Below are 115,343 nucleotides of genomic sequence, written 5' to 3' on the forward strand. Positions count from 1 at the left end.
ACATTGATCATGGGGATGCCCAAAGAGCATGATGAAAAGTTCTTGCCATGCAATACCTTTTTTAGATCCAGGCGCAGTTACCTGCAAAGCCTCCCTGATTATTTCCAGGCATTCTTTTTTCTTAGAAGAACTCAAAATACCGTAATGCCGTATTTTCATGAACCCCGAAGGCAGAACATGCATAGAAAACCTTCTGAGGAATTCCAGATATGAAAGATGCATAATGTCCACCTTTGAGGTTTTGTAATTCAGCCAAGAGAAACTAACGTTTTCATTATCCGTTTTTTTTATACGATGATTGCTTATGGCAACCCTGTGGGTGTACCTTCCGAGATACTCAACAACCTGCTTGGCATTGTACATAGGTAACTTGGCATACACCACCCATTTGTTTTTGTAAAAAGGATGAAGGTATTTACGTTCCGGATCAAAAGGGACATCTAAAGTAATATCACCCTTTCTGTGGAGTTCTATCAGGTAATCGCAGAACTTGCCCCTGAAAACGCCGCTTAATGCTTTAACCGGATATAGGTACTTGCCGTTGCTTTTAGTGTTTTTCCATTTGTTGCCAGGGGTAAGCCCACCACCAGGCACGATACAATGTATATGGGGATGAAAAGCCAGGTTTTGCCCCCAGGTATGTAAAATAGCCACCATGCCTGTTTGCGCCCCTAGATGTTTATGGTCTGAGGCAAACTGTTTGACCGTGTCCGATACTGCCCGAAACAAAATCTTGTACATTGATTTGGGGTGTGCGACAAATAAAGCATTGACCTGTTCGGGCAGCGTAAATACCACATGGTAATACTTTACGGGCAAAAGATCAGCCTCGCGGTCCAAGATCCAACGTTCTTTTTTAAGGCCGTTGCATTTGGGGCAATGCCTGTCCCTGCAGCTGTTGTATGAAAATTGCTCATGCAAACAATCTGCGTTGTCGCATTTGTCCTTATGGTAACCTAATATGGCAGTACGACAGTTGGCCAGGTTCGTAAACACTTTTTTCTTATGGGCGTTCAAATAGCCAGATTCAATAAGAGGATGCTTATGTTTTCTGATAATATCACCAACCTCAAAGCCTGTTCGTGGAAGGCCCATCATTGTAGCTTGTCCAATGGGGATTCTACCGACTCTAAACCCTGCTCCATATTGATCTGGAGGTATACCATGGTAGTTTGGATACTGTCATGCCCAAGAAGCTTTTGGATGGTGACAATATTAACATTCATGGCCAACAAATGCGAAGCAAAAGCGTGTCTAAGGGAATGAGGCGTTAGCTGTTTTGTAATGCCGGAACGGTCAAGGGCATATTCGAACCCCCATTTAACAGCAGATTCGCTATAAGGTTGCCCCTTAAACCTGCCGTTGAAAAGATATACTTGCGGATTGTACCTTTGCAGATAACTTTTTATCTCTGGCACCAAAGATTTGGCCAAAATAGTATACCTATCTTTGTTACCCTTGCTGTCTTTAATGTAAAGACGATGGTTTTTAAAGTCGAGATGTTCGATTTTCAGGTTGATCACTTCGTTTCGTCTGAGCCCGGCCGAATAGATCACCTTGAGCAGGAGCTTGTGCTTGGGACTTTGGGCTGCGTTAAAGAGCTGCAGTACCTCCCTTCCGGCAGGTATCTCTGGCAGGTATTTGGTGGCTTTAGGATAGGGGATGTCATCAATGATATCGATACGCTTGTAAATGCTTTTGTACATAAACCGCAAACCTTGCAGGTAGTTACGCACCGTGGATCGGCTCAGTTTCTTGTCGTTTTTTAGCCAGAACAGGAAATCATAGAGGTCGTTTTCCCCCAGCGCATCAGGGAGTTTACCGGAAAAAGAGCATAGCAGGCTGGTTGACCGTAGATAGTTATTGATGGAACTGTTTGAGAAGTGCTCGACTTCCATTCTCACATGCAATGCGTGCAATAATGTTTCAACACTCTTTGGTGTTGCTGTACTTTTTTTTCATCTTTAAAATGTATTAAAATAGTTGAAAACCAAATGTATGGTTTTTTAACGAACTAAACCTCCATCTACCGACGAAGGAGGTTTAGTTCAACAGGTGTTATGGTTCATGAAGGCAATTTCTTTTTGCATCTGGCAGCAGCGTGCGACATTATCTACAGTGAACTTTCGGAAACGGAACATAAAAACATTGTAGATATCTTCCGTCATTACCTGAAACAAAATCGCCATCATATGACTTCCATTGGTATTATGAACCATCAGGGCAGTGCCAATGCAGGGGCTATTTTGGTGGCTATCTACTTGCAGGATTTGGCCGAGGTGGAGCATCTGACCTATGCTGATGGTGGTATGGCCGATCAAATAGGCAAAGGAGTAATGGCTGATGGTTGGTGGTTCGAAAGTACGGTAAATTACTGTTACCTGGTAGCACAACGTTATTGTTTGGTTGCCCAGGCTTTTGAAAATTACGGCTGGGACTTGTATCACAAACGCTTTCCGGCGAAATATAAAAGCAAGGATTTTGAAAATGCCAAGGAAGGTTTCACGGGCATGAAATTCGATAATTGGGGACCTGCCGGGAAAAGTACGAGAGGTTTAGAAGATATGGTAAGTCCTTACGTCCCGTTTATGGATGAAAATGCAGCCGTGGTTTCAAGCAACGATTCGCAGGCAACATACCCCGACCCATTCTATGAACTGTCTTATCGTGAATATGGTATGGAAGAATTGGCATGGGTGTTGGGTAAAACAAATCGTAGTTCATGGGTTTCTTTAATGTATGGAGTTACCGAATTGCCTGATGTAAAAGATCCACGTACAGAATCAGCTTTCGCGCCAAATGTAGGTATTTCAGCTCTTCGATCGCAAAAAGAAGGGCAAAATGGAGAGGAGCAGATTCAGGCTTATTTTAAATATGGTACGCATGGAGGCTGGCACGGACAGTTCGATAGAACAGGAATGCTGGCCTTAGATCGTTATGGATACAAATACTTTGGTACCGAAATGGCCTGGTTTGGATATGGTAAACCAGGATATAAAGAATGTGTGCAAACATCCTTAACTCATAATATGGTGGTGGTCGATGAATTGCAGCAGGAAGCCCTTCCGTCAGAGCAACTCCTGTTTTATGCCGGAGATAAGATGCAAGTGAGCGTTACGCAAACTATCGCCCGTTGGCGAAAGATTCCGACATTTAACATTGAGAAGTTTCCGCCATGGGATGATAAAGAATTTGACCCGGAATTTAAGCCAGTCCTTCAACGTCGGTTAGCTGTTGTTACCGACGATTATGTGGTTTTGGCCGATTATATGAAAGCACCCCAAAAACACACTTACGATTGGATGCTCCATCCAGTTGGGTTTAAAAATATAGAAGGGGCTAAAAAGCATGGTGAAGTGTTGGATACGGTAAACACAGACTATGAATCCCCATACAAATATTTTACGCAAGGACAGTGGTATTTGACCAACAAGGGCAGCAAGGTTGAATTTGATGATGGAGGAGCAAAGCTGGATGTTCATCACATATGGCCGCGAAAAGCGGAGTTGCTAATCGCTAAATATCCTAACGGAGGCAAACAAAAGTGGGTGAAAAACAACCCTAATCGCAAAGCCATAGCTATTAGGGTAAATCAAAAAGAAGCCGTTTACCTAACTGTTCTGGAGCCATATAAAGGAGAATCAGCTATCGAAAAAATAGAATCAAAATCTTCAGAAGAACTTACTGTTTATTTAAAAGACGGTAGGAAGCAAACCTTGATCATATCAAACCTGAAAGGAAACGGAAGTGATATTAAAGTTAAGCTGGGTGAAGCTTTTGGTAGTTCTGTTATCATAGAGAAAACAAATTAGGCATGAGTGTCTGATGGTATATTTATATATTAAAACGAATTTGGGGTTGTTCCAAAAGTTGAAATTTTTCAATGCCAATTAGAAAATCGTAAGTAAAGTGCAAATGGCTCTTCCGTCTGCTCCTGAACGCAAGAGCCTGTCCCAAACTCGTATTCAGGAGGAAGTTCCACGCTAAAGGTTTGGAGATGGGGATTAACCAGGAGTGCAACAAATCCATTTGTTTTTTACCACAAAGGCACAAAGGCACAAAGGTCACTAATTTACTTTAAACTATATGCCAGAACCTAACTATATAATAAAAAATATTCGTGAACCTACTGTGCTCGGTGCCTTGGAGGTTCTCTATTTGAGAAGCTTCATATATCGTTTATATTGAAAGGTACTAAGATGTGCAACAAGTTTAATATTCTTTGGGATGTGTATTATATTGATGGTCCATATATTACATTACTTTAGTCTTTAGCAATAAAGTTATAAATAAAAGCCATGATAATTTTATTAAAAGATCAATGTCAAGTGCTATACTGCATTCCAATAAACTTTTCCTACTTTGAATTGCCCTGTTTTTTGTCCATTCAGCGTTCTCTTGGTTAAAGTTAATTCTCTGGCAGAATTTTTTACCATGCGTGGATGAGGACAATGTGGATGGGGTATTAATTACAGGAATAGTCGCGAATTTATATCTCGTTATTCAGAAAAAAAACTACGCTTGATTATGCTTGTAGGTGTAGAAAAAGAATTTTTTCAGAATCTGGATTTTATTGGAGAGTATAGCTAAATTGAAAGTGAAAATATGGATTGGAAAACACCATGGCTCTGATGTGTTAAGTGAGAATTGTTCACAGAAGGAGAAGCCATTAAGCAATTTGCGAACCAAGAAGTCATTCGTTATGGTTCTGGAGGATGGAAGGTGCCGAAGGCGCGGTTTCTCTTTTGTTAAGAGGGACAAAAAAAGAAATAGATAGAGCATTGGCTGTAGTTGAAAATGTTCATGGAGCGCCGAGCTTTATCAAAATTTTGTAGGTGATTTTTTTAATAGAAATGGCTAAAATTAATGTATTGAATCATATGTCCATGCCTGCGGGTATAAAATCCATGCCTAAGCACCGCATAGCTTATAACTTTGATTTTTATTATTGTAATGTATATACACGCGAAGAGTAAGGCTTTGATTATTATTAAACAAAATACTATGAATCTATCTGGAATAAAATTTTACAAGTTGTTTTTACCTACTTTATGTCTAGTACTATTGACATCCGCTGGCGTAAAAAAAGATAAACAGAAAATCTATCATAAAGGGTGGATTGACTTTAATAAAAATGGGGTAAAAGATATTTTTGAAGATCCTACGCAAAATATCGACGACAGGGTAACGGATCTTTTATCGCAGATGACCATGGAGGAGAAAACCTGCCAGATGGCTACGCTTTATGGTTTTTCAAGAGTGTTGGAAGATGAATTGCCCAACGAAAAATGGAAAAGCCGCGTGTGGAAAGATGGTATTGCTAATATTGATGAACATTTGAATACCATTCAAAATCGGGCTTATACCCATACCGAGCATGCTTATCCTTTTAGCAATCATGCAGAGGCTATAAATATTATACAAAAATGGTTTATTGAAGAAACCAGAATGGGTATTCCAGTTGATTTTACCAACGAAGGCGTGCATGGTTTGTGTCATAAAAAAGCCACTCCTCTTCCTGCTCCAATTGGTATAGGTTCAACGTGGAATAAAGATTTGGTTTATAAAGCAGGACAGATGGTTGGCCGTGAAGCTAAGGTTTTAGGGTATACCAATATTTATGCACCCATACTGGATGTTGCTCGCGATCCTCGATGGGGGAGAGTAATAGAATGCTATGGAGAAGATCCTTTTCATATTGCAGAGTTGGGGGTTCAGATGACACAAGGGGTTCAATCAGCTGGTGTAGCTGCTACGATAAAGCATTTTGCTGTTTATAGTGTACCTAAAGGAGCTCGTGATGGAGAGGCTAGAACTGATCCACATGTGGCACCACGCGAAATGCACCAACTATATCTTTATCCTTTTAAAAAGGTGATACAAGAGGCTAAGCCAATGGGTGTAATGAGTAGTTATAACGATTATGATGGAGAACCTGTAACGGGAAGTTATTATTTTTTAACTGAGTTATTACGTCAACAAATGGGCTTTGATGGTTATGTGGTCTCGGATAGCGAGGCGGTAGAGTATCTTTCTGATAAGCACAATGTAGCCGAAGATTATAAAGAAGCAGTTCGACAAGTGGTGGAAGCGGGCTTAAATGTGCGAACAACTTTTAGAACTCCCGAAACCTTTATTGAACCTTTAAGAGAGATTATTAAAGAGGGAAAAGTTTCGATGCAGACGATTGATGCGCGTGTTGCTGACGTGCTAAAAGTGAAAATGCGACTGGGATTATTCGACAGTCCTATTATTAAAGATACAGAACTTGCCAATAAAGTGGTTCATACCGATGAAAACGAAGAAATCTCAAGGCAGATTACACGTGAGTCGATGGTCTTGTTGAAGAATGAGAATAATCTGCTCCCATTGGATATTAATCAATTGCAAAATGTATTAGTAACGGGGCCGTTGGCGGATGAAACAAGCTATACCTTTAGTCGATATGGTCCTGCAGCAAATGCTTCAGTCTCGGTATATCAGGGTATTAAAAAATACGGAGCAGAAAAGCTTAATGTCAACTACGTAAAGGGCTGTGAGGTGATAGATGCCAGCTGGCCCGAAAGTGAATTGATGGATGTTGCGCTAACAAGCGAGGAGCAAGCTGGTATTGACGAAGCTGTTGAACAGGCTAAAAAATCAGATATTATCATTGCAGTTGTTGGAGAAGATGAAAAAAGAGTAGGTGAAAGCAAGTCTCGTACTAGTTTGCAACTGCCAGGCAGACAATTGCAACTGGTGAAAGCACTTTATGCCACCGGAAAACCTGTAGTATTGGTGTTAATTAACGGGCAGCCGCTTACCATTAATTGGGAGAATAAATACATTCCTGCCATATTAGAAGCTTGGTTTCCTGGTACTTCTTCAGGAGATATTATTGCAGAAACCTTGTTTGGAGATAATAATCCGGGAGGTAAATTGTCCGTTACATTTCCAAAATCAACAGGACAAATACCTTTAAATTTCCCATTTAAAAGAGGCTCTCATGGTGGTCAGATTGAAAATGTTGGAAACGGTTATGGAACAACACGTGTTACGGAACCTTTATATCCTTTTGGATACGGATTAAGTTATACAACCTTTGAGTATGCCGATTTAAAGATTGATCCAACAAGCTCACTTTTCCAGTCCGATATTCATGTTTCCTTCAAAGTAACGAATACAGGAGAACGTGAAGGGGATGAAGTTGTACAATTGTATCTTGAAGATGTGGTTAGTAGTGTAACAACATACGAAACTCAACTCAGAGGATTTGAACGTGTACATTTATTGCCAGGCGAAACAAAGACTGTTGAAATTACATTACACCCTGAGGATTTGCAATTGTTGGATAAGAATATGAACTGGACCGTTGAATCAGGTATGTTTAACATAAAGGTAGGTAGTTCATCTACTGATATAAAACTAAACGGAAGTTTTGAAATATTGAGCTATTAGCTTGTGTTAGGTTTTTAGGGCAACTATTGATAAAGCCATAAAAAGAAACGGGATAGGCTCCCAAATATAAGTTAGGGACAGGTTATCAAAGATAATTTTTGTCGACTTCAACTATGCGAAGTTTCAAGTTAGGCTCCGACCTCAGTACAAAGCTTGGGACCCACTGCAAGGGTGTAGGAAAGATAAATTTAGAACCAAAGTTGTAAATCTTTGAATTTTTCCCGGAGCGTTGCATTATTGGGTAAGTAAGTGGTGCAGTCGGCGGGCTTTTTTGTTTACCTGTCTGCTGCCAACAGGCAGGCTTTTTTTGCCTGCAGAAAAAAAGTAAAAGCACCTCCGGCTATACAATGTCATTAAGTTAAGATTTAAGAATGATTTTGGAGCTGTAAATAAGAGCAGGGTTGACCAGAGCAATAGACCGAGCCCGAGTTAGCGAGAGGTCTTCGAGGATGCACTTGAGAGCCTGTTCCGAACTTGATTCGGAATGGATGTGTGACGGCAGGAATTGAAGGCCGGTGCGGGAGGAAGGATTCTATTGGTCTAGACTTTTTAGCTTACTTTTTTTGGCAATGAAAAAAAGTAAGTAGGTTTGGGACGACGTCACGATATTAAGAAATTAACTTTGTGAATTTCCTAATTATAATGACAGTGCTCTGGCTAGAGGAGAGCATAGATGTTTCAACTGAGTGAAAATGTTTCATGTTGAAGATTGTTAACTTGTACGACATAGGCTTTGTGCGAAAAACATGCTCCGCAGACTTGCAGAGGTATTTTTGTATGGAGATAAACATAGATAGCTATATGTTGAAAAATTAATTTCATTAGGCTGGGCCTGCTATGATTTAGCCCATGGCATAACTTCGTGTTACCTTGGGTTTTATTTTTTAACTCAAACAATATTTATTTTATGCACGACATTGGCTTCGTCATTTCAAATTTATAAATTAAAATCAATGAATATCAAATCGATTATTTTCATAGCATTACTCATATTGTTTTTTACAAATGCTAATTGCTATGCAAAAAATGAAAATCATCCTCGCATTTATTCAGGGAACACAAGTAATGTTGACTTTTTAAAGGCTGCCAATAATGTAGAGTGGAAGAAACAGTTAATACAGAGGAAAAAAGAAAATTTAGAGAAATACATCGAGAAATGTAAAGACGAACCTGAGTGGTTGGTTTCCCGATTACAGATGAATTGGAAAACAAAACATAGTAAGGTATTTTTACATGGAGGTAAATTTTCTCACTCATCAGGTAAAGCGCCAGTACCAACTGTTCGATTTTCAGGAACACGGGATTGGGCAACTGATTATAGAACGCCTTCTATTGAAGAGGTTGAGCCTTATTTCGACGACGAAAGGGGAATGTACCTGAAGCATAAGAAAACAGATAAAAAAGAGTGGGTTCACCCTTCTAAAGTTGGGTTTGCAATTGAAGGTGTGAACCGGAAAATAATGGCTTTGGTGGAGGATGCTGCCTTTTTATATTGGTTGACAGGAGAAAAAAAATACGCCCAATTTGCCGAACCCGTCTTTTTAAAATATATAGAAGGAATGTATTACAGAGATGCCCCTGTTGATTTGGATAATTCCAATCAACAAAGGATATCCGGCTTGTCTACTTTTGAGGTGATTCATGATAAAATAGTTGTATCTCTTAGTCTTGTATACGATTTTCTGCATCCCTATTTATTAAAGAATAACAGAGACCTTGACCATACTTATGCTGTTTTTCAGAAATGGGGCGATCAAATCATAAAAAATGGCATCCCGGATAATAATTGGAATTTGTTTCAGGCAAATATCTTGACTCATATTGCTTTAGCACTTGACGAAAATAAAAATTATGCCAACGGTAAAGGACAAGAATATTATCTGAAATATACTTTTGATCAATCAACAGAGCGGCAATGGTCTATTAAGGAAGCGGTTAATGGATATGATCAGAAAACAGGTATATGGCCGGAATCTTCTTCGTATTCATTGCATGTAACTTCTTCTTTACTTCATATATTAACTTTGCTTGATAACTCGACCAATAAAAATGAGCTGGCTAATTTTCCTATCCTCGAAAAAGCTGCATTAGCTGCCTTTCAGTATCTTTTTCCCAGTGGATACACAGTGGCTTTCGGGGATGCGCATCATGGAGTCATTCCTCCTGAAAATTTCGAACTATTAATCTCCAACTATAGAAAATATAATAATAAAGATAAAGAGTTAGTCATAACAGGCTTGTTGAAACAATTGATAGAAAAGGGTGAATATATACGAAAGGGCAAAGACCTTTTTGATTTATTCTTCTATACCGATCAATTACTTGAAACCGATGCTGCAAAAACAAAGGAATTAAGTAAGAAATTAATCACACCCACCTTTTATGCACCCAATGTGAGTATGTTTATCCAACGAATGGGAGAAGATGATCAGGCTATGATGGTTTCCACGGTTGGAACTTTTGGTAATCACTCCCATGTAAATGGTATATCTATGGAGTTATATGCCAATAACTATGTTTTGGGGCCCGACATGTCAAAAGGACCAAGCTATTGGCATACCGATCATCGTGAATATTATTCACAATTTCCTGCTCATAATACGGTAGTTGTTGATGGCGTTTCTAGCTATGGAAGAATGCGTGGTTATCATCCTTTTACATTGGATAATCATTTTCCAATTGCAGGAGAAAGTAAGGTTGACTTTGATAAAGTATCTTTTTCGAATGTATCCTTTATGGAACCGCAAACACTATCCGATCAACAGCGATTAACTGCCATGATAAAATCACCTGCAGGCAAAGGATATATCGTAGATGTCTTCAGGTCGCGGAAAAAGGATAATTCCAATCAAAAACATGAATATTTTTATCATAACCTGGGGCAGTCACTTGTGTTATTCGACGGCAATGATCAACCTTTAACATTACATGCAACTGATGAATTAGGGACATCTCATGGTGATATGATAGCTTACGATTATTTAACCGATAAAAAGGAAGTGGTTACTCCTGAAAATATCAATGCGCTGTTTACGTTAAAAAGTAAAGGTCAGGCGGATAACTTAATGAAGATGTGGATAAAGGGCGCTAAAGAACAGACTGTTTTTACCGCTCTTTCCCCAAAATCGAATGCATTAACAAAAGGCACAGCTCCTGTAGAAATGTTAGGGCAGAAAATTCCAACGCTTATATTAAGGAGAGAAACAGAAGCGTGGAGAAATCCTTTTGCGGTTGTATTCAACCCGCATATGCATGGAGAATTTAATTCCGTTTTAGCCGTTAATTATCTAGAACTAAAGGAAAGCCCGGATGCGGAAAAAATAAGGATTACGCATAAGGATGGGAAAACGAAGGATATGATTGTGGCCAATGCTTCGCAAAATGATATTGCATTGGATGAGGGATTTTATCAGAAAGGACTACTTTCGGTCATTCGACAATTGGACTCAGAAAAAATGCCCACGTTTTTATTCTTATCCGGGATGTATAAGTTTGATTATAAGGACTGGGGTATACTATCCTATGCCGAAGCTGTTTGCATAAGTATTGAACGAACTGAAGAAGGTTATGTGATACAGAACGATAACCCTGTGGCGGTTAAAATACCTTCTTACGAAGGACATAAGCCAAGTCAATTGCTATTGTATGAAAACGGAAAAATCATGGCACAAAAAGATATATTTGTAAATCGTAACAATCCTAACCAAGTAGACTTTCGTTTGGAAAAAGCGTATCAAAAGGTTGTTGTTGTATTGGATAAATAATGTGAACTAAACTTTTTAATGGGATTAATTAAGTTCTGTATAATCCCGAAACATTTTAATATATGCTATACATAAGCTCGGCTCTGAAAAGAACCGGGCTTTTTTATTTTCATCAAGTCTTGAATTCCATCAACTTTAATAAAACATGCCAATCAAGAGTTAAAACATGAGTTCAACCCTTTGGGAATATAGCTGTTCGGTTAAGGTTTTAATCTGTAAATCATTGTGCATTACGTGAACCAGCTCTCCTTAACAAGAAGGAGAGCTGATTTACAGCTTGCAATATATAGAGTTTCCTCAATGAAAAAATAAGTGGCTCTGCCCTTGATTCGCATAAAATGCAAAAAGTTGTAATAAACTCAATTGAACATAGTATGCTTGAATAGAATGTCCATATGCGTGAATTAAATATCTAGATTAATTTAAAAAACGTTCATATGTGTTGCATAAACTCAATTATGGTTTGGATTCATTATTAAATAAAATTTAACAAATGTAGAATAAAGGGTTGTAAGGTGCACATAATCAAGGGGTGATAATTTGTCCATGCCAATGATCTAATAATACAGGCGAGAATAAAGGCGAAAGCATACATTTGAGATGTTAATTAAAATTAAAAGTATATGAAAAAAATTAAATCTAGATTCTTGTTACTGGCTATTGCTTGCTTGATGACTTCATTTGGTTGGGCTCAACAAAGAACAATAACCGGTACTGTTACAGATGAAGGCAATGAAACATTGCCAGGTGTAAGTATATTGGTTAAAGGAACAACAATAGGTACTATTACTGATATTGATGGTAGATATTCGCTGAAGATAGCGGATTCATCGACCGCAACACTTGTTTTTTCTTTTGTAGGATTTACAAATCAGGAAATAACGGTTGGCAACCAAACGGCTATAAATGTGCAATTGATTGCTGATGCTATTGGCCTTGATGAAGTAGTTGCCATTGGATATGGTTCTATGAAAAAAAGTGATTTAACAGGAGCAGTTGGTTCAGTGGATTCGAAAGACATCACTCGTGTAACTCCGGTTAAGGCTGCAAAGGCCATTCAAGGTCAAGTGGCTGGGGTGTCGGTTAAAAAAACAAGTAGTAGACCAGGTGCTGGATATGACCTAAACATTAGAGGGCTAAACTCAATTGATTATAGCAATGCGCCATTGGTTGTTATTGACGGAGTGATGGGAGGTGATATTAATGTATTAAACCCTACCGATATTGAATCGATGGATATACTAAAAGATGCATCTGCAACTGCAATTTATGGTTCTCGTGGTGCTAATGGAGTAGTCATTGTTACTACCAAAAGAGGATCTAAAGGTGCTCCGCAAGTTACTTATAATGGTTACGTTGGTGTTAAGACTCCTGCACACCTGCCAGATATGATGAATGCTCAGGAATATTATCAAATGGCTAAAATTGACAAAGAGCTAAATGGTGGAACGGCCAGGTCTTTTACGTCAACTGAAATTGATATGGTGGATTCAGGAAACAGTACCGACTGGATTGATGAAGTTACTAACCCTAGTTTGCAAACCAATCATTCTATTTCTGTAGCGGGAGGAAATGACAATAGTAACTATCATTTCTCAACCGGATATTTGAATGAAGGGGGTAGTTTATTAGAAACAAAATATGAACGTTACAATATTAAAGGTAGTTTGGATAGTAAGCTGAATGATATTGTTAAAGTAGGTTTTAACGCAAATTACAGTTATGGCAAACTAAATCTTGGATCAAATGAAGCAATCCGTAGTGCTTTTAGAGCCAGGCCGACAGGCGTTATTATGTATGATGACATTCTTAACCCTGACGAAAATCAAGATGACAATTGGAATGGTTATGCATCATGGATGGGAATTAATGACAAGCAAGTATTAAATCCATTGGTTGAGGCGGATCCCGAGAACTTTCAGGATGAAACATTATCAAGTACTTTTTTTGGTAACGCTTACGTTGAGTTAACGCCGTTGAAAGGACTTACTATTAAGTCACAATTGTCGGCAAATGTTTATAAAGAAAGGTTTGGACAATATAGAGGAACGTATACAAAATCTCAGAAAACGACGAGGGCACCAAAAGCTTATTACAATACAGAGAATGTTTCCAATTATACTTTGGATAATATTATTACATACAAGAAATCAACTGGGGTACATGATTTTACGTTTACTGGTGTGCAGAGTGCTTTTCAAACCAGAACCGAAACATTAGAAAGTCAAGTACAAGATCTTCCATACAATTCACTTTGGTATGCGTTTGGAACTGCTGAAACGATTTCGAAATTAGAAACGAACTTAAGCGAAAAATCATTGCTTTCATTTATGGGCCGTTTCATTTATGGGTATAAAGATAAGTATATGGTTACTTTAACCAATAGATGGGATGGTGCATCTCAATTAGGTGCTGAAAATAAATGGGATTTCTTTCCATCGGCAGCTGTTGCGTGGAGAGTCAGTGAGGAAGAATTTATGCAGGGCATTGAAGCTATTTCTTCTATGAAAATGAGAGTGAGTTATGGACTGGTTGGAAACAGTTCGGTCAGTCCTTATAGCACGCAATCACGTTTAACAAATACCGCATACGATTTTGATGGTTCTGCAGCATATGGGTTTGCTCCTTCAAATTTAGCGGATAAAGAATTAAGTTGGGAAAAGAGTAAGGAAATAAACTTAGGTATTGATGTTGGTTTATTTAATAACCGGATTACAACTTCAATTGAATTATACGATAGAAACACAGTTGACTTAATTTATGCCGAACAAATACCAAACTCAACAGGGTTTAGTTCTGTTACAACAAATATAGGAGAAGTAGCCAATAAAGGTATCGAAATATCATTGAATACCGTTAATGTTAAAACCGATAGGTTTTCATGGTCTACAAACCTGAACTTTTCTACTAATAAAAACGAGGTAGTATCTATTGGTAGTGATGGAATTCAACAAGATATAAGTTCTGGACTTTTTGTAGGAGAAGCACTTGATTCTCATTATACATATGAATTTGATGGTATTTGGCAATTGGATGAAGCTGACGAAGCAGCAGTTTACGGTCAGGTCCCTGGTGCTGTTAGAGTAGTAGATCAAAATAACGATGATAAAATTTCAACAGGAACAGGCGAGGATGATAGGAAAATTATAGGTTCGGAGCAAGCTAAATGGATTGGTGGTATGACCAATAAATTTACATTCGATAATTTTGACTTATCCTTTTTAATCTATACTAGTCAGGGAGCAATTTACCGAAACTCAATGTTGTCGGGCACGATGGGTGATGTTAATGGGGGAAGATATAATGTGCTTAATTTGAATTACTGGACTGTAGATAATCCATCTAACGAATATTATGCACCGGGCGTATCTAATCCTTACCGATCAGCAATTCAATATCAAGATGCAAGTTTTATTCGTATCTCAGATATAACCGTTGGATACAATGTGCCTTCGCCAATTTTAAAACGACTAGGATTCAATTCACTTAGAATGTATGCTCAGGTAACCAATCCTTTTGTGTTTCACGATTTTGATGGAATCGATCCTGAATACAATACAGGTCTTTATAATGACGACGTATCGTCAGCAACTTACTTGTTTGGTGTTAATGTATCATTTTAATCTGTAATACTTAAAAATTATAAAAATGAAAAAATATGATATAAGATATTTCGTAATGATTGTACTAATATTTTTAGCAAGTACAAGTTGCGAAGAGTATCTGGAAGAGAATTCAATATCAATTCAAACTACAGAGAGTTATTATGTGGATGAAACAGGTTATAATGATTTGATTGAATCAACTTATTCCTTATTGAGAGATATTCATCAAGAGCGTGAATTGGTGTTTTTTGGAACTGATGTTTTTACCAGTAAAGGATGGAATGAAGCAGGTGGTGGTAATGATGGTGGTGTATTGAATGTATATGATGTTCGTTTTAATTCATCAAACGGTTCCGTATCCACTTTGTGGAATTTATTATACAAAGAAATAGGAAGAACCAATACTGCTATTACACGTCAAAGCGATATTGTTGGTATGGATGAAAATTTGCTGGCCGCACGGGCAGGTGAAGCAAAATTCCTTAGGGCTTTCTGTTATTTTTATTTAGTTCAACAATTTGGCGATATACCTATGCCGCTTGAGGAAACTACGACAGGTTCACGTGAGGTTATTAAATTTACAGCAGCAGAAGTTTATACGCAAATTATTAAGGACTTAACCGAAGCTGAAGCTGTGCTTCCAACGAGTGGAAATACAGATTATGGTAGAGCTACCAAGGGTGCTGCACAATTTTTATTGGCACGAGTGTACTTAACCCGGGGATGGAATTATACCAATACGGTAGGTGAAAGCATCGGAGGAAGTGCTTCGGATTTTGATAAAGCTGTTGAGTATGCCGATAAGGTAATTAGTGCTTATCCTTTGGAGGCGGAATATAAAAACCTATTTCCTTTGCACGCTGAAAATCCACTGTTAGAAACATTTCCTGTGCAAAATGATAGAAATGATGAGATTATATTTGCTGTTCAATATAGTGATGATGTATTGTCATATGGTGGCGGTAATGACTACCACTCTATTTTTGGAGGCAGTGCTGAAGATATTCCTGGTTCCTTAGGTAGAACAAGCGATTATAATCGACATGCTGTTGGAAATTACATTACTACACCAGCTATGTATCGTTTATTTGACCCAGAATTAGATGTTCGTTATAAGCACAACTTTGTAGAAGCAATGTATGCCTTAGCTGATGTTAATGGTTTTGTACCTAATCTTGATGATCCAACTACAACTATAGATATAGCCGTTGGGGATACTGTCCTGTTTTTTCCTGATTGGAACAAACCGGCCAGTGATTTAGAAAAAGGCATGGACGTAGGTGGTACGAAGCATTACGGAGTGCTTAATATTGATGAGATTGGAATAATGGATGGAACACCTTTTCATCAAGAAAACTATAAAACACCATTGATGTGGAAATTCTGGCAACCTGGAATTGAATATGATGATGCAATGGGTACATTAGATTACGTCCTGTTTCGCTCATCGGAAGCTTATTTAATTGCAGCAGAAGCCATATTGAAAGGAGCATCCAATGGGAATTTAGGTGACGCAGAATCATATTATAACACAATAGTAGACAGGGCGCTTGGAGCTAATATTGGTTCAGATCCTCAATGTGCTGCGGAACCAGGTAACTTAAGTTCTTTCGAAATAGTTTCGTACCGTGCGAATGGTAATCTGGATATTGACATGATTTTGGATGAAAGAGCAAGGGAATTAATGGGTGAGTTTTGCCGTTGGTACGATTTGAAACGTACAGGTAAATGGATTGAAAGAGCCAGTGCAATGAATCCATGGACATCGGCAATTGGAGAAATCCAAGAACACCATTATCTGCGTCCTATACCACAAGCCGAGATAGATAGAGCCATACCAACTATTTCTCAAAATGATGGATACTAAAGGTGTTGAGGTTATTAATAATATAGCTTAAACAATTAATGATTAAAAAAAGGCAGGCCATTTGTTGCCTGCCTTTTTTTGATTTTCACATGTACTCAATAAAAATCGCATCATAAGTCGCGATATCAAAATCTATGAAAAAGATAGTAAGCATGAGAATCTATAAATTAGTTCCCGTTTTATGTTTGTTTTTTCTAGGTTCAGCAGGATTAAAGAATAAGTAAATTATCTGTCACAAAGGGTGGATGGATTTCAATAAGAATGAGGTAAAGCAATAGACTATGGGAAATAGATCAGTATATAAGATGTGGAGAGGCATTTTTACGCTAATAATCATTTTTGGAGTTATTGCAGGATTTGATGCTTCGGCCAAACCTAAAAAATATACAATGACTGATTTTGGAGCTATTAATGATGGGGAAACCCTGAATACAGTAGCTATCCAATCCTTAATTGATAAAGTAAACAGAGAAGGAGGAGGAACCATTGTATTTCCAGCCGGAAAGTACTTGTCGGGAAGTTTGCAGATGAAATCGAATGTGAACTTGCATCTGCAAAATCATGCTGTTCTTTTAGGAAGTACAAACCCATTGGATTATCCACAGATAGAAATGCCGGGAAGACCGAAATTGGCTAATAGAGATGATAACTCTCAGATGGCATTATTGGTCGCTCATAAAGCAAATGATTTTACGATTACGGGCGAGGGGAAAATCGACGGACAAGGCAGAGCCTTGGCTTTAACGATTGATAGCTTGCATCATGCCGGGGTTATTATTGATCCTAAGTACAGTATACGCAGAAACCGACCGCACGAAACAGCTCGACCTAAATTATTCCGTTTCTCGCAATGTAAAAATGTCTTCATTACTGATTTAAACTTATACAATGGGGCTTGTTGGGGACTTTCATTTGAACTTTGTGAAAACTTAAATCTCGATCATCTTAAAGTAGTAAATAGAGCCTATTGGAACAACGATGGGATGGATATTACGGATTGTACGAATGTAAAAATAAGTAATTGCGATGTAAATTCTGCTGACGATGGTATTTGTCTTAAATCATATTATCCAGGTTTTTGTAATGATACGATTTTAATTGAAAATTGTGTGATTCGCTCCAGCGCAAGTGCCATTAAATTTGGAACAGCATCCTTTGGTGGTTTTAAAAATGTAAACATCAAAAACATTCAGGTTTACGATACTTTTCGTTCGGCAATTGCCATCGAATCGGTTGATGGAGGTATCATTGAGAATATAGAAGTCTCTAATATTGTAGCAGAAAATACAGGAAATGCGATTTTCATCCGCTTAGGTCATCGTGGAGGTGAGAAGCCAGGGGTTGTTAAAAATGTACACATTCACGACATTAAGGTACAAGTACCTTTTGGCAGGCCTGATGTAGATTACGATATGCGCGGACCGGCTGTTAGCTTTTTCCACAATCCATTACCATCATCTATTACTGGAATACCAGGACATAATGTGGAAGATATTGTGATTGAAAATGTGGAAATTACATGTCCCGGAAGAGCCTCGAAAGGCATGGCTTATGTTCCTCTTAGTCGTTTAAATATGATTCCTGAGGGAATAAAAAGTTATCCTGAATTTACCATGTTTGGAGAATTACCAGCTTGGGGATTGTATGTGCGTCATGCAAAGGGAATTACACTTAGGAATGTAAAAATGGTTTTGGAAAAGGAAGATTATCGTCCTGCTTTTGTATTCGATCAAGTTGAAGGTATTAGGATGGATCAAGTAGAACTTCCTGATAGCCAACACAAGCAGCTTATCCTAAAAGATACAAAATCAGTAAAGCTAAGTTCACAACTAGAGTGTACGAAGCGGGAATTGTAAGAATAGTACCAGTTGAAGGGTTATTGAATTTGAAATTTCGATTATCATGAGATTATATAAGTTGTTTTTTTTCGTTACCTGTCTTTTCTTCTTAACATCAGCAGGAAAGAAAGCCAATAAGCAAAACATCTATCACAAAGGGTGGATTGATTTTAATAAAAATGGGGTAAAGGATATATTTGAAGATCCTATGCAAACCAATGATGCTCGTGTAGCAGATCTTTTATCGCAGATGACGATGGAAGAGAAGACGTGTCAAATGGTAACCCTATATGGTTATTCCCGAATTTTGAAAGATGAATTGCCTACTCCTGAATGGAAAAATAGTGCCTGGAAAGATGGCATTGCCAATATCGACGAGCATCTTAATAGCATTGCTTTCAGACCCAAAACAGAAACGCAATATTCGTTTCCTTATAGTAAACATGCCGAGGCTATCAATACCATTCAAAAATGGTTTATTGAGGAAACCCGCATGGGAATACCTGCAGATTTTACCAATGAAGGTACACATGGATTGTGCCATGATAGAGCAACCCCGCTGCCAGCTCCCGTCGGCATAGGATGTACCTGGAATAAGGAATTGGTTCATCAAGCCGGAGATATCATTGGACGAGAGGCCAAAGCATTGGGATATACCAATGTTTATGCACCCATTCTTGATGTAGCCAGAGACCAACGTTGGGGAAGAATATTAGAATGCTTTAGTGAAGATCCATTTCTTATTGCAGAGTTGGGCACGCAAATGACATTAGGCATCCAATCTCAGGGCGTGGCATCTACTTTAAAGCATTATGCGGTTTACAGCATTCCTAAGGGAGCCCGAGAAGGAAATGCACGTACTGATCCGCATGTGGCGCCCCGCGAAATGCATCAACTTCACTTGTACCCATTCCGTAAAGTGATTGAAAATGCTTCGCCACTAGGTATTATGAGTAGTTATAACGATTATGATGGTGAACCCATAACTGGTAGTTATTATTTCTTAACAGAGCTATTAAGACAGCAATTTGGATTTAAAGGTTATGTCGTATCTGATAGTGATGCGGTTAAATTTCTTTCTACAAAACATCATGTTGCCGAGGATTATAAAGAAGCAGTAAGGCAGGTGGTGGAAGCGGGATTAAATGTACGCACCAATTTTAAGACGCCTGAATCTTACCTTGAACCTTTACGGGAATTAATTCAGGAAGGTAAACTTTCTATGAAAACAATCGACGCTCGTGTAGCTGATGTTTTATTGGTGAAATTTAAAGTAGGATTGTTTGATCAACCCTATGTTGAGAACCCAAAGACTTCTGATAAATTAGTTCACACAGAAAAAGACGAAGAATTCGCCAAACAAATAAGTAGAGAGTCATTGGTGCTGTTAAAAAATACTTGTCTGCCAGGGCAGAAAAATAACCTTCTGCCCCTTAATGTAAATAAAGTTAAAAACATACTTGTAACGGGCCCTTTAGCCGATGAAGTTCGTTACACATACAGTCGCTATGGTCCTGCAAATAATCCTGCAGTATCTGTTTACCAGGGGATCAAGAACTATGGTGGAGACAAGGTAAATGTGGATTATGAAAAAGGTTGTGATGTGATTGATGCCGACTGGCCTGGAAGCGAAATTATTCCAACACCACTGACCCCAAAAGAACAATCAGGGATTGATGCAGCAGTGAAAAAAGCTCAAGAGTCGGATGTTATTATTGCGGTACTCGGAGAAGATGAGAAATGTGTGGGAGAATCACGCTCACGCACAGCACTTGGTTTGCCAGGTAGACAATTTCAACTGATTCAAGCCTTATATGCTACCGGGAAACCTGTTGTATTGGTGCTTGTTAATGGTCACCCCCTAACTATCAATTGGGAAAATAAATTTATCCCAGCCATTATAGAAGCATGGTTCCCAGGACCGTCTGCGGGAGATGTAATTGCAGAAACACTCTTTGGCGCCTATAATCCTGGCGGGAAGTTATCGGTAACATTCCCAAAAGCTGAAGGTCAGATACCCCTTAATTTTCCATGTAAACCGGGATCACAGGCTAGTCAGCCGGGCGAAGGGCCTAATGGCTATGGCAATACGCGCGTGCTGGGACCGCTATATCCTTTTGGCTATGGCTTAAGTTATACCACTTTTGAATATAGCGATTTGCAGATTAGCCCTAAGCTTGCCCAGGTACAAGGGGATATTCAGGTGTCTTTTAAAATAAAAAATACAGGTAAGCGAGAAGGGGATGAGGTAGTACAACTTTACCTGAAAGACGAAGTGAGTAGTGTAACCACTTACGAATCTCAACTACGAGGATTTGAGCGGGTACATCTACTACCCGGAGAAAGTAAAACAATAAATTTCACCTTACATCCCGACGATTTAGCATTGCTCGATAAAGATATGAATTGGAAGGTTGAGCCGGGTACTTTCAAAGTTATGATTGGTAGTTCCTCAGTTGATATACAATTGAATGAACGTTTTGAGGTAAGTGGTGCCAAATAATAAGAGTTTTTTATGAAGAATACAGCTTCAAGTGTTTGAAAATTAAGCAATAACTATTTGTCCATGATTGGGGTCTTATTATCCATAGCTAAATTTTAATAAAAACATATATTTGAGTAATAAGCAAGGATGAAATAAATAATTCCCGACTTATTGATAAAAAATTACCTGAGGAATAGATGAGGTGGTGTAATTAATTAATCTAAACGAAAAATGGTTTGTAAACTAAAAAATATAGCATTAAAATTATTATTCTTTCTAATGGGAATAGTTATTTTATACTCTTGTGCACCTTCTGTAGATAAGGTTTATGTGGTAATTGGTGAGCATGCAAGTGAAGTTGAAAAAAGTACTGTTCAAGATTTTAAAGATGATTTACAAAAAGTCATCGATGGTGAAATAGCCATTGTTAGCCAGATCGATGAACAAGTAAAAGGTGGTACTATCTTTTTATTAGGAACGATAGAGACCAATAATGAAATTGCAGAACTTGTTCAAAGTAACGATATAACTTTATCTGCCCAAAAACCGGGCCCTCGAGGTGGTGTTTGGGCACATGTGTCGCTTAAAAATGACCAAAAAGCCATTGTCTTAGCCGGATCAGATGTTCAGGGATTTCAATATGCTATTTACGATTATACCCATGAGGTGTTAGGTGTAGATCCTTTTGAATATTGGACAGGAAAGATGCCTGCGAAAAATCCGGATATGGATTTATATGCTTTTCAAAACCGTCAAATTGCGTCTCCTGAAGTACCTATTTTATGCTATTTCGAAAACGATGTGGATGAGTTGGCAAACTATCGTGGTAAATTGTTAGAATACGATTGGGAAAGTTATACCGAAATGATCAATTCATTGGTGCGAATTCGTTACAATGCCATTCAGTTTTTTGATATGTTAGGGCGACCAGAATTTTTTATTCGTCCGGAATATAAAAAACTAAAACCCGATTATCAGATTGATGAGGAGTATCTTGATAAGATGATTGATTATGCTCATCTTAAAGGAATGGAAGTTCAAGTTGATTTGTCCTTAGGTTATCAATTACATCCTCTACCTGTTGAAGAATCGTATTGTTGGTCTACCTATAAGGATAAATGGATAAAAGGCTGGAAATATTATTTTGAGAATACGCCTATCGCTAAAGCGGATATCTTTTCATTACGTCCCCGTCATCAGGTGTGGGATTGGGAATATGTGAGCGATTGTGGTGAGGATAAAACGGAAGTCTTTAATGAAGTGTATGCGGAATTAGGAAAATTGATTGATTATTATAAGCCTGAAGCAACAAAAATTGCATTCTGTTATCACGATGGTATGGAAATGTTCAATAAAGGCTTTAATCCTCCTAAAGATTGGATCGCTGTTTGGTGTGACAATGGCTTTGGCGAGTTTCTTCATATGCCAGATAGTAATAAGGGATACGAGTTTGGAACCTATATGCACGCCGGTTTCTGGAAGAATCATACCGTTCATAATCCCTACCCAATGGTTGTGGATACAATTATGAAAAAAATGTTTCGTGAGTATGATGCTAGTAAGTATTGTCAGGTCAATGGGCAGAATTTTAGACCTTTTTTGTTGAATCTCGAGGCTTATAGCGATGTATGTAATCGGCCTGAAAGCTTCGATGGTGAAGATTTCTATCGCACATGGACCGAACGTTATTTTTCTCCTGAAGCCGCTAAGCTAGCTGTTGAATCAATGAAAATATTGCATGATGTACAAACCGGTAGAAATGGTTATGTAGAGCACTTATGGGAGATTCGAAAAGCTATTTCGTACAATTCTAATTCCTTACTTCAGCGCCCAGGGAAAACACCAATACCTCATAGGTATGATAGGGTTTATAAAGATATTGATAACCTGAAGCGTGAGCTTGATAATTTCCAAGGAGCTGTCGATGCAGCCGAGAAAGGAGCTGAGCTGAATACAAAGAATGAGGCCTTTTATTATTCTTATGTGCTTTTGCCTGTAAAGCTTTACGGTGAATTGATCGTGTTTGAACGTTCATTGCATCAGATAGCATTACTGAAAAAAGAGTTTGAAGAGACACGTAATATGGATCTGCTTGTTCAGGCAAGAGTGCTAGTTCAAAAGGCTATGGATCAGCTTGAGACTGTTCATAAGACCACTATAGAGGGAGATAAGAACCCTAAATGGGCGAACTTCTATGATCCAGCTATTAGGAGACCAAACAATGGTTTTCCTCAGATGGAAGAGATGACGCTAATAATGAATTCTATAGAAACTTGGTAAAAACACTTGTTGCTACCTACCACATAAAATTAGAGATATGATGAATGAAATTATAGTAAAGTATTCAAGGCACTTAAGAAGGATGTTACTTGCTTTAGGTGTCACAGGTTTGACCTTATTGGGGAGTTGTAACTCTTTGGGTAAAGATGTTAAAGTGGTTCAGCAAGATCCGGTAGATATGGTTTATCCCTTGCTCGATACTGAAAATTCTCGCTGGTTCTTTTTCTCATCAGCTTGTCGCCCTTTTGGTATGGTTAACCTAAGTCCCGATACCCAGGTAGGTGGAGCATGGGGGAGTGGTTATCGCCATAAAACAGATACCATAAAAGGTTTTAGCCATATTCATGCCTGGCAGTTAGCGGGTCTTTCTGTTATGCCTGTTACAACAACAACAGATAATGAAAATAACATATTTACAGATTTTTACTCTAAGTATAGTCATAACTCAGAAAAGGTAGCACCAGGATATCATTATCTTGAATTGGATAGATATCAAACAAATGTTGAACTGACGAGTACTAAGCGGGTGGGATTTCATAATTATCACTATCCAAAAGAAAAGCAAGCTGGTATCTTATTTAATCTGAATGGAAAATTAGGTCCTTGTGATATTGTAGATGGAAAACTGGTAAAATCAGGGAGTAAAGAGTTAACAGGTGAATTAGTTAACGCACCAACTATTCGACGCCCAAGACCTACTAAAGTATTTTTCAAAGTAGAATTGAATACCGAAATAGAATCGATTATTCATGATGAAGAGACCGGAAATTATCTGGTAAATCTATCCAATAGTGAGCAAGATGTTTTAATGAAAGTGGGTATCTCCTATACTTCGGTTAAAAATGCTGATGCCAATTTACAAACAGAGTTAGCACATTGGAATTTTGATCAGGTGGTCACTGAATCTAAAGAAGAATGGAATGGGCTTTTAAGTAGAATTAAGGTTGAAGGAAATACTGAAAAGGCTCAAAGAAGATTTTATACCGACTTATGGCATGCATTACAAGGTCGCAGAACGATAAGTGATGTAAATGGGGCTTACCCTGATAATACGGGCGATACATTTAGAGTAGGGCAATTACCCTTAAATGATGAGGGTAAGCCTGCTTTTAATCATTATAATTCAGATGCTTTTTGGGGCGCACAATGGACCATTAATACGCTTTGGGGATTAGTTTATCCAGAGGTTATGGATGAGTTCACCCATTCCTTAATGCAATATTACAAAGATGGAGGCATTGTTCCTCGCGGGCCTTCAGGAGGAAATTATACCTACGTAATGTCCGGGGCTTCTTCAACGCCATTTATGGTTAGTGCCATTCAAAAAGGGGTTGTTACTGATGGATTAGAAGAAATTTATCAGGCTTTAAAACTGACACATATGCCGGGTGGAATAATGGAAAAAGCCGGATATGAGCATCATACTTCTATTGGAGGAGGTTTTAAATATTATTTAGATAAAGGATATGTTCCATATCCTATCCCTGAAGGTAAATTTGGTTTTCATCAGGATGGAGCAAGCCTGACCATGGAATATGCTTATCAGGATTGGACTTTAGCGCAATTGGCAAAAAAGCTTGGGTACGAGGAAGATTATCATTATTTTTTAAATCGATCTAACAATTACAAAAATACTTTTGATAAGGAAAGTGGCTGGATGCGACCTAGAGAGGTGAATGGTCAATGGCATGGCGAATTAGATCCTTATTTATACGAAACGGGATTTAATGAATCCAATGGTGCGCAGTCCACTTGGTTTGTTCCTCATGATATTACAGGCCTGGCTGAGTTAATGGGTGGAAATGCAAAGGCGGTTGAAAAATTGAATCAACAGTTTGAAACAGCTGAGAAAATAGGGTTTACTTCAGGTGATTCTCATGACAGGGAATTACATCCGGAATACAGACGTGTGCCAATTAACTATGGTAATCAACCCTCAATTCAAACAGCACAAATATTTAATCAATTGAATCGCCCCGACTTATCTCAATTCTGGACTCGGAAAGTAGTAAAAAGTGTGTTTTCTGGTTTAAGTCCCGCTACCGGTTTTAACGGAGATGAAGATCAGGGATTAATGGGTAGTTTATCCGTTTTGCTAAAAATGGGTCTGTTTCAGATGAATGGCGGAACCGAAGAAAATCCTGAATATCAGATTGGAAGTCCCATCTTTGATAAGGTAACTATTCAGCTAAATCCGGACTACTATTCCGGTAAAACATTTGTGATAGAAGCGAATAATAATAGTTTGAATCATCCTTATTTGAAAAGTATAAAGATAAATAACCAACCGGTTGATGGTTTTAGTATTACGCATAAGGATTTAGTACAAGGTGGCACCTTAGTTCTTGAACTTACTGATGAGGTGAGTCAATAGTTGTTTTTGTACCGATGAATTAGCTGAGTATTATTTTTGAGAATACACATTGATCTAGCTAAAATATATACGCTTTCAGTTATACCCCAGAGGGGTGAGGTATTATTAGCCCGGGGGTTCCAATATAAATAAAAATCGACGCATCACGAACAGATTAAGTATACAGAGTAACATTGCTTTAGAATAGAAAAAAATAAATTTATTATATGACGATTTTAAAAACGAATTGCTTAATACTTGTACTAAGTATATTTTGCATTCCTGCTATCGCTCAACTTAAAAACAAATCTGCTCTCGAAGAAGAATTTATGGATATGGGGTTAGGTATATTTATTCATTGGAGCATGGATTCTCAATTAGGAAGTGTAATCAGTCATTCAATGGTGGGCGCTTCTGAGGAGTATATCAACAAATATATGAATGAGCTTCCCAAAACATTTTATCCTGATAAATTCGATCCTGACGAATGGGCCAGACTATTTAAGATAACAGGAGCCGAGTATGTAGTTTTTACCACCAAGCATCATAACGGATTTTGTATGTGGGATACCAAAACTACCGATTTTAATATTATGAATACACCTTATGGAAAGGATATTACTGGTATGCTTTTTAAATCGTTACGAAAATATGGTTTAAAAGTAGGGGTATATTTCTCGCCAGAGGATTTTAGCTTTTTGCATCAGCAAGGACAATTAATCTCACGTAAACGTAAAGGAAGTCAGGTTACAGATAACCCTGAATTGTTAGAATATGATAAAAGACAATTGGATGAGTTATTTAATAATTATGGTCACATTGATATGGCGTTTTTTGATTCATTTAGCAAAAAACCGCTTGTGCAATGGGTACATGAGAAATATCCCGATATTTTGATTACAAGAGGTGAGATGCAAACACCAGAGCAGAAGATTCCCGATGGAGCTATGCCAGGACCATGGGAAACATGCATGACCATGGGTACGCAATGGCAATACAAACCTACCAACGAAAACTATAAAAGCGGAACTGATATCATCAATAAGCTGATTGAAATACGAGCCAAAGGTGGAAACTTTTTAATGAATGTAGGCCCCAAACCCAACGGCGAAATTGCCATTGAGCAAGAGGAACGCCTGCGTGAATTGGGCCTTTGGATGTTTGTGAACGATGAGGGAATAAAAGAAGTACGCCCAATGTCAGGTATAGTTAAAGACGGGGACTTATGGTTTACTCAGAACCAGCATAAAAATGCGGTGTATGTATTTATTACCGATCAAAAGGATTGGTTTAAAGGTTTTCGTCGAAATTTTATCTTGAAAAACCTGAAGGCTACTCCAGAAACGACAATTTCCGTAATTGGTCAAAATGATTTAGTGGTTGAATACTGGCCCGAAAATATTCCTGAATCAAGGTTCATTCAGCACGATAAAGTATTGGAAATTTCAATTAGCCGGGCGCATAGGCTTTATAATGATAAAATATGGCCGAATGCGGTGGTGGTTAAACTAACCAACGTTGAAATCATAAAATAAACCGCCTGTTAAGTATTGTATTTTACACGTGTAGTATGCAGGGTAAACGCATTTAACCTTTACAATGTTCCAAGTCAAACAACCGACATCAGCAACGTAGCTTGGGATCCACTTTTCTTTCATTTTGAAAAAACAGAAAGCTGTTTGACCGTAGGGAGTTCTTTCTGTCTCAAAATAAAGAAAATAGTGGGTAAGCGAGTGGTGCAGTCGGCGGGCTTCTTTGTTTACTTTCTTCGGCTGAAGGAAGAAAGTAAAAGCCCTTGCGGCTTGAGCAAAGTAGAGTTCTAACTCTTAAGAAAATAAGTTTAGTACGAAATATTTTAAATGCGTTTATCGTGGTGTAGTATGTCCTGTATGGGTTGTTACAATAAATCAATTAGAAAATTATTGAAGAAAAATTAATTAAGTTATGAGGATGAGGTTGTTGGTGTTCTGTTTGTGTATTCTACCTATGTTTTTAAAAGCGCAAACTAATTATCCCTTTAAAGATTCGAGTTTACCGCTTCAAGAGCGTGTTGACGATTTAATGAGCCGCTTAACGGTGGAGGAGAAGGTGTTTTTATTACAAGCCTCGGCCCAAGAGATTTCTCGCCTGGGTGTGGATAAATACTATCATGGAAACGAAGGTTTACATGGAGTGGTTAAAGGAGGACGTTTTACCGTGTTTCCTCAGGCCATTGCCCTTTCTGCAACCTGGAATCCAAATTTGATTTACAATGTAGCTACGGCTATTTCAGACGAAGCCCGTGCCAAATGGAATTTTCTTAATCAGGGAAAAGACCAAACATCAGGATATAGTGATATGCTAACCATGTGGTCGCCAACAATAAATATGGCAAGAGATCCACGCTGGGGCCGTACGCCTGAAACGTATGGTGAAGATCCGTTTTTAACCAGTAAAATAGGTGTTTCGTTTGTAAAAGGATTACAGGGGGACGACGATAAATATTTGAAAGTAGTAGCTACACCCAAGCATTTTGTAGCCAATAACGAAGAGGAAAATCGATTCGCATGCAATGCTGAAATATCAGAAAGAGCCTTGCGCGAATATTATTTGCCTGCTTTTAAAGCCTGTATTCAGGAAGGAAAAGCACAAGCGATAATGAGTGCTTATAACGCTATTAACGGTATACCGTGTACCGCAAACAATTGGTTGTTGAACACTGTCTTACGAGATGAATGGGGTTTTACCGGTTATGTGGTAAGCGACTGTGGAGCACCTACTTATTTGGAGAAGTCGCATCATTTTGTAGATACGAAGAAAAAAGCAGCTAAAGTGGCTATTGAAGCAGGATTGGATTTAGAATGTGGTCACAATATATATACCAATCATCTATATCCTGCTTATCAGGATGGTTTAGTGGATGAAGCAACGATTGATAAAGCAGCTCGTCGTGTATTAGAAGCCCGATTTAAACTGGGTATTTTCGATCCGGAAGAAGGTAATCCTTATACAAAGATTTCGCCTGATGTGATTAGTTCACAGATACATCAGGAGCTGGCGCTTGAAACGGCTAGGCAATCTATTGTTCTGCTGAAGAATCAGGATAATATATTACCCTTGGATGCCAATGAAATTAAAAAAATAGCAGTCGTCGGTTTTAATGCCGATCAAGTCGTTTTTGGGGATTATAGCGGATTGCCAGCTATTTCTCCAATATCTCCCCTTCAAGGTATTCAAAATAAAGTGGGCGATAAAATAGAAGTAAGGCATGTGAAATGGAAAACGGCAGCAAGAAACCTTAACCTGCTTGAATCAGAATATTTACGTAATGATAAAAACAACGAAAAAGGTTTGTTCGCTGAATATTACGATGATAAGTTTTTGGAAGGAACACCACAAACACGTACCGATAAAGTGGTAAATTTTGACCCGGTAAATCAACCACCGGATCCTTATACCAACTTCAAACATAAATCAGTAAGATGGACTGGTTATATCGCTCCGAATATTTCGGGCGAGTATAAAATAGGTGTAAATTCTGATGATGGCATTCGTTTATGGTTAAATGATGAACTAGTTGTTGATGAATGGCACAATCGTGGCACAACTACTGATCAGGTGGCCCTTAAAATGGAAGCAGGTAAAAAATATGCCATTAAGTTGGAATATTTTGATAATGGTGGCGATGCAATTTGTCAATTGCTTTGGGAAGTGCCTAATACTATGGGTGATGATTTATACGCAGAAGACAAACAAGTTGCCAGATCGAGTGATTATGTGATTGCAGTAATGGGAATCAATAAATCCATAGAAAAAGAAGGTAGAGATAGAGTTGAGCTGGGGCTTCCTGAAGATCAGATCAACTATTTAAAAGATATTTATAAGGAAAATAAAAATATGATTGTGGTGTTAGTAGCGGGTAGTTCATTAGCCATTAACTGGATAGATGAAACAATACCCGCCATCGTGGATGCATGGTACCCGGGCGAAAGTGGTGGTACAGCTATTGCGGATGTACTCTTTGGCGATTACAATCCGGCTGGCCGTTTACCATTTACGTTCTATAAATCGACCGAAGACCTTCCTCCGATGAATGATTATGAAATCACGAAAGGGAGAACCTATCAGTATTTTAAAGGTGAGCCTCTTTATGCTTTTGGATATGGTTTAAGCTATACTTCTTTTGAATACAGTAATATGTCAATTGCTAAAAATAAGGAAAGCGTTAGGATTACAACAAAGGTTAAAAACACAGGAGACTATGCAGGTGATGAAGTTGTTCAGCTGTATGTGAAGGATGTGAAATCATCCGTACAAAGACCATTAAAACAATTGCTTGGCTTTGAAAGGACTTCTTTAGCTATTGGTGAAACAAAAACAATTACATTTAAAGTGCCAGTGGAGAAACTGAAATACTGGGACGATAAATGTGAGGATTGGCATTTTGAAAAAGGAGCATTTGAGTTTATGGTCGGTGCATCATCAAGCGATATCCGACTAAAGAAAACCTGTAAGGTGAAATAAATTAAATGATTAATAGTTAGGAAGTATGAAGATATTATCGAATAGAAAAATGTACCTGTTGTCATGTCTGTTTTTGGCTTTTTGTACTTTGGGACAGGCTCAAATAACAGATGTGCCAACCGAAAATGATTTTGAAATAAAATATAATAAAGCAGAGCGAGTTGTAAAACTAGGCGAAGGTCACTATTTTATTGATTTTGGGAAAGCCTATTTTGGAACAGTTGTTCTGCATTCTAAACAGTTACAGAAGGATAGTTTGATTGTTCGATTAGGTGAAAAATTAGCTGATGCAAATCAGATTGATAGAAATCCAGGAGGTACCATTCGTTATCAACAAGTGAAGCTCGATCAACTTAAAGCCAATCAAGATGTGGTGGTTAGTTTGCAGGCGGATAAAAGAAATACCAAACCTGGTGCCATTCACCTTCCAGAATCTTTTGGTGTGATCATGCCTTTTAGGTATTGCGAACTGGAGAATCTTCAGGTCCCGATTGAGGAAATTGAAATTAGTCAAAAAGCTTTTTATTATCATTTTAATGATGAGGCAGGAACTTTTACTTCATCGGATACAACATTGAATGCCATTTGGGATTTGTGTAAACACACTATTAAAGCAACAAGTTTTGCAGGTTACTACGTAGATGGTGACCGTGAGCGGATTCCTTACGAGGCCGATGCCTATATCAATCAGTTGAGTCATTACGCGGTGGATAGTGATTATTCCATTGCGCGTAGAACGAACGAATATTTTATAGAGCACCCTACCTGGCCTACAGAATGGCTTTTGCATACTGTATTACTGTACTATCAGGATTATATGTACACTGGAGAAACAGAGATGCTGGAGAAATATTATGATGTGCTCAAAATAAGAACTTTAATGGATTTGGAACGGAAGGATGGATTAATTAGTTCTAAATCAGATAAGCTAAATAGCGAATTCAAAACAAAATTAGGGTTTAAGAATCCTAAAACGAGGGTAAGGGATATTGTTGACTGGCCTGCAGGACAAAAGGATACCGGATGGAAATTGGCGAAAAAAGAAGGGGAGCGCGATGGTTATGAAATGGTGGCCATCAATACGGTAGTCAATTCATTTTACTATTACAATCTCTTTTTGATGTCAGAGATAGCGGACCGTCTTGGGAAGACTGAGGATGCTGCTTTTTTTGAGCAAAAATCAGAAAAAATTAAGAAGGTCATCAATACGAAACTATTCGATAAATCGCGAGGGGTTTATATCGATGGGGAAGGTTCTAAGCATGCATCATTACATGCCAATATGTTTCCATTAGCATTTAATCTTGTACCCGAAGAGTATAAGGAATCTGTTATTGATTTTATCAAAACCAGAGGAATGGCCTGCAGTGTTTATGGTGCTCAGTATTTGTTGGATGGCTTGTTTAATGCCAATGAACCAGCGTATGCTTTGAAATTAATCACCGATACGACACATGACCGTACCTGGTGGAACATGATTGAAATTGGTTCTACCATGGCGCTGGAAGCCTGGGATATGAAATACAAACCCAATTCGGATTGGAATCATGCATGGGGAACTGCTCCTTTAAATGTTATTACACGACAATTATGGGGAATAACTCCCAAAACACCAGGTTTTGCCAGTATGCAAATTAAGCCTCAATTGACGAACCTACAATTTTCAGAAATAAAAGTTCCTACCATAAAAGGAAGTATTGAGGCTAAGTACATTAAATCGGATAGGAATGAGCAGATCTACGAAATTAAGTTACCCAAAGGTATGAGCGGGGAATTTATACTACCAGACAGTAAGATGAAAGTTTTGCTTAACGATCGCAAAGTTCGTAAGAATAGTAAAATTGTAAGGCTTAAAGAAGGTGTAAATATGGTAATAACTAAGCGTTAATATCGGTTTTGAATTAAAGTAACTTTGGTATGTTTTTCTGAGGGTGATTACATTTAAACAAATATTCCCATCGCACACCTCTTAATCTCCTAAAGGAGTCCTTGCGCTCGGGTCCCTTCAGGGAATAAAAGGGTGTGGGGAGACAAAAATTTAAGAAGAATCTTTAAATGCGTTTGCCCTGATGTTTTTCTGTTGTCCGTTATCCTATATTAGGATATTGAGTACATGGTTAGGCTGGTTATGGATGTTTGAATGAATGTTTTTATAACCAGGCATGGGATTTATGCCATGCAGATTTACGTATTGGGAATCGGTTTTAACCGAAATATAAATTCAAGGTTTCCGTAACTTGCGGCCGAACGAATCATTAATCAAAGATTATAATTTTTAAAAATGAGATTAACTTTTTTAGTACTTGCAGTTTTCTATATATCATTCACCCAGGCTCAAACAAGAGACACACTCTACCTATGGCCAAACAAAGTACCTGGTGAACTGAAAGAAAAACAAGCTGCAGTTGTGTCGAATAATTCGAGTGGCAATGTAATTCGCCTGGCCGAGGTAACCAATCCTGCAATAATAGTTTATAAGCCGGAAAAACCAAACAAGACAGGTGCGAGTATTATTGTATGCCCAGGTGGGGGCTATAATATCCTAGCGGTTGATAAAGAAGGGTACGAAGTGGCAGAATGGTTAAACACACTTGGGTATACGGCTTTTGTTTTGCAATATCGCGTACCCCAAAAACAGCTAGGCGCATTAAACGATATTCAAAGAGCGATTAGGTACGTGCGCAGCAAGGCTGATATCTACAATCTGAATCAGAATAAGATTGGTGTGATGGGGTTTTCAGCAGGAGGAAGTTTGTGTGCTCGAGCATCTACATTATTTAATCAAGATACATATTCCAAAGTAGATTCTATTGATCAGTTGTCGAGTCGACCTGATTTTTCTTTGTTGATTTATCCTGCTTATCTAGATAAAGGGGAAAAAAGAAGTATTACTCCTGAATTGAAAGTAAGCAGTGATACTCCTCCTTGTTTTATCTTCGGAACAGCAGATGATAAATATGGAAACAGTTCTTTGGTAATGGCTGGAGCACTTCGAGATTATCATGTGCCAGTTGAGTTGCATTATCAATATAAAGGAGGACATGGTTATGGATTGCGTCCGGGCAACGAAGCTGCGGAAAGGTGGCCAGGCTTGGCAGAAGATTGGATGAAGCGGATGGTTAATTCTAATGAGTTGAAAAATTATGCCAGAGTGCGAAACTTTCCGCGTACCACAGAGTTTGTAGAAAACGTACCTAAAAAAGAAAATGTATGGGTGTTTATGATGGCTGGTCAATCTAATATGGCTGGTCGTGGTCAGGTTGAACCACAAGATACCATTGCTTCGGATAGAGTTTTTACCATTAACAAAAACAATAAATTAATACTGGCTAAAGAACCTTTAAACATGCATGAGCCTACTATGAAAGGATTAGATTGTGGTTTGTCGTTTGGAAAAGAGTTACTAAAAAGTGTACCTGATAGTGTTTCGATATTACTTATTCACACAGCTGTTGGAGGCAGTTCTATTGGTCAGTGGTTAGGAGATTCAATACATCGGGATGTACAATTACTTACCAATTTTCGGAATAAAGTGGAGTTCGCAAAGCAGTATGGAACACTAAAAGGAATTTTATGGCATCAGGGAGAGAGTGATGCAAAAGAAGATCGCATTCCGCTTCACAAAAAGCGTATGACTCAATTATTTCAGCAGTTCAGAAGATATGCCGATAATAAGTCTTTACCTATATTTATTGGTGAGCTTGGAATATATTTAAAGAAGCATGAAGGAAGGATGCAGGTTAATAAACAGATTAAAAAATACGTTGCCAGAGATCGTCATGCTTTTATCATTCATAGCTCTGATTTAAAACACAGGGGAGATAATACTCATTTTAATGCTGAAAGCCAGAGAATATTGGGTAAACGATTTGCGGAGGAATATCTGAAAAGTTGTAAATAACCCAACCCTCAATTTTTACCATTGGTATTGAATTAGGAAGTTAAGTTGTAACCAAAAAAGGATGTATTGCTTGAATACATCCTTTTTTTTAGTTGTAAAAAATACAAAACTTTAGCACGATGAATGAGCGGATCCGCTCACACAACAAAAGTCTTTTCATTTTTGTAATTATGGGACCAAAACCAATTGATTCAAATGTCCGTTGATAATTTCAACTTCTTCTTTTGTTAAACTTGATTGAGCAGCTTTTGCATTCTGAATAGCTTGTTCCGCATTTCTGGCTCCAACCAAAGCAATCGAAATGGCAGGTTGTTCCAGCGTCCATAAAATAACCAGCTGACCCAGACTCAATCCTTTATCATTGGCAATGGGTTTGATTTTGTCTAGAAATTCATTGGTGCGTCGAAGGTTCTCATCTTTATAAAAAGCTCTTGTTGCACGTTGATCGCCTTCTCCAAATTTATAACCTGGTTTCATTTTTCCGGTTAGTAATCCTCTTTCAAGCGGACTGTAAGCAATAATTCCTTTCCCGTTTTCAAGAGAATAGGGAACGATTTCTTTCTCGATATCGCGCAATACCATACTGTAAGGAACTTGGTTCGAAGCCAGATTGATGTATCTTTCTGCTTCGGCAAACTGTTCTGTATTGTAGTTACAAACACCAGCATAACGAATCTTTCCTTCTTTGATCAGTTGGTTAAGTGCATCCATTGTTTCCTCAATAGGAGTGGTAACATCGGGCCAGTGTAGTTGGTAAAGGTCAATATAATCGGTACCTAAGCGCTTTAAACTAGCTTCGCACTCTTGTATGATACTTTCTCTACCGGCATATTTGTAAATATCGATAGCTTTGCCATTGTTATCTTCTGTTTTGAAAACGTGTGTGCCTTTTGCTAAGTCCCAACGCATTCCAAATTTAGTGAGAATTTGTACTTTATCTCGGGGAATGTCTTTTATTGCCTGACCAACAATTTGTTCACTGAATCCTTGTCCATATACCGGAGCTGTATCAATAGAGGTTACTCCTAAATCAAAAGAGGATTTTATCGCTTTTACGGATTCATTTTGTTCCGTGCCTCCCCACAACCAGCCACCAGCAGCAAAAGAACCAAATGTGATGGCTGAAAGAGTAAGATCAGTATTCCCTAATTTTCTGTATTTCATATGTATAATTATTTATAAATTTTTACGAGCAAATTTGTATTATCACTATTTTACGTGTTGACTTGTGGTCGCAGAAGAAGATTGAAAAAATCACAGTTTTTATTCTGTGTTTCTTAATCCATACTCTGTTCATACATTATTAGATACTTATGCATAGGCAGAAGAATGTCTGCTACGAACCCGATTTTGTGGTGTTTATCTATTTGTCAATCGGCAAATGGATTTGTTTTAAATTTTTCACTGGGCAAATTTACGTATAAAATATGTTAGGCGGCATATAATTTGGAAGTAAATATGAATAATTTATCGGTTGTAAACGAACCATTATCAGCTTTTAAGAACAAAAAAAGCTATATGAAAATTTAGTGATTGAGAAACAGGTGTTTTATTGTAATTCTTGATTGTATGAAAAAATGTGAGTATAAAGAACAAAGAGGTTATTGATTATTCGAATAGATTTCAATATTTCCGGATAAATTGCAAGGAAATTAAAGAAGCCAAACTATCGCTTATCACAAAAGAAATCCAAATACCGTTTAAGCCCCAAAGCCAGTTTAAGCTATACAGGATGGGAATAAACAGAAGAACAGGTCTTAGAATGGCGAAGAAGACAGCAATCTTTTTTTTGTGTAGCGCTTGAAAATAACGCGTAGCCACTATTTGAACCATGTAAAAAGGAATGGATAGAGCGAAAATGCGTAAAGCTATTCGGGCAACATTAATAACATTCTCATTACCATCGATAAAAATCCCGATGATTAAATTGGGAAACAGTTCCAGTACAATCAATCCTATAATTCCGGTTAGACCGACTAAGCCCATGGAATAAAATAAGGTTTTACGACTGCGTTCGGGGCGTTTCGCACCAAAGTTAAAGCTTACAATGGGCTGCATACCATCGCCGGTTCCCAGAGCAATCATCATAAAAACAACATTTACACTAAAAATAATTCCCATGGCTGTAACGGCAAAAGTTCCACCCGACTGAAGCAGCAAATTGTTGGCGAATATATTTTGGATGCTTCCGGAAACATCCATAATAAAGGGAGCTAAACCCAGGGAAAAAATAGAAAGAATCATGTTTTTTTGCAACCTAATATTTTTCCATTCTATTTTAATCAGGCTTTTACCACCAACGTAGTATCGGAGCAAAAGGATGGCATTTACACTCTGTGCAATAACTGTTGCCAGAGCGGCTCCACGAATCCCCATATGGAGATATTTCATAAATACAAGATCCAGGGAAACGTTTATAAGCGATGAAATTAAAATTAAGAAAGCGGGTAAGCGTGGGTTTCCTTCGGCACGGCAAGTGAACTCCAGCGCAATAAAAAAGGCAAAGGGAAACCCAAAGATGATTATCTGCAGATATTCGCCCGCTAATTCGGAAAGCTGTCCCTGAGCACCAAAGGCCTGTAGCAAAGGTTTGTAAAATAATAATCCGGCAGAAGTAAACAAAATAATGGTGATTAACAGACCAGCCATCATCGTTCCAAGTGCTTTTTCTGCTTTTTTGGGACGTGATTCACCTAAATATTTTGAGATTAAAACTCCCGTTCCGCTGCCGAACAAAAGGACAAAACCAAATTGAAAAAGAGAGACCGGGAAGGCTAAAGTCACTGCCGCCAGACCCTCAGCCCCCACAAACTGCCCCACAAAAATACGGTCAACAATATTATAAAGCGCATTTATTAAAAGACCTAAAACAGCAGGACCTGCATAAACCAAGAGTAGCTTAAATATTGGGCTCTCTTTTAGTGAATATTGTTTGGTACTCATAATTGATTAATTCAAATAATAACTATGTAATTGATAGGTAGGTTAATAGGTGCGACATGCTAATTGGTATACAAAAAGATATAATTGACTTCATGGTATAATATTTTACACATCTAAAAGTTTAATCAGCTTTTCAATATCCTTAATTATTAAATGTCGTGATATGTTTGCAACATTAATAACAGCAAAGCAAAACGTTAAATCTAATGCAAGATCTAAAGATATTCTTTTGAACTCTTTAGTACGATAGCTTATTGACTCGCCATTGGAGAAATGCAAGGAAACAAACTCTATTTCATCAATGTTTATTTTAAAACCTGCATCGTTCATCTTAAAACAAAATTATGAGGCAAATATTATTTTTCTCGTCCTCCACCTAAGGCCTGATACAAATTGATGACCGATTGCACCTGATCGTACCAATCGTTCGTTTCAGATAGTTGTGCATCCAGTAAATCCTCCTGAGCTGTCAGAACTTCCAAATAAGTTGATGATGCCAATTGAAATAACTCACGTGTATAGAGCACCGAACGTTCTAGAGCCTCCAGTTGTTTGCTACGATCCTCTTGTTTCTGTATGGCTGTAGAATATTGAAACAGAGCGTTGCTCACTTCGCTGCCGGCATTCAACAGGCTCTGTTTAAAATCAAGTAAAGCTTCCTCCTGAAGAGACTTTGCTATTTTTAAATTTGCCTTATTTACCCCTTGATTAAGAATTGGAGCCGTTAACGAACCGATGGCACTGGATAAAAGTTCCCCGGGATTGGCAATGATTCCGCCATTGCTATTGGTCCACCCTGCAGAAGCACTTATCGTAACATTGGGGTAAAAGGCAGATCGCGCTACGTTGGTGTTATAGAAAGCTGTGGCCAAGGCCATTTCGTACTGTTTTATATCCGGGCGATTCGCTAACATTTGTAAAGGGACACCAACCGATATCTGCTCTGGAAGCTTAATTGTTTGCCACTCGCCCCGTTTTATGGCCTGAGGTGCTTGCCCTAAGGTGATCGAAAGCGCATTCTCCGTTTCACGTATCGACTGTTGTAAGTCGGAATAGGAGGTCTTTAGCGCATAATAACTTGCTTCACTTTGCGTAATGGAAGCTTCATTGGTCATACCTACTCCTTTTAAAGCCCGCATGCTTTCGATTCGGTCTTCCCAGCTTAAGATTGTTTTAACGGTAATGTCCAGTTGCTTGTCGAGCATCAATAAATAATAGTAATTATCTGCGATGGTGGCAATCAACTGAGTTTGGACGGCTTGTTTGTACGCCTGGCTTTGTTCCAATGTCGTTTCAGCTCCTTTTTTTGTATTGCGTAAACCGCCAAACAAGGGAATCTGCCAGCTTGATGAAAGCCCTGATTCATATGATTTTGTAGTTGACCCATCGTAGTCGGATAGTGTACCCGTTGACGAAAAGGACAAATCGGGTGTGTAAGCTAAACGCGCCGATGAAAGTGATGCCTCTGCTTGCTCTATACGAAGCAATGCCGTTTGTAAATCTACATTGGCTTCCAGTCCCTGTTCAATAAGCGCCTGTAATTGTGGGTCAGTGAATAGTTCTCTCCAGGGAAGATTTCCTAAATTCACACTATCCTCAGGCATTACAGCATCAACCGAACTTGTGTCGCGATAGAGATTTTCTGTTGTGACTTCTGGTGTTTCGAAGGTTTTATATACCGAACAACTGCTTAGCAGTACTATGCCGATAAAATATATGATTATCTTTTTCATTCGTTTAAAATTGTTTGTTTTCAGTGGTAACTCATGGAACTCGCTTTTAATCATCCTCCTGTGTGGCAAATTTTGTGATGCTCGTTTCATCTTATTATAATTAGAACCAAGACACAAGAATCAAGACACAAGACAAAGAACTTTAATCATTCCCCTTTGTGTTTTAACTCTCAAGTCATGGTTGTTTGATTTTTTTATTGTGTGATACTTGCGTTACCTGTAGTAGTTTGGCTAAAATCCTCATTCAAGGGTTTAAATTTTTCCTGAAATTTTTGGAAGATGACAAACAAAGCAGGTGTAATAAATATCTGGCAAATCATTCCAATAAGCATTCCTCCAATAACACCTGTACCTAAAGAACTATTCCCGTTGGCGCCTACTCCACTTGCAAACATCATGGGCATTAACCCAACAATCAGCGTAAGCGAAGTCATCATAATAGGACGAAGACGTGCTGCTGCAGCTTCAATAGCAGCTTCCATAATCGATAATCCCTCTTGACGGCGCTCAATGGCGTATTCCACAATTAAGATGGAGTTTTTAGCAATTAATCCAATCAACATGATGAGCGCTACTTGCAGATAAATGTTATTGTCAACTCCCATAATATTGGCAAACAATAAACTACCTGCTAATCCCATTGGAATTGAAAGCACGATAGTGATGGGGAGTATGTAACTTTCGTATTGCATACTCAACAATAAGTAGATAAACACAAATACAATAGCCAAAACATAGGCAGTAGAATTTGCACCGGTACTACTTTCTTCACGTGTCATTCCTGAAAATTCATAGCTGTAACCAGTGGGTAGCTCTTTTGCCAGTTCTTTGATCGCATTAATGGCTTCTCCAGAGCTGTAGTCACCGTCAGGCGAACCTGTTATACCAATTGAGGTGTACATATTAAAGCGGTTAATGTTGTCAGGACCATACGCTTTTCGAAGCGTTACAAATTGCGATATGGGTGCCATTTCCGTTCCGTTACGCACCATAATGTTATTCAAACTTTCGGTATTGGTACGATAATCCGGACTTGCCTGAATCATCACACGGTATAGTTTACCAAATCGGTTGAAATTAGAAGCATAAATACCACCATAATAACCTTCCAATGTAGATAAAATGACATCAGGACTGATTCCGGCGATTTTACATTTTTCCACATCCACATCGACCATATACTGCGGTGTCGATGCACTAAAAGAAGTACGTGCACTCTCTATTTCGGGTCGCTCATTAAGTTGCTGTATAAAATCCTTAGCGACCGTTTCGAAATCATTTAGATCACCACCTGTTTTATCCTGTAACTTCAATTCAAAGCCATTGGTTACGCTATATCCTGCGACCATAGGAGGCGCTAAATACATCATGTTCCCATTTTTAACGACTTTGGCTGTTTCTCTGTTTAGCTGAGCAATAATCTCATCTACACTTTCTCCATCGCCTCGCAAGTCCCAGTCTTTTAGTTTACACATTAGATTTCCATAGGTATTACCGGAACCATCAAGAAGACTATAACCATTACTTATGGAATACGATTCGATGGCAGGAATGCCTTGTACTATCTCCGATATCTTGGCCATTTCTTTTGTAGTCTCTTCCAATGACGTTCCCACGGGCATAGCAAGAGCACCAAAAATAGTTCCCTGATCTTCGTTGGGAATTAAGCCAGTGGGAGTGATACGCAATAAAACCACAAAAGCAATAATTACGATGCCAACAAGCGAGCCACTCATCAGTTTGTGAGCGGTAAAGAAGCCTACTCCTTTTTTATATTTATTCGTTAAACGTTTAAAGTTATCGTTAAAAGCGGTGTGAAAGCGTTGTGCAAAAGAAGTCTTCTTTTCGCCATGTTTACCCGAAGGTTTTAGCAATAGGGCACACAACGCAGGACTTAAGGTAAGTGCATTGATCCCCGAAATACCAATAGCAAATGCCATGGTTAATCCCATCTGCTTAAAGAAAATACCTGTTGTTCCACCCGTAAAGCTAACGGGGATAAAAATAGCCATCATCACCAAAGTGGATGTAACAACAGCACCGGATATCTCACCCATTGCATCTATAGAAGCCTGACGCGCCGAGGTGTAGCCGGCATCTATTTTCGCCTGAACCGCTTCCACCACAATAATGGCATCATCAACCACCGTACCAATGGCAAGTACCATGGCACATAAGGTAAGCAAGTTAACACTAAAGCCGAATACCCACATCAGAAAAAACGAACCCACTAAGGCAACAGGTATGGCAATGGTAGGAATAAGTGTGGAACGGGTATTTTGCAGGAAGACATACGTGACCAGGATAACCAATAGAAAAGCTTCGAGCAGTGTTTTTACTACTTCCCAAATCGAAGCGTATAAAAAGTCGTTGGTATTCAGCATGATAGCCGATTTTACACCATCGGGGAAATCTGCTTCTGCTTCTTCTAAGAAACTTGCAATACTATTGTTAATATCCATCGCATTGGAACCCGATGTTTGGAAAACCATACCAGTGACGCCAGGATGTCCGTTTATATTTGACGTAACACTACTTGATAAACGTCCCAGTTCTATGTTGGCAACATCTTTTAGATGTAGTACCTCCCCATCTTTGGTAGCCGAAATAACAATATTTTCGAAATCTTCTTCACTTTGCAAACGACCTTTGTACTTTAACACATACTGAAATGTTTGATTCCCCTGTTCGCCCAATTGTCCGGGAGCTGCTTCGATGTTTTGCTCGTCGAGTGCTGTTGTTATGTCGCTGGGCATAAGGTGATATTGTGCCATTACATCGGGCTTCAACCAGATACGCATGGCGTAGTTTGATCCTGTAATGAAAACATCACTAACGCCACTAATCCGTTTGATTTGTGGAATTAAATTGATATCGGCATAGTTCTCTAAAAACGAATAATCATATTGATCATTTTCGCTATAAAGACCAAAACCCATCAACATACTCGATTGACGTTTGCTGGTAGTCACCCCAATTTTGGTGACTTCAGAAGGTAATGATCCTTCAGCCTGGCTTACCTTATTTTGCACATTTATAGCGGCCATATCCGGATCGGTGCCCAGCTCAAAATAGACCAATATTGAGGCAGTTCCGCTATTGGTTGCCGTAGAAGTCATATAGGACATATTCTCAACACCATTGATTTCCTCCTCTAAAGGAGCAACCACGCTATTGAGCACGGTTTGCGCATTGGCTCCTGTATAAGTGGCCGATACCTGTATAGTTGGTGGTGCAATACTGGGATATTGGGTAATAGGTAGGGAAAATAATCCCAGTACCCCTAAAATGACAATAAAAACAGATATTGCTGAAGATAAAACAGGCCGAGTTATAAATTTATCAAATTTCATGATTTATAATGTATCAGATTTTACTTGAATAGTTGAACCACTGCTTAAGGAATTGATACCTTCAATTACGATTTTATCTCCTGCTGATAATCCTTTTGTTACAGCATACTGACTACCGTTGTTTAGTGGATAGATTTCAATTTCGGTACTTAATACTGTTGAGTTCTCATCTACGGTGTACACGAATATTTTGTCCTGAATCTCATAAGTGGCATTTTGTGGAATTAACAAGCAGCTATCGAGAGCATAAGGCAGAATAACAGAAGCTGTACCACCGCTACGTAAAATTCCATCTTCGTTGGGAAAGGCTGCCCGAATACTGGCAGCACCTGTCGTCTCATCAATGGTTCCACTAATGGTTTCAATCGTTCCTAAATATCTGTAAATAACTCCATCGCTCATCTTCAATTGTACCTTAGGAAGACTTTTGATGATGTCTACTGTTAAATTATTATCCTTAGCCAGGGTAAGAAGTTTTTTCTCTGTAAGTGAAAAGTTGGCATACATTGTTGTGAATTCTGAAACCGTAGTGATAGCATCAGACATTGTAGGACTTACCAAAGCTCCAACACGATATGATATCTTCCCGATAACACCATCAGTAGGGCTCGTTATGCGTGTGTAGGATAAATCTTTTTGAGCACTCACTAATTCCGCTTTTACCACGGCAAGTTGAGCATTACAACTACCCAATTCGTTTTGTGCAAGTTCAAGTTCATAAGCGCTTATAATATTTCGTTCTGCTAAAGATTTTTTGTTTTGAGCTGTTAGTTTAGCTGTAGCAACATTAGCTTCAGCAACTGCAACATTGGCTTTCGCTACGTTTACAGCCTCTTCATATTGCACTTCATCGATTTGAAACAACACCTGACCTTTTTTTACGATTGATCCTTCATCCACATTTACTTTAGTGATAAACCCCGTTATTTGCGGGCGAATATCAATGTCTTGTTTCCCTTTTATGGTAGCCGAATATGATTCGTAGAACTCCTCTGTACTTGGCTTTACTTCCATTACCGATAGCTCAGGAGTCCGCCTAGCTCTATCATCTTGCTTTTGACTGCAGGAAGCGAGTACAATTATGCTTAATAACAGTGAGATGATACCTTTTAATTTTTTAATTTGTGTATTCATAGCTATTATTTTATTCGTCATATAACCAAGCTTGATATAGCTTGACTTTTTTATTTGTTGGAAGCAAAAGTAGTGTGTTTTAATAGTTAATTATGAATTGTAATTTGGGTAAAATAGATTACTATTTAGGTTTTTACATTACCTTTGAAAATAAATTGGAAAGAGAATGAAGATATACAACAACATAAAGGACTACTTTTTAAATAAGGAGAAAAGATGTAACGATTATTCGAATCGCTTTTATATTCGATCCATAAAAGAAGATAGTAGTAAAGACATAGAACCTGATGAAATCTATTTAGAACCTCATAAAAGAGATTTTTTTGAAATAGGCGTTTTACTTCATAATACTGTGGAGATAAAAATTGGGGAACAAACCTTGCAAAAAAGGAATAATAGTTTGGCTATTGTCTCTCCTTATCAAACCATTAACTACGGAAAGAAACCTCAAAAAGATGATGACGAAGGATATATAATTCACTTTAAAGCTACGCTATTTGAAACACTAAATAACTCCTACGATGTACAAAATGAATTCCCTTTCTTTAAGATTCATACTTTGCCCTTATACCAATTGGCAGATGATGATTTTACTGAAATTTTAAGCATTGTCAAAGAGATTTACCAAGAATCAAGAGCTGATAAAATGCATCATCTTGAAATCGTTCGATCTCTACTACTGATTCTATTGTATAAAATAAAACGAATCACGCAAAATGATGATGGCATCATCAGTATGAACCGCTATGATGCAATTATGGCTAAATTCGAACAGCTCATTCATGCTAGTAACAACACATTTATGGCAGTCAAAGAATATGCGTCAATGATGAATATTAGTCCTATTTATTTGAGTGAATGTGTCAAGAAAGCGTCGGGCAAAAGTGCGCAAAAAGTAATTATTGAATATAAAATAATGTCGGCCAAATCATTGTTACACCAGAAAAATAGATCGATAACAGAAGTAGCTGATATTTTAGGGTTTAATGAAGCGGCTAACTTCAATCAATTTTTTAAACGCAATACAGGGATGACAGCAAGTCAGTTTAGAAAGAAGTAAAAATGTATCTATTTCCAGGTATTTAATCACCTTGAACGATTTGTCCATACCTGTGATCGTTTTATTCATGCCATTATTGCCATGCAAATGTAATTTCACAACCTAAGAAAAGGGTTAAAGCATTACTAACGCAAATGCTGTGAAGTTCTAAAAAGATTAAAATGAAGAAGCAAGTTCTGTTAATAACTTTTATAATTACACTATCCATGCTTTCATGTTGCAAACCGAAAACTGGTTTGAACGATGTGCAAGTCATCGGTAGCCATAATTCATACAAAATTGCCATTGAAAAACCAGTTTGGGATTATTTGTTTCAAATGGATTCTGCCAAGGCAATATCTTTACAATACGCACATATTCCAATTTTGGAACAATTGAATTTGGGATTGAGAAACGTAGAGTTGGATGTTTTTTTTGATCCTAATGGTGGTCATTTTTCAAATCCCAAAGGTTTGGATGTGATTCGCGCGAATGGAGACACGCCTTTAGCATATGATGAGGAAAATAAGTTGTCAGAACCAGGTTTAAAGATGTTTCATATTCAGGATGTCGATTTCAGAAGTCATCACCTTTTATTTAAGGACTGTCTCAAGGTGATGAAAAGGTGGTCGGATAAAAATCGAAACCATACCCCGGTTTTTGTATTGATGAATACCAAAGATCAAAAAGTTGAGGGGACTCGCGATCCGCTTCATTTTACTAAGGAAGCTTTTGACAGTTTAGATCAGGAAATTCGATCTGTTTTTGCGGATGAGGACTTGATTACACCAGACTTTGTTCGGGGAGATTATGAAAGCCTGGAAGAAGCTGTATTAACCCTAGGTTGGCCTGATTTAGAAGAGGTTAAAGGTAGGTTTTTGTTTGTGCTGGACGAGAATGAAGAAAAAATAGACCGTTACCTGAAAGGACATGCTGGTTTAAAAGGAAGAGTGCTTTTTGTGAACAGTCCTGAAGGAAATCCGGAAGCTGCTTTTAGAATCATTAATAACCCGATTAGAGATTTCGATTATATAAAAAGTTTGGTTGAAAAAGGTTATCTGGTCAGAACGCGCGCCGATGCAGCCACAAAGGAATCCAGGACGTTGGATTATACCAGGTTTGAAAAAGCAAAAGAATCGGGAGCTCAGGTAATTTCAACGGATTATTATATCCCCTCAACATTATATAATTCATCTTTTAAAGTAGTGTTTGAGGACAATACATACGAAAGAATTAAAAAGTAATACATCATGTATAGATATAAATGTAAGATTTTAGCAATAGTGGTATTGTTTAGCATTGTTGCTACAGGTGTGCAAGGACAGAAGAGTGATATCTTTCCATTGGTGAATGGAAATCAGGTTATAGATATCGTGGTTGATAAAAAAGATGCCAAGGTGGTTCAGATAGCGGCTGATCTTTTAGCCAGTGATATATTTAAAGTGAGCGGAAAGCGAGTAGGTGTTACTCCGAATTTAGATAAAGCAGGAATTATTGCAGGGACCATTGGTGAAAGTAGACTTGTCGATCAATTAGTCTCCGAAATGAAAATTGATGTTAGCAAAGTGAAATCTCATTGGGAGACCTACTCTATTGAGATTGTTAAAAATCCAGTTAAAGGAATTGAAAAAGCGCTGGTAGTTATAGGAAGTGATCGACGGGCAACTGCTTTTGGTTTGTTGGAAATTTCCAGAATGATCGGTGTTTCTCCCTGGGAATGGTGGGCAGATGTAACTCCCAATAAAAAAAGTGAATTGAATATTTCTATGGAGAATAGGATATACGGTTCTCCATCGGTTAAATTTCGAGGAATTTTTTTGAATGATGAAGATTGGGGATTGCAGCGATGGGCAGCGTTAAATTACGAACCTGAAACAGGAGATATTGGCCCCAAAACCTATGCTAAAGTGTTTGAACTATTGTTGCGTTTACGGGCAAATACAATTTGGCCGGCTATGCATTCATGTACCAAACCGTTTTATTCTTATCCTGAAAATAAACAAGTAGCTGATGATTATGCCATTGTTGTGGGAACTTCACATTGTGAACCTATGCTTTGTAATATCAATGCTGAATGGGATAGTAAAACCATGGGCGAGTGGCGTTACGATAAGAATGCAGAAACCATAAAAAAAATGTTTGAAACGAGGACTAAAGAAAGTTCCGATTTTGAAAGTATCTATACCATGGGAATGCGCGGAGAGCACGATTCGCCTATGATTGTAGGTGAGGATGATACAGAGGCTCAGGTTCAATTATTGGAGGATGTAGTCACTGATCAACGAGAGATTCTGCAAAAGAAAACAGGCAAGGCCGCTCATCATTTGCCTCAGATCTTTATTCCTTACAAAGAAGTGTTAAACTATTATCAAAACGACATGGAACTGCCTGAGGATATCACGTTGGTTTGGACCGATGATAATTATGGATATATCCGTCAGTTAAGCAATGCTGAAGAACAAAAGTGTTCGGGGGGAGCTGGGGTTTATTACCATACTTCGTATTGGGGACGTCCGCACGATTATTTGTGGCTTAACTCTACCAATCCAGTGTTAATGTGGGAGGAGATGCAAAAAGCATATGAATTTCAATCGCGTGATTTATGGATTCTGAATTGTGGCGATATTAAACCGCATGAATATAATATAGAGCTATTTTTAGATATGGCATGGAACATGCGTTCGTTCTCACAAAGCCAAGGCGTGAGAAATCATATGGAAAAATGGGCGGCTCGTGAGTTTGGTAAATATAATGCAAATCCAGTTACTAATTTGATGTATGAATATTATCGATTGGCCTTTCAACGTCGTCCTGAATTTATGGATTGGGGCAGGGTTGAGCCTGTAACGAAAGCAGGCGAAACTGAATTAAACCAGATTCATTATAATGATGAAGTGAGCTTAAGAATAAATGCTTATCAGAAATTAATGGATGCTACCCAAAAGTTGAAACCAAAAATTGCAGATAACAGAAAAGATGCATTCTATGAGTTGGTATATTATCCGGTAATGGGAGCTGCTCACTTAAATCATAAATGGCTATATGCTTATAAAAATAAATTTGCCGCTCAACAAGGGCGTAGTAGCGCATCATATTTTGGACAAAAAGCGACAGACGCATACCATCAGATACAAGAAGAAACCGATTACTTCAATAATATTCTACAAAACGGGAAGTGGAATCATATCATGAGTATGTCACCTCGTCATCTGCCTGTGTTTTCTAAGCCAACAACTACTATTTGTGTACGAGGCAATAAACCTCAACTGGGTTTGGCTTTAGAGAGTTATGAGATGGAAGTGAATACGGAAATCATTAACTCCTATGCCGATGTTTTGCCCGTTTTTAATGCTTATACCCAAAGTAAATATTTTGTAGATGTGTTTTTAAAGGGAAAAGGAGAACTCACCTGGAAGGCATCTGCAAAAGCCGATTGGATACATATTTCGAAAGACGAAGGAAGTTTAAATAATGAGAATCAGGAACAACGTGTTTGGGTAAGCATCGATTGGGATAAGGTTCCTGTAGGAGTAAATAAAAAAGAAGCGCCTTTAGGACACGATTACCAGTTGATTCCTCCAAGTTACAAGGTGAATTCTGCCATCGTTTTTGCTGCTGGTGATACCACTATTAGCATTGGGGTTTCCGTTTTTAATCCAAAGCTTAAGGCCCTAGAGAATTATAAAGGTAAGGTTGAGGATAAAGGTTTTGTTTCCATTTATGCCGAAAATTATTCAGCTAAAATAGCTGGTAAACAGGCAACATGGAAAACTTATGACGGAGTGGGGTATACTGGCAAAGTTGTAAGTGCCTTACCTTATTCAGCCGATTCACAAACAAATATTCAATCTATCAAGAATAACAGTCCGGCATTGGAATACGACTTTTATACCTTTAATTTTGGTAAAGCTACTGTTCACTTACAAGCCATTCCTACCCATGCATTCAACCACGAAAGTGGGGTGCGTTGTGCCGTCTCAATTGACGATGCTGATCCAGTGGTGGTGGATTTTCAAACCTTTGGAAGAAGCGAAGAGTGGATGCAAAATGTATTAAAAAATGCTTCGGTGAAATCGGTGTCTCAAATTGTGAACAAAGCAGGTAAACACACCCTTAAAATATGGATGGTTGATCCAGGTGTGATGATTGATCAGATATTAATTGATTTAGGTGGTTGGAAAAAGAGCTATGCCTTTCCTCCAGAATCAAATTGTTGATTGAAAATCATTGGTGTCTGATAAAAAAATCTCAAGATAATTTATAATGTACATTAATGTAGGTAGTAATTGTATTGAGCAGCGTGTAGGGGTAACTAATCCGCCTTCATGTAAAAGCGTTAAAAAAATCAGCAAACGTAACGTTAAGAAAGAAAAGCTGTTTGAACGTAGTGAGTTCTTTTCTTTTAGTGAAGAGCGCTGGTTTTTAGCTTTTTCATGTCAGCGGCGGGATTTTTTGTTTACTTTTTTTTCCTGGAGAATTGGAGAGAAACGGAAATCATGAACGCCAATAAAAATTAAACCTATCGTGAACTTAAAAAAGTAAAAGCCCGTCGGCTAGAGACTAAAGGAGCTTGATTAATCCTTAAGAAATACTTACCAGACAATAGTAATTGAAAATATAAGCTATATGATCCATATCGTAAAATATATATTAATAAGTCTTCTCTTTTGTGTCGTTTTAGGATGTCACAACAATGACGGAAAGCAAAGTGCTCAACTACAAATTGCTTTTATGGCAGATGTTCATCTGCAAGATGTTTATGGAACTTTTAATGATACGGATTATAAAGGTGTTTTAAATCCCGGAAATGGAAAATACGTGTTGGCGCGTACTATGCAGGCACAGTTGCATTCTACCCGAATTTTCAACGAAAATTACTTCGCTTTTTTGGCAGCATTGGATGATGTGGCGCAACGTGGTGTCAAGTACGTGGTGCTTCCCGGTGATTTTAGTGACGATGGACAGCCAATAAACGTTCGTGGTTTGCAGCGTATTCTGGATACGTATACTCAAAAACATGGGATTCATTTTTTAGCAACCACAGGAAATCATGATCCTGTTCGTCCGTATGCTACTGATGCAGGGAAAACAAATTTTATGGGAGAAGGAGGCAAATCACAAACTGTAATGAGTAAAGAAGGCCTGTATATCTCTAAAAATAAGGATGAGCATCCAGTGGTCATTACGCAGGATATTCGTAAGATGGGGTATAAGGAAATAATAGCAAGCTTACACGATTTTGGGTTTTTTCCAAAAAAAACAGACCTCTATTGGGAAACGCCTTTTACTAAATACGCTTATGATGATTATGATTTTCTGGAAGCACAGCGGCAAGCCGTGTTTGAACATCGTAAGTATTTAATTTCTCCTTATTATACACCTATCCCTGATGTGAGCTATCTGGTAGAACCTGAGAAAGATGTGTGGTTTTTGGCCATTGATGCCAATGTGTACGTGCCTAGCGAAAAAGTAAAAGGTAATCCGGAAGTGCCGGCTAATTATAAAAGTGCCAGCATTGGTTATAAAAACGTCCTTACCCATAAAAAGCATTTAATAGAATGGGTAAAAGAAGTAACGCAACGAGCCGAAAAATATGGTAAAACCCTAATTGTATTTAGTCATTACCCCATGGTTGATTTTAACGATGATGCGACCTCCCATATTAAAAAGTTGATGGGTGAAGGAAAAATGCAAATGCACAGAGTTCCCGAAGAAAATGTAGCCCGTATTTTTGCCAATGCAGGTATAAAACTTCATTTTGGAGGGCATATGCATATTAATGACACTGGCATTCGTAAATCAGAGAAAGGGAATTGTTTAATTAATGTGCAAGTTCCATCTTTGGCGGCGTATGTTCCTGCGTACAAATTGCTTACGGTTAAAAGTAAAGATTTAATGGAGGTCGAGACTATTGTGTTAGATTCCGTGCCTCGCTTTAAAGAGCTGTTTCCGTTGTACGAAAAAGAACATGACTACTTAAATAGCATAAAAGCAGGCAACATTTGGAACAAAGATATTCTGACAGTCTCTACTTATCATGAGTTTACCAGCTGGCACTTACGTGAATTAGTACGCTTGCGTTTTCTGAAAAGTGATTGGCCTGAAGATTTTAAGGATTTCCTATTGAAGTCATCGGGAAGAGATCTATTAATGTATTCAAAAGCTACCTTAAATGAATCAGAGAAAATATTAAAAGAATATGATAGCTGGACGGGTTTTGATATGATTTATGATTTTTATAGACTCCGCAGTGCCGATAAACTGGCGATAAAAGATATTGGCTGGAATAGAATTCAGCAGTATCAACTTATAAACAGTGCTATTCTTAAACAAATAAACGAGCGAAGTCCCATGTTTGTTGATTTTCAAAATTTTGCGACCGTATTGCATCACTTTTTAAATGGCGCACCTGCTGATCATTTTTTAGTTGATTTGGAAAAAGGAGAGATTACAGATCTTATAGATTAGTTGAATTATCCTCGAACAACAAAAACCATTAAGAAATATCAAGGTTTCACAAAGTGGATGGATTAATTGAGGCATATTAAAATGGGTAAGAAGTTTTAAATATATGATTTTACCTATCTTGTAAGAAGTTTACTGTTTAAATTTATGGGGAGAATTTTTCTAATAATGATATTTTTATTTTGTTCATGGACGACAAAATCAGAAGAGCTTCGTTTTGAGCATTATAATGACGAGCAGGGACTTTTTCATAATTCCATACGTGCCATTCTGCAGGATAGCACGGGTTATATTTGGCTTGGTACCTTTGGAGGTGTAAATCGCTTTAATGGTTATGATTTCGAAGGATTTTCAGGTGAAATTGATAATCCCAATTATTTGCAAGATGATGACATTACACAATTGGTAATTGATGACGATCATGATTTATGGATAGGCACAAGTAACGGATTAACAAAATATCATATCCCTACCTCAACATTTACAACCTTTCATCCAGGTTCAAGCAACGATCAGCTTGTTGGTAATAAAATCAGATCCTTATGTATTGATGATCAGAACCGGATTTGGATTGGAACCAAGGAAAATGGTATCTGCTATTATAATCAACGTAAAGATATATTTGTACCTGTTAAAATTGAAGGTGTACAATATGTGAGATCTATCATTCAAACCCAGGATAAAACTATTTGGGTAGGAACTTTTAAACAGGGAGTATATGCCTTTCAGTTAGATGAAAATGATGATGTCAAAAACCTGAAGCATTATAATCTTAACGTTACGCTTAATCGAGGTAGCATAGATCCTGATGTGTTTTTTATCTATGAAGATCATAAGTTTGATGTATTTGCTGGTACACGTGAAGGGCTATTCAAAAAGAACAAATTTAAAGATGAGTTTGAACCACTGGTGCAAAAGAATACATCTCCTGATTTTTTTCGATGTATCACCCAAGGACCTAATGGGAGATATTGGTTGGGGACATTAAATGGTTTGTTGGTATGTGACTTGTTAGAAGATATTTCAATAAATAAATTTGAGAGGCATCTTAACGATCTGTCAAACCCAGTATCCTTGGTTAATAATTATGTCACCTCTTTGTTTTTCGATAAATCTGGAGTGCTTTGGATAGGAACAGAGAATGGTTTGGATAAATACGATCCCTTTAGGAACCAATTTAAGAGCATCAGAAGCCAGAATTTTGCAAAGGATTTGTCACTTGATGTAAGTAGTTATGGAAAAACCTGCGACAACCATTTGCTAATTGGAACACACTCCAATGGCTTGTGGCTACTTAAAAACAAAGCGTTAATTCAAGTATCATCAAAAGAAAAACGGGTTGCCAGTATTTATTCGCCGGATGGAATTGAGTTTTATTGTGGTTTGTGGGATGGTAAAGTTTTAAAATACGATTATTTAACTTCAGGTAAGGAAATTATTGATGTTGGAATTGACGATTCGCCCGTATTTTCAATGTTGAAGACTTCTTCTTCGAAGTTAATTATTGGATCACATTTTAAAGGTGTGGTGGAATATGATTTATTATCTAAAAAACATGTGACAATAAAACCTGATGTTATAAATCTGCAAGGAATTAATAAAATTATTCAGGATGATTCAGGTATCATATGGTTTGCGACTCCTTTTGGCGCTTTTAGATATAAAAGAGATAGTAATGAACTTAAAAACTATGCATACATTGAGGGTAGTAATATCGGATTGTCGAATAGTGAAATAAAAGATGTGATCATTGATGACGAAGGAAAATTATGGGCTGCTACACGTCGAGGACTTAATTATTACGATCCGGAGATAGATGATTTTGTAAAAATGGATCAACCTGCAGAATTAAAGGATATTTGGATTACAGATATGGCTGTTGATTCGTTGGGTAAAATATGGTTAAATATTAATTATAACCAAATTGCTAGTTTCAATCCATGGAACAAAGAGCTGAAGTTCTTTTTGGTGAAAACGGGTATGAGATCCACGATATATAATAAAAGAGGTTTCTTGTATTTTAATCATTCCAGGATTTATCTAGGTGGCGAAAACGGGATTGTCTATTTTTCGCCTGCGGGTATCTATGAAAATACCTATGCGCCTGAACCCATCATCGATAAATTTATAGTTCATAATAAAGAAGTAATTATAGGAGAAAAAATAAATGGACAAGTAATTCTGAATAAAAATTTCAACTATTCAAAGCAGGTTGAGCTAGAATATGAAAATCGCGATTTTTCAATTTTCTTTTCATCTCCTTCCTATGTAAACGAAAAACTTAATCAATATCAATACAAGCTTAAGGGCTATGATAAAGAGTGGGTTAGTGCAGGTGGAGGCCAGCGTAGTGTACAATATGCCAACCTTAGGCCCGGAAATTATGAGTTTAGTATAAAAGCCAGAAATAATAATGGATACTGGAGTAAAGAGTCAGAGTATAAAATAAAAATTTTGCCACCTTTTTGGTACACGTACAAAGCTTTTATCATCTACTTTTTGCTATTTTTCATTCTATTCTACCAAATTAGGAGAATCATCATTTTTAGGGTGAAGATGAAGCAGGACTTGCTTTTTGAGAAAGTTAAGCGAGAAAAGGATGAGAAGTTAAATGAAGAAAAACTCAGGTTTTTCACCAATATATCACATGAACTCAAAACACCACTTACCCTTATATTGGGGCCTGCACAACAGTTAAGGGAGCTTAAAAATGTTGAAATAGGAATCTTGAAGAAATATAACCTTATTTATGCTAATGCCTCACGTTTATTAGAACTTGTAAATCAGATTATTGATTTTAGAAAAGCAGAACAGGGTAAGATTAAACTAAAAGTCTCAGAGATTGAGATAGTACATTATACGTATGAGTTATTTGAGTCTTTTCAGTTAATGGCTAGTAATAAACAACTCAAGTATTCCTTTGAATGTAAACATGAAAGGATGAATGCCTGGATCGATGCCAATCAGTACGAAAGAATGATATTTAATTTGCTTTCGAATGCTTTTAAGTATACACAACAGGGCGAGGTGACGGTGTATTTAGATATAAATGAAGATAATGAAACGCATTATCTAAATATATCTATCTCAGATACTGGAGTAGGTATACCTAAAGATAGACATGAAAAAATATTTAATCGTTTTTACCAGGTTGAGGAGCAATTAAAATACAATACGGGTTCCGGAATTGGTCTTTCATTCGTAAAATCTTTGGTCACTATTCATCATGGAAAAATATGGTTCGAAAGTGAAGCTGATAAAGGTTCTGTATTTCATATTCAACTGCCAATAAATAAAGAGTTTTATCAAAGTGATGAGATATTTGAATATAAGGTGAATGCTTCAATTCCAAAAATATCAAGTGAAGAACTAAAGAAAAATGATGAACTGCCTCTAGAAAATAAAGTGCATGTTTTGATTATTGAAGATAATGAGGAATTGCGTAAATATATTGTAGATATATTGGCGGATGAGTACCATACTTTTGAAGCTTGTGATGGGGTAGAGGGCTTGGTTGTTGCAAAGAAAATAAAACCGGCTATCGTTGTTTCTGATGTTATGATGGAGCGAATGGATGGTTTTGGGTTTTGCAAACAGTTAAAGAATGATGATGAAATAAGTCATATACCGGTAATTCTACTGACTGCTTTAGCTGAAATTGAAAACCAGAAGAAAGGATTTAAAATAGGAGCAGATGCTTATATCTCTAAACCGTTTGATCCTTCCTTATTAAAGATTCGTATATTAAATATATTGGAAAATAGAAGGAAGTTAAAAGAACGGTACTTAACAGAGCCTGATTTGAATCTTGATCAGCTCTCTTACTCCCAGGCCGATGATGAGTTTATACAAAAAATTAACTCATTTATTGAAGAAAATATAATGAGTTCGAAATTGAATAAAGAACTTCTCTGTTCAGAGTTTGGCATTAGTTCTTCAAAACTTTATCGAAAAATAAAGGAACTCACTGACCTGTCACCGAATGAAATGATTAGAACGGTACGATTAAAGAAAGCTTTTATTTTGTTAAAAAATAAGGATAATAATGTTTCAGAGGTGGCATATGAAGTTGGTTTTAGCGACCCATTTTATTTTAGTAGATGTTTCAGAAAACAGTTTGGTTATCCTCCCAGCAAAGTCTTAGATGAAAATAATAAGACTCACTAGCACTTACTCCCCCCCCTTTATCCACAATAGTTCATGAAGGTGAATGTAAATGCGGTTATCCCTATATGGTTAAACCCAAATGCGTGAATCAAATTTGTCCGTGAGTTTTTTTATCGTGAAGTTTATATTAAAAGATAAGCGGTCATCTTTCAAGGCTTGCAACATTTATACTATTCTTTGAGATTGTCTTTATACTATAGCGCTTCAGTTTTATTTATCTTAGTTAGTATAAAAAAATCGATGTAAAAAAGTGATATCTAAATCTTAAAACTATCAGCAGTATACGATATGATATTTAGGAAAGATACTTTTCGTCGGGATAACAATTTTGGCAAAGATGAAGCAAATAGTATTATTTTTTATTTTCTTATGGGTGGGTTCATCCAGTTTGTTCTCAAAAGTGTTGGAAATACCTTTTGTTCAGTTACCTACCGGACAGCTGGTGGTTAAAGTGGAATTGAGTGGAATTGAAAATGAACAGCTCTTTATTATTGAAACATCCGGTTGTCACTGTTTAAGGGGAGATATGATGTATCGGTTAAACGATCTGGGAATGGACACCGCAAAAAAGTTTCATAATTTTAATATGTTGAAAATAGGGGATTTTTTAATTCACAACAAGAAAAAAATTGTGGTGAATAAAAGTATAGGGAAACGTGGTGAACACGCTTTTCCTGAACCTGTATTGGGCACGTTGGGACCCCAAATATTTAAAAATAAGATTGTACAGATTAATTATGATGAAAAGGTCATCAAAGTAGCGGATGATCTTCATGAATTTAAAATACCGGAGAATACGCCTTCTGTCCATTTTACTCAAAGTTTCATGAATAAGATACCAAGCGTTGATGTGAAAGATGATTTTGGAGGAGTAAATGAAACCGTTATTGAAATATCTTCACCGGTTTTTATTTCCCGATACGAGGCTAATTATTCCGATGCCAGACACCTGAGGTATAGAAGAGAGAAAGGGATTAAGCCCCAAAAGATATCGCTTGATGGGAAAGATATTATTGAAATTCTGGCTGTGGAAGAGGATCAGGTATATATCAATCACGATATCCCTATTTACAACCCTGTACTGTATATTTCCAGTGGGCTCCAATCCATGATCGGTAATAGTTTTTTAAAGCATTTTCGTAGCACATTCGATTTTAAAAAGAAAGTACTATACCTCGATCCGATAGATGAAGAAGGAGTAGGTTACGTCACCGATCCCAAAGGTTCAAAATGATTTTATTGCCAGTGCAGTTCAGATACTCTACAATTTGACCAACCCCAAAACAGCAATGCGCCCAATAACCATATCAATTTTATTTTTTGTCTTTTTTAGTATTCTTCTGCAGGCTCAAGAAAACAAAGTGTTTAGTAATTTGCATAGTAAAAAACTTAATTCGTTTCCTGTAAGCCAGCGTTTGTTTCTGCATATTAATAAAACCATTTATAGCGATTTGGATACTATTTGGTTTAAGGGGTATAGCGTTCAAGGGCCATTGCAACAGGCAAGTAATATTTCTCAGACAATGATTGTTGCTTTGTTAAATAGCCAGAAAGAAGTGGTTGAGTCTGCCCAGTTTTTAATATTTGATGGTACTGCCGAGGGACAAATTCCAATAACTAAATCAATTGGGGTGGGCAACTTCGAAATAGTTGCCTATAGTTCCAATATGCTTAATCAGAATCTGGATTGTATTTTTCGTACAACAATAGAAATAATCACCAACAAAAAAAATAGTTATAATTATTCTTTTGGTTTTAACCGTACGTTCTATAGACCTAACGAAAAAGTTGAAATGCAGGTGCTAACTTATGATAAGTATTATAAGCCCTGCGCTAATCAGGAATTAAGCTATAATATCCTGGACGGAGATAAAAAGATAGATAGAGGAAAGGTAAAATCAAATAATGAAGGGATCGCTTATCTTAACTTCCCGTATGAATCGGCCAATAGCGAAAATTTGCCTTTAAAGATTAATTTCGAGACAGGAAGCATTGAATCGCCATTTAGAGAAAATACATATGTTTTATCGGTTCACCAGGCTATTGATGTACAGTTGTTGCCCGAAGGAGGTAATTTGGTGGACGGATTAATGCAAATAGTGGCATTTAGAAGTGTTGACGATCGTGGCAGGCCTATTGAAATTTCGGGTGAGATAACAGATGCTAAAGGTAAATCTGTAACTGAATTCAGCACATCCCATCAGGGAATGGGCAAATTTATGATGATTCCGCAAAAAGGTGAGAAATACAAGTTTATCATTAAGTCGCCCCTTGATTATGCTCACGAAATAGAGTTTCCTGAAGTTATGGGAAAAGGTTTTGCCTTATCGTATATGGGATCTAGAGGGGGGCATGCCTTTTTTAAAGTGGCAAAAAATTTTAAAGGAAGTGAGGAAGTAACGGCCGTGTGGCAGATGGACGGATTTGTATTAGGTACTAAATCTATTTATTTGGAAAACGAGAATACATTTTCTTTTGCGAAAAAAGATTTGCCGAACGGCATTGCCAAGATTACCTTGTTTGACAAAGGGGGAGCGCCTTTTGCAGAGCGGTTAATTTTTATAGAAGCATCTCAAAAACCAATTGTTGATATTAAGCTGAATCATAAAAATTATCATACCCGAAGCAAAGGTGTTATAAAATTGGAAACCTTAACAGCTGATAGCCTTCCAGTAGATGCGAACTTATCTGTTTTAGTCACTCATATTGACAAGGGGATTAATCCTTTGACCCCGATTCCTGATATTAGGGATTACACCTTGTTTAAGTCAGAGTTGTCCGGTCAGGTGTATCGGCCAGCACAATATTTTGATAAGGAAACTGATGCTAAACTTATTGAATATAGAGCAGATTTGGTGATGCTGACCCATGGGTGGAGAAAATACAATTGGTACTACGAATTGTGTCACAAGCTTGAACCTCAGTATGAGTATTATAATTATGATTTTTACCGGGGTGTGGTAACCAAAGGCAAATCTGTGGTGCCACATGCACCGGTTGAAGTGCTTAGCTTTGGAAAAGGAATAACCATGTCTGAGTCTAAAGCAGATGAGAATGGTAGATTTTATGTTAATCCGCAATTTTCTGAGAAAGTGAGTCCCACTTTAATAATCTCTGCGGCAAGGAAAAACGAATTCTCAAGAGTGAAGCTTACCATGGAAGACCGGGAACTGGAAATACGGGATAGCGTGGTACAATTATTCTATGATGAGCTCTTGCCGCATGTGCACCACCGCAATGTGGATTTGTATAAAAAACCGGGAGAGATTGATACATTATTTAAGCTCTGGGATACCAAATACATAGCTGAAATTTTTGTAGTAGGTTCTCAAACTGGAAATAGGATTACCGAAACACTTAAAAGTTACAGTGCTGGAAGTACACATTTGCTTACAGAAGAAGATTTCGGAGACGAAATCCTTGACATGGAAAGTATGATTTATCAATTGGGAGCCGGCCTCATGGTCGAAAATGATCAGGTGGTGAATACTTCCGGGGGGCAGTTAGCTTCTATTCCGATCGTCTTGAACGGGGTCCAACTGAGAGATGCCACTTTTACTGAGATTGCCTACCTATCAAGTGATATGATTGAAGGGATAGCCTTCGTTAAAGGTAGCGTGGTATCAGCCGAATTAGATAGTGGCGGGCAGGATGGTGCCTTAATGTTATGGACGCTAAAAGGGAAAAACGTAAAAGTGGCAGACAAGGAAAAGAGGAACAAGTTTACTTCGGGCCGTTACGGTAGGGTATGCAAATACTATAGCCCCAAGTATTCTAATAATAAACAAAAATATAGCCCGGTGCCTGACAATAGAATAACTGTACTATGGGATAATACTGTAAAGACAGACTCATTAGGTAGAGCTACCATTGAATTTTACAATGGTGATGTGAAAGGAAATTATTTGGTAAATATTCAGGGTATATCAAAGAAAGATGGTCTAATTTTTAAAGAAGCTGTTATTACGTTACGGTAAGAGTTTATGCAACCCATATACTATTCTTTGAGATTGATGCCTTATTTTAAGTTCTTCAATGTGCCTATCTTAGCTTTAGTAAAAAAACATTTAAAAAATAACATATGCAACTGAAGAATAGCTTTATACTGGCAGTTATAGTGTTTGCCCAATGGGTAAGTGCACAAAATACAGTATCCGTAAATGCCACATCCCAGGGCGAAAAATTCGATCACCTTTGGAGTAAATGTGTTGGCGCAGGACGTGCCAACGAAGCCTTACGGGCAGGATGGCTCGAGCAAATGGAAAAAGTACATCTGAATTGTGGGTTTGAATATGTCCGTTTTCACGGGCTGTTTCATGAAGATATGTTTCCGGTATTAACGCAAAACGACATACTTGTTTATAATTGGCAATACATCGATGATGTGTTCGATCGTTTGTTGGATATGAATGTCCGTCCATTTGTGGAACTGGCCTTTTTTCCAAAACAGTTTGCTGCCGAAGATTCTAAAACGGTATTCTGGTGGAAAGCAAAGGTAACTCCAGGGCCGGATTATGCACAACAATGGCACGACCTGATAAAGGCTTTTACGCAACATGTGGTTGACCGCTACGGAATGGACGAAGTACTAACCTGGTATTTCGAGGTATGGAACGAACCTAATCTTTATCCCTTCTTTTTCCATGGAAAAAAATCACAGTATTTCGAATTGTATAAGCAATCGGCATTGGCTGTTAAATCGGTGGATGAACGATTGAAAATTGGAGGCCCATCAACCAGTAACTTTGTGCCGGATGCTCGTTTTGATGCTGAAATTATTGATAACAATGTATCTGAAGCAATTTTTGAGGTTGAAGATATCAACTTGTTGGAGTGGCATGGTGTGTGGATTGAGGACTTTTTAAAGTACTGTGAAAAGGAAAAACTACCTGTTGATTTTATTACCACGCACCCATACCCAACAGATTACGCCTTTAATCCTGAAACCGGGAAAGGACGAGGGTTGACTCGTTATGCCCAATCGGTAATTGAAGATTTAAAGTGGTTGAAGTCCACGGTTGAAAACAGTGCCTATTCTGATGCGGAAATTCATTTAACAGAGTGGAATACTAGCCCGAGCAGCAGAGACCGTATGCACGATTTATTGCCGGGAGCAGCTTATATCGTTAAATCGAACCTGGATTGTATTGGCTTAACCAACTCATTGGCTTTTTGGACTTTCACCGATATTTTTGAAGAAAAAGGTGGGGCTGCTAGTATTTTTCATGGCGGTTTTGGGATGATCAACTTTCAGGGTTTAGTGAAGCCTTCGTATCATGCCTATCGCATGTTGCATCAATTGGGCGAAGAAAAATTATATAAGGATGATTACCTGTTTGTTAGTCGTAATTCGGGTAATGGTAAAGTAGTTGCTTTGGCGTATAACTATCCCAAAGAGAACGAAGGATCAGTTCCTGCCGGATACAAAAGCTACGAATACCTAAGTAAGGGTTCACCCAAGCAACTCGATCTGACTTTGACCGATTTAAAACCGGGTGCGATGTTTAAGATTGAGGTTTTAGATAAAGATCATGGTAACGTGTGTCATTCCTGGGAAAAAATGGGTAAGCCAGAACCTCCAACACGTGAGCAAGTGAAAGTATTAAAAGGAATGGCTGAAAACCTAAAAGCAGAACTGATTACCGCAGATGAAAATGGAGTTGTAAGTGTTAAACGGGAACTGTTTCCCTGGAATGTGGTATTAATAAAACAGATTAATTAAAAGTTTCATTGATTGTAGGTTAAAATATGCGGTTTGATAGCGGTTATTTAATTACCTGCAGGTACAATTTCGTGAATATGTATTTAATGTATAAATGTAAAGCCAGCTTATTGTTTCAGAGGGTTTCAATTGTAGTCTTCACTACTATTGCTATTTTTTTTACCTCATCTTGTACACAACGGGTAAAAATCTATCCTGCTCCTGAAGGCATTGAGCTTTCAAGTGCTTTCAATGTAACTGTTGAAGGGAAAGGCGTACCCGTATATAAAACCAAGGTACCTCCCAAAGAACCAATTCCCCGTTTGAACCATTCACGTTCGGAGTTTGGTTATGCCTCTTTGGCTTCCTTTGATATGAATTCGGAAGTTGGTATTACTGTTACGTATCCAGAAAAAGTTACTTCTGTAAAGATACTGCCAACATCTTATGGCGTTATCCCCAAAGTTAAGGGAAATAAAATATCATTCTCGATCGACAATCCCAAGCATGTTACCGTTGAGGTGAATGGCGACTGGCAGGAATCACTTCACATCTTTGCGAATCCAATGGAAGAGAATATCCCTGATCCTAATGATCCAAACGTGATTTATTTTGGACCGGGTATTCATGAAATCGTTCATCTGAGTGTTGGCGATAAGCAAACGGTATACCTCGCCGGAGGGGCTTATGTGCGGTGTAGCATGGATCCAAACGAGAAGCAGGTCATGTCCACCAACCAACAGAGGTATTTGCCAACGTTTAGGCTAAATGGAAATAATATATCATTTCGCGGAAGGGGTATTGTGGAACAGGAAACCATTCCCAGAGCAAAAAGAAGATACACGCTTTTAGCCGAAGAATGCGACGATGTAACGATAGAAGGCGTCACATTTCTTGATCCCAGCCGCTGGACCATTCCGATCAAGAGATCAAAAAATGTTCACGTGGATAATATCAAGATAATTGGCTGGAGAGGAAATGCCGATGGTGTGGATATTTCCAGCAGCCGGGATGTGTTGGTAGAAAACTGTTTTTTGCGCACGCTTGACGACCTGATTGTTGTTAAATCGAGAACCGGTCAGGGAGAAGCCAAAAATATCCATGCACGGAATTGCGTGTTATGGAACGAACTGGCGCATGCCGTTAGTATCGGGGCTGAGCTGCGCCAAAACGTCAGTAATGTACTTTTCGAAGATATGGATGTGATTCATGATGTAGGTCGTGAAACCGCAATGCGTATTTACCATTGCGACTCTGCTACGGTTAGCGATGTTACCTTTCAAAACATTAGAGTTGAGGAAGCACGCAGATTGATTTCCTGTTGGATTGGGTCAACCCGATGGACTAAAACCAAAGAGCGGGGACATATCAAAAACGTACTGTTTAAAGATATTATCGCTACTTCTGCCCCAATTGATACCACTTTAAAAGGTTTTCAGGATGGCTCAGACTGGAAGCCCTATATTATTAAAGACCACGCGAGTATGGAACTAATTGGTTACGACGAAAAACATATTGTAGATGGTGTTGTGTTCGATAATGTTGTTCTTGACGGAAAAAAAGTAACAAAGGGACAGGTTACAATGAACGAGTTTGTGAAGAATGTAAGTTTTAAATAAAATTTAAAAACGTACATATATGAAAACAGGAAAATATTAGATGTGTTATGGGGGCTTTGTTTATTTTCAATACAGAATAATTGTATTGCACAGGCTTGCGGCAATCGGGTTTAAGGTCAGAATGGTATTTCGAATTGATGCCAATTATGGTACTGCGGCCGGAGTGGCTGAAATATTGCTACAAAGTAACTATAAGAATTCATTGGTGACCGGCATTCCCAAATGTATGGACTAGCGGATCGGTAAAAGTATTGCGTGTGCTTGACGTATTTGAGGTTGATAGGATGGAATGATGGAAAGACTGTGGAAGCCGGAAACTGTGCATACCGAAATGCGACCTTCCGAATTGCAACGCAGGGCAAACCGGGTGTAACAATAACTTTAAAAAGGGCGAAACCAGTATCTGTTTGGAACTGTAAAATGAGTTTAAGCTTAAAATTTAATGATGAAATCTATTCCGTTTTTGTTTGTTATAATAATGCTAAGTGTAACCTGTTTCTCGCAAGAAAAAGAACCTACATGGGAAGCGTTGGGTAAGCAGTACCAAATACCGGAATGGTTTGCCAAAGCCCGGTTTGGAGTATGGGTGCATTGGGGGCCTCAAGCTGTTCCTGAATATGGAGGTGGCTGGTATGCACGGCACATGTACATGCAGGATGTGGGCCGGGAAACCTTTGGGAAAAATGCCTATTCGTATCACCTGAAAAGATTCGGTCACCCATCAGAAGCAGGTTATAAAGAGGTGGCCAATGCCTGGAAAGCCGGAAAGCTGGAAACAGATAGCCTTTTGCAATATTTTACGGAAGAATTGGGCGCTAAATATTTCATGGCCCTGGCTCATCATCACGATAATTTCGACAATTGGAATTCAACATATCATGAATGGAATTCGGTAAATGTTGGTCCCAAACGAGATATTGTTGGTGAGTTTTGCAAGTCGGCTAAAAAATACAATGTTCCCTTTGGGGTAAGCACACACAACGAACGCTTTTTTGAGTGGGGCCTGTCTGCTTTTGGCGCAGATTCAACAGGCAAATATAAAGGCGTTCCTTACGATGGGTATCTGACAAAAGAAGACGGCAAAGGTACGTGGTGGGAAGGTATGGATCCTTCGATCTTATATGGCCTGCCTCCGGAAAAGAGAACTTCCGAATGGGAAAAAGCTTGGAAGCAAAACTGGCTGCTTAGGATGAAGGACTTGCTTACAAAATATGATGTGGATTTTATGTGGTTCGATGGAAGGGGATATCCCTACGGAGACTATGGAAAGGAAGCCTTTCGAACATTTTATAATCATAACCTGAAAAAAAATGGTGAAATAAATGCAGTTATCGCAGGAAAAATACCGGGAGGTGACCCGGGAGTCGTGAATGACATTGAGCAAGGCGTAGAGCTGGAGATCTACCCCGAACCCTGGCAAAGTATCTGCTCATTCACCCACTGGTTTTACAAAAAAGATGATCCCTCCCGGCATGATGCAAGAAGTACCATTGAATTATTAGTTGATGTGGTGAGTAAAAACGGCAATTTTATGTTGAATGTTGAACTTTTACCGGATGGATCTATTCCTCCGGAGCATAAAGTTATTTTAGATGATTTTGGGTCCTGGTTAAAGTTAAATGGTGAGGCCATATACGCCAGTAAACCGTGGAAAGTGCATGGCGATAATTTTTACACAGGGCTTATTGATGAGCGCTCGAATGAATCTAATTTAGCTAATGCCGACCTGGATGCACTTAAGAAAAGGAAAAGCAAACAGTTCAACAACCGAACAAAAGACAGCCAGCCTTATGGGCACAATGAGGTTCGGTTCACAACCAAGGGTGATGTACTATATGTGGTGGTGATGAATCCTGCCGAAGGAAAAATTGAACTACCTTCGTTGGGAATAGCATCGAAACACCAACCAAAGGAGATTCAATCTATCAAAATGATTGGAAGTGATGAGGATATCGAGTTTAATCAAACCACTGATAATCTCTTATTAAATGTACCTGTGCACAGGCCCAACCAATATGCGACTGTATTTGAAGTACAAGGAGCGCTTTGATCTTCAATCGTTGATGATTATATCAAACGAATGATGGAGATCCTGATATTATCCGCTCTGTAACCATTCTCAATACGACAGTCCTTTGAATTATGATGATGATTTTATATACAGTAGTTTTGAGGGTGATATGGATAGTGATTGCCTACCAACTGATGTGAATAAAGATGGGGATATTGACTAAGTAATCGTATTGTTAAAATAATTAGGAATGATGAAGATATTATTAATGGCCAGCTTTGCTGTATTGTTCTTTTCGTGTAGCCCACATCAAAATAATGAGACCTTTAAGGTTGCACCCGAAGCTTTCTCTAATCCGCAGATCAATGCGAGAATTGAGGTGATGATGGCTGGCATGACACTCGAAGAAAAAATTGCTCAAATACAGGGCATCCGGCCTACCGAGCTTTTGGAAGATGGCAAACTCTCGTTGGATAGTTGCCGCAAAAAAATTCCCAATGGCATTGGACATATGTGCCAGTTCTCTTCATCTTTTACCATGGAACCGGAAGAATTGCGCGATTTTGTGCGCGAGGTTCAGTATTTTTTGATGAACAATACGCGCTTGAAAATCCCGGCTGTTTTCCACGAAGAAGCAATCACCGGATTTTCTACCAAGGGAGCAACCACCTTTCCCCAGCAAATTGGAGTGGCCTGTTCCTGGAATCCTGCGTTGGTGACCCGTAATGCTTTATCAACCCGTAAAAACATGAAAGCAGCCGGCGCCCATTATGCTTTATCTCCTATGATGGACGTCATTCGTACAGCCCATTGGCCAAGAATAGAAGAAAGCTATGGTGAGGATTCATACCTTACCTCTACCATGGGCGTGGCCTTTGTAAAGGGATTACAGGGCGATGATTTTAAAACCGGAATAGTCGCCACAACCAAGCACTTTGCAGGTTATGGGGCCAAAACGACCAACGAAAAAGATTTTTTTGAGGATTACCTGATGCCACATGAAGCCCTCATTAAAGCAGCCAATGTAAAAAGTGTAATGCCTTCATATGCTGCCTATAGAGGGGTAGCTGATGTAGCCAATCCTGAGCTGCTGAACGGAATTTTGAGAGGCAAATTAGGTTTTGATGGGTTAGTGGTAAGCGATTACCATTCCATTGATTACGTGTATGGTAAATATGGGCAGACAAGCTCATTTAAAGAAGCTGGCGCAATGGCTTTAAAAGCTGGTAACGACATGGAGTTTCCCCTCCCCAAAACGTATGAGTTTTTACCGGAAGCCCTGGAGGAAGGAATGATTAATATGGAAGTGATTGATGCTGCCGTGAAGCGTTCTTTGATCATGAAAATAAAACTGGGTTTACTGGATAAGAACCCTGTATTTGGTGTGGATGGTGATCTTGATTTTGATCCGCCGGTCAATAGGAAACTGGCTTACGAAGCTGCTTGCCAATCCATCGTATTATTGAAAAACAATGGCATCCTGCCGCTAAAAGTGGATGAAATAGACGATATCGCATTGCTTGGACCAAATTCGGATAATGTGTTTTGTTTGTTGGGAGATTACACCTACCAGTCAATGATTACCTATTTTTGGGGGCAAACCTTTGATCCGACTTCACCTAAAATTGTTAGCATTATTGAAGGTTTGGAAAATAAGCTGGGAGATAAAGTGAATATCCATAATGAACGGGGTTGTGACTGGACGGAACCTTTGGGAACCAAAATTGACCCTGATAGTTATGGAGACGGTGAGCTGGGAACAGCAAAAAAGAATATCTTGAGCAGGGTGGCACAGCCCGATCTGGAAAGAGCACTTTCTTTCGCCAGCAACAGCGATGTGATCATAGCTGCCATGGGCGAGAACACCTACCTGTGTGGAGAAAACCGAGAACGTGAAGGCATTCGATTACCAGGTGAACAGGAACTTTTTGTGGAAAAACTTCTTGAAACCGGAAAGCCGGTCATTTTAGTCATTACAGGTGGAAGACAGCAGCTGGTCGACAAGTTTAAAGATAAATGTGCTGCCATTGTTCAGGCTTGGTTCCCGGGAGAGGAAGCCGGCAATGCACTGGCCGATATCCTGATTGGTAATGTTAACCCGACGGCCAAATTGTGTGTGAGTTACCCAAAGGATGAGGACGAAAAGGAACTCAATTATCAGCATGGATATAAGGGGGTACAGCCACAATACCCCTTTGGATTTGGTTTATCGTTCACAACATATGCGTATTCTGATTTCAAAATGCCATCAAAGGCCAGTATAAAGGATCCATATTTCAGCATCTCATGTAACGTTGAAAATACGGGTTCGGCGGATGGCGCTGAGATTGTTCAGCTTTATGTATCTCCTGTGGATGAATTATCTACCATGGATCCCATTCAATTAAAGGGATTTAAACGAGTCGACTTGAAGGCTGGTGAGAAGAAAACGGTTGTTTTTAAGATATCACCGGAACAATTGGTACAATATGTGGGCGATAGCTGGAAAGTCGTTGCTGGGAATTACACGTTTAAGATAGGTAAATCCTGCGTGGATATTCCATTAAGTGGAACCATCACGTTGCAAGGAGAAGATATGATGTTGAAAGAAAGGAACATTTTCTTTTCGAAGTGTAGTATCATAAATTAACAATAGAAACACAAAATAATATTTTGAAAATGAAACAAACAATTACAACACTAACAATTCTGGTTTTACTTCTGAATACTGGACATATAAACCAAGTGAAAGCCCAACAAATTACCGATGAAGCACGAATGGAGTGGTGGACTGATGCCCGTTTTGGAATGTTTATCCATTGGGGAATTTATTCGGTTCCGGCTGGGTTTTACAAAGGGGAACCACAAAAAAACTCTGCAGAGTGGATAATGAACCGTGGGGAAATTCCAGTGGCTGAATATGCGAAATTTGCCGAATTGTTTAACCCAACTTTGTTCGATGCAAAAGCCTTTGTCGGCCTGGCGAAAGAAGCCGGAATGAAGTACATGGTAATTACCGCCAAACACCACGATGGTTTTGCCATGTTCGATTCTGAGTGTAACCCATTTAATGTGGTTGATGCAACCCCTTTTGGGCGCGATGTGATGAAAGAACTGGCCGATGAATGTGCCAAACAGGGTATTAAATTTGGTTTTTATTATTCGCAGGCGCAAGACTGGAGTCATCCGGGTGGCATGGGCAATCATTGGGATAAAACCATGCAACGGGTAAGTAGTGAGACTTATGTGCTTGAAAAAGCACTTCCGGAAGTAAACCAGCTTTTAACCCAATATGGTGACATTGCCATTTTTTGGTGGGATACCCCACGTAAAATGAGCAAAGAGGTGGTGGATAGTCTGTATCGGGTAACTACTGATTTGCAGCCAGCCATTATCACCAACGACCGTTTAGGTGATGAATACCCTGGCGACCATAAAACCTTTGAGCGACACATGCCAAAGAAAAAACCAGAAGATAAATACTGGGAGCTTTGTCAGCCGGTTAGCGGGAGTTGGGGTTATCGTAGCGACGACCAGAACTTTAAATCGCTGGAAACGCTAATAGGTCACCTGGCAAATGCTGCTAGTATGGGAGGTAACTACTTGTTAAATGTAAGTCCAACTTGTTTGGGTACCTTGTCTCCCAAAGCTGTTGAGCGATTGAAAGGAATGGGGGCCTGGATGGACAAGAACAGCGAAGCCATTTACCAAACCCAGGCTAGCCCCTGCAGTAAAGTGGAATGGGGGTATATTACCATGAAAAGTGAAAAGGCTAAAACAAAATTGTATTTGCACGTTTTCGATTGGGAAGCCGGAAAAATAATAGTGCCGGTAAGAAATATAGGAGCAAAAGCCTATTTGTTAACCGACAGCTCAAAGAAATTTGAAATAAAATCGGTCGAAGATGGATTAAGTGTTACACTTACGGGAAATGCACCCGATGATATTAATTCCGTTGTAGTATTGGAGTTGGCGGAGGCACCTAATGCTATCCCTCCAAAACCTTTTGGACAAGATAAAGACGGCATCGTTGCTTTTATGACCGAAAGTGCGGAGTTTGAGAATATGCAAGGGATGGGTATTAAATACAATAGCTCGAAAGATTGTATTGGAAGTTGGAATAACGAACACGAAAGGGTGTATTGGACTTTTGATATTATCAACCCGGCAACTTTCCAAGTAACGGTAAAAACTGCCGGTTTAGAGGATTCTGAATTCACTATTGATATTAATGGACAAACCCGAACCGTTAAGATACCAGCAACTGGTGCCTACGATACTTTTAAAACACTGGACATTGGAAACTTTAAAATTAAAGAACCCGGGTCGTATAAAATAAGCTTTAAGCCTGTGCTTGGAAACTGGCATGCCATTAATTTAAAGGATGTTGTAATGACACCAATTAAATAGAAATGATTTAGAATACATGTGTGTTTTTCTTGCGTTTCGTGTAAACGAAGAAAATATAGCTGTAAATAAATGAAAAATACACAAACTTACTTAGTTGAATTTCATCGGGAAAACATATATAATGCTCATATGGGTAAATCCGTTGCAGAGGTATATTTAATAGAAAAATAAAGGTATAAATAAAGATGAGTCTACTCAAATCCATTTACATTGTCGGTTTATTTGTCAGTATTGCACTAAATACTACACAACCCGTTAAGGGGCAAGAGCAAAGCAACTCTAACAGTAGTTCCGTTGATGTGGTGAATGAATCTGGAGAAATACTGCAAAGGAATATTCCATCTGCAAGAATTTATAAAATATGGGATGACCGGCCTGCGCCAAACAGGGGCGCCGATTTTAATATTAAGAAAGCCCGGGGATATCCTTACGACGAGGATTGGGAACTTCATTCATACCCCATAGGTAATGGCTTTATGGGCGCCAATATATTTGGGCGAACAAATATGGAAAGAATACAGCTTACGGAGAAAACCCTGGCCAATGAGGGGCTCTATGGTATAGGAGGATTAACCAGTTTCGCCGAAATTAACCTTGAATTCAATCATGAAAACCCTTCAAAATACAGTCGGTCCGTCAATATCAACGAAGCTATTGCTTATGTGCACTATACCCATGATGGGGTTGCATATAAAAGGGAACATTTTATAAGTTATCCGGATAATATATTGGTCATCAGGTTGAGTGCCAGCAAAAAAGGCAAAATTTCATTTACCCTCAAACCGGAAATACCGTACCTGAGAGATTCCACGCAGAAAAATTCAAGGACCGGTCAGATGGATGTTAATAACAATCTTATCACCCTGTCGGGTTTTATTGATCATTTCAGCGAGAACTATGAGGGACAGATCAAAGTCATTAACCAAGGAGGGACACTGACAGCTTCTCAGAATGGAGATAAATCAGAAATATCTGTTTCCAAGGCCAATAGTGTGGTATTGTTAGTAGCAGCTGCTACGAATTATGAATTGAGTGAGACACTTTTTTTAGAAGATGTACACCATAAAAAACTGAATCCGGAAAATCTGCCTCATAACAAGGTGTCTAAGCGGATCAAGTTTGCAGCGGAAAAGGGATTTGAGCAACTGAAAGCTACACACTTGAAGGATTACAAATCTTTGTTTTCAAGGGTGCAACTGTCATTTTATACAGAAACGCCCAAAGTAACGACCCGAAAATTGTTGCAAAACTATCAATCAGGGACAAACCATCCTTATTTGGAAGAGCTGATGTTTCATTATGGAAGGTATTTATTGATCTCTACTTCCCGCAAGGGAGCCCTGCCATGTGGCTTGCAAGGCGTATGGAGCCAATATGAGGTGACCCCTTTTACGGGCGGTTTTTGGCACAATATCAATGTACAGATGAATTATTGGGGTGCCTTTAATACCAATCTGGCTGAAACATTTACACCATACGTGGAATTTTTTGAAGCTTATCTTCCTAAAGCCAAAAGTTTGGCTACCGAATACCTGAGGAAAAATAATCCCCAGGCTTTGATAACAGACAGCCTGGATAATGGCTGGACAATTGGTACAGGAACAACACCTCATAAAATTGTAGGGCCAGGTGGTCACTCCGGTCCGGGAACGGGCGCTCTGACCACTAAAATGTTTTGGGATTATTATGAATTTACAATGGATACCGCTTTTCTGTTAAAAACGGCCTATCCGGCAATTAAGGGAATGAGCAGATTTTTATCTAAGACGCTGATTCCCTATGGAGATAGTCTGCTACTGGTGTATCCATCTGCATCTCCGGAACAAAAACAGGAGGGAAATAATTACATTACAGCAGGCACAACCTTTGACCAGGCACTGGTTTGGGAGAACCACAATGATTTGTTGAAAGTCGCTGAAATTCTAAATATCGAGGATGAATTCACTGATCTTGTACAAGATCAAATTACAAAACTTGATCCGATCATCATTGGCCAATCCGGACAGATAAAAGAATTTAGAGAAGAACAGTATTATGGTGAAATTGGCCAGAAACAACACCGGCACATCTCTCATCTTTGTGCACTATATCCGGGTACACTCATCAACTCCTCCACAAAGGAATGGATGGATGCTTCCATCCTGACGCTGGATTTAAGAGGAAATAATACAACCGGCTGGGCAATGGCACACAGAATGAATGCACGGGCCAGAACTGGGCATGGAGAAAAAGCACACGAAGTTTATTCAAAGTTTATAAAGGAAAGAACCTTGCCCAACCTCTGGACGACACACCCACCTTTTCAGATTGATGGCAATTTCGGATGCATGGCTGGTGTGGCAGAAATGTTGCTCCAAAGTCAGGAGGGATATATTGAACCGTTGGCAGCTCTTCCAAAAGCATGGAGCAGTGGTGAATACAGGGGCTTAGTGGCCAGGGGTAATTTTGAGACATCCGTTATATGGAAGGATGGAAAGGCCACATCCATTGAGGTTTTTTCAAAAAGTGGCGGAATATGCAGGCTCAAGTATAAGGGCATTGCGGATGCTGCTTTGAAAAGCATATTGGGTAAGGCTGTAAAGTTTCAAAGCAGTGCGGCCGACTCCCTTTCCTTTTTGAGTGAAAAAGGGAAAACGTACGTGTTGACATTTGGAGGGAAGTGATACTGGCGGATAAAATATTATTGGCACTGTAAAAAAGATATTCTAAGAATATAAAAAGCAGAGATCCGGCAATAGAAATTTTAAAAAAATCCCCATTGTTAACAGGTGTCAGAGGTTCCTGCAACAAGCAGGATCCATCGTCGAATTGACATTTTGCAAGATCCATTGTCAATTTTAGGATAAATGTTGCATCCATGCAACAAATGTGTTGTTATGCACCATTCTAACTAAAAATCACAACATTTGAATTAACATTGGGCGGGATATATTAATAATTTTAACAAAACTATATAACCGTACAAAAACGGATATGTTTTATGGACAAATACTTCCCGGTTAAGGTCAGGTTAATAGCAATTAAGTTTACAAGAAATCAAATACATACGGACAATGAATAAGACTATACAATTTTTACTTCTCGTTTTATGCATGATAACCCCACTGATGTTAGATGCACAAGACAAACAAAAGCCAAACATCATCTTTGTCATGACGGACGATCAGGGCATGGGCGATTTAGCCTGTACGGGCAACCCTTACGTTAAAACCCCAAACATTGATAAGTTTTACGATGATGCCATTCGGTTTACCAACTACCACGTTGGCACTACTTGTGCTCCTACCCGTTCGGGAATTATGTCAGGACGCCACTGCAACCGTGTGAATGTTTACCACACCATTATGGGGCGATCCATTTTGCTGGAAGACGAAGTGATTCTCCCACAGGTGCTGGCACGTAACGGCTACACCAACGCCATGTACGGGAAATGGCATTTGGGTGATAACTATCCATACCGTCCCGAAGACCGCGGTTTTCATGAGGTAGTGCGCCATGGAGCCGGAGGTATCGGTCAGGGACCTGACTATTGGATGAATGACTATTTTGACGATACCTACTGGCACAATGGCGAGGAGCAAAAATATGAAGGCTACTGTACCGATGTGTTTTTTGATGAAGCACTGAATTTTATCGAAAAGAATAAGGATAATCCGTTTTTCTGTTACATTGCAACCAATGCGCCTCATGGGCCTTATAACCTGCCCAAAGAATATTACGATATGTATCGGGGCAAAAAGTTCGAAGGATTAAACTCGCGTTTGCTTCGCTTTTATGGTATGATTACAAATGTTGATGATAACTTTAAAAGATTGGAGAAAAAACTGGACGAGCTGGAATTAACTGATAACACCATCTTAATTTTCACCACAGATAATGGAACATCTGCCGGCCGCTCAACCTACAACGCCGGACTAAAAGGAGGAAAAGGCAGTCAGTACGATGGCGGCCATCGCGTACCGCTTTTTATCCGTTGGCCAAACGGTGAGCTTACGGGAGGAAAGGATATTGAAAAACTGGCTGCCAGCTACGATTTGCTTCCTACCTTTGTGGATCTGCTTGACCTGGATTTCAATCCGGTAAAACCTTTGGATGGTAAAAGTCTGGCTCCCTTAATGACCCGGGAAAATCCGGAATGGCCTAATCGGATTTTATACATCGATACCCAACGCGAGCAAAACCTGATTAAGTATAAAAAGTATACGGTTATGGACGACAACTGGCGTTTGGTGGATGGGAACGAACTTTATTATATAACAGATGACTTAGGTCAGGATAACAACGTTATCGAGCAATACCCCGAAGTGGCCGGGCGTTTGGCCGAGGGTTATGAACGCTGGTGGCAATCGTTTATTGACGAGGGGGCTGACGAAAAATATGCTTACATCAAAGTAGGTACACCACATGAAAATCCAACAAAAATAAGCGCTCACGATTTAATCATCGGGGCTTACAAAGGCGTGTGGCATCAAAACGGAGCTATTCAAGGAGAGCAAGCCGGTGGTAGCTGGAAAATAGAATTTGTGACGGGAGGTGAATACAACATTACGCTTCGCCGTTTTCCGCGGGAGAGCAGCCATGCCATTAACGCAACCTTCCCCGCACAGGTTGAAAGGATTGAACTGGATAGGACGGCTCCGGCTAGTGTAAAAAACGATTATACCCAGGCACGTTTTTATGTGGCTGGAATTAGCAAGAATGCTGAGATAGAAGAAGGGCAAAGCGAAGTGACATTTAAAGTAAATGTGCCAGCCGGTAAATATGATATGGAAGCTCAGCTCATCGATTCAGCTAAACGTGTTCATCCTGCGTATTACGTTTATATTGAGAAACTATAATCAGTGATAAGGTGTATATCACGCATGGATTAATTTGTTTTTTTGCGGATTTGCGAGAAACATTTTAATATATGAAACGACCATATAATATTGAAATATTTAATGTTCCATACTGGAGAATGAAATACGAAGTATGCATGAACATTTTAGGATACAAAAGATTTGGTGATTAATAAATTATCTTGAGAGTTCAATGCTACAAGTGAATAAATATAAACGCATGAAATTCAAATTATTAACATATATGGTACTGTTCGGTATATTATTCGGATGCACCACGCCAAAGTCGCCGACAGATAAACTGGACATCAATGCCTATCTGGAAGCTGCCAACCCGGATCTTATTTATCCAACAGCAGCACAAATTGAAATGCTTGAAAAAGTTATCCCCAATAGGGCATTCCAACCAGCTCCTCCCATTTCCAACCGTGCCCACTGGGACAAGGTGGCTGCGGGAGAACAAGGTAAGGAGTACCTGAAAGAAGCACTGTCGCAGTTGGATAAAGCCCCTGAAGTACCTATAACGGACGAGATTTACCGTCGGGCCAATAAAGAAGGAAACCGAGGTATTTATAAGCCGAGATATTATAGAACGATGGATAGGCTGGAGAGGTACATTATTGCCGAGTGTATAGAGAACCGGGGACGCTTTCTATCTCAGATTGGCGTATATGCCGATTCCATCTTGGCCATGAAATCATGGATGCACCCAAATCATGACGACCGCGACAACAGTGTGTTGGAAGGCAAGCGCGTTTCCATTGACCTGGGAGCACGAAAATTTGGCTTGGTTTTAGCTATGGCCAATGCTTTATTGGAAGATAAACTACCTACTGAGTTAAATGCAAAAATCGCAGAGCATTTACAATGGCGCATTACTGATTCTTATTTAAGAAGCTGTAGAGGAGAAGATACCAAAAGCAATAGCTGGATAAGAAGCACCAGTAACTGGAATTCGGTTTGTACTAGCGGAACGATTTTTACAACAATGGTGGCTTCCAAAAGTAACAAAGAGCGCATTGCTGCTATTGGATGTGCTTTAAACAGTATGGTTTACTATCTTTCTGGTTTTGGTGCGGATGGTTATTGCTCGGAAGGAACGGGTTACTGGAATTATGGTTTTGGCCATTACCTGTATCTGGCAGAGATATTGGATGACTATACAGATGGAAAAGTGGACCTTATTCATTTCAACGAACCTGAAAAATTAAATAACGTGGCCAATTTTCCTGAGAGATTCCAAATACATGAAGGTATGTATTCTCCATTTTCCGATGGGGTAACCAGGGTAAAAGCGGATAACGACAACTTTGCCTATGTGATGGCTGCAAAACATTATGGTGCTAAAAAGCCGGTTAAATTTTATCCGGACGAAAGCGTCCAAAATTTAATTATCTGGAAAGATGGAGAAGACTACACCGCACCCTACACCAAGGCAACACTGCCTGATTATACCTATTTTGACGATATGGGAATCGTCATTTCCCGCGGACAACAGGAGGTTCCTTTTTCTATTTCGATGAAAGCAGGGCACAACGCCGAAAACCATAATCATATGGATGTGGGAAGTTATGTATTGGTATTGGGAGAGGATTACATTTCGGGAGATATTGGTGCACCATCTTATATTGCAGGTGCTTTTTCGGATAATAACCCGGCACGCAGCTCATGGGGGCATCCGGTACCTAGAATCAACAATACCTTGCAATCCAAGGGTATCGAGTTTAACGGAAAAATAACCCAAGTTAGTTTCGAAGACAACAAGGACAAGATCACCCTGGACCTAAAGGCCGCTTATGAAATTCCAGTGTTGGAAACCCTAATCAGGACAATGGTTAACGATAAAACCGGAAAAGGTACAATCACGGTTACCGACGAGTTTTCAGCATCAGCTCCGGTTACTTTTGGTACGGCTATTATGGTGAATGTTGCTTACGAGGTGGTCAACAACAATACGGTCGTCATGACATCAGAACACCAAAAAGTAAAAGTAGAAGTTTCTTCGGTAGGAGGTGCCGTTAAAATCAAAGATGAAGTGGTTCCCGTAAAACATCTCCGGAGCGGAAAAACTTCATACAGAATAGGAATCGACTTTGATAATAAACTTAGTGCGGGTTCTATTACCGTTAAGTATCTTCCTGTAAAAAGGGAATAAAGAGTTAATTTAGATAGGCTTTAGTGTGTTCAACACTTGATATGCTTTATGATAGAATTACATACTTTATTAAAAGAGTGAATCGTAAAGAAGCTGGATTCCACTTGGAGGGATGGAATACAGTTAACGTTATCAAAGGGATATTAAACCATAGGTTTGGTGGTCATGGTGAGAAATTATTCCATACAACGGTGTGGTAGTTATGACTTGAAGCACATAATAAATGGATGGTTATAAGATCGAGTCTGCCGATGCATCATCCCGGTTTTATAACGATGATGTATGTGCCATAAAAACCTAAAAATATAAATAAGATACGATGAATAGTGAGAAAATTGTGAAAAATTTTAAAATAAACGTTTTGAGAAATCTAGTAGTAGGAATAGTTCTGTTTATTGCACTGGCAAGTTGTCAGCAAACCAAACAAAAGAGCAAGCAAAGTAAAGGTAAGCGACCTAATATCATTTTTATGATGTCGGATGATCATGCTTATCAGGCCATTAGCGCTTATTCGAAAAAGCTTACGCAAACACCCAACATCGACCGGATAGCTAATGAAGGGATGATTTTTAAGAATGCCTGTGTTACCAACTCAATATGTGCTCCGTCACGGGCGGTAATTTTAACTGGTAAACACAGTCACCTCAATGGAAAAACGGATAATTATTTTCCATTCGATACCACACAGGTAACCTTCCCTCAGTTATTGCAGGGTGCAGGATATCAAACCGCTATGTTTGGTAAACTGCATTTTGGGAATAGCCCCAAAGGATTTGATGAATTTAAAATATTACCTGGGCAGGGCGCATATTATAATCCTGATTTTATTACAAAAAATGAAGGTACGGTCAGGGTAGATGGATACGTAACCGATATTATTACCGATATGACCCTAAACTGGCTGGATAACGAACGGGATGAAGAAAAACCGTTTATGTTATTTTATTTGCACAAAGCACCGCACCGCGAGTGGCTGCCGGCCGAGAGGCATTATAAAACCTTTACCCGGAAAACCTTTCCCGAACCGGAAACTCTATTTGATAATTACGAAGGCAGGGGCACGGCCGCAAAAACAGCAGAGATGAACCTGCTTACACATATGAATTGGGCCGGAGATTCTAAGATTGAACCTGCTTTAATGGACGAATTGGGAATTCCGGAAACTTGCGACTGGGATAAATCTGCCTTTGCCAGGGAAGTGGGACGTCAAAATCCGGAACAACGAGCCAAATGGGATGCCGTTTATGGACCAATCAACGAGGCATTTAGGAAAAACTATAAAAACATGTCGAAAAAGGAGTTGATGAAATGGAGATATCAACGGTATATGCAGGATTATCTGGGCACCATTGCCGCTGTTGACGAAGGTGTAGGAACTGTTTTGGACTATCTGGATGAAAAAGGTTTGGCGGAAAATACGATTGTGGTCTATACGTCAGATCAGGGATTTTATCTGGGTGAGCACGGTTGGTTTGATAAACGATTTATTTATAACGAATCGTTTAAGACGCCTCTGCTAGTTCGTTGGCCAGAAGTAATTGAACCGAAGACGGTGAATACACAAATGGTTCAGAATCTTGACTTTGCTCAAACTTTTTTAGAGGCAGCAGGCGTTAAGGCTCCATCCGACATGCAGGGTGAAAGTCTGGTTCCCCTATTTAAAGGAGATACAGATAATTTTAGAAAAGCAGCGTATTATCACTATTACGAATACCCATCGGTACACATGGTAAAAAGACACTATGGAATAGTAACCGAGGAATACAAATTGGTCCACTTTTATTACGATGTGGACGAATGGGAATTATATGATAGAAAGAAGGACATAAACGAACTGACCAATGTATACGACGATCCTGCTTATGCCGATGTGGTAATCGAACTTACACAGCAACTGAAGGATTTACGCATTAAGTATAAAGATTCAGCTGAGCTGGACAGCACTTACATTCATGATTTCTTAAATCGTGATACACCAAGTCATTAATCGCAGAAAGTAATGGCGAAAAGGGATGCTATCCCTAATTCGCTTAATTTAAACACAATGGTTCGTGAATATTTTTTACGTTCCATATCACCAAGTTGTTAAATAGCTAGGTTTATGTTGTAATGTGCAGATATTTAGCGTACTGTTAAACTGTCTCATGACAATTGTCTAAATTCTAACAACCTATTAATTTCAGGATGCTATCCTTAAATATGGCATCATGGATGATGGAAGAAAAAGAACTTTCAAAAAATATATTACAAAAATGAGATCAAATATTGTAATTAAAAGCCTAATGTTAGTTGCTGTCTTGTTGCTGCATGGGCACTTCATAAAAGCGCAGGATCACCCATCTTTATTTGTTAAAAATCAGGATAGAGAAACGGTTCTGGCTAAAATAGAGAATGAAGAATGGGCCAAAATGTCCTGGCAAAATTTAAAGAAAAGTATCGATGGATATGTCGATCGACATCAAACCGATCCGGAGTGGATCGTGTCTCGTCTGGCCATGTATTGGAAAGATGGAGAACGATATACGCAATGTTATATCAAAAAACAAAACTGGGATTATGGTGAGGGAAATGCACCTGTGCCAACGATGCGCCTCCCGGGAATGAGAACCTGGAACAATTACGTCAATGTACCGCTTGAAGACCGTATCCCCTATAATGAATCAGGTGATATGCTGGGTATAGACCGTTCCAGCGATGACAAAACGCCGGTTAAAGTCCCATATAAAAAATCGGGGCACATGATAACCAAGAACAACAGGGAGATATTGCAGCTAGCAGAGAAATCGGCATTTGCCTATTGGCTGACTCAGGACGAGAAATATGCGAAATTCTCAGCTGATATATTCAACGCCTGGCTGTTAGGGACCTACTACATGCAGCCACCACTCGACCCCGAAGAATCTACGGGAGGCCAGGGTGGTTATAAGCCCGGGGGGATCATGGGATATTACGACTATGAACAGATTCATGATTTCCTTCAAATACACGCAGCTATAACCTACGATTTTATTTTTGATTATCTGAAAACAAATCAAGCCGAACATTTATCAGTCACGGATAAGGATGTGACGGAAGTAGCCGGTGTTGTGTTTAAACGTTTTATTGAATTGGGACTTGTGCGAGGCGGAAAGCGCGGTAACTGGAATGTGAATGGATTTAAAAACATTGTGCCTTCGATGCTGGTGCTCGAGTCTGATGAATATTACCAGGACGGAAAAGGCAAGGAGCATTATGTACCGTATTACACTCGGATAACAACCGATTACCATGAAGCATTGCCTGATTTTTTAAAGAACTTTAGTGAGGTAACTGGGTTATGGCCGGAGTCGCCGGGTTATGCATCGGGAATGATCTCTGCCGTGTTGGATATTGGAATGCCATTGTACAACGCGGGGATTAATACTATCGGGGATAATCCGATTCTACAAAAAGCTGCAATGGCCAATTTATCCTGGTTAGATGCACGGGGCAATTTAGTGGTGTTCGGAGATATGCGCGGTGGCCCTACCGAATTCTCCGTGTTTGACCGTATGTTAACGTATTATACCTGGGAGAATGATCCTGAAAATGCCAGAAAAATGGCCACGGTAATTCGTAAAGGTTTGAAGTCGGGACAATATAACCGCAGCAATACCGATTGGAAAGGCCTTTGCTTGTACCAGCCTTTGCCGGAGTCGGGAAGCGAGCTGCCATTTCACCGTGCTGCCTATTCCAGGTTTCACCGGCACCTGATTATGAAAAATGGCAATAGTGAAGAAAATGGGATGATGTTTACCCTATATGGTGGAAAAAAAGGCGGGCATCTAACTGATAACGGTTTGGCCATGCAGTTTTATGGTAATGGATGGGCTTTAGCACCTGATGCTTCGGCTTACGAGTCTTATTGGTCTTCTGACGCAAAATACCACCGGAGCATTACGGGTTCAAATACAATACTCCCGGGTTATACAATGGGTGATATCACCATTAATGCGATGGATCCTTATGTTGATGGATCAAAGGAATTGAATAGCAGAACCGCTACATCGCCATACTGTTCATTTGCGGATGTGTCGGCAGAAGAAAAGCGACGATTGGTTGCCATGGTGCGTACCTCTGAAACAACGGGTTATTATGTAGATGTTTTTCGCTCGGATCAAGAAGACAATGATTATCTGCATCATAATTTAGGAGATAAGATGTGGCTTAAAAGTACCAATGGAGAAGCAGTTAAAACAGATAGAGTCGACAGTATCAGCAATCATTATCAGCAGGGATATCAATTCTTTAAGAATGTTCGAAAAACAAGCTACGGTCAGGATTTTAACATCACCTGGACAGTTGACAAAGTTTCACCGGCCTTAATTGTGGATATGTGGATGATGGGGCAGGATAACCGTGAAATTTATTTGATGGATGCACCGCCAACGACGTTGCGGATGGACGTGACGCCTGGCATGGTAAACAGAAGCCCGCAATTAACGCCGGCCACCATAATTCGTCAGACCGGAAACAACGCAAAACTGCAACCTTTTGTAGCCGTTTTTGAGTCGTATAACAAAGGGGAAAAATCTGTCAATCAAATTTACAAAGTGGCAGAATCAGACGGCTTTATCGCTCTTTCCGTGACATCTAATAAAAATACACAACAGCTCATAGTAAATTCTATTGATAATCAGGTTTATGAACCTGAAAAGAAAACAAGCTTTCAAGGTGTGTTCGGAATTGTATCCGAAAAGAACGGAGTTTTTGATTACTTGTATCTGGGCAAAGGAAAAATGATTAAAAAAGGTAAATACAGCATCCAATCGTTAGAGGGTGAAGTGTCGGCGGAGTTACGATTGGTGGATGGAAAATTATTTTATACGGCGGATAAACAGGTGAAAATTGGCTTTCCAAAAGGAAAAACGAAAGTCTATCCTGCGGGGTATAATATGGTTGTTGAATAAAGGTATTACAAATACCACAAGAATTACACGGTCGGTATGGTGTATCTTTCTCATATTGCTAAGTTTGATTTGAATAAAGAGTTTTGACAACAAACGCGTTGTCACCGAGCAGTTTTCAGATATCCAAAACAACAATAATTTACAATCTACGCAAGCAATTTAATTGGCGAAATTAGTATAATTCGCGGTGGCAAATTATTTGTGGATTATTGGTGAAAGTTAAAAACTGATCAAAAAGGCACTACCATAATAGTTTCTAAAGTAAGGTTGATCCTTTCTTTACCTTTTGCCTTAAAGATAGCTGTGAATAAGGTAAATCGTTCTGGTGTCTTTTTGAGAATGTTTTTTAGAGCATCATGGTTGGTAAAATATTCCAAAGTTGCCATGGTTGACTGATATTACAACGGGAGAAAGCCGTTGTATGTATGTGGAAGGACATCAATACAAGGATGCGGCTTTAGTGGTTTGCAATATGATTGATGTCTGGAGAAAAAATGGTATCGTTTTACTCAACGTTTTTCCTCGTGCCAATGGGGTAATCAACCAGGAACAGCGTGATATATTAAACCCGCAATATGCATTAGAAATTCTATTACACATTGAAATTACTTTAAAACAAGACACTTCGTTGCATCACTTCAACTCACCAGAACGATGCTCCCGAAAGTAATCAAGACAAGTGATGCCTCGTTTCAGTAATGCCTTGTTTTATTTTACTTGCAATGCTGATGACGGACCTCCAATACATAATCCGGGTTAAAGCAAATAAAAGCTTGGCTAAAAGTTCACGGTGAGGCGGAGTATGGTACCCGACCATATACTATTTTCGGATAGGGCAATGCCAGTACGGGATACGGACCGCATGGCAGGCAGTCCGCAACTGTCAACTACACAAAAAAGGATGTTCGGTTTATCGTTGCCAAGATAAAAAGGCGATGTATGCTATCTTTTAGGGTAGGCCTGTAGCCGGCAAACGTATTGCTATGAGAGCGATGGTGGTTATCACCGGAATATACCTCCATCACCCATAAAAATTGTAACCATGTTGGGTTCCGATGTCCATGTTTAATGGGAATTGACTTCTGGTGAGTTTTATCTGACAATGCCAGGACAGGATTTAAACGATCTGACTACGATATATAAATTTGCGATGGAATAAAAAAAAGGCTGTCTTAACAATTATGTAAGACAACCTTTTTGTATGCCGGCCGCATCAATTAATGGACTATGTAAACTCCTGTATACAGGATTTGAGTGTATATGATCCGCAGTAATCCTCCGTATCGTAAACGATAACCCGAAGGTGAGGCCCGCCTTTGGAACAAACAACTTAACTCGGTTTTAATGTAGTGTTGAGTTTAACAATCTAAATAAAACTGATGCGGTTTACCTTTGTAATAACCTTAATACAAATGTAATTTTTTTTTTTCTTCTATCCAAGAATTAACAAGGGTTTTAGCATTTTTAAAGCTGAAAAAATGAAAATATTTTTGGATATATTTTTGCAGTACAAATGATCAATTCCTTTCTTTACAGATTATCAGAAATATACGAACAATATATGTATACCATCATTGATATTGAAACGACGGGAGGAAATTTTAGAGAAGGTAAAATTACGGAAGTAGCCATTTATCTGCATGACGGAAATAAAGTAGTGGGGGAGTTTGTTTCATTGGTTAATCCCGAACAGTTTATCCCGCCGTACATAACCCAGCTTACGGGTATTACCAACCAAATGGTGGAGAATGCGCCCAAGTTTTACGAAGTTGCCCGGCAAATTGTTGATATTACCGAAGGAAATGTTTTTGTTGCGCACAATGCTGCATTCGACTATGGTTTTATAAAGGCTGAATTTGAAGCGCTGGGCTATTCGTTTAATAGGGAAACACTTTGTACCGTTAAGCTAAGCCGGAAATTGTTGCCAGGTTATAAATCCTATAGTTTGGGAAACATTTGCCATGAGTTTGGAATATCAAATGATGCCAGGCATAGGGCTGCCGGTGATGCTTTGGCGACCGTAGAGTTGTTTGAGATTTTACTGGAAAGGAATGGGGGCGTTATTTTACCCATGGAAGGAAATAATTTTTTTTCCGTAAAAGGTCTTCACCCTCAGCTTAATATGGATAAAGTAAAGCAATTGCCAAACAAAGCCGGTGTGTATTATTTTTATAACGATAAGGCAGATTTAATTTATGTTGGAAAGAGTAAGGATATAAAAAATAGGGTGTTAACCCACTTGGGAAACCCTAAAGCGCAAAAAGCCGTACGGATGAAACAGGAAGTAGCCGACGTGGATTTCGAGTTGACGGGAAGCGAATTGGTTGCTTTATTGAAGGAATCGTCCGAAATAAAACAGAACAAGCCCATTTATAATAAAGCCCAGCGTAGAAACCGATTTTATTTTGGGCTATTTAGCTTTAAAGATAGGAAAGGATATGTGCGGTTTAATATTGCACCGAACGAAGGTAGAATTACCCCAATTGCGTCATTTGAATCTGCTAAAGCAGCAAAGAATTTTCTTTTTCAAAAAGTGGAAGAATATAATCTTTGTCAGAAACTGAGCGGTTTATCCGACTCAATGGGGGCGTGTTTTCAATATCAAATAAAAATTTGTAACGGAGCATGTGTCGAAAGGGAAGCTGCGGAAGAATACAACAAAAGGGCAGAAGAGTTGATTGAAAAATTGGCCTACAAATTCGAAAATTTTCTGGTGGTAGATAAAGGACGTGATTTGGACGAGCACTCCGTTGTGGTAGTTAAAGGTGGCAGGTTCATGGGATTTGGATGGGTGGAGAAAAATGCCGGTTTCAGTTCGTTGGACGAAGCGATTTCTTCAATTACATTGTGTGATGATAATCAGGATGCAAGAATAATAATTAATCGGTTTCTAAAGGAAAATAAGACTGCAAAAATTCATCAGTTTTAGTTAGTGAATCAGTATTCATCTTTTTTTACCAATACTCTTTCATGCGCTCCAATGGCTATGATATCGTCATCTAAATTAAAGATGGCAAAATCAAAAAAAAGCTTGGATTCTTCCGAAAATTTAAGATGTACAGAACACAATATCTCATCACCTGCAGACACCGGCATTAAATGTTTAACATTTATTTCGGCACTTACACAAGTGTAATTTTCCGGAATTCGACCAGCAATCATTTCGCAGATTACCCGCTCCATCAAAATGATCAAGGAAGGGGTAGCCGCGTATGGCACATCACCTGTTTGCAGCGTGGAAGCCAAGTCGTGCTCAGATATATGGAAGTTTTTGGAGTGATGTAGTCCGGGCTTTAAATCAATCTTCATGGCCGTGTGTTTTCAGTTCACTTATTTCTTGTACTTCAATTTGACAAAAAAGTTAGCAATTAACACACGATTTTACAATTTCTTCATATATAATTTGGCGAAAGCACCATGGTTGGCGGTAATCACGGTAAATCGCCTGCTTATATTTTTATAGATTCAATGGTTTAAGTACTTACATAAAACAGACTTAAGAAATATACGGACAACCAATTCTTATTATCCTACAAAAATGATAGTTGGTTTGTTTTTACATTGGTATTAGGATTGTCAATTAAGTTGAATATCTATATGCAAATATGTTGTTTCTTATCTGAAAATTTAATTTCTGTATTTCCAATAACCAATGATCCGTTCACGAAAACCCAATACCTGATTTTCGAATGACCCATCTAAAATTCGCTGGTAAAATGGAATTCGATGTCTTTGAAATTCTGCTGGGCGAGTTGCAGCATATACGAGGAATCGGCCAAAAACACGTCTCTGCCTTGTTTATCCTTGGCCATATACTGGTTTTTCCTTTTCTTAAAATCAGCTAATTGTGCATCATTTTCGGAACGTATCCAGCAAGCCTTGAAAAGACTGATAGGCTCGTATCGGCATTTGGCGTTGTACTCGTGGTTCAAACGGTGTTCAATCACTTCAAACTGAAGAGCTCCAACGGTGCCAATAATTTTACGACCGTTAAACTGGCTGGTAAACAGCTGGGCCACACCTTCGTCCATCAACTGGTCAATTCCTTTGGCAAGCTGCTTCGATTTCATCGGGTCATCGTTCTCAATATAACGGAATAATTCAGGAGAGAAACTTGGCAGTCCTTTAAAGTTTACCTTTTCGCCTTCCGTAATTGTGTCGCCAATAATAAAGTTTCCTGAATCGGGCAATCCCACGATGTCCCCGGGATAGGCTTTGTCAATAATAGATTTTTTTTCAGCCATAAAAGCGGTAGGGCTCGAAAATTTAAAGTTTTTGCCTTGACGAACATGCAGGTAGTTCTTGTTTCTTTCAAAAGTACCGGAGCAAATTTTTACAAATGCGATTCTGTTACGGTGGTTGGGGTCCATGTTGGCATGGATTTTAAATACAAAGCCGGTAAACCTTTTTTCGTCCGGTTCAACTGTTCTGGAATCGGTGGTTGAAGGTTGCGGTTTGGGTGCTATTTGTATAAAACAGTTTAATAGCTCATTTACACCAAAATTGTTGAGCGCACTACCAAAAAACACAGGGGCCAGCTCGCCATTCAGGTAATCATTCACCTCAAATTCCGGATAAACTCCTTCTATCAATTCCAGTTCTTCACGCAATACCTCAGCAGGTTGGTCTCCAATGATATTTTCCAGCTCAGGATTATTGATATCGTCAAAGGCAATGCTATCTTCAACCCTTTGTTTACTGGCTTCAAAAAGGTTTAGGTTATGTTCAAAAAGGTTATATACACCTTGAAAAGACGGCCCGTTTCCAATAGGCCAACTTAATGGACGTACTTTTATCTTTAGTTCCTCTTCTACTTCATCCAGCAAATCAAAAGGGTCTTTACTGGGGCGGTCCATTTTATTGATGAAAACCATAACAGGAGTATTTCTCATCCTACAAACCTCCATCAACTTGCGGGTTTGGTTCTCGACCCCTTTTGCTGCATCAACAACAATAATAACACTGTCAACCGCAGTTAACGTTCTAAAGGTGTCTTCTGCAAAGTCTTGGTGGCCTGGCGTATCCAGAATGTTTACCTTATGGTCTTTATATTCAAAACCCATTACCGAAGTTGCTACGGAGATACCTCGTTGCTTTTCAATCTCCATAAAATCGGAAGTCGCTGTTTTCTTGATTTTATTGGATTTTACCGCACCAGCCACATGAATGGCACCACCAAAAAGAAGTAACTTCTCGGTTAAAGTGGTTTTACCCGCATCGGGGTGACTGATAATAGCAAATGTTCTTCTTCGTTGTATCTCTTCAATAAAGCCCATAATTTCCTTTTGTAAAAACGAGCGCAAAGTTAATCAATGTATAGTTAATATCGATTCATTCGACCGATCTTTTTTACAAAGACAAATTTGTCCTCAATTTCTCGAGCATGGTACATTTTCCTGCCTTATTCCCGCCATATGCATTAGAAATCCTTTGCGGATATTGCGTTTGTTATTGGGAAAGGATGATTTATGTTATTTTTCAATAAATATTGAGATTAAAGTTTGAATTCCGTAAAAAATATTTGATTTTTATTGCAAATAATAAATGCTTTGAATAATGAGTTGGACGAATTATCACGGTCATTGCAAATTCTGCGACGGTCACGGGCAAATAGAAGAGTATATACAGCAAGCTATTAAAAACAATATGAAGGCGATTGGCATATCATGCCATGCCCCCGTACCTTTTGATTGTTTTTGGACAATGAAGCCAGATGATGTGGATGACTATCTGCAGCAGATACAGGAATTAAAGCTAAAATATCAATCCAATATACATGTTTATACTTCTTTGGAAATAGATTATATACCTGGTATAACCGGCCCCGACCATCCAATTCTGAGCGATATTAACCTGGATTATAAAATAGGTTCGATTCATTTTGTCGACAAATTTAAGAATGGAACCCCATGGCCTATAGATGGCAGTTTCGATGAGTTTACAAAAGGGTTGGATGAAATATATAATGGAGATATTAAAACTGCCGTGCAGCGCTTCTTCCAGCTTAACAGGGAAATGATTAATACACAAAGTTTTGATATTATAGGGCATTTCGACAAAATTAAAATGCACAATGTTACAAAACCGTTGTTTGATGAAAATGCCGATTGGTATTTAAGGGAAGTAAATGATACGTTAGACTGTATTGCATCAAAAAATATTATTGTTGAAATCAATACCAAATTGTACGAACGAAACGGTTTGTTGTTTCCGGGGGTAGAACTTTTTCCAAAACTATTGGAAAAAGAGATTTCGGTCACTATAAATAGCGACGCCCATTATCCTGATAAATTAGAAATAGGTTATGAATATGTAGCCGGAGAATTACGTAAGGCGGGATTTAAAACGCTTAAAGAATTCGTCAATGGAAATTGGACCGATGTAGAATTTAATAAGTATGGTTTACTATGGTAGAAAAAGTTAACCCTTTTGTATTAGTAATTATCGATATAAAACAGAAAGATCATCAGCATGCATTATTGAAACTGATGAATGATTATATGTTGGATGATATGGGATTGAATTCCCCGTTGCCTTTAGAATTAGGGCATAGAATTATTGAGGGCTTAATGTCGCAAAACAACTATCTTGGTTTCATGCTGAAATATCAGGGTAAGTATATCGCATTGGCCAATTGCTTTGTCGGCTTTTCTACGTTTAAAGCCAAACAATTAATTAACATACACGATTTTGTGGTTGCTCCTGAATGCAGAAATATAGGTGCAGGAAATGCATTTTTGGACCTGATCAGTAACTTCGGAATTGAACATAATTACTGTAAAATAACCCTTGAAGTCCGTCACGATAATCCCAAAGCACAACGATTGTACAAAAAAAAGGGCTTTGAGGAATGCCTTCCACCCATGTATTTTTGGCAAAAAGACCTGTGATGGTAAATAAAATTATATTTTTTTTCGAACGACCATATCATCGAAATTACGATCAATAAAAAAAGTTTCAATTCTTATTAATTTATAACGGGTCTATTTGATAAAACCCTCATTGTTTGAGGTTAATAGCCAAAAATGTTACGTCACTTTTTCTTAGGTGGGCAGGTAATTCCATATTCTATATTTAATGAGTTAGGTTCTGAAAGTCAATTGCAGCAAGGCAAATCTTATGGTTTGCTAATTGTTGTTGTAACAATTTATGTTAGCCTTCGTAATAAAAACAAGTTTTGACAAAGTGTTATGCGCATGTCATTCGGTTTTGAAAGAATTGCATAATATAGATCTAACTGGTTAATCAATACCTATTATCAATAATTAGCTCGAAAAGCATTGAGTTATAACAAAAAATAGAAATATGGCTAACAAAAAGTACATATTTGATCCGGAGTCCTTGACCTACATCGCAGTAGATGTTTCGTTAAGGGCTAAAATGAAGAAATATTTACCCTATGTTTTGTCAGGTGCCTTGATTGGTATCATAGTTTTTGGGGTCATGGCTTTTGTGGGTTATGCAACACCTGTTGAAAAGTTGCAGGCTCGGCAAATAGAGAGTATGCAGAACAAATATGAACTGTTGTATGGAAGAATAGACGAAGCCAACGAAACTTTGCAGCGTTTGGCTGCCTTGGACGACAGTTTGTACAGGACGATGCTTGGCGAACACGCTTTGGATAGCCAGGTGAGACAAGCCGGTACTGGAGGTACAAACAAATATGCGGATCTAGAGAATACCAGCACACCTGAAGAGGTGATCGCGTCGTTTAAAAAATTAGATGATATAGTGGCAAAGATGAATGTCCAGGAAGGATCGTATAAAGACCTGTTCAAAAAGAGCCTGGTGAATATGGATAGGTTGCAACGCCTGCCTGCCATCATACCGGTTGCCAACTGGGATTTAAAAAGGATAGGTTCAGGGTTCTCGCCGCATAGATATCATCCTATTTTAAAAAGATGGCGTCCTCACGAGGGAATCGACCTGATTGCCAATAGTGGCACTGATATTTATGCGTCAGCCGATGGCAAAGTCAAAACAGTTCGTTTTTCGGATAGTTTCGGAAAGATGGTCGTAATTGATCATGGGTATGGCCTGGAGACCTTGTATGCGCATATGAGCAAACAGAAGGTGAAGAGAGGCCAAAAGGTTAAAAGGGGAGAGGTAATCGGTAAAGTGGGAAGTACCGGCCTTTCAGGAGGCCCGCATCTGCATTACGAGGTGCACCTTAAAGGAAAAGAAGTGGATCCCGTTAAATATTTTTTCAGCGACCTTACACCGGATGAATATAAGGCTGTAGTGGCTCAGGCACAAAGCGTGGAGAATACAATGGAGTAAATTAGATACTTAGCTTTAGTTACAATTAGAAGGAAGGAACCCGTATCGGGTTCCTTCTTTTTTTTGAGTTAGGCACGTATCAAGCTATACAAAAGGCTAAAATAGAAACGGTATTGACTTGGCGATAAACTTTGCTTAAATTAACGCAAATAAATACTATAATACTTTTTAATTGATCAGTACTTATAAATATAGGTTTATGAAGAAGTTAAGGAAATATCATATTGGTATAATATTTTTATCGCTCCTTTTTATGTTGGGCTCATGTGATGAAGAAGAAGGTTCATTGGAGGAATTTATGACCAACGAACCCGGCACAATAACCGCAAAAATTGATGGCGAAAATTTTAAGTCGGCCGGTGTATTCCCCATCACGGTTGATTTGCATATCGATGAGGATTATAACCAATATGATCTTCAGATTGAAGGAGAAAGAGAATTGAACGGATTTGAAGAACGGATCATTATTTCTTTGTTCGGAACCGATTTCAGCTCCATAAAAGCTGGGGACGTGTTTGTGGGCGGCGCTGATTTAAATATGGGGCTTAAACGCTTCGATGGCGATTTTTTCCGAATAAGCAGAACCGAGGGAGATGATACCGACATTATCAGTGATTCGGAACAGGGGCCCGCTTCTATGGCAACCGTTACGAAAATAGACTTTGATAATAGATTAATCTCTGGGACATTCTCCTTTAAATCAATCGATATTTCAGATAACACTGTTTCTTTTCAAATAACTGATGGCGTTTTTACGGATATAGGCTATTAGATAAACACAATCAAATTCAGTCAAAACACGGAAAAACCAATGTCCTCAATTTTAGCTTTTGCTATCAAAACAATGGAGAGGCAGCTTGGATAATTAAATCTATTTTGGCTTGCATCATCTTTTGAGTTGTCAAATAATTAATTTATTATTGTGTTTATCTTATTATATCTCGTTTAAATCATTCATGAGTTTATGGAAAAAGTTGACAACTCCTTACTGACAGCTTCGGTAATGCCTGATAAAAATGGCTTTTTTGGTGAGTTCGGAGGCCGTTTTGTGCCACCTATGCTGGAGCCGATTATGCAGGAAATAACCGAAGCTTACGAAAAAATTAAAGATGACACCATTTTTATTGAAGAACTTCGATATTTACAAAAACATTACACAGGTCGTCCGTCCCCGTTATTTCACGCCAAAAACCTTTCGGATAAGTTAGGGGGGGCACAAATCTATCTTAAAAGGGAAGACCTAAACCACACAGGGGCGCATAAAATTAACCATTGTTTAGGAGAAGCACTTTTGGCCAAAAGAATGGGCAAAAAAAAGATCATTGCCGAAACTGGTGCGGGACAGCATGGTGTTGCTCTGGCAACGGCAGCGGCCCTCGTTGGTTTAGAGTGTGATATTTACATGGGAGAGGTGGATATAGAAAAGGAGCATCCTAATGTGGTACGAATGGGCATATTAGGGGCTAAAGTTATTCCCGCGACACATGGGTTAAAAACATTAAAAGAGGCTGTTGATGCTGCTTTCGAAGCTTATTTAAAAGATCCTGTTAACCAGTTGTATGCTATCGGTTCGGTCGTAGGCCCGCATCCATTCCCCATGATGGTTCGCGATTTCCAGTCGATAGTTGGCGTTGAGGCCAAAGAACAAATGATGGAAGAAGCAGGGAAACTGCCAGATAACTTAATTGCTTGTGTGGGCGGTGGCTCCAATGCGATAGGTCTTTTTTCTGCTTTTCTTGAGGATCAGGAAGTTAATATTTATGGGGTGGAACCGGCAGGGACTAGCTTTAAAACAGGCGATCATGCGGCTACTTTAACACTAGGTAAGCCGGGAATGATCCATGGGTTTAAATGTTATTTGTTGCAGGACGATAAGGGAGAACCTGCCCCGGTAAATACCGTGGCCAGTGGACTGGATTATCCCGGTGTCGGACCTCAGCATAGTTATTTGAAAGATATCAACCGTGTTAAGTACGAAAGCATAACAGACAAAGAGGCTGTTGATGCCTTTTTTGCGTTATCCCGCCTGGAAGGAATAATTCCGGCATTGGAAAGCTCACATGCCGTGGCGCAAGCCATGAAATTAGCACCACAACTGTCAAAAGAAAAAACCATATTGGTAAATCTGTCCGGAAGAGGGGATAAGGATATTGATTATGTGGTTGAAAAATTTGGAAAGGAATATGGCTTGTAAAAGTCGTGTGTCCCCTAAAAAATCCGATGCTTTTTGTATCGGATTTTTTATTGCTGTTGAAACAAAAGTTATGGACTAAAGGTTACTTGTAAGTAACTATTAAATTGAACACCATGAACAACACCTATAGAACATTACTATCTGCTATTGTAATTGCCTTATTAACGCTAGGGGTTAATGCCCAGACTTCCTTTTATGACTTCAAAGTCAAAACCCTGGAAGGGGAAGAATTTTCATTGTCTCAATTGAAAGGTAAAAAAGTGTTGGTGGTGAATACCGCTTCTAAATGTGGGTTGACTGGACAATATGAGCAACTGGAAGCTGTTTATAAAAAATACGGGGGGGATGATTTTGTGATTATTGGATTCCCCGCCAATAATTTTATGAAACAAGAACCCGGAACTGCGGAAGAAATCAGAGCTTTTTGTACAAAAAATTACGGGGTTACTTTTCCTATGATGGCAAAAATATCTGTTAAAGGCGACGATATGGCTCCCGTTTATCAGTGGTTAACGCAAAAAGAAAAAAATGGCCTAGAAGACAGCAGTGTAAAATGGAACTTTCAAAAGTATTTAATTGATGAAGAAGGGAATTTGGTAAAAGTAATATCACCCAGGACGAAGCCCGATGATGAAGAGATTTTAAATTGGATTGAAGGGAAAAGTTAAGTTATTTACTGGTTCTACAATTGAGTGAGAAGGTCGGTGCGCATGGCTACCGGCTTTTTTTGTGCAAAAGTATATTCGATTTCGATAATTATTCGCAAATTCGGGCATTAAAAATTAGTTTATGTCAAGATTAAGAGGTTTTGCCAGCGATAATAATTCGGGGGTTCATCCGGATATACTGCAAGCGATAGAAAAAGTAAACAGCGGCCACTCGGTTGGTTATGGTGATGATGAAGTTACCCGGAGAACCATTGTTAAATTTAAGGATATATTTGGGCAGGAAACCGAAGTTTTTTTTGTTTACAATGGAACGGGGGCCAATGTTATTGCTATCCAGGCCTTGGCTAGCCCGTATCATGCAGTTATCTGTCCCGAAACGGCACATGTTAATGTGGATGAGTGCGGGGCGCCGGAAAAGCATTCAGGATGTAAGCTCTTATCCATAAAAACGGATACGGGAAAGCTAACGGTGGAAGGTATAAAGTCGTACATGCATGGAATTGGTTTTGAGCATCATTCTCAACCTAAAATAGTAAGCATCACGCAGGCAACGGAGCTGGGCACCCTATATACTATTGAAGAGATAAAGGAAATTTCCGGTTATGTTCACCAAAACAATATGTATCTGCATATGGATGGAGCCAGAATTTCGAATGCAGCGGCTTCTTTAGGATGTACGTTTAAGGAAATGACGGTGGATGCCGGGGTGGACGTTTTGTCCTTTGGTGGAACCAAAAACGGATTGATGTTTGGTGAAGCGGTGCTGTTTTTTAATCAAAACACAGGAGCCGTTAAGTATATTCGCAAACAAACCGCACAGCTTCATTCAAAAATGCGATATACTGCGGCGCAGTTTGAAGCGTTACTCGAAAATGATTTGTGGTATAAAAATGCAAGTCATGCCAATAAAATGGCCTCGAAATTAGCCAGTAAACTCCGAGATATTCCGCAAATAAAGATTACCCAAAAAGTTCAAAGTAACGGTGTTTTTGCCATTGTGCCTGATGAAATAATTGAACCGTTACAGCAAGAGTTTTTCTTTTACGTGTGGGATGCCGAAAGGTCGGAGGTCAGGTGGATGACCTCTTTTGACACGCAGGAGGAGGATATTGATGATTTTGTTGATTTGATTAAAGAAAAACTGGCTGTCTTGGCCTAAAATATCGCCATGGATAAATACGACTTCGAACTGGAATTCAAGGTAAGGGATTATGAGTGTGACCTGCAGGGGATAGTAAACAATTCGGTTTATCAGAACTATCTTGAACATACGCGACATGAGTTCCTGGAGACTGTAGGTTTAAATTTTACGGATTTGAACGACCGTGGAATCAAGGCAGTGGTGGCCAGGGCCGATCTTCAATATAAATATCCGTTGAAAAGTAACGACAGGTTTGTGGTCAAATTAAAATGTGAGCAAAAAGGGGTAAGGATTATGTTCTACCAAAATATATGTAGGTTACCCGATAATAAACTGTGTTTGAAAGGAACCATAACGACCACTACGTTAATCGACGGTAAATTGGGAATTTGCAATGAGGTTGTGGAAGCATTGGCAACAAACAGTTGTAAATAGATCAATGGCAAAGACGACTATCCTGACCTATCGTATGTAATGCAAATCAATCGCTTGTCCGGGATACGACATTTCTAACACGATAACTTCACCTTCCGCATAAGGGCCATGAATCTCTCTGGGCGACTTGCATAGTGGCCCGCTTTCGGCCATAGGTTATATAATCCCGTTTTTGATGGCATATTTTACCAAACCGGCACTGTTTTTCAGTTCCAGTTTAAAAAGGATATTTTTACGGTGAGTTTCAACGGTGTGCTTGCTCAGGTGCAGTTGGGTTGCTATTTGGGAGGTGGTTTGCTGTTCAGCGATCAGCCTAATAATTTCAATTTCTCTTGGTGATAGGAGAGGGTGAGCAGCGTCATTATCTTCCTGTAAAAGACTGGCCGACATCTTTGCATCTATATATGATTTACCTGCCTCCAGTGCTTCAAAGGCCTGTAAAATTTCGTGACTGCCCGAATCTTTTAATACATAGGCATTGACACCTGTTTGTAAAGTTTTTCTGATAAACTCTTTTTCTTTGTGCATCGATAATATCACAATTTTTAAATGGGGATATTTTTTTTTCAATATCGCCGCAGTCGTGATGCCATCTTTTCCACCCGGCATTTCAATGTCCAGAACCAGATAATCAGGTGCCCCTTTACTATGGATCAGTTTTAATACCTCCTCGCCGTTGGGCGCAGTTCCCAGCACTTCCATGCCACTGGATTCGGCCATGGATACCAATCCTTCCAAAAGTATATGGTGGTCGTCGGCGAATATTACAGTCTTGTTTTTCATGTTTTATGTTAGTTGTCACACATGTATGAACGCCATAAAGCTGAATCAATCTTTGATCTATCCCTCATCCATCTTGTGCAATCTACCCCTGAATTGGAATTGAGATGTTCACCAATGTACCTCTTCCCAGAAAGGAATCGATATTAAATTTGCCGTTTAATATTTTTATCCGGTACGAAATGCTACTTAGTCCATTTTTTAATTCCACATTTTTCGAATCAAAACCTATTCCGTCATCTTCCACTATCAGATTGATGTTCTTTTTATTGTTGGTCAGCTGAATATTGATGTTTTGCGCATTGGCATGTTTAATTGCGTTTTGCAGCACCTCCTGAAAAATTCTGAATATCTGTATCTCGCGCATTAAGTTTTGTCTGTTTTCATACCCAAACTCGGTAAATATAGTATGGTGCGAATACACTTCTTCCACTCTTTTTAGCTCGCTTTTGATGGCGGCAACCAGTCCCATCTTTTTAAGCGTACCAGGCATAATGTTATGTGCTATGCTTCTTACTTCCCGGCTTAGTTCATCCAAAAGATGTAAATCACGTTCTTCGGTTATTGCCGTTGTATTGGTCAGGTTAATTTTTAAGGATGCGATTAAGCTCCCCACACTATCATGAAGATCGGATGCGATGCGTTGTCGTTCCTCCTCCTGCGTTTCGGTAATTAAGCGTATGGCATCTTGTTGCAGTTTATTCTGTTGATGTTGTCTGTAGATAACAAAAACGAAAATGGAAAGTACAACCAACAACAAAACAATTCCCATTACAATACGAATTAATTTCTTTTGTGCTTGAATTTTGGCTTCGTGTTCGAGGTTGGCGTTTTTGAGGGCCAGTATCTCGTTTCCTTTTTTCTCCGAACGGTATTTGATTTCCAGTTCTGAGACGGCTTTTAAATTTTTATCGTTCACCAAACTATCGTGTAGGTTGATAAATTGGGTTCGTACTTCCAACGCTTTTTTATAGTTGCCCATGTTCTCATAGAGTACAGATAAGTTGTATAATCCATCTCTTTCTATATCGCGGTAATTTAACTCCCTGGATAGTTGTAGACCTTTTTGAAAATATTCCATGGCATCATGGTACCTTTCCAGTTTTGATAAGGCATGACCGACATTTTGATAGCCTATGGCCACAGATGCTTTGTCGTTGACAGCTTGAGCAATCTCCAATGCTTTTTTATAATGGATATAGGCATTGGTGTTGTCCAGCTTTCTCTCATATACCACGCCAAGGTTATTATATATTTTTGAGACTGACAATATGGATGAATCTCTTCCATAGGCATCCAAAGCGCTTTCAAACATAATGAGGGCACTGTCTGTTTTGTTTTGCATTCCATAAACCATTCCCAGGTTTGAAGAGGCTTTTGTAAAAAACTCCGTTTGACCAAACTCTTTTGATTGGTGGATGGCTTGATGAAGATATTTCTGCACTGTGCCCCAATTGCCCAAACGGATATGTACATTACTTAAGTCGATAAAGATCTTTGGTTTTAGGCTATCTAAACTAAAATCATCGCATAGTTTGAGCGCCTTGAGATGCCCGTCGATGGCTTTTTGATGATCGCCCGTGAAATAATGGGCTTGCCCCAAGATACCATAAAGATGAACCTTTTCAGCAGGCCATATATTTTCCGATAATTCCAATGCCAATTGGCCATGTTTAAAAGTGCTGTCGTATTGATGCCGGTTTAAATAAGATTGAGCCAACGTTGCATGTTGAATGTAACGGATAGAGTCTTCTTTCGTGTCATTGGTTATATTTTGCGCCGGCAGGTGTGTATTTATAAGAAAAGCGAACCCCAAAAATAGCAATAGCCACGATAAATAAATCGAAGAATTATTGGATTTGAAAGGCTTTTTTACGAAAGTCATGGAGATGAAATTAAACCGTTATCATACATCAAAACTAAAGATAAGTTATTTTTAATTACGATTCAAGTATTTTTTATATGTTAGATGTATAATAATGTTGTAATGAAAGAAATAATACCATCATTTGGATGCCGGGTTTTTCAAAGCATTGATTAAAACCTTTCTCAACTCATCGTCGGATTTAGCATTTAACCAATTCCGTTCAAAATTTTTACTGGTGGCTATTTCAACAATCCACGAAACTACGTGCAAATGATAATGCCATTCATCTTTGGTTTTGACAATAACAAAACCCGTATGTATGGGAGCGTCGGATTTTTGAAACGTGATTCCTTCCCTGTCTCTTACCAATAATATCAGTATATTGTTCCTTCCTTTAATATTCAATGTAACGCAGGCAATACCTGAGCGGATAATAGTTTCGGGTACTTTTTCGTGTTTTTTTAACTGTGCCAGTAATTTTACCGGACTAATTTTCAGTTTTTCCGATAGCAATTCGGCAACGGTCTCGGTTACTTTCTTTAATGAGGTTGATTTTTCGATATCTATCAAAGGGCAGTCCCTTATCATCCGGATAAACCGGTTATGTGTAATGTCGTCTCTCTCAATAAGTATCTTGCGTAATTCTTCGTCCAAATACCGGTCGGTTTGTTGAATACCGGTTAAGCGTTCAACGATGTGTAATATCGCATATTCGCGTTTAATTTTTCCTCGGGTGAAAAAAAAGTACCAAATAAGGGACAAAGCAACAAGGATACTCACAAATAAGATAGGCGTTGTTCCCATCTTAATAAATAACAGGCTATAACATATAATCCCGAATATCTGTATCCATGGATACAAAGGGGCGATATACTTTGGACGGTAATGACTAATGTTGCCTTCGCGCATAAAAATAACGGCCATATTGGATAGGATAAACAAAAAGAGCTCTAAAGCTGAAGCTGTTTTTACAAAACTGTCCAGGTCCAAAAACAGGATGACCGTAATCATAAATATTGTGGTAACTACAATAGAGACCCAAGGGGCGCCATTTTTAGAAATTATACTGAATGTTTTAGGCAAAAGGTTGTCCTTTCCCATTGCCAAAGGGTTTCGGGAAGCTGACATTAAACCTGCATTACCTGTGGAAACAAATGCCAAAATAGCTGCGATACTCATAATTACCAGTCCCAGTGTACCCATTATATAGTCTCCGCCCAGAGATATGGGCATAAGGGAAGTTTTTAGTTCATCCGGATCGAGTATGCCGACGGTCACAAAAACAACCAATATATAAAGAGCAGAAACAATAGCCCAGGAATAAAACATACCTAGCGGGATGTTTTTACTGGGATTCTTCACCTCACCGGCAATGGCTGCAATTTTTGATGTGCCCGAAAAGGATATAACGATAAAGCCTGCCGTTGTGAAAACAGGAACAATACCCATGGGTGTAAAAGGTATAAACCGGGTAAGATCAACTGAAAAGGCTCCTATGGTGACATACGCAATAAGTAGCCCAATCAAGAATAAAACAATAATTCGCTGAAATTTACCGGCCATTTTAACGCCATTCAGATTAATGACCATAAAAAATAAGCAACAGGCCACACCGATGGTCTTAATTTCTGTTAAGCTGATATCGGGTTTAAACAGAATTACAAATATGCCAATGGCAATTAGTGAAAAAGCCGATTTGAAGGCCAATGATAACCAGGCAATAATTCCGGCCAGGGTACCCACTGCCGGACCCATGCTTCTATCTACAAAAAAGAATATGCCACCTGTTTTGGGCATGGCCGAAACAAGTTCTGATTTAGACAATATGGTTGGAATTAAAATTAAACTGCCAATGGCGTATGATAATATTATGGAAGCCCCTGTCTTGGCATAGGCGAGTGCAGGCAGCACAAAGAGTCCCGAACTGATCATAACCCCGGAGGAGATGCAGATCAAATCTAACAGACCCAGTTCCTTTTTTAGCTTTTTCTCTGCCATGATGTATTCCTTAATCGAGCTGTCATTTTCCGCACTTTTATAAGATACTAAAACATGTGATAATAAGCTAATTTTATTGAATGGCGATGCGCTCCGGTATGTTGTTGGTTACGGCGGTGTCGTATACAAATTAGTAGGTGCAATCTGCGCAGCCATAATTCAATACGCTTGCAAAAAAAACTGATTTATACGTAGCCCCTAACTCGTAGTAAAAAAAATCAAATTCTGTTTTTTTTTCATTTAATTCTTGCACATTAATAAAATGTACTTAATTTTGTTCGTTAAAATACGAACGTAAATTAAGAAATGAGTTTTAAATTAGAGATAGAAACGGTAAAACAGCAGAAAATTGCCAGATATGCCAAAGCACTGGGACATCCGGTAAGGGTGTACGTGCTGGAATTGTTATCGAAACAGGCTTGTTGTTACAGTGGCGATTTAAGCGAGGAATTGACTATTGCCAAGTCAACTCTTTCGCAGCATCTAAAAGAGCTGAAGGATGCAGGTTTGATACAGGGGGAGATAGAAACGCCCAGAATTAAATATTGTATCAACAAGGAAAACTGGGCGGAAGCACAGCTATTATTCAAGGAATTTTTAAGGATTTAAAAAAAATTTGAAACACATGTTCGTTGTTTTACGAATAATAAAATTAAAATGAACTAACTCAACAACTCAACAACTCAACAACTCAACAACTCAACAAATAAATAACTCAACAAATAAACAGTAATTATGGATATTCAAGTATTGGGCACAGGATGTGCAAAGTGTAAAAGTCTGGAAAAGGTAACAAGAGAAGCCGTTGAACAATTAGGGATTGATGCAACCGTGACGAAAGTGGAGGACATCGTTAAAATCATGGAGTTTGGCGTGATGACCACCCCTGCTTTAGTGGTGGATGGTAAGGTTGTTTTAAAAGGCAGTGTTCCAAAGGTTGATAAGCTGAAAGAACTTTTGCAATAGAATTGGAATAGTTCGAAAACAAGGATCTGATAAACTGATAAAATAAAAAGGTTTCTTTTAAAAATATTTTGGACAGCCTTAGTTTATAATTTAATAATACTTTAACAAAATGATGACAACAAAAAATTTATTACAACTATTATCGATGGCAGTTTTAACTTTCGGTATTCAAAGCTGTACTTCAAGTTCTGCAAAGCAAACTGCACAAACAGAGACTAAATCATGTTGTGAGCAAACAGCAAAAGCTGACCAGGCATCTTGTTGCAGCGCTGAAAATACTCAGACTAAAAGCTGTTGTTCATCTTCCACACAGGTTGCAAAAGCTGATGTTCAGGCCTACTATTTTCATGCCACACGTCGCTGTGCCACTTGCCAAGCGGTGGAAAAAGTAACTGCCGAAACACTGAAGGCAAAATACGAAGGTAAAGTTTCTTTTGCGTCCATCAACAGGGAAGAGGAAAAAGATAACCCTTTACTGGCCAAATACAAAGTGAATGGACAAACCTTGATTTTGGTTAAAGGGGATGAGGTGGTAAATCTTACCAACGAGGCATTTATGAATGCCCGTACAAACCCTGAAAAATTGCAAGCCAAATTGGTTTCTACCATAGAAAGATTGCTGAATTGATACCAACATAATACTCGATTACGGTAATGTTTTTGACAAGAAAGCGTCAAAGACAAGGCGTAAAGGAGTATGTTATGTATAATATTACAAAGACATTTAAATGGAGATATTAAACAACATACTAGAGAACGCCCAAATTCCGATGGTATCCGCTTTTATACTCGGGTTAATGACAGCCATTAGCCCTTGTCCTATGGCTACAAATATTACGGCTATTGGTTTTATCGGCAAAGACATCGAGGATAAAAGAAGAGTATTCTTTAACGGGGTGATTTATACGCTGGGTCGCGGAATCACATATACCTTGCTGGGACTATTGTTTTTTCTGGGTGCCGGACAATTTAACCTAACAGGCTTGCTGCAGGAATGGGGCGAAAAAATTCTGGGACCGTTATTAATTATCATCGGGTTGTTTATGTTGGGGCTTATCAAAATAAAAATCCCGGGTATCACAGGCTTAACCAATAAAATGGAAGAGAATTCCAATAACGGTTTTTGGAGTGTCTTACTGTTGGGAATCGTTTTTGCATTGGCTTTTTGCCCATACAGCGGAGTGCTGTTTTTTGGGATGCTCATTCCTATGACCATAAGCAGTGTAAGCGGCCTCTATTTGCCGGTGGTGTTTGCTCTGGCCACCGGTATCCCCGTGATCCTATTTGCCTGGATATTGGCCTTTAGCGTGGGTTCGGTGGGCAGACTCTATAACGGAATGAAAAACTTCGAAGTCTGGTTCCGCAGAGTGGTTTCTGTTGTGTTTATTGGAGTGGGAGCGTATTACTCCGTTTTGTATTTTCTGTAATAGGTGTTGAAGTAAGGATATTTTAAGGACGGGGTGAACTATTTAGGCATTGAAAATATTCACCCCGTCACTTTTTTCTTAAATTTGTTAATGCTCGTTCCATTCATACATGCTTAATGGAGCAGGAAGTGTACCTGCATCGCAAAGTATGCATATTGAACAGTTATAAACAGTGGTGTATCGTTTGTATAGACCACCTGGAACTAAGGTGATTAACATGACTAAGAAAACAACAAATCAACAGCAAAAAGGGCAGGCAAATAAAAAAGCTGGCTCCAAATCAAAAACCGTAGACGAGAAACCCTTTCCCGTAGTTGGGTTAGGGGCATCGGCAGGTGGGCTTAACGCTTTAAAATCCTTTTTCTCCAATGTTTCCGAAAAAAGCGGTATGGCATATATCGTTGTGGTGCACATGTCCCCGACGAAACCCAGCATGCTGTCCGGTCTGTTGCAATATGTAACCCCGGTTCCGGTACAAGAAGCCCGGGACGGGCTATTAGTTGAACCAAACCATATTTATGTGATCTCACCCGGCAAGGATATCTCATTATTTAACAATAAGATTCACTTGCTCGATATCGTGAGTAAACATATTATTCACCCTATTGACCATTTTTTCAAATCCCTTGCCCTGGACAAGGGGTGTTATTCGGCTGCCGTTGTTTTATCGGGCACAGGCACAGACGGAACACTCGGACTGAAAGAAATAAAAGCCAATGAAGGACTGGTATTGGTGCAGAACAGGGAATCGGCCGAACACGATGGGATGCCCGTGAGTGCCTTCGACACCGGTATAACCGACATGGTGCTGAAGCCTGAAGAAATGCCGGGCAAACTCGTCGAATATTTTTCAAAACCTCAAGAAAGCACTGGATCAATAGAACCAATGGATAAGGTCCATCAAAAATGGCTGGACAAGATCTTCTCTATTTTACGGACCCGGGTTGGAATGGATTTTTCAACCTACAAACAAAACACTTTAATCAGGCGCATTAACCGGCGTATGAGCTTAAACCAAATAAGGTCGCACGAAAACTATGTTCGCTTCCTGCGCGAGAATTCAACCGAAATAGATGCCCTGTTCCGTGAACTGTTAATTGGGGTAACCAGCTTTTTCCGTGATGCCGGGAGTTATGATGCCCTTAAGGACAAAGTATTGCCCGATATTATTGGCGGGATTGGAAATGATGCAACTTTCAGGGTATGGATTCCCGGATGCTCCACCGGCGAAGAAGTCTATTCGCTGGCCATTATTTTGCACGAATTCCTGGAGAATATCCCCAAAAATATAGAATTGCAATTGTTTGGTACCGATATCGATGAATTTGCCATCAAAAAAGCCAGGGAAGGCACATACCCGCTAAGCATCGCCACGGAAATGAGTAAGGAACGCCTGGACCAATATTTTATTAAGGAAGGGGAATATTATCGCATCGGTAAGGTGATCAGAGAGTGCACTATTTTCTCGGTCCAGAATATCATCAAGGATCCGCCATTCTCACACTTGAATATGCTTTGCTGCCGTAACCTGCTTATCTACCTGAACACCGAGACGCAAAAAAAGCTGATGCCTTTATTCCACCACACGCTTAATCCAAATGGGATTTTGATGCTGGGGTCGTCAGAAACTATTGGGGGGTTTGGTTATCTATTTAAGGTAATGGATAAAAAATGGAAGATATTCAAAAGAAAGGAAATATCAAGCGCACAACGTCAGATTATAGATTTTCCGAGTGGAGGCATTTCAGATGGGGCTATTCAAAGGAAAGTCTCTTCGACCCGGGTGAAACCCAACATAAACTATAGCCAGTTGACCAAAAAACTTCTTTTGGACCAATTTTCCCCCACCGCAATTCTTATTGATGATAAAGGTGAAATAATACATGTTCAGGGTCGGACAGGTAAATATCTTGAAACACCCGGCGGGCCACCTACTCATAATATCCTGAATTTAGCAAGGGAAGGGTTGAAAATTGAGCTTTTCACCGCCCTGCGCGCTTCTAAAACCTCGGGGAAACAGGAAACCAGAAAACGGATTCCGGTTAAAACCGACGGCGGCGTGCAGATCATTGATTTGCATATATGTCCGATGAAGGCACCCAATGAATTAACCGGATATTTCCTGGTGGTTTTAAATGATATCGAAATCAAGTCAACTCCTGTTGATTCAAAAAAAGATTCAAAGGAATTTTCTTCAAAAGATTCATCAAGGATCGCGGAACTAGAGGCAGAACTGCTAAATACCCGTGAAAACCACCAAGCCACCATTGAAGAGTTAGAGTCTTCCAACGAAGAATTAAAATCCACCAACGAAGAGCTGCAGTCGACCAATGAGGAACTGCAATCCACCAATGAGGAACTGGAATCGTCCAAGGAAGAGCTTCAATCCTTAAATGAAGAATTGCAGACGGTCAACAGCGAACTTCAAGGCAAATTAGAGGAACTATCGGCAGCGCACGATGATATGCACAACCTGTTAAACAGTACTAAAATTGCTACCATTTTTGTAGACAACCAATTGAACCTGCGGCGATTTACTTCGGAGGCCAGATCCATTATCAACCTAATCCCGACAGATAATGGGCGGCCTTTAAATCATGTTGTAAGCAACCTGGTTTACGATAAACTAATAACAGACTGCGAGGATGTTTTAAAAAGCTTAATCCCTAAAGATGTTGAGGTACAAACCAATAATGGGGAATGGTATAAAATGCGCATATTGCCCTTTCGCACTATTGATGACCGGATTGATGGCCTGGTTTTAACTTTTTCATCCATCGATCTTCAGAAAAAAGCCCAGGAAGTGATTATTACCCATGCGATGGATTTAACGCGTTTAATTTTCGATATGAACAATGAGCCCATGGCCGTTCTTGATAAAGATGGCAATATGGTTATTGCCAATACCGCCATGTCGTCCGCAATTGAAGTGATTCAAAAAACCGTTACCGGAACGAATATTTTTTCCGCCTTGGGTATCAAAACAGGTGATTCTGAATTGAAATCAAAACTGGATAATGCACTCAAGAAAGCAGAGGGATTTTCAATCGGAGATTTCGTGTTCGCCAATCAAAAAGAAAAACAACATTACATCCTTGAGGCCAGTACAATAAATGTGGAACCTGATTTCCCTTATCGAATCCTATTGCGATTTATACGGCAAGAATAACGATCATAAAAAAACCGGAACAAAACCAATAATCCTGAACACACCGTAACCTACAATGCCGGAAAACCCAAGGTGTTCATATGTTAAAACCATACCGCGTAGCGGTTATGGCATTGTAGGTTACGGCATTGTAGAACAATGTTACGTTTTGAAACGATACCGCGTAGCGGTTATGGCATTGTAGGGTTACGGATTTGTAAAAAAACGTTCATGTGTTAAAACCATACCGCGTGGCGGTTATGGCATTGTAGAACAATGTTACGTTTTGAAACCATACCGCGTGGCGGTTACGGCATTGTAGGGTTACGGATTTGTAAAAAAATGTTCATGTTTTGAAACCATACCGCGTGGCGGTTATGGCATTATAGAACAATGTTACGTTTTGAAACCATACCGCGTAGCGGTTACGGCATTGTAGAACAATGTTACGTTTTGAAACCATACCGCGTGGCGGTTATGGCATTGTAGAAAAATGTTACGTTTTAAAACGATACCGCGTGGCGGTTACGGCATTGTAGGGTTACGGATTTGTAAAAAAAATGTTCATGTTTTGAAACCATACCGCGTGGCGGTTATGGCATTGTAGAAAAATGTTACGTTTTAAAACGATACCGCGTGGCGGTTACGGCATTGTAGGGTTACGGATTTGTAAAAAAAATGTTCATGTTTTGAAACCATACCGCGTGGCGGTTACGGCATTGTAGAAAAATGTTACGTTTTGAAACCATACCGCGTAGCGGTTACGGATTGATTAAATGGAAAATTGTATGTAAATTATGATGAATTTAATCTGACATAATTATGAAACCAGGAACTTTCACGCAAATTTATATTCAGTTGGTTTTTTCTCCCTTTCACAGAGAAGCACTTTTAGTTGATAAGATTCGGCCTCGTGTTTTTGAATACATGGGCGGTATTATTCGAACTTTGAACCATAAGTCAATAATAATTAATGGCATGAAAGATCATGTGCATCTTTTGGTCGGATTGAATCCAAAAGTATCTGTTTCGGACACCGTTAAAGAAGTCAAAAGGCTTTCATCGATTTTTATAAATGATTTGAAGGTATTTAATGGAAGGTTTCAATGGCAGGAAGGTTTTGGTGCATTTTCTTATGGTCGATCACAATTAGATGACATTTACAATTACGTAAAAAATCAGGAGGACCATCATCAAAAACAGTCGTTTAAGAAGGAGTATTCGTCTTTTCTAAAAAAATTTGAGGTAGAGTTTGATGAACATTATCTATTTAAATATTTTGAATGAACACACCGTAACCTACAATGCCGGAAAACCCAAGGTGTTCATATGTTAAAACCATACCGCGTGGCGGTTACGGCATTGTAGGGTTACGGATTTGTAAAAAAAACGTTCATGTGTTAAAACCATACCGCGTGGCGGTTACGGCATTGTAGAAAAATGTTACGTTTTGAAACGATACCGCGTAGCGGTTATGGCATTGTAGGTTTACGGATTTGTAAAAAAAAACGTTCATGTGTTAGAACCATACCGCGTGGCGGTTACGGCATTGTAGAACAATGTTACGTTTTGAAACCATACCGCGTAGCGGTTACGGATTGAATAAATGGAAAATTGCAGATGACCATTCCCTATTTCTCCCTCCTCCTAATAATTTAGTATATTCGTGACAATACATGCTCATGAATAAACAATAAAGCCCTGGCCACAAGTTTCCAACTTGCTTGCGGTATCTATTAACCGGTGAACAGAAAGGTATGCAACACGACAACAATAAATCCGACAAATTTGAAACACTCCGCCAACGGGCAGAAGAGTTAATTAAGCATCAGCCCGTTGGCACAAATGCGGATTCCGCCGACATGCTCGAACTGATCCATGAATTAAAGGTACAGCAGATCGAACTTGAACTCCAGAACGAAGAACTCCGGCAGTCGCGGCAGGAAATATCCGACCTTCAACTGGAGTACGAGAACCTGTACGAGTTTGCCTCCTGCGGTTATATAACCATCAATGCAAAAGGTATTATTACCCGTGCAAACCTGATGACGGTCACGTTATTACAAACGGAACGCCGGTACCTGTTGCATTCAGGGTTCAGCCATTTTATAGTACCGGGCTGGGAAGGTGCCTATCACGAAACCCTTAAAGAATCCATCAAAACCGGGGAGAAGCAGCGTATCGAGCTGCCTCTTCAAATCAATGACAACCCGCCAGCGTGGGTATTGGCAGAAATAGAGGCTGATTGTGATGATTCAGGAAAATTGCATCGGTGGCGGATGATGCTCATAGACATTACCTTACGAAAGCAAAGCGAAGCCATCAATATAAAGAACAAAGAGGAGCTGGACGCTATTTATAAAAATGCCCCAGTTCTGCTAATGCTAATTGATAAAGATAGAAGGATAAAAAAAATTAACAAGTATGGAGAAAAGTATATTGGGGCATCTTCGCATGACCTGATTGGATTACGCGGCGGCGAAGCCATCCGGTGTATACATCATCTTGACCATCCTAAAGGGTGTGGGGTTGGACCTTCCTGTGTTCAATGCCCTATTCGCAATAGGGTAATGGATACCTTTGAAAAAGGGATAACCCATGAAATGAAAGAAGCTTCGTTACCGTTGTTAATAAATGGTGAAGAAAAAGAAGCGACATTCCTGATCTCAACGGCCTTGCTTAGTTTAAAAGAAGAACCTGAAGTCATGGTAAGTATAGTTGATATTACCGAACGGAAACGGATGGAAAAAGCCCTTAGGGAAAGCGAGGATAGATACCGGTCGTTATTTAACAATTCAACCATCGCTGTTAGCATCACATCCTTCTCCGGCAAGGTGCTTAAAGTCAACGATAAAATGTCTGAAATATCGGGATATTCACACGAGGAACTGCAAACTGTTACCACAGATAAGGTATATGTGGATTATAATGACCGCAAGAAATTACTGGAAATCATAGAACAACAGGGGAAGGCAGATGATTTTGAATGCCGGATAAAAGCTAAGAGCGGAAAGCTATACTGGGCCCACATGTCGGTGAAAAAAATCATTTACGGAGGTGAAGATGCGCTTTTAACCTCAATGTTGAACATCACAAAATTAAAGGAAACTGAGAAGTCGCTCAAGGAAAGTGAAGAAAGGTACAGGACCATTTTTGATAACGCCCCCATTGGATTTCATATTCGCGACCTTTCCCATCGAATGATAGATGCCAATCCTGCTTCCTACCACATGCACGGTTATTCCAGGGATGAATTTTTGTCCTTAGATATTCATCAATATATTGGTAAAAATTTATTGGAGAAATTAACCCAAATTACAGGAAAAATTCAAGAAGGTAAATCCACCCATGTATACGGTACAAACGTAAGAAAAGACGGAACTGAGTTTTCTGTAGAAGTAAAAGTTGTTCCAATTCATTTATACGGGAAAAGACATATGCTTACGATTATACAGGATATTTCAGACCGGGTAAAAGCGGAGGAGGAGCTAAGGGAAAGCAATGAGAAATTCATTCGCCTGTATAAAAAATCCCCTACTGGCATAATGATTGTTGGAATGGATGGAACTATCCTCGATTATAATCATGATACCACCATTATGGGCCTTTCCCGTGAAGAAGTAATCGGGAAAAAGTATTCTATGCTTAATTTATCCTGCAAAAAAAATCTTAATGATATATTTAACCAGTTGTCCAATGGTGATACTATCAGCTTTGAATGTGAGTCAGAATTACCATCCGGCAACGTCATTACGCTTAAGGTATACACAACAGCCATTACCTACGAAGGGAAAAATAGCACTATGTTTACCATGCAGGATGTTACCAAGCGTAAAATTGCCGAGGATGCGTTACAATGGAGCAACGCACTCCTTAGGGCAACAGGGCAGGTAGCCCGCGTAGGCGGATGGGAATTAATCGCCGAAACGCTGGAGGTAAGGTGGACAGAAGAGACGTATCACATCCATGAGGTGCCGCCGGATTGCAAACACTCTTTACAGGAATCCATTAACTTTTATCATCCCGAAGAACGTAAACGACTATCAAAAGCCATTCAAGACGCTTTAAAAAATGGTAAACCCTTCAACATGGAACTTCGGTTTATTACTGCCCGGGGAAATCCTTTGTGGATTAGGTCCATCTGTAAACCCCAGATTAAAGATGGAAAGGTGGTAAAGCTACTGGGCGCATTTCAGGATATTACCGAACTTAAAAAAACGGAAGAAAATTTATTAAGAAAGACGAAGCAGTTACAATCCCATACCCGGCATCTACAATCGGTACGCGAAGAGGAAAGAACGGCTATCGCCAGGGAAATACATGATGAATTTGGCCAGGTATTGGCGGCCCTCAATATGAATTTGTCAACCATAGAACGGGAAATAAAAGATAAAAACAAACCGGTGGATCGGCAGGGAATATTAACCGAACTGAAAGAATCGAAGAATGTATTGACTACAGCCATCAACGACGTAAAAAAAATGATTACCGAGCTCCGCCCGCAGGTGCTTGATGTCTTCGGCGTTATACCGGCCATACAACGGCATCTGGATGAATTCGGGCGAAGGAACAGGGTTCGGACAGATTTTAGCTCGAATATTGATCGTATTGATTTTGATAAAGACTCCAATATCGCACTGTTCCGGATAGTTCAGGAAGTGCTGACCAATGTTGCCAAACATGCCAAAGCTTCCAGGGTAAATATGGTGATTAAAAAAAGTAAAAAATATCTCACGCTTACAATAAGCGATAATGGGGCTGGTTTTGACTTAAATGTACGGGAACAAAAACAATCGTTTGGGTTGCTGGGTATGGAAGAGAGGGTACTTCTGCTGAATGGGGAACTGAAAATAAAAAGCGAAGCAGGACAGGGGACCAATATATGGATTAAGATACCATTGCCGGGAAAACCGCATTGAGAAACGAAAAAAGAAACACCGTGTAATCATTGCATCGCTGGTGCCGATTTGCCCGCCTTCCGCCCATGGCCTAGAGCTAAGGGGTGAACGAATCCTTCCCCCTTGGAAAAGGGGGCGGTCTTGGATCTTTCTGACGACTGTAACTATGCAGGGGGATTGACTTCCAGGGCTGGCACACCACAGCCAATGGCATCAGTTCCTCGTGTGGTTTGTTTGTATTCGAATAAAACAAGTATACTTCAAAAATTATTGTATATTTGAAATAGATACCCGTAACACAAATACTAGTATAACACATCTATTCAATACTAAACAATAAACCGACCTATTCGTGATTAAATTACTGATAGTGGATGATCACTTTCTTATCCGGGAAGGATTAAAAAAGACACTTAAAACCGAGAAGGACATTTGGGTTGTTGGCGAAGTACAAAAAGGAGCCGAAGCATGTGGTTTTATCCTTAAAAATGAATGTGACCTGATCATACTGGATATTAACTTACCCGACCGAAACGGGCTGGATGTGCTAAAAGATATAAAAACAATAAAGCCCGACATGCACGTCCTTATGCTGAGTGTTAACCCGGAAGAAGAATTTGCTGTCAGGGCTATTAAGGCCGGCGCCTCGGGATACATTACCAAAGACCGGGCACCCGAAGAATTAATTAAGGCCATTCGAAAGTCGATAAGCACCGGACGATATATCAGTGAACAGTTAGCGGAAAAACTTGCATGGGATTTAAACACAGGTTCATCGGAAAAACTTCATGAAAAACTGTCGGACCGTGAATTCCAGATATTATGCCAGATAGGTTCCGGTAAATCAACCAAAGAGATAGCAGCAAATTTAGCATTAGGCATCAGTACGGTCAACACCTACAAATCCCGTATCTTCAAAAAAATGAATTTCGATTCCACTTCCCAGCTTATCCGTTATGTCGTAAAAAACAACCTATAGTCATTTACGCTACATTCTTATCGTAGTTTTAACTACAACAGCCGAGGTTATTTCACTACACGGTATTTCCATGATTATAAATATACTTGCTATCGAGTTTGAAAAAGTATATTAATAATCAATCCAGGTTTATGTTAGAGCATCAGAAAAATGTTTTGAACGGAGTAGTTGATTTCAAAGAACTGTTCAGAAAAGAACTTATGAAATCCATGTTATGGTTAAATGTGAACGAACGGACTATATTGATCAAATGGGTTTGTGATAACTTCCGGAACCGGCACCCCGAAATTTATGAAGAGGTGCTTTGTTTGGGACATGACTGTATCGCACAATCCGGTTCGTAAGTACATGGATAAACGGTTTCATGCCCCAATAAAACACCCTAAATTTTATTAAATATATGAAAAATATCTACGAAGAATTACAAGCCAAAATTCTGATTGTTGAAGACGATGATGAAACTTTAGTGATGCTTCAACACATGTTAGAAAACAAGAATTACACCCTTGTTTCATCCGGTAGTGAACATTCTATTGAAAGTGCCTGTACGGAACAACCCGATGTCATACTGATGAACCTTAAGTTAAAAAACACGACAGGTCTGTTTCTATTAAAAGAGATCAAATCAATTCCTGACCTTCAGCGTACCCCTGTGATCATGGTTTCTGAAATTAACACACCCCTGTATTGGGAAGAAGCCTTTAAACGCGGAGCCGCGGCTTATCTGGTAAACCCAGTTCATTTAGACTATCTGGTTAAACGAATAGATAAAATGCTTAAGAGAAGGCAACAAGAAATTACCTATGGGAGTGAGGTGTAACCCTTGGGTAAAACCGGCTTAGTATTAATCCATTTGTAGTCGATTGTGCTACATTTCAATCGTTATTTTACCTACAAAACCCATTGCTATTTAACTACAGGCAAATGCCCGGAATTGTAATATATTTAAAACACCTCCGTGAAGTTCATCAATATAAATATTATTTCTAATACTAAAGATAAAAACAATATAAAATGAACGCTAAGAATGTAGAAGTAATAAACAGCCTGTTCAGCGAAGTTTTGGAAAATCTTGGAAATCCCAATTCCTATCTTCTTACATCCATTATTGCATTGAACAAACTGGCCAAAGTACTGTACAGCCCCGATCTGTACATCTGGACAGAAATACAGATGGGAAATCCCACATATACCACAGTTCTGGAAGATTGGGTACGGTGTTATATTAAAAACAGACAAGAAAAAACAAAAGAGACCAAAGAATTGCTCAAAAAAGCAACCCAACCCATCGATAATCTCGGAATTATTATAGGTAGTCATATCACCCTTGAAGAACTGATGGCCAGATCAAAAGAATCCGGCGGAGGGTTTCGGCATATCGGATTTATAGAAGCCAAATACAAGCACCTATTAAAAACCAATAAAGAAAATCAGGGTGTATACAATAGGTCTCATCTCGCAACCACGCTTTCCATCATTAAGTCGATGGCGTATAGAATGGCCGTTAACAACAGAATTGAAGAATCAATTGCTAAACCATCTTATGCAGAACAGCATGAGTGAGGTGAATATAGCCTTATTAAATATAAATGTACGCAATAAATATAAACTATTTTAAGAAAGGAATAAATCATGAAAAACAAAAGGTTAGGTTCAGATATCTTAGGAAATGACAAGCATTTGACCGGTTCAACAATATCAAGTCGGATTCCGTTGGAAGAAACGGTTTTACAGTCGCCTAAAGCTTATATGTTTAAGTATAATGTTACACATATCAAAAAAATAGGTGTAGAGGTTGAATTGGGCAAGGACGAAGTAATACTAAAAATAACGGGTGAAATAAAAGACCTTCCGGGTAGTTATGCAATCATGGGCGAAACAGAACCTAAAAGCATCCTGATAGAAAAAATAAACATATGGCGCGATATGGATACCAATAACATCCAGACCGTGGTGGATAATGGTGTTTTGATGGTTAATATCCCCAGAATTAAAACTCTTCCTATTAAAGAAGGATACCGCTACACGCCTGAGGTTTGTTTTAAAGAATCTTATTTTGGGTGAACCATGCAGTTGACCCGGGCAACAGAACGCAAAGTTTAATTACTCATTGGGGGAGAAAGCTCAAATTCAAATTTTTTATTGATTTGGTCTGTTATTTTTTTGTTGAAATGGAAAACCGGATGCTTAACATGAATGCTATGCTGGAACATCAAAAAAGGGTTTTAGAAGGTGTAATTGACAATCCCGAACTGTTTAAAAAAGAATTGATAAAGTCATCAAGCTGGTTATCGGCCACAGAATATAACCTGCTAAAAAAGTGGGTATATCAGCGTTTTGATCATCGCCATCATGATATTATTGTGGAGGTTTTGGGCGCATATACCATGGTACAAGATATTCAGTACCATTAAAAAAACGGTGGGATTTGTGTTCTTTAAGGGCCTTTTTATGCTGGGAAACCTGTTAATGAACCATCGAAAAATTTTGCTTCAGATACAAACCGTGTATTAATTGCAATACTTTAAATTATGCCTGGATTTCTTATTGGAAATAAAGAATCATTTAATTTGGAGAATAGAATATATATTTCCACTTGTTTAGTGGGTGCAGTAGCGGGGATATTAGCTCTCATCTGGGATACTAAACCGGGATTCTCAATAATACCTAATGTTGCAGTTGTCATTGGAGTTGTCACATATGGCGTACTTTATTATTTATCGCGTTTTAAGAAAATATTCAACTCTTTTATCTTCTTTTTTACCACCCTTGGCTTTCTATCTGTTCTGTGGGTGTTGAACGAAGGTTTAACGGGTTCGATACCCGCCCTATATATAGTTTTCACTTCTATATTTATTGGTATTTCCAAAACCAAATACCAATTGCTTTTACTTACAGTTACAATAGCAAACTTTGCCCTGTTAATTATTCTGGAGAACCAGTATTATGATGAGCTGATTATACCTTATCCCAATGTTGAAGCAAAAGAATCGGGGCTGCTATTTGGCTATGTAGCTGCAATTATTGCTGTTTTTTTGATGACAAGCTTTTTGAAAAATACCTACGAAAAGGAAAAGAAAAAGATGATAAATGAAAATTTTGAACTACAGAGACAAAATTCTTCAAAAGACCTGTTCTTTAATATTATGGCGCATGATTTGAGAATTCCTTTCAACGGTATTTTAGGTGCTACCGAATTAATGTGCAATAAATCCAGCAACCTCACATTAGAAGAAATGCGGGAATTTGCGGGATTAATAAATAAGTCATCGGTAAATGCATTCGAACTTTTAGAATCGTTGCTGGAGTGGGGAAAAATTCAACAAGGGAAAATGAATTTGAATCCTCAGACAATTAATCTGAAAGACATGACCATTAAAAGTGTTAACTTTTTCAAAGAAGAATGCAGCAACAAGGATATTAAAATTAGTACTCTGGTACCAGGTGATATCGATATTTTTGCGGATATACATATATTTCAAACCATACAAAGAAACTTAATCAATAACGCCATAAAATTCACACCACAAGGTGGTGAAATCTGCATTTCAACCGAAGACAGCAATAATGGAAAAGTAGCGGTGGTCATTCACGATTCTGGTATCGGCATGAATAAGGAAATGGTGAAGAATCTTTTTAATATGGGAATTAATACGAATAGATGTGGAACAAACGGTGAATCAAGTACCGGACTGGGTTTAATGATATGTAAAAAACTGGCGGAGAAACTGGGAGGCGAGCTTAAAGTCGAAAGTGCATTGAATAAGGGTAGTAAATTTACATTTAATGTACAAAAGAATAAGACACCGCTAAATATTAGCAATCTTCGCACTAGCGAAGTCAGGCACTAATCCAACCATAAGCTTCGGTTTGTAAAAGTATACCGGGAAGATTCATTTTTATACATGTCCGTTTTGTCATTACACCGTCCCATGGCTTGCCCAATACATCTGCGCACAAAATCCGGATGTATGGAACCTATGCTCTTAAAAAACGAATCAATCTAATAGTAAACTAAAATATTATGAAAACTGTTTTCATGGTAAGCGATCCTCCGCGAAAGTGCGAAATCGCTACCTTCAAGCAAGAACTCTATCATTGAATGGTCGATAATGCAACATCAAAAAAGAACAATAAAAAAAATGCTTGAATAGAGCATGTGAGGATGGTCAACTGTTTTGTCAGCAGGGGGAATTATCCGACCTGCTATCTTGTATGACAATATATTCACCCCGTCACTTTTCTACAATTTTTAAGAGCGTACCCCGAATTCTCGAAATACGCTCTCTACCGCAGGTTTAAAAACAGTTCTGAATTACGGTAAATATTTTAAACCCGGATTATGCATTAGAACTTCGTCGTGAACATTGAAAGTGCAATCTTACTAGGTTTTCATCGTTATGGTGAGTTGAAGTGAAGCAGCGGTGTGTCTTGTTTTGAAACAATTTCAATGTGTAATAGATTTTCTAATGCATATTGCGGGTTAAACCAGGATTCCCTCCATACAGCTGATGCCTGCTGACATTAAGGATTTATGCAAATTCCTGATGACAGGTCTCGGATTATTCTACGCGATATAGTTTCTTTAATTTAAACACAAATGTAAGATCCATATAATGTTGACTTTTACCATAGTTAGATATCGTATAAGTATATTCTCCATTTGGCGAGTTAACAATTGTAGGTAATTCGATATTATATGTACCCACACCCATGTCAATATCTTTGGTTAAATCGCTTTCGTTCACATCAAGTCTAAGTGTAATATGATCGCTTCCTACTAAATTCGTGTAAGTGCGATTCGTAGTTGTATTATCTGAAAAGTGATGTGTTTGGTTTTGTTTTAGTTTCAAATAAGAGCCGCCATCACTTTGGCTCCAATGAGTTTTGTACGATGAATTTCTTCCGAGCTTACTTTTAATGCTTCCCCATAATTCATTATATTCTCCGGCAGCACCATCACTAAACTTAGGTTTCATGGAACGCAGACGAACGGAAATGTCATATCTAATGTTGTCCGTGCGCGGTATGGCCGTCCTGATAGGATAGGAGGCCGCAAATACGATACGTGCAATCGAGTTGTCGTTAATATATCTCAATTTATAAGAAATCGGTGCTCCCGGGGATTCTTTAGAAAAGTTTCCTCCCTGAACGATATATTTCTTAAAGTCCTGAAATCCGTTTATGGTGGCTCCGGCATCGGATCCTGATCCCCCCAACACATACACTTTCATGGTGGATTTGGCTTTTAAGCTTTCAAAATCGGACGACGTTTCACCTTCCACATCACCATACGAGCCTTCCAGGTAGGCCTGTACCTCAGTTTCTTCCAATTCCGATTCAATAGTGAACAAAGCCATTCGTCCAAAAGTAACAGTGGATATATACATGGGCATCAGCGAACCATAAAGGTTGTTGTTGGATGTATCGTCCGTAAGGTCAGATGGTTCTTGTGGCAAGTCCATATCTAAGGTATAATAGTTTTGAATGAACTTGGCTACAAATCTCGACCTGATTTTTTTATTGGAATAGTCGAAGCTGGAATTAATGTTGCCAAAACCGTTGTCATAGCTGGCCTTTAGAGCAAGCCGTAACTGTTCGCGGCTATATACTTTTTCAACGGTAAAACCGATGTTGGCCGGGGGCACGTCGTATTCCTGGTTCATCAATGCATTGACAGCCTCACGTACCTCAGACAACTTATCCGGGTTGTCAACAACTACCGAAACCTGACCGGAACCTTGTAGCGAAGTTGAAATGGTAATGGGTTTGCGCTCAACCGGGATAGGGATATAACTACCATCCAGTATACTTTCACCTTTAATCAGTGCTCCCGGATAAATAACATCCGTTTGTGGGTTTAGTACAATTTGCTCGTTGTAACCCGCTGCCACTGTGTAATAATCAATGGTGTAGTCATATTCCAGATCTTGGTCCGTGGCGGAACTATCCAATTCTTCGGCTTGTTCCGAAGGGAAAGTTACAGGCGGGAGGTTTAAGATATAGTTGTTGGTAACTTCAGCGGTATTGGGGCCATCATCCTTTTGACAGCTA

At 39.0% G+C, this 115,343-nt stretch carries 70 protein-coding genes (1 of these 70 running past the window's edge); 54 read left to right on the plus strand and 16 right to left on the minus strand.

What is annotated here, in order from left to right; all coding sequences use genetic code 11:
* Together ACRD64_RS00865 and ACRD64_RS00870 are read right to left on the minus strand one after the other, a co-directional pair.
* Positions 1-1,095, minus strand: a 1,095-nt coding sequence (locus ACRD64_RS00865) for an IS91 family transposase (protein WP_430931442.1), incomplete at its 3' end; no start/stop codon positions are given.
* Positions 1,095-1,919: a tyrosine-type recombinase/integrase gene (locus ACRD64_RS00870; protein ID WP_430931255.1), complete on the minus strand. Its 825-nt coding sequence runs from the start codon at positions 1,917-1,919 to the stop codon at positions 1,095-1,097. The genes ACRD64_RS00865 and ACRD64_RS00870, both read right to left, overlap by 1 nt.
* 141 nt (positions 1,920-2,060) lie before the next feature.
* Here ACRD64_RS00870 and ACRD64_RS00875 point away from each other — a divergent pair, with 141 nt between their 5' ends.
* The 13 genes from ACRD64_RS00875 to ACRD64_RS00935 all read left to right on the plus strand — a co-directional run bounded on the left by ACRD64_RS00875 (position 2,061) and on the right by ACRD64_RS00935 (position 34,033).
* Positions 2,061-3,812, plus strand: coding sequence for a hypothetical protein (locus tag ACRD64_RS00875; RefSeq protein WP_430931256.1), 1,752 nt, complete (start codon positions 2,061-2,063; stop codon positions 3,810-3,812).
* Between the two features lie 1,192 nt (positions 3,813-5,004).
* On the plus strand, positions 5,005-7,437 hold the full coding sequence (locus ACRD64_RS00880; protein ID WP_430931257.1) for a glycoside hydrolase family 3 N-terminal domain-containing protein: 2,433 nt from the start codon (positions 5,005-5,007) through the stop codon (positions 7,435-7,437).
* 953 nt (positions 7,438-8,390) lie between these two features.
* Complete coding sequence (locus ACRD64_RS00885) at positions 8,391-11,201, plus strand: heparinase II/III domain-containing protein (RefSeq protein ID WP_430931258.1); 2,811 nt, start codon at positions 8,391-8,393, stop codon at positions 11,199-11,201.
* 623 nt (positions 11,202-11,824) lie between these two features.
* A complete protein-coding gene (locus tag ACRD64_RS00890; RefSeq protein WP_430931259.1) occupies positions 11,825-14,824 on the plus strand; it encodes a SusC/RagA family TonB-linked outer membrane protein in 3,000 nt (999 codons plus the stop codon).
* Positions 14,825-14,849: 25 nt separating this feature from the next.
* The gene (locus ACRD64_RS00895) at positions 14,850-16,673 is read left to right on the plus strand and encodes a RagB/SusD family nutrient uptake outer membrane protein (RefSeq protein ID WP_430931260.1); all 1,824 of its coding nucleotides are present in this window, start codon (positions 14,850-14,852) and stop codon (positions 16,671-16,673) included.
* 281 nt (positions 16,674-16,954) lie between these two features.
* Complete coding sequence (locus tag ACRD64_RS00900) at positions 16,955-18,529, plus strand: glycoside hydrolase family 28 protein (RefSeq protein WP_430931261.1); 1,575 nt, start codon at positions 16,955-16,957, stop codon at positions 18,527-18,529.
* 46 nt (positions 18,530-18,575) lie between these two features.
* Positions 18,576-21,014 carry a glycoside hydrolase family 3 N-terminal domain-containing protein gene (locus ACRD64_RS00905; RefSeq protein ID WP_430931262.1) on the plus strand — a complete coding sequence of 813 codons (2,439 nt, stop codon included), beginning with the start codon at positions 18,576-18,578 and terminating at the stop codon, positions 21,012-21,014.
* A 261-nt stretch (positions 21,015-21,275) separates the two neighbouring features.
* The gene (locus ACRD64_RS00910; RefSeq protein ID WP_430931263.1) at positions 21,276-23,276 is read left to right on the plus strand and encodes a glycosyl hydrolase 115 family protein; all 2,001 of its coding nucleotides are present in this window, start codon (positions 21,276-21,278) and stop codon (positions 23,274-23,276) included.
* A gap of 37 nt (positions 23,277-23,313) precedes the next feature.
* Complete coding sequence (locus tag ACRD64_RS00915; RefSeq protein WP_430931264.1) at positions 23,314-25,650, plus strand: GH92 family glycosyl hydrolase; 2,337 nt, start codon at positions 23,314-23,316, stop codon at positions 25,648-25,650.
* A 206-nt stretch (positions 25,651-25,856) separates the two neighbouring features.
* Positions 25,857-27,164, plus strand: a complete 1,308-nt coding sequence (locus tag ACRD64_RS00920) for an alpha-L-fucosidase (RefSeq protein WP_430931265.1) — start codon at positions 25,857-25,859, stop codon at positions 27,162-27,164.
* Between the two features lie 409 nt (positions 27,165-27,573).
* Positions 27,574-30,132, plus strand: a complete 2,559-nt coding sequence (locus ACRD64_RS00925) for a glycoside hydrolase family 3 C-terminal domain-containing protein (RefSeq protein WP_430931266.1) — start codon at positions 27,574-27,576, stop codon at positions 30,130-30,132.
* A gap of 25 nt (positions 30,133-30,157) precedes the next feature.
* The gene (locus ACRD64_RS00930) at positions 30,158-32,020 is read left to right on the plus strand and encodes an alpha-L-rhamnosidase C-terminal domain-containing protein (RefSeq protein WP_430931267.1); all 1,863 of its coding nucleotides are present in this window, start codon (positions 30,158-30,160) and stop codon (positions 32,018-32,020) included.
* A 393-nt stretch (positions 32,021-32,413) separates the two neighbouring features.
* Positions 32,414-34,033, plus strand: coding sequence for a sialate O-acetylesterase (locus tag ACRD64_RS00935; RefSeq protein ID WP_430931268.1), 1,620 nt, complete (start codon positions 32,414-32,416; stop codon positions 34,031-34,033).
* Between the two features lie 168 nt (positions 34,034-34,201).
* Here the strand turns inward: ACRD64_RS00935 and ACRD64_RS00940 are convergent, their stop codons facing one another.
* The 6 genes from ACRD64_RS00940 to ACRD64_RS00965 form a co-directional block, all read right to left on the minus strand.
* Positions 34,202-35,197, minus strand: coding sequence for an aldo/keto reductase (locus tag ACRD64_RS00940; protein WP_430931269.1), 996 nt, complete (start codon positions 35,195-35,197; stop codon positions 34,202-34,204).
* A 459-nt stretch (positions 35,198-35,656) separates the two neighbouring features.
* Positions 35,657-36,976 carry an MATE family efflux transporter gene (locus ACRD64_RS00945; protein WP_430931270.1) on the minus strand — a complete coding sequence of 440 codons (1,320 nt, stop codon included), beginning with the start codon at positions 36,974-36,976 and terminating at the stop codon, positions 35,657-35,659.
* A gap of 105 nt (positions 36,977-37,081) precedes the next feature.
* Complete coding sequence (locus tag ACRD64_RS00950; protein WP_430931271.1) at positions 37,082-37,306, minus strand: hypothetical protein; 225 nt, start codon at positions 37,304-37,306, stop codon at positions 37,082-37,084.
* A 26-nt stretch (positions 37,307-37,332) separates the two neighbouring features.
* Positions 37,333-38,709, minus strand: coding sequence for an efflux transporter outer membrane subunit (locus ACRD64_RS00955; protein WP_430931272.1), 1,377 nt, complete (start codon positions 38,707-38,709; stop codon positions 37,333-37,335).
* Positions 38,710-38,903: 194 nt separating this feature from the next.
* Positions 38,904-42,062, minus strand: coding sequence for an efflux RND transporter permease subunit (locus tag ACRD64_RS00960; RefSeq protein WP_430931273.1), 3,159 nt, complete (start codon positions 42,060-42,062; stop codon positions 38,904-38,906).
* A 3-nt stretch (positions 42,063-42,065) separates the two neighbouring features.
* Positions 42,066-43,196, minus strand: a complete 1,131-nt coding sequence (locus tag ACRD64_RS00965) for an efflux RND transporter periplasmic adaptor subunit (RefSeq protein ID WP_430931274.1) — start codon at positions 43,194-43,196, stop codon at positions 42,066-42,068.
* A 166-nt stretch (positions 43,197-43,362) separates the two neighbouring features.
* On the opposite strand from ACRD64_RS00965, the gene ACRD64_RS00970 reads away from it, so the two are divergent.
* The 17 genes from ACRD64_RS00970 to ACRD64_RS01050 all read left to right on the plus strand — a co-directional run bounded on the left by ACRD64_RS00970 (position 43,363) and on the right by ACRD64_RS01050 (position 80,508).
* Positions 43,363-44,256, plus strand: coding sequence for a helix-turn-helix domain-containing protein (locus ACRD64_RS00970; RefSeq protein WP_430931275.1), 894 nt, complete (start codon positions 43,363-43,365; stop codon positions 44,254-44,256).
* 161 nt (positions 44,257-44,417) lie between these two features.
* Entirely contained in the window at positions 44,418-45,479 is a 1,062-nt protein-coding gene (locus tag ACRD64_RS00975; protein ID WP_430931276.1) for a phosphatidylinositol-specific phospholipase C1-like protein, read from the plus strand.
* Positions 45,480-45,485: 6 nt separating this feature from the next.
* Positions 45,486-48,452, plus strand: a complete 2,967-nt coding sequence (locus tag ACRD64_RS00980) for a glycosyl hydrolase 115 family protein (RefSeq protein WP_430931277.1) — start codon at positions 45,486-45,488, stop codon at positions 48,450-48,452.
* 409 nt (positions 48,453-48,861) lie between these two features.
* Positions 48,862-50,703: a metallophosphoesterase gene (locus ACRD64_RS00985; RefSeq protein ID WP_430931278.1), complete on the plus strand. Its 1,842-nt coding sequence runs from the start codon at positions 48,862-48,864 to the stop codon at positions 50,701-50,703.
* A 165-nt stretch (positions 50,704-50,868) separates the two neighbouring features.
* The gene (locus ACRD64_RS00990; protein WP_430931279.1) at positions 50,869-54,867 is read left to right on the plus strand and encodes a hybrid sensor histidine kinase/response regulator transcription factor; all 3,999 of its coding nucleotides are present in this window, start codon (positions 50,869-50,871) and stop codon (positions 54,865-54,867) included.
* A 337-nt stretch (positions 54,868-55,204) separates the two neighbouring features.
* Positions 55,205-56,101 (plus strand): hypothetical protein, encoded by an 897-nt coding sequence (locus ACRD64_RS00995; protein WP_430931280.1) that lies wholly within the window; start codon positions 55,205-55,207, stop codon positions 56,099-56,101.
* A gap of 139 nt (positions 56,102-56,240) precedes the next feature.
* Positions 56,241-58,844 carry a hypothetical protein gene (locus tag ACRD64_RS01000; protein WP_430931281.1) on the plus strand — a complete coding sequence of 868 codons (2,604 nt, stop codon included), beginning with the start codon at positions 56,241-56,243 and terminating at the stop codon, positions 58,842-58,844.
* 104 nt (positions 58,845-58,948) lie between these two features.
* Positions 58,949-60,589 (plus strand): GH39 family glycosyl hydrolase, encoded by a 1,641-nt coding sequence (locus ACRD64_RS01005; RefSeq protein WP_430931282.1) that lies wholly within the window; start codon positions 58,949-58,951, stop codon positions 60,587-60,589.
* Positions 60,590-60,675: 86 nt separating this feature from the next.
* Positions 60,676-62,187 carry a glycosyl hydrolase family 28 protein gene (locus tag ACRD64_RS01010; RefSeq protein ID WP_430931283.1) on the plus strand — a complete coding sequence of 504 codons (1,512 nt, stop codon included), beginning with the start codon at positions 60,676-60,678 and terminating at the stop codon, positions 62,185-62,187.
* A gap of 442 nt (positions 62,188-62,629) precedes the next feature.
* On the plus strand, positions 62,630-64,237 hold the full coding sequence (locus tag ACRD64_RS01015) for an alpha-L-fucosidase (RefSeq protein ID WP_430931284.1): 1,608 nt from the start codon (positions 62,630-62,632) through the stop codon (positions 64,235-64,237).
* Between the two features lie 211 nt (positions 64,238-64,448).
* Positions 64,449-66,827: a glycoside hydrolase family 3 N-terminal domain-containing protein gene (locus ACRD64_RS01020; protein ID WP_430931285.1), complete on the plus strand. Its 2,379-nt coding sequence runs from the start codon at positions 64,449-64,451 to the stop codon at positions 66,825-66,827.
* A gap of 29 nt (positions 66,828-66,856) precedes the next feature.
* On the plus strand, positions 66,857-68,587 hold the full coding sequence (locus tag ACRD64_RS01025; RefSeq protein ID WP_430931286.1) for an alpha-L-fucosidase: 1,731 nt from the start codon (positions 66,857-66,859) through the stop codon (positions 68,585-68,587).
* A gap of 185 nt (positions 68,588-68,772) precedes the next feature.
* Positions 68,773-71,250, plus strand: a complete 2,478-nt coding sequence (locus tag ACRD64_RS01030) for a glycosyl hydrolase family 95 catalytic domain-containing protein (protein ID WP_430931287.1) — start codon at positions 68,773-68,775, stop codon at positions 71,248-71,250.
* Between the two features lie 390 nt (positions 71,251-71,640).
* On the plus strand, positions 71,641-73,425 hold the full coding sequence (locus ACRD64_RS01035) for an arylsulfatase (RefSeq protein WP_430931288.1): 1,785 nt from the start codon (positions 71,641-71,643) through the stop codon (positions 73,423-73,425).
* Positions 73,426-73,645: 220 nt separating this feature from the next.
* Positions 73,646-75,580, plus strand: a complete 1,935-nt coding sequence (locus ACRD64_RS01040) for a hypothetical protein (RefSeq protein WP_430931289.1) — start codon at positions 73,646-73,648, stop codon at positions 75,578-75,580.
* Positions 75,581-75,941: 361 nt separating this feature from the next.
* A complete protein-coding gene (locus ACRD64_RS01045; RefSeq protein WP_430931290.1) occupies positions 75,942-77,567 on the plus strand; it encodes a sulfatase family protein in 1,626 nt (541 codons plus the stop codon).
* Between the two features lie 265 nt (positions 77,568-77,832).
* Entirely contained in the window at positions 77,833-80,508 is a 2,676-nt protein-coding gene (locus ACRD64_RS01050) for a hypothetical protein (protein WP_430931291.1), read from the plus strand.
* A gap of 230 nt (positions 80,509-80,738) precedes the next feature.
* Here ACRD64_RS01050 and ACRD64_RS01055 read toward each other — a convergent pair whose 3' ends face one another.
* Complete coding sequence (locus ACRD64_RS01055) at positions 80,739-80,894, minus strand: hypothetical protein (RefSeq protein ID WP_430931292.1); 156 nt, start codon at positions 80,892-80,894, stop codon at positions 80,739-80,741.
* A gap of 2 nt (positions 80,895-80,896) precedes the next feature.
* Between ACRD64_RS01055 and ACRD64_RS01060 the strand changes: the two genes are divergently transcribed.
* Positions 80,897-81,178: an alpha-L-fucosidase gene (locus ACRD64_RS01060; protein ID WP_430931293.1), complete on the plus strand. Its 282-nt coding sequence runs from the start codon at positions 80,897-80,899 to the stop codon at positions 81,176-81,178.
* Positions 81,179-82,069: 891 nt separating this feature from the next.
* Entirely contained in the window at positions 82,070-83,437 is a 1,368-nt protein-coding gene (locus ACRD64_RS01065; RefSeq protein ID WP_430931294.1) for an exonuclease domain-containing protein, read from the plus strand.
* Positions 83,438-83,445: 8 nt separating this feature from the next.
* Here the strand turns inward: ACRD64_RS01065 and ACRD64_RS01070 are convergent, their stop codons facing one another.
* Both ACRD64_RS01070 and ACRD64_RS01075 read right to left on the minus strand, forming a co-directional pair.
* Positions 83,446-83,817: a thioesterase family protein gene (locus tag ACRD64_RS01070; protein ID WP_430931295.1), complete on the minus strand. Its 372-nt coding sequence runs from the start codon at positions 83,815-83,817 to the stop codon at positions 83,446-83,448.
* 389 nt (positions 83,818-84,206) lie between these two features.
* Positions 84,207-85,784 carry a peptide chain release factor 3 gene (locus ACRD64_RS01075; protein WP_430931296.1) on the minus strand — a complete coding sequence of 526 codons (1,578 nt, stop codon included), beginning with the start codon at positions 85,782-85,784 and terminating at the stop codon, positions 84,207-84,209.
* Between the two features lie 280 nt (positions 85,785-86,064).
* On the opposite strand from ACRD64_RS01075, the gene ACRD64_RS01080 reads away from it, so the two are divergent.
* The 8 genes from ACRD64_RS01080 (at position 86,065) to ACRD64_RS01115 (ending at position 93,226) form a co-directional block, all read left to right on the plus strand.
* On the plus strand, positions 86,065-86,922 hold the full coding sequence (locus tag ACRD64_RS01080; protein WP_430931297.1) for a histidinol-phosphatase: 858 nt from the start codon (positions 86,065-86,067) through the stop codon (positions 86,920-86,922).
* Positions 86,916-87,398 carry a GNAT family N-acetyltransferase gene (locus ACRD64_RS01085; protein WP_430931298.1) on the plus strand — a complete coding sequence of 161 codons (483 nt, stop codon included), beginning with the start codon at positions 86,916-86,918 and terminating at the stop codon, positions 87,396-87,398. The genes ACRD64_RS01080 and ACRD64_RS01085 overlap by 7 nt, the downstream gene beginning before the upstream one ends.
* A gap of 415 nt (positions 87,399-87,813) precedes the next feature.
* Positions 87,814-88,788, plus strand: a complete 975-nt coding sequence (locus tag ACRD64_RS01090; protein ID WP_430931299.1) for a M23 family metallopeptidase — start codon at positions 87,814-87,816, stop codon at positions 88,786-88,788.
* Positions 88,789-88,987: 199 nt separating this feature from the next.
* Positions 88,988-89,560: a hypothetical protein gene (locus ACRD64_RS01095; protein ID WP_430931300.1), complete on the plus strand. Its 573-nt coding sequence runs from the start codon at positions 88,988-88,990 to the stop codon at positions 89,558-89,560.
* Positions 89,561-89,752: 192 nt separating this feature from the next.
* On the plus strand, positions 89,753-90,982 hold the full coding sequence (trpB, locus tag ACRD64_RS01100; RefSeq protein WP_430931301.1) for a tryptophan synthase subunit beta: 1,230 nt from the start codon (positions 89,753-89,755) through the stop codon (positions 90,980-90,982).
* Positions 90,983-91,095: 113 nt separating this feature from the next.
* Positions 91,096-91,650, plus strand: coding sequence for a glutathione peroxidase (locus ACRD64_RS01105; protein ID WP_430931302.1), 555 nt, complete (start codon positions 91,096-91,098; stop codon positions 91,648-91,650).
* Between the two features lie 121 nt (positions 91,651-91,771).
* A complete protein-coding gene (locus tag ACRD64_RS01110) occupies positions 91,772-92,809 on the plus strand; it encodes a threonine aldolase family protein (RefSeq protein ID WP_430931303.1) in 1,038 nt (345 codons plus the stop codon).
* A gap of 9 nt (positions 92,810-92,818) precedes the next feature.
* Positions 92,819-93,226, plus strand: a complete 408-nt coding sequence (locus ACRD64_RS01115) for an acyl-CoA thioesterase (protein WP_430931304.1) — start codon at positions 92,819-92,821, stop codon at positions 93,224-93,226.
* Between the two features lie 27 nt (positions 93,227-93,253).
* On the opposite strand, the gene ACRD64_RS01120 is transcribed toward ACRD64_RS01115, so the two are convergent.
* The 4 genes from ACRD64_RS01120 to ACRD64_RS01135 all read right to left on the minus strand — a co-directional run bounded on the left by ACRD64_RS01120 (position 93,254) and on the right by ACRD64_RS01135 (position 97,871).
* Positions 93,254-93,379 carry a hypothetical protein gene (locus ACRD64_RS01120; RefSeq protein WP_430931305.1) on the minus strand — a complete coding sequence of 42 codons (126 nt, stop codon included), beginning with the start codon at positions 93,377-93,379 and terminating at the stop codon, positions 93,254-93,256.
* A gap of 3 nt (positions 93,380-93,382) precedes the next feature.
* On the minus strand, positions 93,383-94,009 hold the full coding sequence (locus ACRD64_RS01125; RefSeq protein ID WP_430931306.1) for a response regulator: 627 nt from the start codon (positions 94,007-94,009) through the stop codon (positions 93,383-93,385).
* Between the two features lie 82 nt (positions 94,010-94,091).
* Positions 94,092-95,891 carry a tetratricopeptide repeat-containing sensor histidine kinase gene (locus ACRD64_RS01130; protein ID WP_430931307.1) on the minus strand — a complete coding sequence of 600 codons (1,800 nt, stop codon included), beginning with the start codon at positions 95,889-95,891 and terminating at the stop codon, positions 94,092-94,094.
* A 120-nt stretch (positions 95,892-96,011) separates the two neighbouring features.
* Positions 96,012-97,871, minus strand: coding sequence for an amino acid permease (locus ACRD64_RS01135; RefSeq protein WP_430931308.1), 1,860 nt, complete (start codon positions 97,869-97,871; stop codon positions 96,012-96,014).
* Positions 97,872-98,177: 306 nt separating this feature from the next.
* Here ACRD64_RS01135 and ACRD64_RS01140 point away from each other — a divergent pair, with 306 nt between their 5' ends.
* The 14 genes from ACRD64_RS01140 to ACRD64_RS01205 all read left to right on the plus strand — a co-directional run bounded on the left by ACRD64_RS01140 (position 98,178) and on the right by ACRD64_RS01205 (position 113,140).
* Entirely contained in the window at positions 98,178-98,480 is a 303-nt protein-coding gene (locus ACRD64_RS01140) for an ArsR/SmtB family transcription factor (RefSeq protein ID WP_430931309.1), read from the plus strand.
* 126 nt (positions 98,481-98,606) lie between these two features.
* Complete coding sequence (locus ACRD64_RS01145) at positions 98,607-98,837, plus strand: thioredoxin family protein (RefSeq protein ID WP_430931310.1); 231 nt, start codon at positions 98,607-98,609, stop codon at positions 98,835-98,837.
* Between the two features lie 109 nt (positions 98,838-98,946).
* Positions 98,947-99,465, plus strand: a complete 519-nt coding sequence (locus ACRD64_RS01150; RefSeq protein WP_430931311.1) for a nitrophenyl compound nitroreductase subunit ArsF family protein — start codon at positions 98,947-98,949, stop codon at positions 99,463-99,465.
* Positions 99,466-99,565: 100 nt separating this feature from the next.
* Positions 99,566-100,264: an aromatic aminobenezylarsenical efflux permease ArsG family transporter gene (locus tag ACRD64_RS01155; protein ID WP_430931312.1), complete on the plus strand. Its 699-nt coding sequence runs from the start codon at positions 99,566-99,568 to the stop codon at positions 100,262-100,264.
* A 217-nt stretch (positions 100,265-100,481) separates the two neighbouring features.
* A complete protein-coding gene (locus ACRD64_RS01160) occupies positions 100,482-103,433 on the plus strand; it encodes a chemotaxis protein CheB (protein WP_430931313.1) in 2,952 nt (983 codons plus the stop codon).
* An 801-nt stretch (positions 103,434-104,234) separates the two neighbouring features.
* Complete coding sequence (tnpA, locus tag ACRD64_RS01165; protein WP_430931314.1) at positions 104,235-104,699, plus strand: IS200/IS605 family transposase; 465 nt, start codon at positions 104,235-104,237, stop codon at positions 104,697-104,699.
* 470 nt (positions 104,700-105,169) lie between these two features.
* Complete coding sequence (locus tag ACRD64_RS01170) at positions 105,170-108,331, plus strand: PAS domain S-box protein (protein WP_430931315.1); 3,162 nt, start codon at positions 105,170-105,172, stop codon at positions 108,329-108,331.
* Positions 108,332-108,662: 331 nt separating this feature from the next.
* Positions 108,663-109,289: a response regulator gene (locus ACRD64_RS01175; RefSeq protein ID WP_430931316.1), complete on the plus strand. Its 627-nt coding sequence runs from the start codon at positions 108,663-108,665 to the stop codon at positions 109,287-109,289.
* Positions 109,290-109,420: 131 nt separating this feature from the next.
* Positions 109,421-109,633, plus strand: a complete 213-nt coding sequence (locus ACRD64_RS01180; protein ID WP_430931317.1) for a hypothetical protein — start codon at positions 109,421-109,423, stop codon at positions 109,631-109,633.
* 56 nt (positions 109,634-109,689) lie between these two features.
* On the plus strand, positions 109,690-110,109 hold the full coding sequence (locus ACRD64_RS01185) for a response regulator (protein ID WP_430931318.1): 420 nt from the start codon (positions 109,690-109,692) through the stop codon (positions 110,107-110,109).
* A 194-nt stretch (positions 110,110-110,303) separates the two neighbouring features.
* Positions 110,304-110,852 (plus strand): hypothetical protein, encoded by a 549-nt coding sequence (locus ACRD64_RS01190; RefSeq protein ID WP_430931319.1) that lies wholly within the window; start codon positions 110,304-110,306, stop codon positions 110,850-110,852.
* 69 nt (positions 110,853-110,921) lie between these two features.
* Positions 110,922-111,353, plus strand: coding sequence for an Hsp20 family protein (locus ACRD64_RS01195; protein WP_430931320.1), 432 nt, complete (start codon positions 110,922-110,924; stop codon positions 111,351-111,353).
* Between the two features lie 137 nt (positions 111,354-111,490).
* Positions 111,491-111,703 carry a hypothetical protein gene (locus ACRD64_RS01200; RefSeq protein ID WP_430931321.1) on the plus strand — a complete coding sequence of 71 codons (213 nt, stop codon included), beginning with the start codon at positions 111,491-111,493 and terminating at the stop codon, positions 111,701-111,703.
* Positions 111,704-111,820: 117 nt separating this feature from the next.
* Positions 111,821-113,140 carry a sensor histidine kinase gene (locus tag ACRD64_RS01205; protein ID WP_430931322.1) on the plus strand — a complete coding sequence of 440 codons (1,320 nt, stop codon included), beginning with the start codon at positions 111,821-111,823 and terminating at the stop codon, positions 113,138-113,140.
* 711 nt (positions 113,141-113,851) lie between these two features.
* Here ACRD64_RS01205 and ACRD64_RS01210 read toward each other — a convergent pair.
* Positions 113,852-115,343, minus strand: the 3' portion of a protein-coding gene (locus ACRD64_RS01210) for a thiol-activated cytolysin family protein (RefSeq protein WP_430931323.1). Its footprint extends 95 nt past the window's final position; 1,492 of the gene's 1,587 nt are visible here — the last part of the coding sequence; its start codon lies beyond the right edge, outside the window; it ends in the stop codon at positions 113,852-113,854.

Source organism: Saccharicrinis sp. 156, assembly GCF_050589685.1.
Classification (GTDB): domain Bacteria; phylum Bacteroidota; class Bacteroidia; order Bacteroidales; family Marinilabiliaceae; genus Saccharicrinis.

Coding starts and splice junctions, on each gene's coding strand:
- ACRD64_RS00875 (WP_430931256.1), top strand. CDS start 2,061: ATGGTTCATGAAGGCAATTTCTTTTTGCATCTGGCAGCAGCGTGCGAC.
- ACRD64_RS00880 (WP_430931257.1), top strand. CDS start 5,005: ATGAATCTATCTGGAATAAAATTTTACAAGTTGTTTTTACCTACTTTA.
- ACRD64_RS00885 (WP_430931258.1), top strand. CDS start 8,391: ATGAATATCAAATCGATTATTTTCATAGCATTACTCATATTGTTTTTT.
- ACRD64_RS00890 (WP_430931259.1), top strand. CDS start 11,825: ATGAAAAAAATTAAATCTAGATTCTTGTTACTGGCTATTGCTTGCTTG.
- ACRD64_RS00895 (WP_430931260.1), top strand. CDS start 14,850: ATGAAAAAATATGATATAAGATATTTCGTAATGATTGTACTAATATTT.
- ACRD64_RS00900 (WP_430931261.1), top strand. CDS start 16,955: ATGGGAAATAGATCAGTATATAAGATGTGGAGAGGCATTTTTACGCTA.
- ACRD64_RS00905 (WP_430931262.1), top strand. CDS start 18,576: ATGAGATTATATAAGTTGTTTTTTTTCGTTACCTGTCTTTTCTTCTTA.
- ACRD64_RS00910 (WP_430931263.1), top strand. CDS start 21,276: ATGGGAATAGTTATTTTATACTCTTGTGCACCTTCTGTAGATAAGGTT.
- ACRD64_RS00915 (WP_430931264.1), top strand. CDS start 23,314: ATGATGAATGAAATTATAGTAAAGTATTCAAGGCACTTAAGAAGGATG.
- ACRD64_RS00920 (WP_430931265.1), top strand. CDS start 25,857: ATGACGATTTTAAAAACGAATTGCTTAATACTTGTACTAAGTATATTT.
- ACRD64_RS00925 (WP_430931266.1), top strand. CDS start 27,574: ATGAGGATGAGGTTGTTGGTGTTCTGTTTGTGTATTCTACCTATGTTT.
- ACRD64_RS00930 (WP_430931267.1), top strand. CDS start 30,158: ATGAAGATATTATCGAATAGAAAAATGTACCTGTTGTCATGTCTGTTT.
- ACRD64_RS00935 (WP_430931268.1), top strand. CDS start 32,414: ATGAGATTAACTTTTTTAGTACTTGCAGTTTTCTATATATCATTCACC.
- ACRD64_RS00940 (WP_430931269.1), bottom strand. CDS start 35,197: ATGAAATACAGAAAATTAGGGAATACTGATCTTACTCTTTCAGCCATC.
- ACRD64_RS00945 (WP_430931270.1), bottom strand. CDS start 36,976: ATGAGTACCAAACAATATTCACTAAAAGAGAGCCCAATATTTAAGCTA.
- ACRD64_RS00950 (WP_430931271.1), bottom strand. CDS start 37,306: ATGAACGATGCAGGTTTTAAAATAAACATTGATGAAATAGAGTTTGTT.
- ACRD64_RS00955 (WP_430931272.1), bottom strand. CDS start 38,709: ATGAAAAAGATAATCATATATTTTATCGGCATAGTACTGCTAAGCAGT.
- ACRD64_RS00960 (WP_430931273.1), bottom strand. CDS start 42,062: ATGAAATTTGATAAATTTATAACTCGGCCTGTTTTATCTTCAGCAATA.
- ACRD64_RS00965 (WP_430931274.1), bottom strand. CDS start 43,196: ATGAATACACAAATTAAAAAATTAAAAGGTATCATCTCACTGTTATTA.
- ACRD64_RS00970 (WP_430931275.1), top strand. CDS start 43,363: ATGAAGATATACAACAACATAAAGGACTACTTTTTAAATAAGGAGAAA.
- ACRD64_RS00975 (WP_430931276.1), top strand. CDS start 44,418: ATGAAGAAGCAAGTTCTGTTAATAACTTTTATAATTACACTATCCATG.
- ACRD64_RS00980 (WP_430931277.1), top strand. CDS start 45,486: ATGTATAGATATAAATGTAAGATTTTAGCAATAGTGGTATTGTTTAGC.
- ACRD64_RS00985 (WP_430931278.1), top strand. CDS start 48,862: ATGATCCATATCGTAAAATATATATTAATAAGTCTTCTCTTTTGTGTC.
- ACRD64_RS00990 (WP_430931279.1), top strand. CDS start 50,869: ATGATATTTTTATTTTGTTCATGGACGACAAAATCAGAAGAGCTTCGT.
- ACRD64_RS00995 (WP_430931280.1), top strand. CDS start 55,205: ATGAAGCAAATAGTATTATTTTTTATTTTCTTATGGGTGGGTTCATCC.
- ACRD64_RS01005 (WP_430931282.1), top strand. CDS start 58,949: ATGCAACTGAAGAATAGCTTTATACTGGCAGTTATAGTGTTTGCCCAA.
- ACRD64_RS01010 (WP_430931283.1), top strand. CDS start 60,676: ATGTATAAATGTAAAGCCAGCTTATTGTTTCAGAGGGTTTCAATTGTA.
- ACRD64_RS01015 (WP_430931284.1), top strand. CDS start 62,630: ATGATGAAATCTATTCCGTTTTTGTTTGTTATAATAATGCTAAGTGTA.
- ACRD64_RS01020 (WP_430931285.1), top strand. CDS start 64,449: ATGATGAAGATATTATTAATGGCCAGCTTTGCTGTATTGTTCTTTTCG.
- ACRD64_RS01025 (WP_430931286.1), top strand. CDS start 66,857: ATGAAACAAACAATTACAACACTAACAATTCTGGTTTTACTTCTGAAT.
- ACRD64_RS01030 (WP_430931287.1), top strand. CDS start 68,773: ATGAGTCTACTCAAATCCATTTACATTGTCGGTTTATTTGTCAGTATT.
- ACRD64_RS01035 (WP_430931288.1), top strand. CDS start 71,641: ATGAATAAGACTATACAATTTTTACTTCTCGTTTTATGCATGATAACC.
- ACRD64_RS01040 (WP_430931289.1), top strand. CDS start 73,646: ATGAAATTCAAATTATTAACATATATGGTACTGTTCGGTATATTATTC.
- ACRD64_RS01050 (WP_430931291.1), top strand. CDS start 77,833: ATGAGATCAAATATTGTAATTAAAAGCCTAATGTTAGTTGCTGTCTTG.
- ACRD64_RS01055 (WP_430931292.1), bottom strand. CDS start 80,894: ATGGCAACTTTGGAATATTTTACCAACCATGATGCTCTAAAAAACATT.
- ACRD64_RS01065 (WP_430931294.1), top strand. CDS start 82,070: ATGTATACCATCATTGATATTGAAACGACGGGAGGAAATTTTAGAGAA.
- ACRD64_RS01070 (WP_430931295.1), bottom strand. CDS start 83,817: ATGAAGATTGATTTAAAGCCCGGACTACATCACTCCAAAAACTTCCAT.
- ACRD64_RS01075 (WP_430931296.1), bottom strand. CDS start 85,784: ATGGGCTTTATTGAAGAGATACAACGAAGAAGAACATTTGCTATTATC.
- ACRD64_RS01080 (WP_430931297.1), top strand. CDS start 86,065: ATGAGTTGGACGAATTATCACGGTCATTGCAAATTCTGCGACGGTCAC.
- ACRD64_RS01085 (WP_430931298.1), top strand. CDS start 86,916: ATGGTAGAAAAAGTTAACCCTTTTGTATTAGTAATTATCGATATAAAA.
- ACRD64_RS01090 (WP_430931299.1), top strand. CDS start 87,814: ATGGCTAACAAAAAGTACATATTTGATCCGGAGTCCTTGACCTACATC.
- ACRD64_RS01095 (WP_430931300.1), top strand. CDS start 88,988: ATGAAGAAGTTAAGGAAATATCATATTGGTATAATATTTTTATCGCTC.
- trpB (WP_430931301.1), top strand. CDS start 89,753: ATGGAAAAAGTTGACAACTCCTTACTGACAGCTTCGGTAATGCCTGAT.
- ACRD64_RS01105 (WP_430931302.1), top strand. CDS start 91,096: ATGAACAACACCTATAGAACATTACTATCTGCTATTGTAATTGCCTTA.
- ACRD64_RS01110 (WP_430931303.1), top strand. CDS start 91,772: ATGTCAAGATTAAGAGGTTTTGCCAGCGATAATAATTCGGGGGTTCAT.
- ACRD64_RS01115 (WP_430931304.1), top strand. CDS start 92,819: ATGGATAAATACGACTTCGAACTGGAATTCAAGGTAAGGGATTATGAG.
- ACRD64_RS01120 (WP_430931305.1), bottom strand. CDS start 93,379: ATGGCCGAAAGCGGGCCACTATGCAAGTCGCCCAGAGAGATTCATGGC.
- ACRD64_RS01125 (WP_430931306.1), bottom strand. CDS start 94,009: ATGAAAAACAAGACTGTAATATTCGCCGACGACCACCATATACTTTTG.
- ACRD64_RS01130 (WP_430931307.1), bottom strand. CDS start 95,891: ATGACTTTCGTAAAAAAGCCTTTCAAATCCAATAATTCTTCGATTTAT.
- ACRD64_RS01135 (WP_430931308.1), bottom strand. CDS start 97,871: ATGGCAGAGAAAAAGCTAAAAAAGGAACTGGGTCTGTTAGATTTGATC.
- ACRD64_RS01140 (WP_430931309.1), top strand. CDS start 98,178: ATGAGTTTTAAATTAGAGATAGAAACGGTAAAACAGCAGAAAATTGCC.
- ACRD64_RS01145 (WP_430931310.1), top strand. CDS start 98,607: ATGGATATTCAAGTATTGGGCACAGGATGTGCAAAGTGTAAAAGTCTG.
- ACRD64_RS01150 (WP_430931311.1), top strand. CDS start 98,947: ATGATGACAACAAAAAATTTATTACAACTATTATCGATGGCAGTTTTA.
- ACRD64_RS01155 (WP_430931312.1), top strand. CDS start 99,566: ATGGAGATATTAAACAACATACTAGAGAACGCCCAAATTCCGATGGTA.
- ACRD64_RS01160 (WP_430931313.1), top strand. CDS start 100,482: ATGACTAAGAAAACAACAAATCAACAGCAAAAAGGGCAGGCAAATAAA.
- tnpA (WP_430931314.1), top strand. CDS start 104,235: ATGAAACCAGGAACTTTCACGCAAATTTATATTCAGTTGGTTTTTTCT.
- ACRD64_RS01170 (WP_430931315.1), top strand. CDS start 105,170: ATGCAACACGACAACAATAAATCCGACAAATTTGAAACACTCCGCCAA.
- ACRD64_RS01180 (WP_430931317.1), top strand. CDS start 109,421: ATGTTAGAGCATCAGAAAAATGTTTTGAACGGAGTAGTTGATTTCAAA.
- ACRD64_RS01185 (WP_430931318.1), top strand. CDS start 109,690: ATGAAAAATATCTACGAAGAATTACAAGCCAAAATTCTGATTGTTGAA.
- ACRD64_RS01190 (WP_430931319.1), top strand. CDS start 110,304: ATGAACGCTAAGAATGTAGAAGTAATAAACAGCCTGTTCAGCGAAGTT.
- ACRD64_RS01195 (WP_430931320.1), top strand. CDS start 110,922: ATGAAAAACAAAAGGTTAGGTTCAGATATCTTAGGAAATGACAAGCAT.
- ACRD64_RS01200 (WP_430931321.1), top strand. CDS start 111,491: ATGCTGGAACATCAAAAAAGGGTTTTAGAAGGTGTAATTGACAATCCC.
- ACRD64_RS01205 (WP_430931322.1), top strand. CDS start 111,821: ATGCCTGGATTTCTTATTGGAAATAAAGAATCATTTAATTTGGAGAAT.